Here is a 113,328-nt window from a genome sequence, read left to right as displayed (position 1 = left end):
GTTGTTGCAGCGCCTGCAGTTGGGCTGCGGGCAGTGCAGAGGCTGCGGCAAAGATCATGGCCACGAACTGGTCGCCCAGATGCGGCAGCAGCCAGCCCCGGCCCGCCTCGCCTTGCACTGGTGCATCGGTGCAAGGCGCACCTGCTTGCATGGCACCCTTGAAGGGCCCGCTGTAGGTGGTGTTCAGGGGTGAGCCGTGCAGCGTGGCCGGCAGCGACAGGCGGCCGCTGTTGACCAGCCCGCGTGCGAAGCTGTGCTCGCGCGCCAGGCCCAGCACGGCATTGCGGAAGCATTTGCTGACGGCGCTCTTGGGTGTGATGAAGTCGGTGGAGCGGGTGGAGTTGAGCAGGTTCTCGTCGGCGGCGTACTCGCGCTCGCTCGCATAGGTATCCAGCAGGCGCTCCGGAGCCTTGCCTTGCAGGACGAAGGCCAGCTTCCAGGCCAGGTTCTCGGCATCCTGCACGCCGCTGTTGGCGCCGCGCGCACCGAAGGGTGAGACACAATGCGCAGCATCGCCCACGAAGAGCACCCGGCCATGGCGGAAGCGATCCATGCGTACGCACGAGAAGGTGTAGACGCTGACCCATTCCAGCGTGAACTGCACGTCCTTGCCCAGCAGCGCTTGCACGCGCGGGATCACGCGTTCGGGAGTCTTTTCCAGGACCGGATCGGCGTCCCAGCCGAGCTGGAAATCGATGCGCCACACATCATCGGGCTGGCGATGCAGCAGCACCGACTGGTTGGGGTGGAAGGGGGGATCGAACCAGAACCAGCGCTCGGCCGGGAAGGGGGCCTCCATCTTGACGTCGGCAATGAGGAAGCGGTCGCGGAAGGTATGGCCCACGCTTTCCAGTCCCATCATCTTGCGCAGCGGGCTGCGCGAGCCGTCGGCAGCCACCACGTAGCGCGCCTTGAGGATGTAGCTACCCTCGGGGGTGTCTACGGTCAGCGCCTCATGGTCACCTTGATGGGCGATGGCGCTGACCTTGCTCTTCCAGCGTACTTCGATCTGTTCGTGCTGCTGCGCCTGCTCCAGCAGGTAGCCTTCCAGGTAGTACTGCTGCAGGTTGATGAAGGCGGGCCGGGCGTGGCCGCTCTCGGGCAGCAGGTCGAATTCGTAGATGGCCTCGTCGCGCAGGAACACCTTGCCGCGGTTCCAGCCCACGCCCTTGTCCACCATGCGCTGGCCGCAGCCGATGCGGTCGAAGATGTCCAGCGTGCGCTTGGCGAAGCAGATTGCGCGCGAGCCCACGGAAAGGGCATCGTCGTCGTCCACCACCACGACGCGGATGCCCTGGCGGGCCAGGTCGATGGCCGTCACCAGTCCCACCGGACCGGCGCCGATGACCACCACCGGATGCACGGGCGCTTCATCGGGATGGGTTTGTTCCAGGCAGGGCTGGTAGGCGAAGCGGTGCTGCTGGTAATCGATGGCTGGGTTGTTGTTCATTTTCGTCTCCTCGCTCTCTTCGTTGTTGTCGTGGCCGCTCAGGCTTGCAGCGCCGCCCACATTTCCTTGTCGCGCTCGGCCGTCCAGATGCGCGGATGGGCGATGCCCGAGGCTTCGTCATAGGCCCGGGTGACGTCGAAGGGCAGGCAGTGTTCGTAGATGAAGACCTGGCCGAACTTGGGATCCATCAGCTGGCGCGTATGGGCCATGGCTTCCTTCAGGCCCATCCTGGCGGCCACCGCTTCGCGGCCGGCACGCAGCAGGGTCGAGACGAAATCCTTGGTATAGGCGATGCCCTGCTCGACTTGTGCGCGCCCTTGCAGCGCAGGCCCACGCCCGGGCACCAGCGCTTCCGGTTGCAGCGCGGCCAGGGCATCGAGCGTGGCCGGCCAAGGTTCCAGCTGGGCATCGCCGCAGTAGCAGGCGGCGTCGTATTCCACCAGGTCGCCGGAGAACAGCACCTTCTGGCCGGGGATCCACACCACCGTATCGCCCTTGGTGTGTCCGGCGCCGAGATGGGCGATCTTCACTTCGAGCTTGCCCATGAAGATCGTCATTTCCTTCTCGAACACCATGGTCGGCCAGGTCAGGCCGGGCACGGTTTCCACCCCGGCAAAGAGGCGCGGGAAGCGCTCGATCTCGGACTTCATGTCGGCTTCGCCACGCTCGACGATCATCTCGTAGGTGCCCCGGCTGGCGATGACCTGCTCGCCGCCTTCCTTGAAATACGCCGAGGCGCCCAGCACGCGTACGGCGTGATAGTGCGTCAGCACCACGTATTTGATGGGCAGGTCGGTGACGCTGCGGATGCGCGCGATCAGGTCTTGCGCCATCGCCGGGGTGGCGGTGGTGTCGATGACCATCACGCTGTCGTCGCCGATGATGACGCCGGAATTGGGATCGCCCTCGGCGGTGTACGCGTAGGCGTTTTCCGAGATGCGTTCAAAGGTGATCTTCTTGGCGTCGAGATCCGCCTGGGATGCAAAAGCCTTGGCCATGTCTGCCTCGTTCAATGTCAGATGGATGGGGACGAGGCTGGACATGGCGTATGCCATCGGGAAAAGGTCTCCGTCCAACCCGTCGTGGATCAATGCGGGTCAAATCCTGTTGTTCTTACCTGCCCTGAGCAGGTTGATCGCATCTTAGTCAGCGTCTTTTAATTAGTCAATATCAAATATGCTTGTTAAAAATTAATTGACGTTTCCTGCACCGAGGGGCTATCCATGCTGCACTGCACGCGAGTTGGTTTAGAATCCAGGCTCCGTGTCGGTTGGCGCGGCAGCAAACTCGCAACCTTGGAATCATCGGATGAGCGCATCCCCTGTCAAGACACAACGTGGCATCCAGAGTGTGGAAGTGGCCGGGCGCCTGTTGCAGGCGCTGGCCCAGGCACGCCAGCCCTTGCCGCTGGTGGCGCTGGCGGCGGCGGCCGAGCTGTCCTCGGCACAAGCCCACACCTATCTGGTGAGCCTGCTGCGGCTGGGCCTGATCAAGCGCACGCCCGGCGATGGCCACTACGAGGCCGGGCCGCTGGCCTTGCGCCTGGGCATGGCGCGCCTGGCGCAGGAGCCCGCCTATCGCCTGGCCCTGCCGCAAGTGCAGCAACTGAGCCAGGACACGGGCCTGAGCGTGGCCGTTACCTTGCCCACGCCGGCCGGCCCGACCATCGTGCATTACGCCCACGCCGGCAAGCCGCTGCACGTCAACCTGCACGTGGGCACCGTGATGGCGCTGTCGGAGACGGCCACGGGGCGCACCTATTGCGCCTACACCCCCTTCCCCGCCTGGCAGGCTTTGTGGGAAGCGCAGCATCCGCGCCAGCCAAGGACTCATCTGAAACATTTCCAGGAAGCACTCGATGCCATCCGCAAACGCGGCATGGAGCGCGCGGTCGACCTGCCCAGTCCGGGTGTGACCAGCCTGTGCATGCCGCTCCTGGATGCGCAGCAACAGTTGCTGTTGCTGGTGACGGTGATCGGCAGCAGCGGCGTGATCGATGCGGGATGGCGCGGTACGGTGGCGCGCCAGTTGCGCGGCTGCATTGATGCCATCGCAGCGACGCTCGCCGCTGCAGAGGAGGATGCCGCATGAGAAACACGAACCTTCTGCCGACGCCGGACGAGGGCGATCAAGATGGCGTGCGCAGCCAGCGCGGCATCCAGTCGCTCGACAGTACCGGTGCCCTGCTGGATGCCTTGCTGGAGGCCGGACGGCCGCTGCCGCTGGGCGACCTGGCCAGGCTGGCCGGGATGCCGGCGGCCAAGGCCTTCCCGCATCTGGTGAGCTTGCAGAAGATCGGTTTGCTGGCGCGCGATGCCCAGGGCAATTTCTTCCCGGGTGCACTCGGTCTCGATCTGGGGCTGGCGGCCTTGCAGCGGCTGTCGCCGCTGCGCGAAGCCGAGGCTGAAGTGGCCACCCTGGCGCAGGCGACCGGATTGTCGGTGGCGCTGGCCGTGGTCGGTCCGCTGGGACCGACGGTGGTGCGGCTGGAGGAATCCTCGCGGCCGCAGCACGTGAGCCTGCGCATCGGCACGGTACTGTCGATGGTGCATACCGCCATCGGCCGTGTCTGTGCGGCCTGTTTGCCCTCCGACATGCTGGCCGGTGCGCTGGCCATGGACGCGATCCGCATGGAAGGCGCCCAGGCTGACAGCGTAAGCCATCCCGATGGCAGCCTGCGCCACGACTATGCCGAACGGCTGCGCCAGATTCGCCGGCAAGCCATGGACCAGGCGCTGGGGCGCCCGGTGCCCGGCATCCACACCCTGGCCGCCCCGGTCTTCAACCACGCTGGCCAGCTGGCGCTGGTGATGGCGGTCATGGGCAGCAGCGGCAGTTTCGACACTGCCATCGAGGGCGAGGTAGCCCAGCTGTTGCGGGCGGCAGCGCAAGCCGTATCGTGGCGCCTGGGTGCGGTCGAGCAGGTCGCGCCGGCCGTTTCGGCGTAATTATTTATATCGTTTTCAGCTGGTGGTGCTGCGGTGGCTTTCCAGGATGGACTGCACGCGCTGCGTCAGGGCTTCCATCTTGAATGGCTTGGTCAGCAATTGCATGCCGGCAGGCAGATGGCCGTGGCCGAAGGCGGCATTCTCCGCATAGCCGGTGATGAACAGCACCTGCAGTTCCGGCCGTGCGGCCCGCGCAGCGTCGGCCACCTGGCGGCCATTGAGTCCGCCCGGCAAGCCGACGTCGGTGATCAGGAGGTCGATGCGCGCCGCCGAGTGCAGGATGCGCAGGGCGGCCGGTCCATCCTCGGCCTGCAGGATCGCATAGCCGGCATCGTTGAGTACTTCGGCCACCAGCAGGCGGATCGGGGCTTCGTCATCCACCACCAGTACCACTTCGCCACTGCCGGCCACTGCCGGCGCACTGGCCGGTTCGGCTTCCTCGGCGTGCGCGTCTTGCAGATGGCGCGGCAGGTAAAGCGTGACCGTGCTGCCCTGGCCGACTTCCGAATACAGCCGCACTTGTCCACCGGACTGGCGTGCGAAGCCATACACCATGGAGAGCCCCAGTCCGGTCCCTTCGCCGATGGGTTTGGTCGTGAAGAAGGGATCGAAGGCCCGTGCCAGCACATCCGGCGGCATGCCGGTGCCGTTGTCGGTAACGGCGATGCAGACGTATTGCCCGGCCGGCAGTTCACGTTCCTGCGCCCATTTGTCATCGAGCCACTTGTTGACGGTTTCGATGGTGAGACGCCCGCCATCGGGCATGGCGTCGCGGGCATTGATGCACAGGTTCAGCAGGGCGCTTTCCAGTTGCGGTCCATCCACGAAGGTCGGCCACAAGGCCACGGCAGTGACCACCTCCAGCGTGATGGCCGGACCGATGGTGCGGCGGATCAGTTCTTCCATGCCGCCGATGAGGGCGTTGACGTTGGTGGGCCGGGGTGCCAGGGTCTGCCGGCGCGCAAAGGCCAGCAGGCGTTGCGTGAGCGAGGCGGCCCGTTGCGCACTGCGCGCGGCCAGGTCGATGTAGCGGAACAGTTCTTCGCCGCGCCCCTGCACCAGGCGCACCCGCATCAGGTCGAGGCTGCCGGTGATACCGCCCAGCAGGTTGTTGAAGTCGTGCGCCAGGCCGCCGGTCAGCTGGCCGATGGCTTCGATCTTCTGCGAATGGCGCAGCGCTTCTTCGGTGGCCATCAGCTCTTTGGTGCGGGCGCTGACCTCGGCTTCCAGTGACTCGTTGATCTCGCGCAGGCGCGCTTCGCTGGCCGCCAGCGCATGCTGGTCGCGGATGCGTTCAAAGGCGGCCTGGGTTTGCTGGCTCACGTCGCGCACGATGGCCAGTTCGTTGTCGGTCCAGGTACGGGGCACATTGCTGCTGACGTGCACGATACCGATGACTTCGCCTTGCTCGATCAGCGGCACGTCCATGAAGGACGCCACGCCGCGTGCCAGGTGTTCCTGTTTCAGGCCGGCCGTCCGGGCATCGCGGCCGACGTCGCCGACCAGCACCACGCTGCGGCTGCGCAGCGCTTGCCCCAGGCGCCGTTCGTCATGCAAGGCCAGTGCCGCAGCGCCGCTCTCATCGGGGTGGAACGACCACTGGCCCAGTTGCTCGACCTGCTGTTGCGGCCCCAGCGTCTTGTAGCTGACCCAGCGCGTCGTGAGGGCCTCACCAATGATGTGGGCTGCAGCACTGGCAACGTCCTGCAAGGAGCCGGCCGCGCGGATCGCTTCGGCCAGGCGGAACAGGGCATGCTGGCGGGCCTCGCTGTTCTTGCGTTCGGTGACGTCGCGGGTGGTGCCGGCCACGGCCTCGACTTCGCCATCCGGGCCCAGCACGGGGAACAGGATGTAGTCGTAGATGCGGCGGCCGAAGGTGCCGTTGAAGGGGACATCACCCCGCACCGGGCGCCCGGTGGCGCGTACCTGCTCGATTTCGCGGCTGTGCATCTCGGCGTGCCAGGGCTCGTAGCCCAGTTCCAGGCAGTTCTTGCCGATGGCCTCGTCCCAGGGCTTGCCCCACATCTGCAGCAGCACGCGGTTGGCATAGGTAAATCGATGGTTCAGATCCCAGGCGTAGGCCAGATCGGGCGTGGTGGAGAGGAAGGTTTCGTAGAAGCGCCGTCGTCGTTCGGATTCGTGTGTCAGGCGCGCCAGTTCGGCGATGGCTTCCTTCTGCACGTGGATGTCGGTGGAGGTGCCATACCAGTGCAGGATGGTGCGGCCCTCGGGGTCGAGCTGCGGCTTGCCGCGCGTGAGGAACCAGCGGTATTGCCCGGCGGCATCGCCGATGCGGTGTTCGATGGAAAGCTCCACACAGGCGCTGCGCGCCTGCTGCCAGGCCTGCAGGGTTGATTGCTGATCCTCGGGGTGGAGGTGGCGCACGATCATGGCTTCCAGGCTACCCAGGCCTGCGTGCCCGGTCTCGCCGGTATGCTGGCGCCACTGGTCATTGATGAATTCCAGCTTGCCATCGGCATCGGTGATCCAGACGATCTGCGGTATTGCGCTGGTCATGAGCTGGAAGCGTGTTTCGCTTTCGTGCAGTTCACGTTCGCAGCGGTATTGCCCGCCTTGCGAAGGCGCGGCCGCCCGCAGGTTGACCGCTACTCCTTGCGCCTGCCGGTAGCAGATCACCTCATAGGAGAGCGCCTGGCCGGGCGGTGTGTAGAGACATTGCCGGCTCTGGCCATCAGCCAGGGTGGCGCGCAGCTGGGTTTCCAGCACGCCGCCGGCCAGGGCCGGACAAGCTTGCCACAGCACCTCCCCCGCCAGCGAGTGCGCTGCATCCTGGCGCTGGCCCAGCAAGGCCATGGCGGCCTCGTCCAGGTAGACCACGCAGCAACGCGCATCGACCGCGAAATACGCGGCCGGGGGAAGGGCGGGAACGGCTGATCCGGCAGAAAGTTGCAAGGGATCAGCACGAGAGGAAAGCTCGGACATGGCGTGCCTTGATTTCTGGTTACGCCCGATTGTAGATGAGCCTTTGTGAGTATGCTGTAGGACAAGCGCCAGACTTGAGGTTGATGAACCAAACGCGGCGCAAAAGCTGCTCCATGGAAACTCGTTCTTTGCAGCCGGCTGAACGCAGCGTTCCGGCACGCGTGCGCGTGCCTGTGCATCGTCCGGAAAACGGGTATACATCAGGCTTTTCCTGAGTTTGCCCCGCCCTTGGTCCTCCTATAATGAGTGCCCGGATGACAAACGCTTGCATGGCTGATCCCGCTCTCTTCCATGGCTTTCTGACGCGGTATAAAGGTGAAAAGGCACTGAGCACAGGATGTCTGCTTACTCATTGATGCGCATGGTGCGCCGTTACTGGCGCGTCGACTACGATCAGCCCGAGCTGCTCATCGCGCAGTACCGTGCCTTCTCCGGCAAGATGCCGATGATGTACCTGATCCTGCTGATCAACAGCTGGGCGCTGGCACAGACCTATTTCCCCCTGGCCCCTCAGTGGCTAAGCTTGTATTTTCCGGCGCTGCTGACGGTGCTGTGCGTGACGCGGCTGACGTTCTGGTGGCGTGGCCGGCACGTCGATCCGACACCAGGGATGGCGGCCAGGGCGCTCAAGCGGACCAATTTCCTGGCGGCACCGATTGCACTCAGTTTCTCGCTGTGGTCGGTGATGCTGTTTCCCTACGGCGACAGTTATGCCCAGGCGCACGTGGCCTTCTACATGGGCATCACCGTCGTCTGCTGCATCTTCTGCCTGATGTACCTGCGCTCGGCGGCGCTGTCGGTGGCACTGATCGTCAATGGCATCTTCACGGTATTTTTTCTTTCCACCAATATCCCTACCTTCGTGGCCGCCGCCCTGAACGTGGTGCTGGTGACCATTGGCATGCTGGCCATCGTCAACAGCCACTACAACGATTTCACCCGGCTGGTCGATGCCCAGGTCAAGACTGCGCTGCTGGGCAACGAGAACCTGCGCCTGGCCAACATCGACTCGCTGACGCGCATCCCCAACCGGCGCAAGTTCTTCACCCAGCTCGACGAAATATGCACCCGTGCCACCGGCGGTGGCCAGCGCTTCGCCGTGGCCATTCTCGACCTCGATGGCTTCAAGGCCGTCAATGACCTGTATGGCCACACCCATGGTGATCAACTGTTGGTGGAAGTGGGCCAGCGCCTGTCGGCGGTTTGCCATGACGAACGCTTCCATCTGGCGCGCCTGGGCGGCGACGAGTTCGCCATCATCATCGATGCCGACCTGAGCGACGAGGCCCTGCAACAGTTCGGCGGCCGCATCTGTGATGCGCTGCGCCGGCCCTTCGTGCTGTACAAGGCCACGGTGCAGATTGCCGCGTCGGTCGGCGTGGCGACCTTCCCCGACATGGCCGTGGATGCCAGCTCGCTCTACGAGCACGCCGACTATGCGCTGTACCAGGGCAAGCGCGAACGGCGCGGTACCGTGACCTTGTTCTCGGAACAGGACAAGGCGCAGATCCAGCGCAATGCCAATATCGAGCAAGCCTTGCGGCTGGCCGATTTCGAGCGTGAACTGTCGGTGTACTTCCAGCCCATCGTGCGCCTAGATGATTGCCAGCCGATCGCCTTCGAAGCCCTGGCACGCTGGCATAGCGCGGTCAAGGGCACGGTGGCGCCGATGGAGTTCATCCCGGCGGCCGAACGCATGGGCATCATCAACCAGTTGAGCGTGATCCTGCTCAGGAAAGCCCTGCAGGCGGCTGCTACCTGGCCGCCGGAGATTCGCCTGTCCTTCAATCTGTCAGCCAATGACATCAATACCCGCGAAGGCATGGAGCAGATTGTGGAGGTCATCACCCGCTCAGGCCTGTGCGCTTCGCGCCTGGATCTGGAAATCACCGAAACGGCGGTGCTGCAGGACCTGCGGAAGTCGCGCCAGTTGGTGAACAGCTTGCGGCAGCTGGGCTGCGGGATCACGCTAGACGATTTCGGTACCGGCTATGCGAGCCTGAGCCACTTGCACGCCCTGCCGCTGACGCGCATCAAGATCGACAAGAGCTTCGTGGCCGACATCGACCACAATGCGGTCAGCCGCAAGATCGTCAAGTCGCTGCTGGCCCTCACGCATGACATGCAACTGGCTTGTGTGGTGGAAGGGGTGGAGACGCCCGCGCATCTGGACAGTCTGCGCGAACTGGGTGCGCTGTATGGGCAGGGCTATCTGTTTTCCGTCCCGCTGGCAGCGGACCAGGTACAAGCCTGGCTGCAAGCGCAGCAAGCCCTCCTGCTTCAGCGCGAGATGGACCCGCGCGGCTGACGTGCCGCGTCGAAATCCATGCCGCTGGCGCGATAGACCTCCTGCAAGGCGTTGAGGATGTGCGGATCGCGGGTGCTCACGAGCAGCAGCGCTTCGCAGGACCAGAACACTTCCTGCCGGCCCGCTCCCACGTTGGGATCGTCGCGGCTACCCAGCATGTCCATCCAGCTGCTGTCGAAGTGGACGTCGGTTTCCTTGTAGTCGAGGATGAAGTTGCCGCTGGAAGGACCGGCTTCGTCATCCATGACGCGCAATTCCAGTTGCTCCGCAGTGAGCCCGCGTTCGCGCAAGGCGTCGTAGGCACGCTCGGCGCTGGCCAGCGTGGGGAAGGGAAAGACCGCCACCGTCGGTTCCTGCGTGATCATCGAAATCTCCTCGTTCAGATGCTGGCTTGTCTGCGCGGCCGCTGCATGAGCCGGCTGCCCTAGACCTTGGCCTTTTCGCCCGGCGTGGCCGAGCGCACCAGGAAGTCTCGCGTCACCGTGGGCAGGTGGTTGAGCATCCAGGTGCTCATGGCTTTTTCCTGCTCCAGGATCTGTTCGCAGATACGCTGGGTTTCGCTGTCGCCGGCCTCGCGTGCGGCGGCGATCAGCGAGGTGTAGCAGGCAATCTCCAGGTTCTCGAAGACATAGCCGGCAATGGCACCCTTGACCACCTCATCATGCTGGGTCATGCCGCCGGCCGCTTGCGCGAATGCGCTCATGCGGCCGGCCATGTCCTTGAACATGGATGCGCTGCCATTGAGCCGCTTGATGCAGCCCTCCACCAGTTCCTGTTGGCCCAGGGTTTCCTGCAGGTGCGATTCCAGCCGCGCTTTCAGTTCGGGATAGTGATCGATGCGGCTGGCCTGGGCCTTGAGCATCTGCTCGGCTTGCTGTTCCATGGCATGGGCATCCTTGAGCCAGGCCAGCAGGTTTTCGTTGACGTCGGTGGTCATGGCATTCTCCTTGTCGGTGTCAGCCCGCCGCGCGCGAGCACGGCGGTAGCGCCTTGCCGGGGCAAGGCGCGCTCAGCAGTGAGAGCTGAGGAGTTCAGGGCTTCTTGGCCTTGAGGTTCATTTCCGGATCGGCCGAGCCGATCTCGGCGCCCGTGAGGGGTTCGCCGTCCTGGGCGGAAGCGGTGCGCGCGGCCATCTGGTCCAGCATGGCCTGTTCTTCCGCGCCCAGTTCCACCGTGGCCTGGCCATCGCCACCATCGGCCGGGGTCAGGGCGTCGGCACCATCCAGGCGTTCCCACTGCTTGCCGTCATTCCACGGACCGGTCTGCTCGCCTACGCCTTGCGAGAGATTGACGTAGACCTTGGAGAAGCGCGGATCGCCAGGCAGCTTTCCCGGCGGGAAATTGGGACGGATGGAATAGAGCGCTTTTTCGAACGACTTCTGGTGGGCGATCTCGCGTGTCATCAGGAAGCCCAGGGCTTCCTTCACACCCGGATCATCGGTCAGATTGATGAGTCGTTCATAGACGATCTTGGCGCGCGCTTCGGCCGCGATGTTGGAACGCAGGTCGGCGGTCGGTTCGCCAATGGTGTCGACGTAAGCGGCACTCCATGGCACCCCTGCAGAGTTGACCAGCGGTGCGCCGGCCCCGTATAGCACCTGGGTGATGTGACTGTCGTTGCCCGCACCGGTGATTTCCTTGTAAAGCAGCCCTTCTTCTTCCACCCCCTCGGCCAGCTTGCCCTTGGCGCCCTTGTTGAGCATGACGACGATGTTGCCGATCACTTCGAGGTGGCTCAGTTCTTCGGTGGCGATATCGAAGAGCATGTCCTTGCGGCCGGGATCGTCCTCGGCAATGGCCTGCGTGAAGTAGCGGCAAGCGGCGGCGAGTTCGCCTTGCGGGCCGCCGAATTGTTCCAGCATCAGATTGGCCAGCCCTGGATTGGGGCCGGCGACGCGTACCGTGTATTGCAGGCGCTTGTTGTGAGCGAACATATCGGACTCCTTGTCGAGGTCGTGGGATTGAGGGGGCAGAAGTTGAACGCGACAGACTCGCCGCAGGTCCGGCGCAGCGGTGCGTTCAACAGAGCCTTCATGCTAGGAGGCGAGCGCTCAGCCATACCATCGGCGCGAGCGGAAAACAGGTGGTGATCGTTGACGATGAAGCGTGTCGGAGATCCTTAGCGCGGCAGCAGCTGGCCGTCGGACGACCACAGGTCCGACATTCAGTGTTAGTCCGATGGAGCGCGCAGCGGCGCGCCGCTAGACTCGGAGACTTCCATCATCTTGTATGCCTGCACTGGCTCCACGCTGACTGCAGGCACCCCATTCCGTACAGGCAAGGACAACATGCTCAAGAAAGTCGAGCCCCCCGTGACTACCTTCAAGCTATTGGAGGCGGACCCTGCGCGGGTCTGCGCCGGGATCGCTGCGGCACCTGTCACTACCCCTGCTCCCGATGCCATTCGACTGAGCTGGCCACTGGTCGCCGTGGGCGTGGCGGTACTGGCCGCCGTCATTGGCTGGTGGAGTGCGCAGGATGAACGCATCTGGCGTGCCTATTGCGGCGGGATGGCTGCTGCCGCAGCGACGGCGGCGGGCACCCTGCCTCTGTTCTTCTCGCGTCGTTTTTCTCCGCGCATGGCCGATTGCTGTACCGGCTTTGGCGCCGGCGTGATGCTGGCGGCGTCGGTGTTCTCGCTGATCCTGCCCGCCCTGCACAGCCTGGAGGCAAGCGGGGCCGGCAAGCAGATGGCCAGTCTCGTCACCGGCGCCAGCGTGCTCTGCGGAGCGCTGCTGGTGCTGGCGCTGCAACGCGCCGGGCAGGGACATGACGAGCTGGCGCGCCAGGCGGCATTGCGCCGGGTGTGGCTGTTCGTGCTCACCGTCGGGCTGCACAATCTCCCGGAAGGCCTGGCCGTGGGCGTGGCCTATGGCGGCGTGGCACCGGAACAGGCCTCGGTACTGACCTTCGGCATTGCCTTGCAGGACATCCCGGAGGGCATGATCGTCGCCACCGCCTTGCGCGGCATCGGTTACTCGCGCGCCGATGCCATCGGCTGCGGCATTCTCTCGGGACTGGTGGAGCCGCTGGCCGCAGTGGCAGGTGCGGCCCTGGTTTCGCTGTCGGCCGCGATGCTGCCCTGGGCGCTCGGCGGCGCGGCGGGAGCGATGCTGTTCGTGTTGGCCCATGAGGTGATTCCTGATCCGCATCGCCGCCGCGATGCTTTGGCGGCGACCTGCTGTCTCATCGCCGGTTTCGTGCTGATGATGGTGATGGATACGGCGCTCTCATGAAGGAGAACAACATCATGGCCAGCTCCGCCTCTGCAGGCGATCCCGCCATCGTGGCACCGACGCTGACGTACGTGGAACTCTGGCGCGGCGCCGAGCTGCTCATCCGGAAGGCGGGGCAAGAGCAGTCCGGTTCGCGCTGGGTATTCCTGTCGGCCTTGATGCTGCTGTCGTTCTGCCTGGAAGCCTATCTCAACCATGCCGGTCCCTTGTTGTTCGGCGCAGCCTGGAACGAAGGCCGCCAGGCGCACGGCGGCAAGGATGTGAAGGCCAGGCTGCGGCTGGTCTGTGCCGCCTGCGGTGTGGAACTGGAGGCGCCGCACAAGTACCGCACCGTGGCCCTGACGCTGCTGGAACTGCGCGGCAGCCTGGGACAGGCGACCCAGGTGCGGTTGCAGATGCCCGGCACGTCTTCGGTGCGGCGCACGGTGCCGTCCGAGAGCGCGCTGGATCCGGCCGAGCTTGCCTTCGACCCTGCCTGGGCGCCTTATTGTGAACGAGGCGTGGTGCTCGAGTACCGCGTCCAGTTGCGCAGCTTGCTGGCCAAGCTGCATGCGCGCCTGCCACGGCAAGAGCGTGGCCCGCTGTCGATCTGAGCGCCGCCAACGGCGCAGCCGGGGCTTCTCTTGCGCGATGGCCGCGCCGTGTGCCGATTTTTCCTCTTTCATCTCCACAGGAGTCCTCATGTGCAAATCTCTTTCCCGACGCAAGCTGCTGGCCGCCACCTTTGCAGGCACGCTTCTGCTGACCATGCACGCCCTGCCTGCCAGGGCGGACGAGCCCACCTTGAGTATCCTCGAACCCAAGAGCGGCCAGACCGTCACCAGTCCCTTCCGCGTGCGTCTGGCCGCCCATGCCATGAGCACCCGGCCGGCAGGCAAGCTGGTCGAGGGCACGGGGCATCACCATCTCCTCATCAATCACGCGCCTGTGGGCAAGGGTGAGATCATCCCGCATGACGACACCCATCTGCATCTGGACGATGGCCAGGCCGAGACCATGGTTTCGCTACCGCCCGGCAAGTACAAGCTCACGGCGCAGTTCGCCGATGGCGAGCACCGTTCGTACGGACACATGATGGCGCACGGGATCAATATCACCGTCAAGTAGCCCAGACGGAAACAGGCCGGTGCCCGTGGATGGGCCCGGCCTGATGCGGAGCGTGCTGTGCGGAGGGGACGGCTGGTTCAGGCAGCCTGTTGCTGGTTGACCTTTTGCAGTGCCAGCTGGCTGAGCTTTTCGTCCGTGGCCTTTTCTTCCTGCAGGGTTTCGTCGAGCAGCCTGGCGGCATCGTCCAGTCCCAGTTGCTTGGCCAGCGCGCACAGGGTGCCGTAGGTGGCGATCTCGTAGTGTTCCACCTTTTGCGCGGCTCCGATGAGCGCGGCATCGAGCACGGGGCCCTTCTCGATTTCATCGATCTGCTCGCGACCTTCTTCGACCAGGCCTTCCATGGCCACGCACTTGATGCGCTTGAGCCGCAGCTCGGCATTGTCCACCAGGCGATCGATGCGCTCGATCTGTCCCTGGGTTTCTTCCAGATGCTTTTCAAACGCCTGGCGCAACTCGGGCGTGGTGGCGGCACGCGCCAGGCGGGGCAGGGCGCGGGTGAGTTGTTTCTCGGCGCTGTAGACGTCGGACAGGCTGTGGATGAACAGGTCCTTGAGGGTCTTGACGGTCATGCTGATCTCCTTGATCGGTCGGGCGTGATCGGATAATGGGCGTAAAACGATGCGCAGCAAAAAGGGCCCCGCAGGGCCCTCTGCCTTCAGCAATCCACCGCGCTTAGCGGTTGTTGCCCTGGTTGCCACCGCCGTGGCTGTTCTGGCCGCCCTTGCGGCCGGCTTCACGCGCTTCTTCGGAGCTGAACTCGTGCGCGGTCCCCTTTTCGTGAGCGGCCTTGCCGCCCTGGGAGGCGATTTCGCGCTGCTTGTTTTCATCCATCGAAGCGAAGCCGCGGTTGCTGGTCGAGCCTTGGTTTTGGTTTGCCATGATGTATCTCCTTGTGTATCAAGAGGGGTGGAAAATTCCGCAGGGCTTTGTCTTCCCTACGAGTCCTCATCTTAGGCAGACCGCCTTGGCTGCGATATCAGCGTGTTGCCCGATGAGAGGGTGGCGTGAGCTGTCAGTCATGCCAGCGTCCGTGAAGAAGAGCCTATGCTCTGGCGTGACGGTCTGATCAGGAACAAATGCCCTGCAAAGAACTCCATGGCATGTTCAAGCAGTGCATGCCAACTGCCGGGCTGGGAAGCACCCTGCACGCAGGCAGCCGACAAGGGCGGATACCGGGATATCACAATGAAGAAGAAACAAGCGCTGATCGAGGGAGTGAATCGGCTCAAGGCCTCGCACGAACAGGCCGCCGGCATCCTGCAGGCCATCGTGCATGATGTGGTGCGGCTCAGCAAGGGAGACGGCGACCTGCCCGAGCGCCGGGACTTTCGCCGCTACCGCCGAGCCATCAAGGAATTGAAATTGCAGTGTCTGCAGGTGGAGATGGTGCTGGCCGAATTCGACCGCGAGGACTGAGCGCTACCGTCCCTCTCCGAAATGAAATTGATCTGCCGGGCAGCGGATCCCCGGCAGGGGGCTTGCGGTGCTGATCACAGTTGCGGGCTGTTTTCCCGCATGTCCTGCTCCGAATAATTGCCGCCTTCGGGCTTGTTGCTGGAAGCGGGCTTGTCGCTGTCGCCCGGTGCGTGGCGCTTGCCACGGTCGAGCATGTCGCGTTCATTGGTCCCGCTGGGCGGATTGCCTTGCGTTTGCAGATCTTGCGGGCCGGACGTGTCGGCGGCGTGGGTATGCTTGTTCAGGGCGTCGGTCATGATGCTCTCCTCATCTTCAGGTGAATGAAATACACGGCCACAGGGCCGCTGTGCAGATGATTTCCGCAATGCTACCGGGCGCGGCGCGCAGTGTATGTCGGCGGGTGCCGCGTGCGGGGGCCCCAAACGTCGACGTCGCTGCTTCCTGCATTGCCCTGGCTCCTGCGCTCATCAAGCAGCGCTGACCAGTCCGACAGCCTCTGCCCACAAGGCTAGGCGTGGCTCGCTGATGGTTGCGCGGCAGGGCGCTGTTTAATCTGGAGACTCCGTTTTTCCTCGTTGCCTCACCTGTCCAGTCAAGGAGCCCGGCATGTCCATCGAATCCAAATTGCCCACCCGTGCCAATCCCAGTCCCGCACAGTCCAGCGGCCAAGCCACCAGCCAGCCGGCCCGCAGCGATCACGTGGAAGCCCGGGAAACCAGCACCGACAACGCCAACAAGGAAATCGCCAAGCCCGAGGTCGACATCGTGCAGGACGACGCCCGCGCGCCGCGCTGAGCGCTTGTTGATCTTCGGGAGGAGGGCGCCGTGAGCGCTGTCCTCTTGCCTGCGGCCAGCTCATCCAAGGAGAAACCATGCGCGCATTGCTCTACCATTCCACCCACGATGTGCGGGTCGAGACCGTACCCGATCCCATCATCCAGGAGGCCGATGACATCATCCTCAAGGTCACGGCCACCGCCATCTGTGGCTCCGACCTGCACCTGTATCGCGGCAAGATTCCTGCCACCAAGGCTGGCGACATCCTCGGCCACGAATTCATGGGCGTGGTGGTCGAGACCGGGCCGGGCGTGAAGCGCCTCAAGAAAGGGGATCGTGTGGTGGTGCCCTTCGTCATCGCCTGCGGCCAGTGCTTCTTCTGTGACCAGCATCTGTACGCGGCCTGCGAAACCACCAACCCTGACCGTGGCGCCATCATGAATGGCAAGGGCATACGCTCGGGCGCGGCCATGTTCGGCTACAGCCACTTGTATGGCGGCATGCCGGGCGGGCAGGCGGAGTACGTGCGGGTGCCCAAGGCCGACGTCGGTCCCATCCGCATCGACTCACCGCTGGCCGATGAGCAGGTGCTGTTCCTGAGCGATATCCTTCCTACGGGCTATCAGGCCGTCAAGAATGCCGGGGTGCGCGAGGGCTCCAGCGTGGCCATCTATGGCGCCGGCCCGGTCGGGCAAATGGCAGCGGCGTGCGCGCGCATGCTGGGTGCGGAAAAGATCTTCATCGTCGATCATCACGATTACCGCTTGCGTTTCGCCGCTGAGCAGTACGCGGCCATCCCCATCAATTTCGATCAGGTGGATCCGGGCGAGACCATCATCGCCAATACCGCGGGACGCGGTGTGGATGCGGTGATCGATGCAGTGGGCTTCGAGGCCAAGGGGAGCGTGTTGGAAACCGCGATGACCAACCTCAAGCTCGAAGGCAGCAGCGGCCAGGCACTGCGCCATTGCATCGCCTCGGTGCGGCGCGGCGGCACGATCAGCGTGCCGGGCGTCTATGCCGGCTTCATCCATGGCTTCCTGTTCGGTGACATCTTCGAGAAGGGCCTGACCATCAAAACCGGCCAGACCCACGTGCAGCACTACATGCCCGAGCTGCTGGCCAATATCGAGGATGGCTGGCTGCGTCCGGAGGCCATCATTACCCACCGCCTGCCTCTGGAGCAGGCCGCCGAAGGCTATCGCATCTTCAATGAAAAACGCGAAGAGTGCCGCAAGGTAGTGCTGACGGCATGAAGCCTCCGAGGCCGTTGGTGGCGTGTGAAGCGACCGGTCATGCCGGTCGCTTTTTTATTTGCCGCTGCATTTTGCTCATTTTGATGAAGCCCCCCTTTTTCCCTCTTCAAGCCGTGTGACCCGTATCGTTCATGCGTCGGCTCGCGTTGGCCTCTACAACAGTCACAAAGTGATATAAACGCGACAATGCTGCAAGTTTCATTTGCTGGTAAGACCTTTGTGTGCGTAAATACTGCAGAAATTATGAAATATGTGACTTATATGTCGAGATGTTTTGTGATTATTTGCATATTTTTTATATCTACGTCACAGACGTCATACGGGGAAAAGTGAATGAAGGTGTTGTCAAACATGAAGCTCGGCGTGAAGCTGAGCTTGGGCTTCGCCAGTCTGCTGGTGATGATGCTGGTGCTGGTAGGGGTGGCCATGGTGGAGATCCATTCGCTGCGTGCGACGATCCAGCGCGCCAATGAAGTACAGAACGAGAGCCTGTCTCCTCTCTACGCGGCGCGCGAAGCGCTGGACCAGACCGGCATCGCTGCCCGCAATGCCTACGTCTTCCTCAGCGACGCCGACGCGCAAACCGAATTGAAGATCGTCGATGAACAAAAGGCGCTCTATCTCGCCGAACTGCAGAAGCTGGAGGCGCGGCTGGCAGGCAATCCCCATTTCCCTGCGGTGCGCACCGGCTTGCTGCAGATGGCCGACGAACTCAAGCGGCCGCGCCAATATCGGGAGAGCGGGGCGATGGAGGCCTATCGCAGTTTCCTGGTCAATGATTGCAGTCCCTTGCGGCGCAAGATCGTGGCCGACATCAACAAGCTCATCGCTGACATTGCCGGCCAGAGCACCGATGCCGGTGCGGTCGCGGAGCGCTCGGCCAGCGACGCCTCGCGTGCCATTGCGCTCTTGGCCGTGGTGGTGATCGTGATCGCGGTGGCAGTGGCGTTCATCATCACGCGCAGCCTGTTGCGCCAGCTCGGTGGCGAACCGGCCTATGCGATGGCCATCGCCCAGCGTATCGCACACGGCGACCTGGCCGTGGAGGTGGCCACGCGCGCAGATGACCAGAGCAGCCTGCTGCACGCGCTGCGCTTGATGCGCGACAGCCTGGCCGCCATCGTCGGCAAGGTGCGCCAGGGGACCGATGCGATCGAACGCGCGTCTTCCGAAATCGCCTCCGGCAACGTAGACCTGTCGGGACGCACCGAACGCCAGGCCAGCTCGCTGGAAGAAACCGCCAGCGCCATGGAAGAGATCACTTCGGCCGTGCGCCAGAGTGCGGCCAATGCCGCGCAAGCCAACGAGCTGGCGGTCTCGGCATCAGATATCGCCGTCAAAGGTGGCCACATGATGGACGAGGTGGTGGCGACGATGGAAGACATCCAGCAGTCCTCGCTGAAGATCGTGGACATCATCGGCGTGATCGATGGCATCGCTTTCCAGACCAACATCCTGGCGCTGAACGCGGCCGTCGAAGCGGCACGCGCCGGCGAGGGCGGGCGCGGCTTCGCCGTGGTGGCGTCCGAGGTGCGCACGCTGGCTCAGCGCAGTGCGGCGGCGGCCAAGGAGATCAAGGAATTGATCGGGGCGTCGGTGGCCAAGGTGTCCAGCGGCAGCGGCCAGGTCAGGGACGCGGGCCAGACCATGGAAGAGATCGTTGCCAGCGTGCGCAAGGTAACCGACGTGATTGCCGAGATCAGCCTGTCCAGCCGCGAGCAGAGCGATGGCATCGAGCAGGTCAACGATGCCATCGGCCACATGGATGAAGCCACCCAGCAGAATTCGGCACTGGTGGAACAAGCCGCTGCGGCTGCCGAGTCGCTGACTTCCCAGGCGGGCTCGCTGGCTCAGCTGGTGTCGACCTTCAAGCTGGCCTCCGCGCCGCAGATGGTGGGCTGACCCGTGCTGCTTGAAAAAACTGACTACGCAGGATCGGCAGTATTGTCTGACGACGAGAGCACGCGCCTGGCGACGCTGCAGAGCTATTGCGTGCTCGATACGCTGCCCGACAAATCCTGCGACCAGATCACCGAACTGGCGCGCTCATTCTTTGGCGTGGAGATCGCGCTGGTGTCACTGGTCGATGAAGAACGGCAATGGTTCAAATCGCGGGCCGGATTGCCGGTTCACGAAACACCGCGCGCCATGTCCTTCTGTGCCCACACCATTCTGAGCCGCAGCAGCATGGTGGTGCTCGATGCGCAGCGAGATCCGCGCTTTCACGACAACGCGCTGGTGACCGGTGCGCCGCATATCCGTTTCTATGCGGGAGCGCCGCTGATCTCGCCGCAAGGCCATGTGCTGGGGTCCTTGTGCCTCATTGATCCGCAGCCGCGTCTGCGTTTTGGCCCGACTGAGGTGGGCCGGCTGGAGCAGCTCGCCGCCATGGTCATGGAGCGTCTGGAGCAGCTGCGCAACCGGGGCTATACCGACCACGTGACGGGTTTGCCCAATCGCGCCAGGCTCATGGAAGTGCTGCGTGCGCGCGCGCATGTACAGGGCGCCGCCGGCCTGCCTTGTGCTGCGCTGGGGGTGGACATCTGTTCGCGTGAATATCTGTTCGATATGGTCAAGGCACTGGGCTGGGATTATGCCGAGGCTTTCCTGGTGCAGGTCAGCCGCGCCCTGTGCGAAGCGCTGGGCAGCGTGCCAGTATATCGGGTGACCACCACGACCTTCGTCTACCTCGACGAGGGCACGACATCGCAGCGCCAGGAGCACATTGCCAACGTCCGGCAGCAATTCGTGCAGGCGCTGGAAATCCACGGCATTCCGCATCAGCTCGACATCGCCATTGGCGTGCTGCCGGCCGTGGATGACATTGCCGGCAGCGACGTGGTGCGTTCACTCCTGACGGTCATTGACGTGAGCCGCGAGGAAGGCGTCTGCCCGCGCCAGTTTGAGGCGGTGCACGCGGAAAACCAGCGCCATGCTTTCTGGCTGCTGTCTGCCTTGCCGATGGCCTTCAATGCCTCCGATGAACTGAGCCTGCATTACCAGCCCAAGGTCAGGTTGCGCGACGGCGGCTGCGTCGGGGCGGAAGCCCTGATTCGCTGGCATCACCCGGTGCTGGGCCATATTTCGCCGGCGATCTTCATTGCGCTGGCGGAGAAGACGGCGCAGATCCGCCAGATCACGGGCTGGGTCGTGCGTCAGGCGGTAGCGCAGGTGGCGGCCTGGCGTGCCCGAGGGCGCGTGGTGCCGATTGCGATCAATACCTCGGCACGCGATTTCGAATCCGACGATATCCTGCGCCTGCTCTCGGCCCAGCTGAAACAGCATGCAGTGCCCCCTGGACTGATCGAAATCGAATTCACCGAAAGCGCCATGGCCAGTAACCCGGAGGTGGTGCATCAACGTGTGCAGGCCATCCGTGAGCTAGGGGTGAAGGTGGCCATCGATGACTTCGGTAGCGGCTTCAGCAATCTCTCCTACCTCAAAAACATTCCTGCGGACATCATGAAGATCGACCGCTCCTTCATTCTCAGCCTGGAAGAGGACCAGGCCGATCAGGTGATCGTGCCTTCCATCATCCATCTGGCTCACCAGCTGGGTTTCAGCGTGGTAGCCGAAGGTGTGGAAAGTGATCGTACCGCCAAGATCCTGCATCACCTGGGTTGCGATTACGCGCAAGGTTACGCGATTGCGCGGCCGATGCCGGCCGAGGAGCTGGAAGAGTGGCTGGGGATGGTGCAATGAACTGCGTTGTGCGCCCCGTGCTGAGCTCCGCAGCAAGCGCGGCGCTCAGGGTGTCATTGCCGTTTCGATTCCAGTATTTGCAGCGAAAGGATGTCGGTGGCCAGCGCGGCCAGCTCTTCCAGCGCCTGCCGTTCGTGGCCACGCAGGATGCGCGGCTCGGTATCGATGACGCACAGCGAGCCGAAGGCCCGGCCCTGGTACATCAGGCGGATGCCCGCGTAAAAGCGGATGAAGGGCGCCGCCGTGACCATCGGATTGTTGACGAAGCGCGCGTCCTTGGTGGCATCGGAGACGGTGAAAATCTCTTCCTGCATCACGGCGTAATTGCAGAAGGCCCACGAGCGCGGCGTGGAGGGAATGTTCAGGCCATGTGCCGCACGGAAGATCTGCAGCTCGGAGGTCAGGAAAGTGACCAGGGCAATGGGCACGTCCAGCAGCTCGCTGGCGAGCCATGTCAGGCGGTGAAAGCGGGCCTCCGAATGTGTGTCTTCCATTGTTTGTTCAACAAAGCGCGCACGTTCTGCCTCGGTCTGGCTGATCGGATAAGGAATGTCGACCAGTGGTCCAGCACGAGCGGCAGCGGATTCGGGTTGTTTCATTTCGCGGTGGCCGAGCAAGGTCATGACCGAACTCAGCCGGGTACGCCGGTGGCCGCCAGGGGTTTTCCAGGAGGCCAGCATGCCGCTCTCCATCCACATCTGGGCGGTAGTGATCGACACGCCCAGCAACCGGGCTGCCTCCCGCGAGGTCATCGCAGGGTCGCTGGGTGGTGTTTCGTTGTCATCAGATGGTGCTGCGCGACCCATTTGATTGATCCTTGTAAAAGTATAACTGAGGACAGACAAATTTTTATATTTTGCATATTTAATATTTTAAAGATGCGAAAATGCAGATAAATATAATATTTGTCATATATTGACCAGCTGGCGGGTGAGGCCATGGGCCAATATGGATAAACAGCTATCCGAACTGTAGTAAAGGGAGCTTACGTGTACCTTGTGCGGAACGTTTTCTCGTCGTGCGGGAGTCTGTTCCTGCGTATCGATGGAGATGACGTTCGTACCAACCGAACATTGTAGTGCCCATTGCAAAATGATGTCAGAGACGGGCCGTGGTTCTGGCCGGAAACTGACTTGCGTCAAGGCTTTCGGGATCACGCGGAAAACTCATGCCGATGAAAGTTGCCGGCGCAGCAAGACCCTGGGATGTCGTGGGCGAGCAAGACGAATACACATGAATTCTCACTACATGAAAATATGTGCCGGTGCGACAAGCTACATCGTCGAAAGCTGCCCGCTGGGCGCGGCTGACGAACATCGCTTGTACGCTTACCGGGTCTGGTGTGATGGTGTGCTGGTGAAGGATTGGACCGAAGGCAACATGGCCGACTTTTTTGCGGCACAGCCCCAGGCCGGCATGGAATAGAACGCAACTGCTCCGGCGCAGCCTCCGCGCCGGATTGCTGTCCCGCCTTCTCATCCCCCCGAGAAGGCGTTAGCCCTGCTCCGCGAGGAGCGGGGCTTTTTTTCGTGTGTTCGTAGCTTGCATTTCTCTTTGTATGAGCTGATCTCATCGATCAATGAGATCAAATCATTTTTATTCATGGATGAGCCGACATAGAATTCGCCCTGAACATTGACCGCATCAAGTCCGGGCAAGGGCTGCTTTCACCGTATGGAGGCAGGCGCGCAGGCTTGATTACCGCAAAGGGGCGCAGGAGCACCATGAACCAAGACTTGTCATTCGCCATCAAGCGCATCTGTTTCGACGAGGACTATCGTCCAGCCGACAACACGCGCATCACCACCAATTTCGCCAACCTGGCCAGGGGGGCGCAGCGCCGGGAAAACCTGCGCAATACCTTCCGCATGATCAATAACCGCTTCAATGCGCTGGCGCATTGGGACAATCCCAAGGCCGACCGTTATGCGGTGGAGCTGGAGATCATTTCGGTGGAGCTGGGCATCGAGGGTGAAGAGTGCGCTCCTGCCCTGCCGCTGATCGAAGTGTTGAAGACCAACATCGTCGATCACCTCAGCGGCGAGCACATCGAAGGCATCGTCGGCAACAACTTCTCTTCTTACGTGCGGGACTATGACTTCAGCGTCGTGCTGCTGGAGCACACCAAGGATCAGCCGGTCTTCAGCGTGCCCGAGAACTTCGGTGAGCTGCATGGCAAGCTGTTCAAGCGTTTCGTGGATTCGGATGCGTATCGTGCGCACTTCAGCAAGCCGCCGGTCATCTGCCTGAGCGTGGCCAGCAGCAAGACTTATCACCGCACGGAGAATTTTCACCCGGTGCTGGGTGTGGAGTATCTGCAGAACGAGTCGTCGCTGACGGACGCCTATTTCGAGAAGATGGGCCTGCAGGTGCGTTACTTCATGCCGCCCGACAGCGCCGCCCCGCTGGCCTTCTACTTCAGCGGCGATCTGCTGCGCGACTACACGAACCTGGAACTGATCAGCACCATCAGCACGATGGAGACTTTCCAGAAGATCTACCGACCCGAAATCTACAACGCCAATTCGACGGCGGGCAAGACCTATCAGCCCAGCCTGCAGCATCAGGACTATTCGGTGACGCGCATCGTCTATGACCGCGAGGAACGCAGTCGCCTGGCGGTCCAGCAGGGGCGCTATGCCGAGGAACATTTCATCAAGCCCTACCGCGCCGTTCTCGAACAATGGTCCGCCCGTTACGCGCATTGAACGCTCCACCAACAAGGTCTTCATCATGAAAAAACTATTGCCCACCTCCACCGCCGGCAGCCTGCCGAAACCCGCCTGGCTGGCCGAGCCCGAAAAACTGTGGTCGCCCTGGAAGCTGCAGGGAGATGAATTGCTGGAAGCCAAGCGCGATGCCTTGCGCCTGTCGCTGCAAGAGCAGCAGCACGCCGGGATTGATATCGTCAGTGACGGCGAGCAGACGCGCCAGCATTTCGTGACCACCTTCATCGAGCATCTCGACGGCGTGGATTTTGCCAGGCGCGAGACGGTGCGCATTCGCAATCGCTATGACGCCAGCGTGCCCACGGTGGTGGGTGCGGTGTCGCGCCAGAAGCCGGTGTTCGTGGAGGATGCGAAATTCCTGCGCAGCCAGACTGCGCAGCCGATCAAGTGGGCGCTGCCGGGACCCATGACGATGATCGACACGCTCTACGACAGCCACTACAAGAGCCGCGAGAAACTGGCCTGGGAGTTCGCCGTGATCCTCAACCAGGAAGCCCGTGAGCTGGAGGCGGCGGGTGTGGACATCATCCAGTTCGATGAACCGGCCTTCAATGTCTTCTTCGATGAAGTCAATGACTGGGGCGTGGCCACGCTGGAGCGCGCCATCGAGGGACTGAAGTGCGAGACCGCCGTGCACATCTGCTATGGCTACGGCATCAAGGCCAACACCGACTGGAAGAAGACGCTGGGCTCGGAGTGGCGGCAGTATGAGGAGACCTTCCCCAGGTTGCGGGCATCGAATATCGATATCGTCTCACTCGAATGCCACAACGCGCGCGTGCCCATGGAGTTGATCGAACTCATTCGCGGCAAGAAGGTGATGGTGGGGGCTATCGATGTGGCCAATCACACTGTGGAAACGCCCGAGGAAGTGGCGGCGACCTTGCGAAAGGCATTGCAGTTTGTGGATGCTGACAAGCTCTATCCTTCTACCAACTGCGGGATGGTGCCGTTGCCGCGGGAGGTTGCCCGGGGCAAGCTTGGTGCGTTGAGGGCGGGGGCGGAGATGGTGCGGGGGGAGCTGGGGGCTTGATTCTTTGCTCAAAAGGGCAGGCCCTTTGCGTACATACGGTATTGCTGCCCCGCGAAAAACAATCTCTGGGTGCAGAGATTGTTTTTCCGTAGTCGTTTCAACGCGCTTACCAGCTCGTCTCCCTCTCCGCCGTAGAAGAAATCTTGTGAATCGCCAGATCCGCCCCCTCGAACTCCTGTTCCGGATCCAGGCGAATCCCCACCACCTTCTTCAGCAAGCCATACACCACCCAGCCGCCCATCGCCGCGATGGCAATGCCCATCAGGCTGCCGATCAGCTGCGCCATGAAGGACACGCCACCCCGTCCCCCCAGCGCCTGCAGCCCGAAGATGCCCGCCGCCAGCCCGCCCCACAAACCGCACAGCCCGTGCAGCGGCCACACGCCCAGCACGTCGTCGATCTTCCACTTGTTCTGGGTGCGGGTGAACATCCACACGAAAATCGCACCGGCAATGCCGCCGGTGACCAGCGCGCCCAGCGGGTGCATCAGGTCCGAGCCGGCGCACACCGCCACCAGCCCCGCCAGCGGGCCGTTGTAGGCGAAGCCGGGGTCGTTGCGGCCCATCAGCAGTGCCACCAGCGTGCCACCGGCCATGGCCATGAGTGAATTCATCGCCACCAGGCCATTCATCTTGTCCAGCGTCTGCGCACTCATGACGTTGAAGCCGAACCAGCCCACCGTCAGGATCCATGCGCCCAGCGCCAGGAAGGGAATATTGGAAGGCGGATGCGCCGCCACCGCGCCTTCCTTGCTGTAGCGGCCACGGCGCGCACCCAGCAGCAGCACGGCCGGCAACGCGATCCAGCCGCCCACGGCGTGGACCACGATGGAACCGGCGAAGTCATGGAACTCGGCGCCAAAGCTCGCCGCCAGCCAGGCTTGCACACCCAGGTGCTGGTTCCACGCAATGCCCTCGAAGAAGGGATAGACCAGGCCCACCAGCACGGCAGTGGCCACCAGCTGCGGATTGAACTTGGAGCGCTCGGCAATGCCGCCCGAAATGATGGCCGGGATGGCCGCCGCGAAGGTCAGCAGGAAGAAGAACTTCACCAGCTCGAAACCGCTGCGCTCAGCCAGCGTCCCGGCACCCGCGAAGAAGCTCACCCCATAGGCCACGTAATAGCCGACGAAGAAATAGACGATGGTCGACACCGCAAAGTCCGCCAGGATCTTCACCAGGGCATTGACCTGGTTCTTCTTGCGCACCGTTCCCAATTCCAGGAAGGCGAAGCCGGCATGCATGGCCAGGATCATGATCGCCCCTAGCAGAATGAAGAGGGCGTCTGCGCCGTTTTTGTGATCGTCCACCAGAAAATCTCCCAAAAATTGTGCAATAAAAGAATCGAAAGCCCGGACTTAAGCAATTTTCGTTCCATTTTGGTGATTATTTCGTAGTGAGTTGATTTGAAAGGACTTTATCGGTGCGTCAGCTGAATGTTGGGATAGGTTCTGCACGAATGATGTGCGTTCGTGATGTGCGTCTGGCGGGATGGCTGCATTTTGGTGCAACGAGGGCAGGCTCGAATTTTTCCGGTAAATCCCCTCAATTTTTGCCTTCCGACTGCCCGGTCAGGCTTGGTCATCCTCCTTTCATGGAACGGTCATACTCGATTGCTAAATTGCAACTCCCCCTTCACTTCGCTTTACCTCACCCTCACAGGAGTTGCCATGCCCGATCAGAATCCGCCCGCCGATCACAGCCGTCGCCGCTTCCTGCGCGACACCGCCGTTACTGCCGTGGGCAGCGCCGCCGTGATCGCCAGCCCCGCTGTATTGTCCGCGACTGAGCCCGCCGCGCCGTCCATCATCACTTCCGAACGCCTGCGCCCGCAATTCCCGGGCGGCATCATGAGCGGCGACGTCACCCGCGACAGCGCCATGGTCTGGGCCCGTGCCGACCGCAATGCACGCATGCTGGTCGAATATTCCACCAGCGAGAATTTCTCCAACCCCATCCGCATCGCCGGCCCCACCGCGCTGGCGCGCGAGGACTACACCGCCCGCGTGGATCTGCGCGGCCTGCCGGCGGGGCAGCGCGTCTACTATCGCGTGCGCTTCCAGGATCTGGTGCATGAGTCGGCCCTGAGCGAGCCGCTGACCGGCAGCCTCATGGTGCCGGCCTCGGCGCATGGCCAGGTGCGTGACGTCACCTTTGCCTTCTCGGGTGATGAGGCGGGTCAGGGCTGGGGGATCAACGAGCAGTGGGGTGGTTATCGGGTGTATGAAAGCATGCGCCGCTTCCGTCCGGATTTCTTCATCCACTCGGGCGACCAGATCTATGCCGATGGGCCGATCCAGGCGGAAGTGAAGCTGGACGACGGAACCCTGTGGCGCAACGTGGTGACCGAAGCCAAGTCCAAGGTAGCCCAGACGCTGGAGGACTATCGCGGCAACTTCGCCTACAACATGCTGGACGCCAGCAAGCGCCGCTTCGCCGCCGAGGTGCCGTTCCTGGTGCAGTGGGATGACCACGAGGTGCGCAACAACTGGTATCCGGGCCAGCAGATCGGCGCGGCCGAGAAGCGCTATGACGAGCGCAACATCGACGTGCTGGCCGCACGTGCGCGCCAGGCCATGTTCGAGCACAACCCTTTCCGCATTGATAGCGCCGATCCTTTCCGCATCTATCGCGCCTTCCAGCACGGACCGCTGCTGGAAGTGTTCATGCTGGACGAACGCAGCTATCGCGGCCGCAATTCGCCCAATCGCCAGAAGGGCGGGCACGATGCCGATTTCCTCGGCCCGGAGCAGATGCGCTGGATCAAGCAGGCGCTGCTGCGTTCGCGCTCGACCTGGAAGCTGATCGCCAGCGATATGCCGCTGTCCATCGTGGTGCCGGACCTGAACCCGGATGTACCCAAGGGGACCTTTGAAGCCTGGGCCAACGCCGACAACGGTAAACCGTCCGGGCGCGAGCTGGAGGTGGCTGAACTGCTGCGCTTCATCAAGCAGCACGACATCAAGAACGTGGTCTGGGTCACTGCCGACGTGCATTACGCTTCGGCCACGCATTACTCGCCCGAACGGGCTCAGTTCACCGACTTCAAACCGTTCTGGGAATTCGTCGGCGGGCCGATCAATGCCGGCACCTTCGGGCCCGGCGAGATCGATCGCACCTTCGGTCCGGACGTGCGTTTCGTCAGCATCCCTGCCGACATGAAGCAGAACCGCTCACCGGCCGACTTGCTGCAGTTCTTTGGCATCGGCAAGATCGATGCGAAGACCCGAACCCTGACCGTCACCCTGCACAACACCGACGGCAAGGAAATCTACAAGGTCGAGCTGCCGCCCGAGCAGGCGTGACCGGGACAAGGGCGGCGCGGCATCAGAAGCCGTTATCGGTGCTGAAGCTGCCGCCGCCCATGCCGCCTGCGCCGCCACCCATTCCACCGCTACCCATACTGCCGCCCCCCATCCCGCCACGGCCGCCCATTGCGCCACCGGAACGGCCTCGTCCGCCATCACTGCGGGCCGGGCCATCGGCCACGCGCTGCATGCGGTCCAGGATGTAATCCTGGACCTGCTTGCGCTGGCCATCATCGAGTGCATCGGCCATCCCAAACCAGATCTCGCGCAACTGGCGTCCTTCCTCTTCGGCGGCACGGCCATCGTTGTCATAGTCGGCGGCCAGGTCGCGGAAATCGCCACCGGGCGCATGCAGGACCTGATCCGTATGTTCTTGCAGGCGCGCCCGCCGTTGCTGGCGCTGTGCCAGGATGGCGCGGGTCTTTTGCTCGGTCTGGCGCCACAGGATCTGCTGGTTGGGGTTGAGCTTGAGGTCGCTCTTGAGCTGCTCGGTCATGGGCAGGATGTCGCTGGCGATCAGATCGACCAGCGGTGTAGCCATGGCCGGTATGGCCGTGGCCAGCATCAGGGCCGAGGCGGCAGCGCACAGCAGCGACTTGGGAAAAGCGGGCAGAGCAAAGCCGGGCATGAAACAACTCCGCAAATTGAAAGCCCAGATTTAAGCAGGCGTACCCGCGCCTGTGGCAAAGCGAAGCATCCGGTAACACTTCATTGATCTCTGGCGGCAAGGTCCGATACCGCCCCCAGGTGAGCGGGATCAGTCGCTCCAGTGCACCTGGGCGAACGCCTCGGAGAGGAAATCCAGCATGGCCCTGACCTTGGCCGGCAGATGCGCGCGGCTGGGATAGACCACGTAGATGCCCAGGTCGGGCACGGTGAAGTCCGTAAGCAGGGGAACCAGCTGTCCGCTGCGCAGGTACTGGTCGATCATGAAGGTCGGCTGGCGCGTGATGCCCGCACCGCCCAGCGCGGCCTGCACGCAGCTGTCGCCATTGTTGACGTGCATGCGCGCATTGACCCGCACGCTCACCGGCCCCTCCGGCCCGCTGAACTGCCATTCGTCCCGGCCTTGGTTGTAGCTGTAGCTGATGATCTGGTGCTGTGCAAGATCGTGCGGATGCCGGGGCGTGCCATGTTGGTCAAGATAGGCGGGGGACGCGCAGATCGGCAAACTGGTGCTGGTGAGCTTGCGATGCACCAGCGTCGAATCCGACAATCTGGCGATGCGGATGGCCAGGTCGTAACCCTCATCGATGATGTCGACGATGCGGTCCGACAAGGTGATGTCCAGTTCCACCTCCGGATGGCGCTCCAGGAACATCGGCCATAGCGGCGCCAGGTGCAGGATGCCGAAGGTGACCGGGGCATTGATGCGCAACAGGCCCGCGGGTTTGGCACTGCCTGCCAGGAGCAGGTCGTCGGCTTCTTCCAGGGCGGCCACGATCTGCTTGCAGCGTTCGAGGTAGAGGGTGCCGGCTTCGGTGAGGGACAGCCGCCGCGTGGTCCGCTGCATCAGGCGCGAACCCAGCCGGGCTTCCAGTTCCAGTACGGTGCGCGAGACGGCGGCCTTGGAGATGCCCAGCGCATCGGCCGCCTTGACGAAGCTGCCGAGGTCGGCCACGGCGATGAAGCACTCGATTTCGCGCAGTTTGTTCAAATCGTCTGTCCCCGAGATGGCGCTGCCCTGGCGCCGCCGGGAAAGACGGCGGCTCAGGCAGCTGCCGGAAGTTGTGCCAGCAGGCGGGAGCCGGTGCCGAAGGCGAAGGCGTCCATGCGCAGGCTATGATACGTCGAACCGCTGTCCAGGTGTACCAGCTGGGTCCAGTCATCGGCCGCGCCCATGGCGAAGAATAGGCTCAGCAGGTGTTCATCGCTGGGATGGGTGCGCACGGCATGCGGGGCGGTGGTCCGGTAGCCGAACAGGCCCTGCAGGTCGCCCGCCTGCATGCGATCGAGGAACCAGCGCAGGAATTCCAGCGTATGCGGGGCATCGCCGCCGTCAGTCTCGCTGCGGCGCAGTTCGCGCAGGTTGTGCGTGAAGCTGCCGGAGCCGATCAGCAGGATGCCTTCCTTGGCCAGCGGCGCCAGCAGGCGGCCCACCTGATAGTGATAGGCAGGAGGCTGCTGCGATTGCAGCGACAGTTGGATCACCGGCACATCGGCCTGCGGATACAGGTAGCGCAGCGGCACCCAGGCGCCGTGATCCAGGCCCCAGCCGCCGTCGGTATTGGCCGGCAGGCCGCCATCGCGCAGGCGCTGCGCCACGTGCTCGGCCAGGGCGGGAGCGCCCGGGGCAGGATAGTCCAGTTCATAGAGTGCCGGCGGGAAACCACCGAAGTCATGGATCACGCGCGGCCGGCTCTGGTTGCCCACGCGCGGGGTGAAGGTTTCCCAGTGCGGCGACACCATCACGATGCCGCGCGGACGCGGCAATGCCGCACCGATGCCCGCCAGCAGCGGACCCGTGCGGCCGGGTTCGAGGGCCAGCATGGGTGAACCATGCGAGACGAACAGCGAGGGCAGGGGGAGGCTATCTGTGAGGGTGGACGCAGTGGACATGATGATTTCCTTGTGAATCCCTATAAAGGATATAAAACATTTATAACATTGGTGCTAATCGGGGTCTCAATGCGGGGGCCTCAATGCGTGACGCCGGGCATGAGCCCGGCGATGCATGAGGCCGATGTTGCCACCGATGCCGGATCAGCGCTGCGCTTCGCGCTTGAGGGCAAAGGCACCGTCGCCCAGCAGGAACACCGCGATCAGGCCGACGATCCAGAGTGCCAGGTATTCCCAGCCACCCTTGGGGTTGGTGAAGAAGAAACCGGCCTTGCCATGCACCAGCACGATTGCACCCAGCAGGTCCGCTGCCAGCGGCAGGGCCAGCCAGCGGCCATAGTAGCCCAGTACCAGGGCAATGCCGCCCACCACTTCCAGCGCCATGACCGGATAGGCGAACCAGCCGGGCACGCCCAGCGAGGCAAAGAAGCCGGCCGTGCCCGCCGGGGTGAAGACGAAGATTTTCAGGCCGGCGTGGACCAGAAAGAAAATGCCCATGGTGACGCGCAGCAGGAAGGCGGCGTAGTCGGCGCGGGTGTTGACGGTAACGGTGGTCATGATGATCCCGGAAAAGTGTGGAGTGGATGAAGGAGGGCCAGCGTTGCGCGATTTTTTTGCATGCGCAATCGGCACTGGCCACGTCCACACTGTAGGGAAGAATGCGAGCCGGATAAACCGGCTGCGGCGGGATGGATTGTCTTGCGGAAGTTGACAATCCATCCGCACATGGCAGGCTCAGTCTTCGCTGTCGCGCGGGACCGGCTTGGCTTCTTCGCGGCGGTTGTAGCCGGCCACCATGTCGAAGCGGAACAGGCGGCATTCCAGGGCGCCATTGAAGAACGGTGTCTTGCGCGCTTCCTTCAGGCGCATCAGCTTGGGCAGGCCGAGGTCAGCCGAGAACAGGAACACGCTCCAGCCGGCAAAGCGCTGCTTCAAGGTGCTGGAGAAGGCGCTGAAGAACTGTGCGAACAGTTCCTCGGTGGGCAGGGCACGGTCGCCGCGCACGCCGATACGCTCGCCGTAGGGCGGGTTGGAGAGGATGATGCCGACTAGCGGCTTGCCCTCGGCGTCCAGCGGCGGCTTGATTTCCTGTGCCTCGATCTGCTTCAACGGCACCTCGAAATGCACACCGGCACGCACCAGGTTCTTGCGGGTCAGTTCCACCATGTCGCCGGAGATGTCGCTGCCGAAGAGCGTGGGCGCGGTCGGAATCGGATTGGGTTTGAAATCGCCCTTGATACCGAACCAGGCGTCGGCATCGAAGTTGCTGAATTTCTCGAAGGCAAAGCGACGACGCGCGCCCGGCGGCACGCCGGCGATGATCTGCGCCGCCTCGGCCAGGATGGTGCCGGAACCGCACATGGGATCGAACAACGGCACGCCCGGCTTCCAGCCGGCGGTGCGCAACAGGCCTGCTGCCAGGTTCTCGCGCAGCGGCGCGTCCCCGGTTTCTTCGCGCCAGCCGCGCTTGAAGAGCGCCTCACCCGAGGTATCCAGGTAGACCGTGAAATTGTGGGCATCGACGAAACCGGCGATGCGCATGTCAGGCGTACGCGTGTTGACCGAGGGACGCAGCTTGAACTGGTCGAGGAAGCGGTCGCAGATGGCGTCCTTGATCTTGAGCGTGGTGAATTCCAGGCTGCGCAGGGGCGACTTCACGGCCGTCAGGTCCACGCGGATGGTGTGCGAGACCTTGAACCAGTCTTCCCAGGCTTGGGCCAGGGTGAGGTCGTAGATGTCGTTCTCGTTCTTGTAGGAACCATGGCCCATGCGCAGCAGCACGCGGCTGGCGATGCGCGAGTGCAGGTTCATCTGGTAGGCCGCCAGCAGCGTACCGGAGCAGTGCACGCCACCGGGCACCTGGTTGTGTACCTTGAGGTTGGCGGCGGGGCCGGCGTGCTGGGCGATCTCGTTGAGTTCCTCGGCCAGGGCCGCTTCCAGGCCGCGCGGGCAGGGGCAGAAATAAGAATGCTGGGTGTCGGGAGATTGCATGGGAGTACCTTTTGTCCGTTGGAAAACAGGGGTTCAGAAATGAAAACGCCGGACTGCACGGGAGCAGTCCGGCGTCATTGTACGCTGGCCGCTCAGCCTTTCGCGAAGGCGCGCTCGATGAAGTCCAGGCGATCCTGGCCCCAATAACCTTCGCCCTCGTAGAGGTACCACGGCGCGCCGAAGACGCTGGCGGCATTGGCTTCATCGGTGAAGCGGTCGAATTCGGCCTGCACGCTGGCGGTTTCGGCCGATTTCAGCAGGGCAGCGCCGTCGTGTTCCTGGGCATTGGCGATGGCCACCAGGGTGTCGGGGTCGGCGATGTTCCTTTGTTCTTCCCACACCGCGCGCATGATGGCGCCGGTCAGGCGCAACGCGGCGGCGGTGCCGTGGGCCAACTGGGTGGCGATGATCAGGCGCGAGGCATTGTCGCTGTTGACGGGGAAATAGGTCGGTTGCAGGATCATGGGCTTGCCCCGGAATTCGCTCCAGCGCGCCAGTTCCTTCAAGCGATAGGCCTGGCGCTGCGGTGCGCGCTTGGCCAGCGGCAGGCCGCCGGAGACCCCGAAGATCTTGGACAGATCGAAGGGCTTGGGCAGGATCTGCACCTGGTATTGTTCGGCGAGGGCGACGAAATGCTCGTGGCCCAGGTAGGCGAAGGGGGAATGCGGCGCGAAGAAGTACTCACAGACTTTGCTCATGACCAGCTCCGGAAGGATGAGGGTGTGGATGACGCGTACGAAGACTGCCGGGAAATTGCAGAACGATCAGAACGGCTTGACCACGACCAGGATCACGATGGCCAGCATCAGCAGCACCGGTACTTCGTTGAACCAGCGGTACCAGAGGTGGCTGCGCACGTTCTTGCCGTGTTCGAATTTCTTGAGCAGCGAGCCGCAGGCGTGCTGGTAGCCGATCACCAGCACTACCAGGAACAGCTTGGCATGCAGCCAGCCATTGCCCGGGCCTTTCCAGAAGGACCAGGTGATGGCCAGCAGCCAGATGCCCAGCGCCAGCGCGACCAGCGAGATCATGCCGGTGAAGCGGTACAGGCGGCGCGCCATGCCCAGCAGGCGTTCGCGCGCCACCAGGTCGGTCTCTTGCGCCAGGTTCACGAAGATGCGCGGCAGATAGAACAGGCCGGCGAACCAGGAGGCGATGAAGACGATGTGCAGGGCTTTGATCCAGAGCATGACGGTCCTTGTCGTTGGCGTAAGAAATTACCGGATTACTGGCGTACCTGGCCCTGGCCCAGCACCACGTATTTCAGCGAGGTCAGGCCCTCCAGCCCGACCGGGCCGCGCGCATGCAGCTTGTCGTTGGAGATGCCGATCTCGGCACCCAGACCATATTCGAAACCATCGGCAAAGCGCGTCGAGGCATTGACCATGACGGACGCCGAATCGACTTCGCGCAGGAAGCGCATGGCGCGGGTGTAGTCCTCGGTGATGATGCTGTCAGTATGCTGGGACGAGTGGCGGTTGATGTGCTCGATGGCCTCGTCCATGTCGGCCACCACTTTCACGGCCAGGATGGGAGCCAGGTATTCGGTGTCCCAGTCTTCTTCGGTGGCTGCCTTGAGCAGCGGATAGCCGGCCAGGATCTCGGCAGCTTCGGCATCGCAGCGCAGCTCCACTTCCTTGACGCGATACAGTTCGGAGAGCGGCGGCAGGATGGCAGCGGCAATGTTGCGCGAGACCAGCAGGGTTTCCATGGTGTTGCAGGTGCCGTAGCGATGGCACTTGGCGTTGAAGGCCACGTCCAACGCCTTGCGGGTGTCGGCACGGTCGTCGATGTAGACGTGGCAGATGCCATCCAGGTGCTTGATCATCGGTACCTTGGCTTCCTTCATCAGGCGCTCGATCAGGCCCTTGCCGCCGCGCGGGACGATCACGTCCACGTACTCCTGCATGGTGATGAGCGCACCCACGGCGGCGCGGTCGGTGGTCTCGACCACCTGCACCGCTTCTTCCGGCAGGCCGGCACCGGCCAGGCCTTCCTTGACCAGCCTGGCCAGAGCCTGGTTGCAATGGATGGCTTCGGAACCGCCACGCAGGATGGTAGCGTTACCACTCTTGATGCACAGGCCTGCAGCGTCCACCGTCACATTGGGACGGGCTTCGTAGATGATGCCGATCACGCCCAGCGGCACACGCATCTGGCCGACCTGGATGCCGGTCGGGCGGTACTTCATGTTGCTGATCTCGCCGATGGGATCGGGCAGGGAGGCAATCTGCTCCAGGCCTTCGGCCATGGTGGCGATGGCCTTGTCCGAGAGCGTCAGGCGGTCCAGCATGGCCTCGGCCAGGCCGTTGGCGCGGGCCGCTTCCAGGTCCAGCGCATTGGCCGCGCGCAGCAGGTCGGCGTCGCGGCGGATGGCGGAAGCGATCAGCAGCAGTGCCTGGTTCTTGGCGGCGGTATCGGCGCGCGCCATGGCACGCGAGGCGGCACGGGCCTGCTGGCCGATGCGGTTCATGTAGAGTTCGATGTTTTCCATTCGGGTTCCTCCGGGGCGCACGGGGCGCGTCGGGTTCGGTCTGTCTATGTAAGGCGGTTCAGCGTCCGCGCGCCAGCTTCAGGCCCAGTTGCAGCAGGGCGTCCCACGGGTCGCCGGCAAAGCTGCGGGCGCGCAGGCCCTTGACCATGCGGTCCACCAGGGCCGCTTCCTGCAGGGCCTGTTCCAGCGTGGCCAGACCGATGCGGCGCAGGGCCGGTTCCATCAGCCGTTCGCGCGGGCCCCAGATGCGGTATTCCTTCAACAGCGCGCCCACGGGTTTGCCCTGGGCCATGCCGGACTTCAGTTTGAGCAGGGTACGGATTTCTTCGGTGACGGCCCACAGCACCAGCGGCAGCGCTTCGCCCTCGCCCTTCAAGCCTTCCATCATGCGCGTGAGGCGCGCGATGTCGCCGGAGAGCATGGCTTCGTTGAGCTTGAAGACATCGTAACGCGCCACGTTCAGCACCGCGTCCTGCACCTGTTCAAAACTGAGCTGGCCGGCCGGGTAGAGCAGGGCCAGTTTCTGGATCTCCTGGTGCGCGGCCAGCAGGTTGCCTTCCACGCGATCGGCGATGAAGTCCAGGCAGGGCCGGTCGGCACTCTGCTGCTGGGCGGCCAGCCGGTTGCCGATCCAGCCCGGCAACTGGGCGCGCTCCACCAGCGGGATGTCGATGTAGACGGCCGCCTGCTGCAGGGCACCGACCCAGGCCGCCTTCTGCGTGGCCCAGTCCAGCTTGGGCAGGCTGATGATGGTGAGATTGTCGGGCGACAGATTGGCCGCGTAATCCTGCAGCGCCTGGCCACCATCCTTGCCGGGCTTGCCGGTGGGGATGCGCAGTTCGATCAGCTTCTTGTCGCCGAACAGCGATTGCGACTGGTTTGCCGCCAGCAGTTCGCCCCACTTGAAGCTGCGTTCGACCACCAGCACCTCGCGCTCGGTATAGCCGTTGGCACGGGCGCTGCGGCGGATCTTGTCGGCCGCCTCCAGCGCCAGCAGGTGCTCGTCACTGGCGATCACATAGAGCGGCGCCAGCGATTTGCCGAGATGGGCGTCCAGGGAGTCGTGGCGCAGTTGCATGGCGATCCTGGAGGCCGATCAGGAATCCGAACCGGCCGCAGCCTTCTCGTTCTGGATGGCCGTCCTGGAGGCCGACAGGCGGCGCAGGATCTGCTGCACCAGGTCGGACTGCATGTCGCGGTAGAGCAGCGCTTCTTCAGCCTGCTTGGCCAGTTCCTGGTTCTCGTCATAGGTAATGACGCGGCGCAGGGTGATGGCCGTGGGCGGGATCAGGATGACGCCCTTGGCATCGGTGACCGAGAAGGTGAAGCGCTGGAACAGCGCATATTCACGCACGCGGCCATTGGTGTTCAGGGTCAGTACCTGGCGGTCGCGCGCATCGGCCAGCACCTTCAGGTTGGCTTCGGCGTCCTTGACATCGGAGACCACCTTGGCGCCGCTGGCCTCGATGTTGCGCTTGAGCTCCACGCCCACCGCCGAGTTGGGGCCGAAGCCCAGGTAGATGGTCTTGAAGGGCAGGTCGGCCGCACCGCGCAGATGGAAGCCGCAGGCCGTGAGCAATACGGCTGCGGCCACCATCAGCAGCCATTGCGGGAAACGCTTGATTTGGACTTGAGCGTGCATGGATTTCCGTCGGTTGAGTTGGGCCGGATCAGGCAACGATGTTGACCAGCTTGCCCGGCACCACGATCACCTTCTTCGGTGCGCCGGTCAGGAATTTCTTGACGTCTTCATTGGCCAGGGCAGCAGCTTCGATGGCGGCCTTGTCGGCGTCCTTGGACACGGTGACTTCACCGCGCAGCTTGCCGTTGACCTGCACCACCAGCTTGATCTCGCTTTGCTCCAGCGCGGCGGCATCGACCTGCGGCCAGGCGGCATCGAGGATGTCGCCGTGCGTGCCGGCATAACCCAGTTCCTGCCACAGCACGTGGGTGATGTGCGGGGCCACCGGGTTCAACACGCGCAGGAAGATCGAGAAGCACTCGGCGATCACTGCATCACCGGCCGCACCGGCAGCCGGCTTGGCGGCTTCCAGCGTGTTGAGCATCTTCATGCAGGCCGAGACCACGGTGTTGTACTGGATACGCTTGAAGTCGTTGTCGGCCTGCTGCAGCACCTTGTGCACTTCGCGGCGCAGGGTCTTCAGGCCATCGTCGAGCTGGGCTGCATCGACCGCACCTGCAGCGGTAATGCGCGCGGCGTTGTTGTAGCCGAAAGCCCAGACACGGCGCAGGAACCGGTTGGCGCCTTCGACGCCGGCACCGGACCATTCCAGTGTCTGTTCCGGCGGCGAAGCGAACATGGTGAACAGGCGGGCGGTGTCGGCACCGTACTGGTCGATCTGGGCCTGCGGGTCGATGCCGTTGTTCTTGGACTTGGACATCTTCTCGGTGCCACCGATCATGACCGGCTGGCCGTCTTCCTTCAGCATGGCCGAGACCGGGCGGCCCTTGTCGTCGAAGGACAGGTCCACGTCGGCCGGGTTGTACCAGGTCTTCTTGCCGGCAGCGTCTTCGCGATAGTAGGTCTCGTTCAAGACCATGCCCTGCGTCAACAGGTTGGTGAAGGGCTCGTCGAACTTGACCAGGCCGAAGTCGCGCATGACCTTGGTCCAGAAGCGTGCGTACAGCAGGTGCAGCACGGCGTGTTCGATGCCGCCGATGTACTGGTCCATGGGCATCCAGTAATCGTTGCGGGAGTCCACCATCGCCTCGTTGCTGCCCGGCGAGGTATAGCGCATGTAGTACCAGGACGAGTCCACGAAGGTGTCCATGGTGTCGGTTTCACGGCGGGCCGGCTTGCCGCAGCAAGGGCAGTCGACCTTGAGGAATTGCTCATGCTTGTTCAGCGGATTGCCGCTGCCGTCGGGTACGCAGTCTTCCGGCAGCACCACCGGCAGGTCCTTCTCGGGCACGGGGACGTCGCCGCAATCCGGGCAGTGGATGATGGGGATAGGCGTGCCCCAGTAACGCTGGCGCGAGATGCCCCAGTCGCGCAGGCGGAAGGTCACCTTCTTCTCGCCCAGGCCTTGTGCGGCCAGATCGGCGGCCACTGCATCGACGGCGGCCTGATAGCCCAGGCCATCGTACTTGCCGGAGTGGATGGTCTTGCCGGCTTCCTTGTCGCCGTACCATTCTTCCCAGGCCTCGGTGGAGTAGGTCTTGCCGTCCACGCCGATGACCTGCTTGATCGGCAGGTCGTACTTGCGGGCGAAGGCGAAATCGCGCTCGTCATGCGCCGGCACGCCCATCACGGCGCCGTCGCCGTAGGTGATCAGGACGTAGTTGCCGATCCACACCTCGACCTGGTCGCCGGTCAGCGGATGGGTCACGTAGAGGCCGGTGGGCATGCCCTTCTTTTCCATCGTCGCCATGTCGGCTTCGATGACGCTGCCTTGCTTGCATTCGGCGACAAAGGCTTGCAGGGCCGGGTTGTTTTCTGCGGCGAGCGTGGCCAGCGGGTGTTCCGGGGCCACGGCGCAGAAGGTCACGCCCATGATGGTGTCGGCGCGGGTGGTAAAGACGAACAGCTTGCCGTCGTTGATCAGCTGGCCGTCCGCACCCTTGATCTGGTGCGGGAAGGCGAAGCGCACGCCGGTGGACTTGCCGATCCAGTTGGCCTGCATCAGGCGCACGCGTTCGGGCCAGCCGGGCAGCTTGGTCTCGACGTGTTCCAGCAGCTCGTCGGCGTAGTCGGTGATCTTGGCGTAGTACATCGGAATTTCGCGCTTTTCGATCACGGCGCCCGAGCGCCAGCCGCGGCCATCGATGACCTGCTCGTTGGCCAGCACGGTCTGGTCGATCGGATCCCAGTTCACGGTGCCGGTCTTCTTGTAGATGATGCCCTTCTCCAGCATCTTCAGGAACATCCACTGGTTCCACTTGTAGTACTCGGGACGGCAGGCGGTCATCTCGCGCGACCAGTCGATGGCCAGGCCCATGGACTGCATCTGCGACTTCATGTATTCGATGTTGGAATAGGTCCACTGCGCCGGCGGCACGCCATTGGCCATGGCGGCGTTTTCAGCGGGCATGCCGAAGGCGTCCCAGCCCATGGGCATCAGGACGTTGTAGCCGTTCATGCGCAGATAGCGGTACATCACGTCGTTGATGGTGTAGTTGCGCACGTGGCCCATGTGCAGCTTGCCGGAGGGATAGGGCAGCATCGAGCAGGCGTAGAACTTCTTCTTGTCGCGGCCTTCCTTGTCGCGGGCGTTTTCGACGGTCTTGTAGGCGTCGATGGCGTTCCAATGCTGCTGCGCGGACTGTTCGACTTCGGCTGGGCTGTATTTATCTTGCATGACGGGCTGATACGGATGGAATTCGGTTGGGAAGGGATTGCAATTCGAAACCCTGCATTATACCGGCTCGCCACCCCGGCGCGGCATTCCGGCCGACCTCGCCGGCCGCACCGCTCCCGCAGGACGAAAAAAAGCCCGCCTCCGTAAAGAGGCGGGCCAAGACCCCTGTGCCAGAGCAGGCGGCGACAGGGATAGCAGCTACACTGTTCCTGCCAACGAGGGGGGCGACGGGCTGGAATGGTGAGGCTGGCCAGCTTGGACGGCTGACATGGCGTATGAAACCATCGTCTGCGCGTTGGCGGAGGTTTCTCGAAAGTATTCTTGTTAAATATCGAAAAATTGTGAAAAAGCAATTTTTTATTGCGTTACAGGTGAATTTGGCGGAACCCTGGCGTGAAAGAGTGAGACGCCCCGGGCAGGCGGTTTTTGGCGTTTTGCTTCATATCCACAAAAGTGCATCGTCATGAGGGCGTAACAATCGGCCGGCATCATGAAATCGTTTTCATTTGCCCCGAAACCCCCGTGCGTCCGTCCATCAAACAAGTTGCCCATCTGGCTGGTGTCTCCATTGCCACTGTTTCCCGTCTGCTCAACAAGCCGGGTTCGGTGAGCGCGGAAACGGCCGAGAAAATCCACCGCAGCATCGCCGAACTAGGTTTTCGTCCCAATTTCACCGGGCGCAACTTGCGCGCCGGCAATTCGCGCACGGTCGGGGTAGTGGTGCCGACGCTCTCCAACACGGTCTTTGCACAATGCCTGCAGGGCATTGAGCTGGCTGCCCGGGAGCTGGACTACTCGGTCATGTTCACCACCACCGAATACCTGCCGGAAGACGAATCGGCGGCCGTCGAACTGTTGCTGGGCCATCGCGTCGACGGGATGATCCTGACGGTGGCCGATGCCGGTGCCAATGCCACGCTGGACCTGCTGGAACGCGAGCACATCCCCTTCGTGCTGGCCTACAACCAGCTGGCTGCGGCCGACGCGGCGGCGCACCGGGCCTCGGTCTCGGTGGACAACCGCGTCGCCGCCCGCGATGCCGTCAGCCACCTGATCGCGCTGGGGCACCGCCGCATCCAGATGCTCTCGGGCCGTTTCAATGCCTCCGACCGCGCCATGCAGCGCTACTGCGGCTATCTCGACGCCATGCACGCTGCCGGTCTGGCGCCGCTGCCGGCCATCGAGGTCGAGCGCCACACGCTGACGGCCGCCACCGACTATCAGCAGATGATGGCCGACCCGCTGCACCGTCCCACCGCACTGTTCTGTTCCAACGACCTGCTGGCCCTGAGCGCCATGCGCGACCTGCGCGCGCTGGGCTTGCAGGTGCCGGGCGATATCTCGGTGATGGGCTTTGACGGCATCCCCGTGGGCGCGCTCATCGAGCCGGTGCTGGCCAGCGTGGTGCAGCCCTCGGAGCAGATCGGCGACGTCGCCGTGCGCACCCTGGTCGAGGCCATCGAGCGCGCCTTGCCGGCTGCTGCCGCGGCGGCTGGCGATGATGCACCCGTTCCCGCTACCGCTGGTGTGCGCCACATCCTCCCGCACGTGCTGCGCGAAGGGGGATCGGTGGCGCCACCTGCGCTGCTTTCGCAACACGCATCCTGATGCATCCTGATTTTTTTGAAGTTCGCTGTACCTTCGTTGTTCAACCTATAGGAAAGGATCTGACATGTTCCTGAAACGTGTTATTCAAACCGCTGCCGGCGCGCTGTTGCTGTCGGCTTCCCTGGCCGCTTCGGCCCAGACCGCGATCTGCTACAACTGCCCGCCCGAGTGGGCGGACTGGGCCGCGCAGATCAAGGCCATCAAGGACAAGACCGGCATCACCGTGCCGCCCGACAACAAGAACAGTGGCCAGGCCCTGGCCCAGCTGACGGCCGAGAAGGCCAGCCCGGTGGCTGATTTCACCTACCTGGGGGTGTCCTTCGGCATCGAAGCGAAGAACAAGGACCTGGTGGCCGCCTACAAGCCGGCGCACTGGAACGAGATTCCCAACGGACTGAAGGATCCTGACGGTTACTGGGTCACCATTCACTCCGGCACCATGGGCATCATGGTCAACGTCGATGCCTTGAAGGGCAAGCCCGTTCCCAAGTCCTGGGCCGACCTGCAAAAGCCGGAATACAAGGGCCTGATCGGCTACCTGGACCCGGCTTCGGCCTTCGTCGGCTACGTCGGTGCAGTGGCCATCAACCAGGCCATGGGCGGCACGCTGGACGATTTCTCGCCGGCCATCACCTACTTCAAGAACCTGCAGAAGAACCAGCCCATCGTCCCCAAGCAGACCTCCTACGCGCGTCTGATCTCGGGTGAGATTCCCATCCTGCTGGGCTATGACTTCGACGCCTATCGTGCCAAGTACAAGGACCACGCCAACGTCGCCTTCGTGATCCCCACCGAAGGGACCGTCACCGTGCCTTACGTGGTCTCGCTGGTAAAGAACGGCCCGCACCAGGCCGACGCCAAGAAGGTGCTGGACTTCCTGCTGTCCGACCAGGGCCAGGCCATCTGGGCCAATGCCTACCTGCGTCCGGTGCGTGCCTCGGCCATGTCCAAGGAAGCTGAAGCGCGCTTCCTGCCGGCTGCTGAATACGCCCGTGCCAAGTCGGTGGACTACGGCAAGATGGCCGAAGCGCAGCGCAAGTTCGGCGAGCGTTACCTGGCCGAAGTGCGTTAAATGCAGAGCGCAGGAGCAAGCATGAAAAGCATGACCCCCTCCGTCTCCGGTGCGCCCGCGCCGGTGGCTGGCAAGTCGCCGGGTGCGCGTCCCCGTGCAGCGGGCAACGGCGTGTGGCTGTGGTTCGCCGTGCCCGGCCTGACGATCTTCTGCGCCTTCTGGCTGCTGCCCATGGTGCGGCTGGTCGGCGTGGGCGCCTCGGGACCGGAGGGGGCGATGGCCTACCTGTCGGTGCTGACCAACCGCCATTACTTCACCAGCCTGGTTTCCACGCTGCTGCTGTCGGCGGTGGTCACGGCCGCCACCCTGGCCATCTCGGTGTTCGTGGGCTTGTTCCTGCAACGCAATCGCTTCCCCGGCCAGTCGCTGTTGCTGGCCATGCTGACCTTCCCGCTGGCCTTTCCCGGCGTGGTGGTCGGCTTCATGGTCATCATGCTGGCCGGGCGCCAGGGTCTGATCGGTTCGCTGACCAACTGGCTCTTCGGTGAGTCGCTGGTGTTTGCGTATTCGCTGGCGGGGCTGTTTCTGGGGTATCTGTATTTCTCGATTCCGCGCGTGATCCTGACCGTGGTGGCCGCCGCCGAAAAGCTCGACCCGTCGCTGGAAGAAGCCGCGCGTTCGCTGGGTGCCAAGCCCTGGCAGGTGCTGTTGCACGTGGTGTTGCCGGCACTGCTGCCGGCGCTGATCTCGTCGGGGGCGATCTGCTTTGCCACCAGTGTCGGCGCCTTCGGGACGGCCTTCACGCTGGCCGCCAACATCGACGTGCTGCCCATGACCATCTATAACGAATTTACCGGCTACGCCAACTTTGCCACGGCCGCTTCGCTGTCCATCGTGCTGGGGCTGTTCACCTGGGCCGTGCTGGCGCTGGCGCGTTCGCTCACCGGCAGCGGCGTTGCTGCGGCGGCATAAGGGAGAGGCCATGCAGAATCGTTTCCGTTTTTATCTTCAACTGGCCTTCACGCTGCTGGTATGTGCCTTCCTGGTGGTGCCGGTGGTGTTGTCGATGCTGGCCGGTGTGACCGAGAATTTCTTCGTCGGTTTGTCCAGCGGGCTCACGCTGCGCTGGGTGGCCCAGGTGTGGGACATGTACCAGCCCACCATCTGGCGCTCGCTCATCATCGCCCTGGCTTGCCTGGCGGTGACGCTGGTGTCCGGGGTGCCGCTGGCCTACATGCTGGCGCGCTACCGTGGCGGCCATAGTCGCCTGGCGCGCGTGATCGAGGAATTGCTGATGATGCCGGTAGCCGTGCCCGGCCTGGCCACCGCACTGGCGCTGATCATGGCCTATGGCCAGCTGCGCGAGTTCCGTGCCAGCATCTTCTTCATCCTGGTCGGCCACGTGATCTTCACGCTGCCCTTCATGGTGCGTCCGGTACTGGCGGTGATGCAGTCCTCGCAACTGGCGCAGCTGGAGGAAGCCGCTGCCAGCCTGGGTGCCGGACGCCTGCGCCGCTTCTTCGGCATCGTCATTCCCAATGCGGCCTCTGGCATCCTGGCCGGCGCGCTGATGGTGGTCACGCTCTCCATCGGCGAATTCAACATCACCTGGATGCTGCACACGCCGCTGACCCAGACCCTGCCGGTGGGCCTGGCCGATGCCTATGCATCGATGCGGCTGGAGGTGGGATCGGCCTATACGCTGATCTTCTTTTTCATGATCATTCCGCTCCTGATCGGCATGCAGTGGGCGAGCCAGGCAACACGCAAGAAAGTCAGTCTATGAAGCCCAAGCAAGAAGCTGTTTCCATCCGCCTGCAGCAATGCGCCAAGTCCTTCGCCAATGGCACGCGCGCACTGCAGCCGCTGGACCTCGAGATCCATCCCGGTGAAACCCTGGTCCTGCTGGGCCCCTCGGGTTGCGGCAAGACCACCACGCTGCGCATGATCGCGGGGCTGGAGTTTCCCGATGAAGGCGGGCGCGTGCTCTTCGGCGACGAAGACGTGACCGCGCTGCCCATCGAAAAGCGCGGTGTGGGCATGGTGTTCCAGAACTATGCGCTGTTCCCCAACATGAGCGTGGGCGAGAACATCGCCTATGGCATGAAGATCCGCAAGATTCCGGCCGGCGAGCGGGCCGAGCGCGTCGAGCAGCTGCTGGACATGGTGCATCTGCAAGGCCTGTCGCATCGCCGCGTGGACCAGCTCTCGGGCGGCCAGAAGCAGCGTGTGGCACTGGCGCGCGCACTGGCCATGGAGCCGCGCGTGCTGCTGCTGGACGAACCGCTGACCGCGCTGGACGCCAAGCTGCGCGAAGCCGTGCGCAGTGATCTCAACAAGCTGCTGCGCAGCCTCGGCATCACCGCCATCTACGTCACCCACGACCAGGGCGAAGCCATGGCGCTGGGAGACCGCATCGTCGTCATGGAGCGCGGCAAGATCTCGCAGATCGGCACACCCCGCGAAATCTACTATCATCCCGCCAATGACTTCGTGGCCGATTTCATCGGCGCGATGAACCGCGTGGAAGGGACCGTGTCCGGAGACAGGTTGTTGCTGCCCAGCGGCAGCCTGCAATTGCTCGACAAGCTCGATGCCGCCCAGCAGGGACAGCCGGCCTGCGCCATGTTCCGGCCGGAGGATGTACAGGTGGTCGACGTCAGCGAAGCCGACGGGCACTGCGTGCAGGGCAAGGTGCTCAATTCGTTCTTCCTGGGGGACCGCACCCGTTTTGAAATCGAGATTGGTGTGGAGCGTCCCATCATCGCCGAGACCAGTCGCCGTGGCTACTGGGAGACCGGACAGCAGATCGCCATCCGCGTGCCGGCCGAGGCGCTGGTGAAGGTGGCGCCGCGCGCCGCAAAGGAGACCACATGATTCTGGGACAGATTTCCGATCTGCACATCAAGACCGATGGCAAGAAATCCTATCGCGTCGTCGATACCGCCGAGGCCCTGCGGCGCTGCGTGCAGCAGGTCAACGGGTTGAAGCAGCGTCCCGATGTGCTGGTCATCACCGGTGACCTGGTGGACTTCGGCAAGCCTTCCGAATATGCCTGCCTGCGCGAACTGCTGGCGCCGCTGGCGATGCCCTACTATCTGCTGCCGGGCAACCATGATGAGCGCAACGCCTTGCGGGCGGCGTTTCCGGAGCATGCCTACCTGCAGCAGGGCGGCGAGCGCATCGAGTACGTGATCGAGGAGCATGCCGTGCGTATCATCGCGCTCGATACCGTCATCCCGCGTGCCAGCGGCGGCGAGCTGGCGCCTGCCAGCCTGCAGTGGCTGGATGAGGTGCTGGCGCAGCAGCCTGAGCGTCCGACCGTGATCGCCATGCATCACCCGCCCTTTACCACCGGCATCGGCCACATGGATGACATGGGCCTGGCCAATCCGCAGGCGCTGGAAGCGGTGGTGCGCAAGCATCCGCAGGTCGAGCGCATCCTGTGCGGACACCTGCATCGTTCGATCCAGCGCCGCTTCGGTGGGACGCTGGCCACGACTTGTCCGGGGGTGTCGCATCAGGTGCAACTGGACCTGGATCCGCAGGCGCCGTCCTGCTTCGTGATGGAGCCGCCGGGATTCCAGCTGCACTGGTGGGATGCGGCGGCCAGGAGCCTGGTCAGCCATACGGCCTTCATCGGTCAGTTCGATGGACCGTATCCGTTTTACGATGGGGATGAGTTGATCGATTGATCTTCTGTAGAGATGGATGAGCTCTCACAAATCTCTCGGAGAGATCAATGAATTGGATGCACTATCTACCGTTCGTCCTGAGCAGGCCCTTTTAGGGCCATATCGAAGCCTGTCCTGAGCCTGTCGAAGGGGCGCTCGTGACGACGTGTCTTCGATACGCGGCTGTGCCGCTACTCAGTCCGAACGGGAGTCACGTGCTGAAGAAAAACGCTTACTTCCACACCAGCTCGATCACGGGCGGCTCGCCATAATCCTCGCAGCGGTCATTGATGGCCGTGCAGCAGAATTCCACATCTTCCACCAGGTCCGGCAGGCGCTTGTGCAGGTCGGCGCTGTGACTGATCTCGATGGTCAGCACTTCCTTGGGCTTGAGCCTGAACTTGCACATGCCATCGTCATCGCGCAGGTAGGACAGGCAATCGACCCAGGCATCCATGCTGCGGCCATAGAAATCCGGGAAGCCGAAAGCCTGTGCGCTCTCGGTGTGAAAACTGTCCCAGTCGGTAATGCGGTCGCCCGCCAGTGTTACGGTGGCCATGCCTGCTCTCTTTCAGTTTGCTTTTTTGCCGCTCTTGCCGTCGGCCTTGGGATCGGTGACGAAGCCCAGCTTGGTCAGGCCGGCGCCCTGCGCCGCCGACATCACCTCGGCGATGGTTTCATAGCGGGTGGACTTGTCGGCCCGCAATTGCAGGTCGGGCTGCGGCTTCTTGGCTGCCGCAGCGGCCAGGCGCGTATCCATTTCCTGTTCGCTGACCTGCTGGTCGTTCCAGTACAGCTTGCCGGCCGCATCGATGCCCAGGGTGACGGTCTCCGGTTTTTCCGGGGCCGGGTTGGACTGTGCGGTAGGCAGGTCCAGCTTCAGGGCGTGGGTGAACATGGGCGCGGTGATGATGAAGATCACCAGCAAGACCAGCATCACGTCCACCATGGGGGTGACGTTGATGTCGGCCATCGGGGCCGAGTTCTGGTTGTCGTTGAATCCGCCGAAACTCATGATGGACTCCTCTCAGTCAGGGGCAATTATTTGCGCATGCCGCCGACGCGTTCGCCGGTGGTCAGATACGCATGCAGGTCGTGGGCGAAGCCATCCAGTTCGGCCAGCACCACGCGGTTGATGCGGGTGAAGGCGTTGTAGGCCAGCACGGCGGGAATGGCCACCAACAGGCCCAGCGCGGTCATGATCAGCGCCTCGCCGACGGGACCGGCCACCTTGTCGATCTGCACCGTGCCACTGGCCGAGACCGCCACCAGCGCATGATAGATGCCCCAGACGGTACCGAACAGGCCCACGAAGGGCGCGGTCGAGCCGACCGAGGCCAGCAGTGTCAGGCCGCGTTCCAGGCGCGCCGAAACCCGGTTGATTTCGCGGCGCAGGGTGCGCGTGATCAGTTCGCCCGGATCGGTGGCGGCGTTCAGCGAGGGCGTACCCTGCTGGCGGGTGCCGATGTCGGCCGCTTCGGCGGCGCGTTCGGCCATGGGGGTGTAGATCAGTTCGCTGTCGACGCGCTGCATGGCGGCGGTGGCATCGGCCAGCGTCGGCGCCTGCCAGAATTGTTCCAGCGCATTGCTGCCGCGCCGGATGCGCCAGGCGGCCCAGGCCTTGGAGAGGATGTAGAACCAGCTGGCAATCGACATCATCAGCAGCAGATAGGCCACTGAATGGGAAACGGCATCGCCTTGCGCCCAGTAGTGGGCAAATCCAACGTTCTGTTCCATGGTACGTGCTTTCGGGAAAGACGCCGCGCGGGGCGGCAGGGAGTCAATGACGGTCAGTTGCGGGGCAGTCGCTTGGAGCGGCCGGCCCCAAAAAAATTCGCTGCCGGACCTGGTGGGGTGCGGCAGCGTCGGGCATTTCCTGTGGTTCCGGGCTCGGCTTACTTGAAGCCCAGCACATCCTGCATGTCGTACAGGCCGCTGTCCTTGTCGGCCAGGAAGCGTGCGGCGCGCAGGCTGCCCATGGCGTACGAGACGCGGCTGGAAGACTTGTGCGAAATCTCGATGCGCTCGCCGGTGCCGGCGAACAGCACCGTATGGTCGCCGATGATGTCGCCGCCGCGCACGGTGGCAAAACCGATGGAGGAGGGATCACGTTCACCGGTGACGCCTTCGCGGGCGTAGACGGCCACGTCGTCGAGCTTCTTGCCCAGCGCATCGGCGATGACTTCACCCATCTTCAGGGCGGTGCCGGAGGGCGCGTCGACCTTGTGGCGGTGATGGGCTTCGATGATCTCGATGTCGTAGCCGTGCGAGAAATTCTTGGCCGCCATCTCCAGCAGCTTGAGCGTGACGTTGACACCCACGCTCATGTTGGGCGCGGCCATGATGGCGGTTCGCTTGGCGAATTCGGCGATGGCCGCTTTGCCTTCAGCTTCGAAACCGGTGGTGCCGATGACCACCTTCACGCCGTGGGCAGCGCAGTATTCCAGGTGCTTCAACGTGCCTTCAGGACGGGTGAAGTCGATCAGTACGTCAGCGCCGGCCAGGCCGCGCGCCAGGTCCGATTCGATGACCACGCCGGTGGTCTTGCCCAGGAACAGGCCGGCATCGGTGCCGAGGGTAGGCGAGGTGGGCGTATCCAGGGCGCCGGAGAGCTTCAGGCCCTCGGCATTGAGGATGGCTTCGATCAGCATGCGGCCCATGCGCCCGGAGGCGCCGGCCACGGCGATATTGAGTGCAGTCATGTGAAACTCGGAATGAAGAGGTGCTGGAGGCAGGTCTCGCAGGTCTTACTTGTCGGTGGCCGAGGAGGGCGCGACCGGGGATGCCGGTTTGGTCTCGCTCGCTTCCTTGGGCTTGTCGCCGAAGCTGGCCTTGGCGCCGAAGCTGGCCTTGGCGCCGACCTTGGCGTCAGTGATCAGGGTCAGGTATTCGCTTTCGGTGGGCAGGTTCTGGCCGCCTTCGACGTGATCCAGCAGGTCATCCTTGAAGAACACCGAAACGCGGCTGGTCATGATTTCGCCATTGCCCTTGGCCAGGCGGAAGTCGTAATCCCAGCGGTTGGCGTGGAACATGTCCGACAGCAGCGGCGTGCCCAGCACGAAGCGCACCTGGTCGCGGGTCAGGCCCGGACGCAGCTGCGCCACCATTTCCTTGGAGACGAAGTTGCCTTGCTGGATGTCGATGCGATAGGGCTTCAGGAAGCCGAACAGGCTATCGCTCTTGCCGGTCACCTTCACGCCCGAGGTATCGGTGGGCGCTGCCTGTTCCGGGGCCTTGGTCGAGGAACAGCCGGCCAGCGACACGGCCAGTGCTGCAAGGACGCCAAGGGCGGCGGTGTGATGACGGGACTTCATTCGGGAAAGCATGCGCATAAAGATTTCAACCGGGTTGAGCCATGAGCCTAAAGCGCTATATGATAAGCTAGAACTTACTTCTTAAATAGGCATGAGTGCGTTCCGGGTGTAAAAGGGCGTTCCCCACCGCCCCGCCGGAACGGTCCGCCAGGTCTTCCCAGTGGACCGCCGCGCCTGTTCGAGACCAGTAAAACCCGGGAACCCACTCTACCATGCCGAACAATCCATCCGAACTGAAGGCCAGCGGCCTGAAGGCGACCTTGCCGCGCCTGAAGATCCTTGAAATCTTCCAGAACACCTCCGTGCGTCACCTCAGCGCCGAAGACGTCTACAAACAATTGCTCTCCGACAACCTCGACGTGGGCCTGGCCACCGTCTACCGCGTGCTGACCCAGTTCGAGCAGGCCGGGCTCTTGCAGCGCAATCACTTCGAGACCGGCAAGGCCGTCTTCGAGCTCAACGAAGGCTCGCACCACGACCACCTGGTCTGCCTGGATTGCGGCAAGGTCGAGGAATTCTTCGACGCCGAAATCGAAAAGCGCCAGCTCAAGATTGCCCAGGAGCACGGTTTCGAGATCGCCGACCATGCCCTTGCCCTCTATGGTCATTGCAAAAACTGCAAGAAAGTGAAGAAGTAAGTTTGCGATCGATTGCCTGGTTTTACTTTGGCAAGGCAGTGTGAAGGAAAAAGCAAAAAAGCCACGGATTCATCCCGTGGCTTTTTTTTCGTCCTGCCTGATCAGTGCTGGCTCAGCGCGCTGGAGAGCAGCTTGGCGGTGATGTCGACGATGGGGATGACGCGCTCGTAGGCCATGCGGGTCGGCCCGATCACGCCCAGGGTGCCGACGATGCGGCCGTTGACCTCGTAGGGTGCGGTGACGATGCTCATGTCATCCATGGGCACCAGCTGGGATTCGCCGCCGATGAAGATCTGCACCCCGGTGGCCTTGCTGGAGACGTCCAGCAACTGCAAGAGGCCAGTCTTCTGCTCGAACATGTCGAACAGGCGCCGCAGCGAATTCATGTTGGAGGACAGGTCGGTCACCGACAGCAGGTTGCGCTCGCCGGAGATGACCACGTTGTTGTCGGCCTCTTCGTTCATGGCGTCGCTGCCGGCTTCGACGGCGGCTTGCATGAGCGCGGTCATGTCGTCGCGCAGCTGGCGCAGTTCACCCTGCAGATGCACGCGCACCTGGTCGAAGGACTGGCCGGCGTAATGCTGGTTGATGTAATTGGCTGCCTGGGTCAGTTGGCTGGGGGTGTAATCGACCTCGGTCAGCAGCATGCGGTTCTGCACGTCGCCGCCCTGGTCGACGATGACCAGCAGGATGCGCTTTTCCGACAGCCGCAGGAACTCGATCTGCTGGAACATCGATTCGCGCTTGGGCGTCATCACCACGCCCGCGAACTGTGACAGCGAGGACAGCACCTGGGCCGCATTGGTGATGATCTTCTGGGGCGAGCCGCTGTGCTGCAAACGCGCCTGCAGACGGCCTTCGAGGGCGCTCTCGTCGATGGCCTCGACGGTCAGGAGGGTATCGACGAACATGCGATAGCCGCGCGGCGTAGGCACACGGCCGGCCGAGGTGTGCGGGCTGGCGACGAAGCCCATCTCTTCGAGATCGGCCATGATGTTGCGGATGGTCGCCGGCGACAGTTCCAGGCCCGACAGTTTCGACAGGGCGCGCGAACCCACCGGCTGGCCGTCGGCGATGTACCGTTCGACCAGGGCTTTCAGGAGTGTGCGGGCGCGGTTATCGAGTTGCATGGGGCATATTCTAGCGGCATATCAGGCAAATGTGACGCGCACGTCAGCCCGGTCGCGATTTGGGCGAAGGATCAGGCTTGCGCCTGCAGCCAGTCGTGCAGCTCATGCAGGTCGCGACAGATGGCATCGGGGCGGATGCCATCGGGCAGGCTACGGCCGAAACGGTTCATCCACACCGCCCGCAGACCGGCCTGCTGCGCGCCTTGCACGTCCAGCAGCGGATCGTCGCCCACGTAGACAGTGGCCGCCGGGGCGACCTGCAGCGCTTCGCAGGCGGCGTGGAAGATGGCCGGGTCCGGCTTGGCGCGGCCGAAGCGGTGCGCGGCAATCGAGACGCCGAAGTGACCGGCCAGCCCGATGCGTTCCAGATCGGCAAAACCGTTGGAGACCGAGCCCAGGGTCAGCCGCTCCTTCATGCGCAGCAGCGCCGGTTCCACGTCATCGAACAGCGCCACCGTGCTGCGCGCTTCGGAGAACAGGGCCATGGCCGGATCGACCAGCGCCAGGTCCACGTCATGCTCCCGGAAGACCTCGGAGAGCGCCGTATGGCGCAGCTTCCAGAGATCGATGCGGTACATCGGGTCGGTCTGCATGAGCGCCATGCGGCGTTCGCGCAGGCTGGCGATGGTATGGGTGGCTACCACGGCGGGAGCATGCTCGCGCAGCCAGTCGTAGAGCAGGCCCTCGGCGCGCACCAGCACCGGTTCGATGGCCCAGAGGGTATCGTCAAGGTCGAACAGCACGGCCTGGATGGGTGCTTGGACAACTGAGTGCGGCAGGGGGGAGGTGCTTGGTTTCATTACAATGTCATCTCAAATTATGGTCTAATCCGCAGCATGTGGCCCATCAAATTACCCGTTCAGGCAGCCGTACCCAAAACCGTCGCCATCGTCGGCAAGTTCCAGGCCGTCGGCATCGCGCAGATCTTGTCGGACATCGCGGTGTTCCTGGAATCGCACGGCCACACCGTGGTCTTCGAGACCGAGACCGCCGAGAACATCGCCCTGCAAGGCTATGACAGCATGACCCCCGAGCAGATCGGCCAGCATGCGGACGTGGCCATCGTGGTCGGCGGCGACGGTACCATGCTGGGCATCGCACGCCAGCTGGCGCCTTATAACGTCCCGCTGATCGGCATCAACCAGGGGCGCCTGGGCTTCATCACCGATATCGCGCAAGACCGCATGATACCGGCTCTCGGTGAAATGCTGGAAGGCAAGGTCGAAGCCGAGTCGCGCTCGCTGCTGGAAGCGCGGGTCTATCGCGAGGGCGGCGAGATCTTCCGCGCGCTGGCCCTGAACGACGTGGTGGTGGCACGCGGCTCCACCTCCGGCATGGTCGAGCTGCGGGTGGAAGTCGATGGACGCTTCATGTACAACCAGCGCTCCGATGGCCTCATCGTGGCCACGCCGACCGGCTCTACCGCCTATGCGTTGTCGGCTGGCGGACCGATCCTGCACCCCAGCCTGCATGGCATCGTGATGGTGCCGATCTCACCGCATTCGTTGTCCAACCGTCCCATCACGCTGTCGGATTCCTGCGAGATCGTCATCCAGGTGGTGGCCGGGCGCGAGGTCAGCGCCAACTTCGACATGCAGTCCCTCACCAGCGTGCTGCATGGCGACCGCATCGTGATCCGCCGTTCGGCGCACAAGATCACCTTCCTGCATCCCGAGGGCTGGAGCTATTTCGATACCCTGCGCGAGAAGCTGCACTGGAATGAATACCCGTCGATAGAAGGCCGATTACAATAAGCCCGCAGCAAGCCGGCCCATCTGCAAGCCGGCTTGCTTCTGAACACTGGCCTGCCCGTCCAACCCGCTGCGAGACCACCATGCTGCGTACCTTAACGATCCGCGACTTCGTGATTGTCGATGCCATCGAGCTCGAATTTGCGCGTGGATTTTCCGTCTTCACCGGCGAAACTGGCGCCGGCAAATCCATCCTCATCGATGCCCTGGCCCTGGCCATGGGCGGCCGTGGCGATCCCAGCGTAGTGCGCGAGGGAGCCGCCAAGGCTGACGTCAGCGCCGATTTCACCGCCACTCCCGAGGTGCTGGCCTGGCTGGAGGAACACGAATTCAGCGGCGAGCACGACGGCGTGCTGCTGCGTCGGGTGATCGACAATGCCGGTCGCAGCAAGGCCTACATCAATGGCAGCGCCGCCACCGCCGCGCAATTGCGCGAAGTGGGCGAGATGCTGGTGGATATCCACGGCCAGCATGCGCATCAATCGCTGATGAAGGCCGATGCCCAGCGTCAACTGCTGGACAGCCAGGCCGGCCTGCTGGAACCTGCGCGCGAAGTGGCCGCCGCCTACAAGACCTGGCGCGCCCTGGCCCGCCAGCGCGAACAGTTCGAGCAGGATGCGCGCAATGTCCTGCTGGAGCGCGAACGCCTGGAATGGCAAGTGGCCGAGCTGCACAAGCTGGCCGTGAAGCCCGGCGAATGGGCCGACATCAGTACCGAGCACAGCCGCCTCTCGCATGCCGCTGCGCTCATCGGTGGCGCGCAGGAAGCGCTGGGCGTGATCTCGGAATCGGAGTCGCCGATCCTCTCGCAGCTGTCTTCGATCACGCAAAAACTGACCAAGCTGGTCGATGTCGATACAGCCTTGAAGCCCGTGCTCGATGCGCTGGAGCCGGCGCAGATCCAGCTGCAGGAAGCGGTCTATGCCCTCAACGATTACCTGGGTCGGGTGGAGCTCGATCCGGCGCGGCTGCAGGAAGTGGAAGAGCGCCTTGAAGCCATCCACTCCACGGCACGCAAATTCCACGTGCAGCCCGATGAGCTGCCCGATGAGTATCGCAAGCTCTCCGAACAACTGAAGCAACTGGCCGACGCCAGCGACCTCGACGCCCTGCGTGCGCAGGAAGAAAAGCTCAAGGACGCTTACCTCGCCCTGGCGCAGAAGCTCTCCAAGGCGCGCGCCAAGGCCGCTGCGGCACTGGGCGAGGCGGTCACGGCGGCGATGCAGGATCTGTCGATGGCGGGCGGCCGCTTTGACATCGCCCTCAACGAAGTGGAGCCGGCAGCCTACGGTCTGGAGCAGGTCGAATTCCTGGTGGCCGGCCATGCCGGCGTGGCCCCGCGCGCGCTGGCCAAGGTGGCTTCGGGCGGCGAACTGGCGCGTATTTCGCTGGCCATCTCGGTGATCGCTTCGGCGGCGACCACGGTGCCCACGCTGATCTTCGATGAAGTCGACAGCGGCATCGGTGGCGCCGTGGCCGAAGTGGTCGGGCGGCTCTTGAAGCGCCTGGGCCAGGAACGCCAGGTACTCTGCGTGACCCACTTGCCGCAGGTGGCCAGCCAGGCCAACCAGCACTATCAGGTCAAGAAGCGCAGCGAAGGCGGCAAGACCCTTTCCGACATCGACGGGCTGGACGCCAAGGCGCGCGTGGAAGAAATCGCCCGCATGCTGGGCGGACTGGAAATCACCGCGACCACGCGCAAGCATGCACGCGAACTGCTGGCCTCCTGACAAGAACACCAAGAACACCGATCCCATCCAACATGGCCTTCCGCAAAGAACCTCCCTACACCCACGGCAGCCCGGCCTCCACTGCAGTCGTGCTGGTCAACCTGGGTACGCCCGACGCACCCAATGCCGGCGCCCTGCGACGCTACCTGAAGCAGTTCCTGTCCGACCCGCGCGTGGTGGAAATACCGCGCGCGGTGTGGTGGTTCATTCTCAACGGCATCATCCTGCCCTTCCGTTCTTCCAAGTCGGCCGAGAAATACGCCAGCATCTGGACCGAGGAGGGCTCGCCGCTGCGCGTGCATACGCAGCGCCAGGCGGCCGCACTGGGCACGCAATTGGCCGCACGCGGCCATCACCAGGTGCAGGTGGTGTATGCGATGCGCTATGGCACGCCCTCGCTGCCCCAGGTGCTGGACCAGCTCAAGGAACAGGGCTGCACGCGCATCCTGGTGCTGCCGGCTTATCCGCAATATTCGGGCACGACCACGGCCTCGATTTTCGATGCGGTCTTCGACCATTATCGCCAGGTCCGCAACATCCCCGAGCTGCGCCTGATCCGCAATTATCACGACCAGGAAGCGTATATACAGGCGCTGCGCCAGTCGGTGCTGGACCACTGGGCGCTGCACGGCCGGCCGGACAAGCTGCTGATGAGCTTCCACGGCGTGCCCAAGCGCACGCTGATGCTGGGCGATCCCTATCATTGCGAGTGCTACAAGACCGCGCGCCTGTTGGCGCAATCGCTGGGCCTGGCCGAGGACCAATACCAGGTCACCTTCCAGTCGCGCTTCGGCAAGGCCGAATGGCTGCAGCCCTACACCGCGCCGACCGCCCAGGAGCTGGGCCGCCAGGGCGTGCGCCGCATTGATGTGATGTGTCCCGGTTTCACCAGCGATTGCCTGGAAACCCTGGAAGAAATCGCCATGGAGGTCAAGGAAGACTTCCTTCACGCCGGCGGCAAGGAGTTTCATTTCATCCCCTGCCTGAATGAATCGCCAGCCTGGATCCACGGCATGGTCGAGCTGGTGGAACAGCATCTGGCCGGCTGGCCGACCATGAGCAATGCCGCTGCCCGCGAGGAGATGTCGCGCCAGCAGGCCATTGCGGCCGAGCGCGCCAGAGCGCTCGGGGCGGATCGGTAATTTTTGCCCAAACCTTCATATCGCCGCGACGCCACGGCGGTGGGCCGTATTCAGCCTGCTAGAATAGCGGGCTGAACGCCTTTTGCTGTCTGCCCGGCAGCGAGATGGTCCTGACAAGGCCAGTCACAAACTTTCATACAAGCCAAAACCGGGCCTGTCTGGCGTTCAGAGCGTGTATTCGCTCACCAGATGCGTATAGCTGATCCAGGCCGTGGCCAGCAGGCTATATAAAGCAACGAGGATGGTGGCCGCAATCAGTGGCAGTTTCATGATGACACCTTGTTGGCGCGACAAGAGACGAGGGGAAGCCGGAGGCAAGTCAGCCCCGGCGGGCGGGAACTCAACTTCAGTTTAGGGCGGGCTCGAATTAACTTGAAGCCAGCCCCAGTAATTTCTGTAAGCGCGCGTAACATTTTTTTCTTCTTGAATCGCAGAAATAGGCAAAAAGTCGCCGGAAAGTGCCAAAAAGCCCTTGAAAAAGCAGGGACATGCCCTACTTGAGCCGCATCCCGTTTGGACGGCGCGCTGCATCAACCCGCCGCACGCACGTAACTCATTGATTTGTTGGAGGTAATTCAGGAATGCAAGACATGGAAAAACAGGAATCCCCATCCGTCCAGCAAGACAACCAGGCTGCTGACGCTGCTGCTGCCACCACGGCTGCCGAGCAGGCTGCTCCGGCTGCCGCTGCCGAGCCCACGCTGGAAGACAAGCTGGCCGCCGCCGAAGCCAAGGCTGCCGAACTGCAGGATGCCTTCCTGCGTGCCCGTGCCGAAGGCGAGAACATCCGCCGCCGTGCCCAGGAAGACATCGCCAAGGCCCACAAGTTCGCCATCGAGGGCTTCGCCGAGTCGCTGCTGGCGGTCAAGGACAGCCTGGAAATGGCCCTGAAGATCGAAAACGCCTCGCTGGAATCGCTCAAGGAAGGCGTGGACATGACCCTGAAGCAACTCTCCTCGGCCTTCGAGAAGAACAAGCTGCAGGAAGTCAGCCCGCAGGCCGGCGACAAGCTCGATCCGATGAAGCACCAGGCGGTGTCGGCCGTGCCGGCCGAACAGGAAGCCAACACCGTGGTTGCCGTACTGCAAAAAGGCTATATGATTTCTGACCGTCTGCTGCGTCCGGCGCTGGTGACGGTGGCCCAGGGAAAGTAAGCGGACCGGCGCCGGAAGGGGAAACGCGCAAAAGGCATCATTTTTGCTTGTTTCGGTGGTTTCGGCGCTTGAAAGTCCATCTTTCCTCCACATATTCAAACCATTCAAAACACCTGTAGCCCGACATCCAGGGCTGAAAGAACGAAGGAAAAATCATGGGAAAAATCATTGGTATTGACTTGGGCACCACCAACTCTTGCGTTGCCGTCATGGAAGGCAATCAGCCCAAGGTGATCGAGAACTCCGAAGGCGCGCGTACCACGCCTTCCATCATCGCGTATCAGGAAGACGGCGAAATCCTGGTCGGCGCTCCCGCCAAGCGCCAGGCCGTCACCAACCCCAAGAACACCATCTACGCCGCCAAGCGCCTGATCGGCCGCAAGTTCACCGAGAAGGAAGTGCAGAAGGACATCAACCTGATGCCCTACCAGATCGTGGCCGCCGACAACGGCGACGCCTGGATCGGCGTGCGTGACAAGAAGCTGGCACCCCCGCAGATCTCTGCTGAAGTGCTGCGCAAGATGAAGAAGACCGCCGAAGACTACCTGGGCGAAGAAGTCACCGAAGCCGTCATCACGGTCCCGGCTTACTTCAATGACGCCCAGCGCCAGGCCACCAAGGACGCCGGCCGCATCGCCGGTCTGGACGTCAAGCGCATCATCAACGAGCCGACCGCAGCTGCGCTGGCTTTCGGCCTGGACAAGGCTGAAAAGGGTGACCGCAAGATCGCCGTGTATGACCTGGGCGGCGGTACCTTCGACGTGTCCATCATCGAAATCGCCGACGTCGATGGCGAAAAGCAGTTCGAAGTGCTCTCCACCAACGGTGACACCTTCCTGGGTGGCGAAGACTTCGACCAGCGCCTGATCGACTACATCATTGACGAATTCAAGAAGATCAACGGCCTGGACCTGTCCAAGGACGCCATTGCCCTGCAGCGCATCAAGGCCTCGGCCGAACGCGCCAAGATCGAGCTGTCGTCTTCGCAACAGACCGAGATCAACGAGCCCTACATCGCCATGGCCAATGGCGCGCCGGTCCACCTGAACCTGAAGATCACCCGCGCCAAGCTGGAATCGCTGGTCGAGGAACTGATCGCCAAGACCATCGAACCCTGCCGCACCGCCATCAAGGATGCCGGCGTGAAGGTCTCCGACATCGACGACGTGATCCTGGTCGGCGGCATGACCCGCATGCCCAAGGTCATCGAGAAGGTCAAGGAATTCTTCGGCAAGGATCCGCGCCGTGACGTCAACCCCGACGAAGCCGTCGCCGTGGGCGCTGCCATCCAGGGTTCGGTCCTCTCGGGCGACCGCAAGGACGTGCTGCTGCTGGACGTGACCCCGCTGTCGCTGGGTATCGAAACCATGGGCGGCGTGATGACCAAGATGATCAAGAAGAACACCACCATCCCGACCAAGTTCAGCCAGGTGTTCTCCACTGCCGACGACAACCAGCCGGCCGTGACCATCAAGGTCTACCAGGGCGAGCGCGAAATGGCCGCAGGCAACAAGGCCCTGGGCGAATTCAATCTGGAAGGCATCCCGCCGGCACCGCGCGGCACCCCGCAGATCGAAGTGACCTTCGACATCGACGCCAACGGCATCCTGCACGTGGGCGCCAAGGACAAGGCCACCGGCAAGGAAAACAAGATCACCATCAAGGCCAACTCCGGCCTGAATGAAGAAGAGATCGAAAAGATGGTGCGCGACGCCGAAGCCAACGCCGAGGAAGACAAGCGCCTGAAGGAACTGGCCGAAACCCGCAACCAGGGCGATGCACTGGTGCACTCGACCAAGAAGGCCCTGAGCGAATACGGCGACAAGCTGGAAGGTGGCGAGAAGGAAGTCATCGAGTCCGCCATCAAGGCACTGGAAGAAGCCCTGAAGGGTGACGACAAGGCCACCATCGATGCCAAGACCGCTGCCCTGTCGACCGCCGCGCAAAAGCTGGGCGAGAAGATGTATGCCGACCAGCAGGCGCAAGCCGCTGCCGCCGGTGGTGCAGCCGGTGCTGCTGGCGCCCAGGCGGGCGCTGCCGGTGGTGCTGCACCGAAGGACGACAACGTGGTCGACGCCGACTTCAAGGAAGTGAAGTAATCCGGGACTGACGCGTCGTTTCACCTGACGTCAGCGCTCGCGCCCGGGTGCGGTTTACCGCAGCCCGGGCGGATTTTTGAGAAGCATCCACCCGGCCGGGTTGTTTTTTTCGGCCAGGCCGGTACGCCGAGTCCGCAGTCAAAAGCTGAACTCGGCTTTTTCACATTGTTGGTTTCCGGTCGCGCGTGCGCGGCCGCGGATGCAGGCCATCGCAGCAGCGACGGAACACAATAACAAGGTGGGTTATACAACATGGCAAAACGCGATTTTTACGAAGTGCTCGGACTGGCCAAGAACGCCAGCGACGACGAGATCAAGAAGGCTTATCGCAAGCTGGCGATGAAGTACCATCCTGACCGCAACCCGGACAGCAAGGGCGCGGAAGACAAGTTCAAGGAGGTCAAGGAAGCCTACGAGATGCTGTCGGACCCGCAGAAACGCGAGGCCTACGACCGCTACGGCCATGCCGGCGTCGATCCCAACATGGGAGCAGGCGGCGGTGCCGGCGCAGGTGGCTTTGCCGATGCCTTCGGCGACATCTTCGGTGACATCTTTGGCGGCGGCGGCGGTGGCCGCGGCCGCAGTTCCGGCCCGCAGGTCTATCGCGGCGCGGACCTGCGCTACAACCTGGAGATTACGCTGGAGCAAGCCGCCCACGGCTTCGACACCACCATCCGCGTGCCGTCCTGGGACCAGTGCGATACCTGCCACGGCAGCGGTGCCAAGCCCGGCACCTCGCCGGTCACTTGCACCACCTGCGGCGGTCACGGCCAGGTGCGCATGCAGCAAGGCTTCTTCAGCATCCAGCAGACCTGCCCGAAGTGCCACGGCAGCGGCAAGATCATTCCGGAACCCTGCACCACCTGCGCTGGCGCCGGCCGCATCAAGCGCAACAAGACGCTGGAGGTGAAGATCCCCGAAGGCATCGACGATGGCATGCGTATCCGTTCATCCGGTAACGGTGAACCGGGTGTCAACGGCGGTCCTCCGGGCGACCTGTATGTGGAAATCCACATCAAGCCGCATGACGTATTCCAGCGCGATGGCGACGACCTGCATTGCGAGATGCCGATTTCCTTCGCCAAGGCGGCCCTGGGTGGCGAGATCGAAGCCCCGACCTTGAACGGCAAGGCTTCCTTCTCCATCCCCGAAGGCACCCAGAGCGGCAAGACCTTCCGCCTGCGCGGCAAGGGTATCAAGGGTGTGCGTTCCGGTTATCCGGGCGACCTGTTCTGCCACGTCGTGGTGGAAACCCCGGTCAAGCTGACCGAACGCCAGAAGGAACTGCTGCGCGAGTTCGAGCAGCTCACCACCGAAGGCGGCGCCAAGCACAGCCCGCAGACCAAGACCTGGAAGGACAAGGTCAAGGAATTCTTCGAATAAGAAGTCGCATCAGTATCCGCTTCGGCATCAGGATCAGCAGCAAAGCAAAAGGCCAGCAACATCGCTGGCCTTTTTCTTGTCCACAGCGCCGCAAGTGGCCTGCAATCAGAAGCAATGTTCCTGCGCCGGGAAGCTGCCGTCCTTGACCGCCGCCACGTAGTGGCGCACGGCCTCTTCGATGCTGCTCGCCCCTTCCATGAAATTGCGCACGAAGCGGCTCTTGTGGCCGGGGAAGACGCCCAGCATGTCATGCATCACCAGCACCTGGCCCGAGCAATCGGGCCCGGCACCGATGCCGATGGTAGGAATGGTCAGGCGGTCGGTCACTTCCTTGCCCAGTGCGGCCGGCACTGCCTCGATCACCACCAGGGACGCCCCCGCCTGCTGTACGGCCAGCGCATCGGCATGCAACTGGGTAGCGCCATCGCTGGTCTTGCCCTGCACCTTGAAGCCGCCCAGCTGGTGCACCGATTGCGGCGTCAGGCCGATGTGGGCACACACCGGAATGCCGCGTTCGGTCAGGAACCTGATGGTATCGGCCAGCCACACGCCGCCTTCGATCTTGATCATCTGCGCGCCGGCCTGCATCAGCAGGGCGGCATTGCGGAAGGCTTCCTCGCGGGTCGGATAAGTGCCGAAGGGCAGGTCGGCGATGATCAGCATCGTGTTGGTGCCGCGTGCCACCGCCGCCGTGTGATAGGCCATGTCCTGGATCGTCACTGGCAGGGTCGAATCGTGGCCCTGGCAGACCATGCCCAGGGAGTCGCCGATCAGCACCGTTTCCAGCCCGGCACGCTCCATCAGCGTAGCGAAGCTGGCGTCATAACAGGTCAGCATGCTGATCTTGTCGCCCTTGGCGCGCATCGCCTGCAGGGTATGGGTGGTCACCGGCTTGGCGCGTGCGGCGCCCGATTCCTGAAGATAGCCTGCCATGAAGAATTCAACCTCCGTGATTGAGAAAGGCGCGCGGTCCGTGCATTTCCTGGATGTGCTGCAGCAGGATGGCCAGATCGGCGTCGCTGTGGGCCGGATCCAGATGCTCGGTGTTGACGGTCAGTACCGGCGCGTCTTGGTAGTGATAGAAAAAATGACTGTAGCATTCCGACAGCCGTTGCAGGTAATCCAGGGAGATGGCTTCCTCCATGGCGATCCCGCGCGTGGCGATGCGGGCCTGCAGGATCTCGGGCGGCGCTTGCAGATGGATCACCAGGTCCGGAACGCGGACCTGCGGACGCAACTGGCGGTGCAGCGCCTCGTAGAGCGCCAGCTCCTCGTCGGCCAGGGTCAGCTGGGCGAACAGGATGTTCTTTTCCAGCATGAAGTCGGCGATGAAGCGTCCTTCCACCTGCTCCGGATCCAGCGGCGCCTGCAACTGCCCCATCCGCTGCAGCAGGAAGAACACCTGGGTCTGGAAGGCATGCCGTGCGGCATCCCGGTAGAACCCGGCCAGGAAGGGATTGCCCTCCGGCTGTTCCAGCAAGGCCTGCGCGCCCCAGAGTGTGGCCAGGCGCGTGGCCAGCGAGGTCTTGCCCGCCCCGATGGGGCCGTCGATTGCGATGTAGCGGTAGCTTTCCAGTTCCATGGCGTCTTTCCCCCGGCGCGCCGGGTGCGGCATTGTAGTTGATTTCACTCCGGCCGGCGCTGGCCGGGCAGGGAGGTTTTGCGTGATTTCCGGAAATATCCGGGCCATCGCCAGGCGGTGCAGACAACTCAGCCGGAATTCGGCCCTTATTCCACGCAAGGCGAGACCCGGGCAGCCAGCACAATAGACTGTGGCTTGGTGTGCGCAGGGTAGACCGGCCTGGCATCCCAATAGTGCCGGGTCCACGCCGTCATGCCGCCGTCTGCGCCAGCATGAAAGCCGTCAAATCTGGTAAAACCGGCCCGATTGACCCAAGAAGCGCCAGTTTCTGCCGTAAACACCGTCACGGGCTGGCTGTGTGTAACGTAGCCGTGCCGTGATGATCCGAGCTGACAACAACCAACAGGAAACGTGGCTGTGAAATCGCTTCGCAATATCTTGCCTGTGCTGTGCCTGGTGAACCTGCTGCTGTTCATGATGCTGGCCCAGCACTGGTGGCTGGGCGCGCTGGTGGGCCTGCTGATCGGCGGCGCCTTCTATCTGACTTGCCTGCCTGCTCCGGCGCTGCCGTCGGCGGCAGCAGCGCCGTCCCCATTGCCGCAGCCGGTTGCGGCCCCAGCCGAGCTGCCGATCCCGCTCGCGCCGACCAGTTCCATGGACGGCCATGCGCCCCTGGCCGAGCTGCTACGCGAAGTGCTGCCGGTGTGGCAAGGCAACGTGCAACTGGCCCGCGCGCAGACGCAATCGGCCATCGACAGCCTGACGGCACGCTTCGTCGGCATCCACGAGCGCCTGGGCGGGACGCTGGACCCGGCCAGCCACGGCACAAATGGCGAGATTCTTCATATAGTACAGAATGCAGCTGAACAATTAGGCGCGATTGCCACGGCGCTGGAAGGCATGCTGGCCTCGCGCCAGGTGCTGGTGACCAAGTTCGACAGCCTCATGGCCGCCAATGACGAGATTCGCCGCCTGGCCCAGCAGAACGAACAACTGGCCGGGCAGACCGGCGTGACCGATCTGCTCAGCGATGAACAGAGCTGGCAGGAACTGGCAGAGCGTTCGGCCGAGAACAGCCGCCAGATCGCCGCCCGTGCCAAGGGCGTACGCCAGCAGATCATGTCGGCCATCGGTGCCACGGGTGAGGCCACCGCCAGTGCCGACGGCATCGCCGAAAACTCGCGCGCCGTGATCGACCAGATCATTGCCGACTTCCGCCATTCGGCCATGAAGCTGACCACTACCGTCAAAGAGCTGGAAGACGACGGCCGCGAAGTGGATCGCGAGGTCTGCGACATTCTGGTCCATCTGCAATTCCAGGACCGCATCAGCCAGATCCTGGATCACGTGCAACAAGACATCCTGCGCCTGCGCGAGGCGGCCGGGCAGGCGCAGGCGCTGCCTTCGCCGCAACAGTGGCTGGCCGATCTCGAGAAGACCTATACCACCCAGGAGCAGCGCCAGATGCATGCCGGCCAGCAAGGCCATCCCGCGCCGCCCTCGCAGGTGGATTTTTTCTGAGTTTCTGAGGCAGCGAGGACCCGAGATGGAAAAGTGCATATTGATCGTCGACGATTCCTTCAGCCTGCGGCAGACCATCACGGCCGCCCTGAAGAGCGCCGGCTACCAGGTGGAAGAAGCCGCCGACGGTCTGGAAGCCCTGAAGAAACTGGATGGCCGCAAGTTCAACCTGGTCATTTCCGACCTCAACATGCCCAACCTCGACGGTCTGTCCCTGGTGCGCGAGATGAAACAGATGCCTGCCTACAAATTCACCCCCGTCATCATGCTGACCACCGAAAGCAGCGAAGCGCGCAAGCAGGAAGGCAAGGCCGCCGGCATCCGCGCCTGGGTGCACAAGCCCTTTCTGCCACCGGTGCTGCTCGATGCGGTGGCCAAGCTGGTGCAGCCGTGAGGCAGGACGCCATGGACCATTGAAAAGAAAGCCGAGACCCCCACGATGCCGCTGACGTATTCCGTGCAAGAGGACCGGTTGCTGCTCACCCTGAGCGGTGCGCTGACCATTTTCCAGGCGGCCGAGCGCAAGCCGGAACTGCTGCACGCACTGACGCTGCCGCACACGCACGTGGTGCTGGACCTAGCCGGCGTGGATGAGCTCGATACCGCCGGCCTGCAGTTGCTGCTGCTGTTGCGGCGCGAGCTGGCCAGTTGCGGCCGCCATCTGGAGATCGGCCTCTACAGTCCGGCCGTCCTGGCCGTCCTGGACCTGCTGCAATTGCATGAGCGTTTCCACCCCGCCGTGGAGGCCGCATGAAGAAGGACTCCGCCCGCGATGCCGTGGTCCAGGAGGCCCGCGAACTGCTGGTGGCCATGGAAGCGGCCTTGCTGCAGATCGAGATGGAAGGCCCGACGCGCGAGAGCATCCATGCCATCTTCCGCGCCGCCCACACCATCAAGGGCTCGGCGGGACTGTTTGCCTTTGACAGCATCGTGCAGTTCACCCACCAGGTGGAGCACGTGCTGGATCTGGTCCGCGAAGAACGCCTGCCCCTGAATGCTTCCCTGATGTCGCTGCTGTTGCAATGTGGCGATTACATCGGCGAACTGGTCGACGCCATCGAGCGCAACCAGGAAACCGAGGAACCCAATGCCCAGCGCCGTGCCACGCTGCTGGCCGAACTGGAAGAGGTAGCGCAGTCGGCCACCGCACCGGGTGAGGGCGCCGCCAGCGAGCCGGCGCGCCTGTGGAAGCGGCTCTCCGGTGGCGTACCTGCTGACCGGGCCGCCGCAGCGGAGGCGCACGGTGACGCGGCCCTGCAGGTAGCGGCTGATTATCCCTACTGGCACCTGTCGCTGCAGTTCAACGAGAACGTATTACGCGATGGGCTCGATCCGCTGTCCTTCCTGTATTACTTGCGCTCGCTGGGCCGCATCGTCGCCATCCTGCCGGTGGAGGCCAACATTCCCGAGGCCGCCGCCATGGATGCCGAGAGCTGCTACCTCGGCGTGGAAATCTGCCTGGCCTCCGACTCAACCCGGCAGACGCTGGAAGACGTCTTCGAATTCGTGCGCGATGACAGCCGTATCGACATCCTGCCCCCGCACAGTCCGTTGGCCGACTATGCCACGGTGCTGCAGCGCCTGGCCAGCGAGGATGCCGCACGCCTGGTCAGCCAATGGCGCAGCCTGGAATTGTTCAATGAAGCGCAGTGGCGCAGCCTGGGCGCGGCCACCCTTGAAGACTCCGCAGCGGCCGTGGTGCCGGTGGCGGCTGCCAGTGCGGGAGCGCGTCCGCGTCCGCTGGACGAGCGCCGTGCGCAGGAGCAGAAGTTCATCAAGATCGAAGTTTCCAAGCTGGACCAGCTGATCGACCTGGTGGGCGAGCTGGTGATTGCCGGTGCCAGTGCGCGCCTGATCGCGCGCCGCCGCAAGGATAGCCAGTTCGAGGAAGCTACCCAGGCCATCGACAGCCTGATGGAACAGATCCGCGATGCCGCGCTGACCCTGCGCATGGTGCAGATCAATGAAGTGTTCCAGCGGTTCCCGCGCATCGTGCGCGACATCGCACGCGACCTGGACAAGGACATCGAACTGACGATGACCGGCTCCGACACCGAACTGGACAAATCCATGGTGGAACGCCTGGCCGATCCGCTGATGCACATCGTGCGCAATGCCATCGACCACGGCATCGAACCGGCCGCCGAGCGCATCGCCGCCGGCAAGCCGCCCAAGGCCTCGCTGCGGCTCAATGCCATGCATGAATCCGGTAGCGTGCTGGTGGAGGTGATGGACGATGGTCGTGGCATGGATCGCACCCGCATCCTGGAAAAGGCCATCGCACAAGGACTGGCGGCCCCTGATGCCGAATTGAGCGATGCCGAGATCTATCGTTTCGTTTTCGAACCCGGCTTTTCCACCGCCGAGCAGATCACCGAACTCTCCGGGCGCGGCGTGGGCATGGATGTGGTCAAGCGCAACATCGACGCCTTGCATGGCGAGGTGGCCATCGATACCGAGGCGGGCCGTGGCACCGTGGTGCGCATCCGCCTGCCGCTGACACTGGCCATCATTTCGGGTTTCCAGGTGGTGGTGGGCAATGCGGTATTCGTCATTCCGCTGGACATGGTGGTGGAGTGCATCGACATGCCGCCCCGGCAAAGCACCAGCCACATCGTCGCGGTGCGTGGCGAGCCCTTGCCCTTCGTGCCCTTGCGCGAATTGTTCGACTTGCCGGCGCGCGAGCAGGGCAGGGCGCGCAAGAGCCTGGTGATCGTGCAGTACGGACAATTGCGCGCCGGCCTGCTGGTCGATGGTTTGCTGGGCGAATGCCAGGCGGTCATCAAGCCGCTGGGGCGGCTGTTCGGCAAGGTCAAGGGCCTGTCTGGATCGACCATCCTGGGCGATGGCCGGGTTGCGCTGATCCTGGATATTCCGCACCTGGTCCAGCATACCCAGCAGCAGGAACAAGGCAATACGGCGGCCTACGCCGAACGCAGCGCCGCGTCGGCGCCATGAGGGGCGCAGTCGAAGAGCGCGCATCACGAGGGGAAGCGAGCATGCAAGAATCGATGACCAACAGGGTGAGCATCAAGCAGATCTTCATCTGGCTCGGGGTTGTCCTGTCCATCCTGGTGGCGGTGGTGATCAGCCTCACCGACACGCTGCGGCAGGCCAATGCCGCGCTGGAGCATGCGCACCAGTCACGCTATGACTCGGCGGCGCTGGCCAACGAGCTGCGCCGTACCACCGAGGACATGACCAAGTTCGCCCGTGCCTACGTGACTACCGGAGACCCCAATGATGAGGATCGCTATTACATGATCCTCGACATCCGCAACGGCAAGCGCGCGCGACCCTCCAACTATGACCGTTTCAACTGGGATCTGGTGACCGCCCGCAAACTGCCGGTGGAGGCGAACGCCCAGGCAATACCGCTGAGCGAGCTGATGAAGCGCGCCGGCTTCACCGAACAGGAACTGGCCAAGATGCAGGAAGCCCTGAAGCTGGGCGACCAACTCTCGCGCATCGAGATCACTGCCTTCCATGCCGTCAAGGGCGAGTTCGATGACGGCGAGGGCAAGTTCACCGTGGTCGGTGCGCCCAATCAGGCGATGGCGCAGGAGCTGGTTTTCGATCAGACCTACCGAGCCCTGTTCGGCCGCGTGATGACGCCGATCAACGACTTCCTGCGCCAGGTCGACGAGCGCACCCAGGCGCGCGTCGTCAAGGCCGGCAGCGACTATGCCGAACTGGAACAGAAGATCTTGTGGCTGCTTTCCGCCTCGGTGGTGGTGCTGTTCGCCTGCCTCGGGTTTGCCTATCGCACCATCCGCTCGCAGATCGGTGGCGAACCGCGCGATGCCATGAGCGTCTTGCGCCGCGTGGCCGAAGGCGATCTCACCGTCACCGTGCCGCTGCGCAAGAACGACAAGGTGAGCGTGCTCTACAGCACCCAGCAGATGGTCAACAAATGGACCGACGTCATCGGCGACGTCAGCGGCACGGCCGGCGCCCTGGCCTCGGCATCGGAACAGATTTCGTCGTCCTCGCAGGCGCTCTCGCACAATGCCTCGCAGCAGGCGGCCAATGTCGAGGAGACCAGCGCCTCGGTGGAAGAGATCACCTCCACCATCGCCCAGAACGCCGACAACGCGCGCACCACCGACGGCATCGCCAGCCTGTCGGCCAGTGCGGCCACCGAAGGCGGCGAGGCGGTGCGCGAGACCGTGGCGGCGATGAAGCAGATCGCCAGCAAGATCGGCATCATCGACGACATCGCCTACCAGACCAACCTGCTGGCGCTGAACGCAGCCATCGAAGCGGCGCGCGCCGGGGAACACGGCAAGGGCTTTGCCGTGGTCGCCGCCGAAGTGCGCAAGCTGGCCGAACGCTCGCAAACCGCTGCCCAGGAAATCATTGCGGTTGCCGAGAACAGCGTGGGCCTGGCAGAAAAGGCCGGCGGCCTGCTCAACCAGATGGTGCCCTCGATTCGCAAGACCGCCGACCTGGTGCAGGAAATCGCGGCTGCCTCGGCGGAACAATCGACCGGTTTGGAACAGATCAACAATGCCGTGCACCAGATGGCGCAGACTACCCAGATGACTGCGGCGGCCTCGGAAGAACTGTCGGCGACCTCCGAAGAGATGAGTGCCCAGGCCATTCATCTGCAGGATCTGATGCGCTTCTTCCGCGTGGACGAGTTGCAGAAGGCGGCCTCCGGCACCAGCGCCGGCGAACTGCCGGGTACGGGTGGACGGCAGGACAGGCGTGCCCGGCACGATTTGCAGAGCAAGCGCGAGCACGCGCGCCGGCTGTCGATGCTGGATGTGGACGAGGACGCACCGGGCGTGGATGAATCCTCGTTCAAGCGATTCTGAGGTGCATGCCATGTCCTTCACGCCCTTCGCGCCTTTTCCGTCCCAGTCGCCGCCTGCAGGCCGCGCACGCATCAATCCGCCACCCGAGGTGGGTGGCAGCAAGGAGAGCAAGCCATGCCCAGCGTATCGTTGAATGGCGAATCCATCCGCAAGCGGCAGCAGGAAGAAGTCATCGAAAGCCGCCAGTTTCTGACCTTCCTGGTAGGCAGCGAAAGCTTCGCCATGCCCATTGCCAGCATCCGCGAGATCATCGAATTCGGAGGGCTGACCGAAGTGCCGCTGATGCCCGATTTTCTGCGCGGCGTGATCAACCTGCGTGGCTCGGTGGTGCCGGTGATCGACCTGTCGGTGCGTTTTGGGCGTGCGCCCACGGTAGAAGCCAAGCGCACCTGCATCATCATCATGGAACTGATCCAGGAGGAGCAGTTGTTGCTGCTGGGCGTGATGGTCGATGCGGTCAGTGCGGTGCTGAGCATCGAGGTTGATCACATCGAGCCGCGTCCCTCCTTTGGTGCCGGCATCCGTGCCGATTTCATCGAAGGAATGATCAACGTCAGCGAGCGTTTCATCGTGGTGCTGGACGTGCAGCGCGTGCTGTCGGTGGACGAGCTGGCGAGCCTCTTGGGCATGAGTGCCGAGGATGCCCTGAGCGGCGTGCCGGTGCTGTCGGCGGAAGCGGAAAAGGAGTAGCCCCATGGGCGGCATCGGCAAGCTCACAGGCAGGGACGGCGCAGCGCATGGTACCGGTGCGGGTGCCAGTGTGAGCCATTCTGCCGCCGTTGCGCCCGGGGTTGCCACTGCCCCCGCCCAGCCGTCCAGCGTATCGTTGGATGCTGACGTCAGCGATCAGGACATGCTGCTGTTCCAGCAATTGTTCAAGCAGCAGATCGGACTGCATCTGCCGCTGTCGAAAAAAGCCTTGCTGCACAGCCGCCTCAACCATCGCCTGCACGAACTCGGCCTGCGTGGACTGGCGCAGTATCATCGGCTCATCAGCAGCGCAGACGGCGCCGAGGAATGCCAGCACGCCATCGATCTGATCACCACCAACGAGACCTATTTCTTCCGCGAACAGAGCCATTTCGATTTCCTGGCCCAGGAGCTGCTGCCGCTGTGGCGAGATCACAAGAGCCTGCGCGTCTGGAGCGCCGCCTCTGCCACCGGCGAAGAGGCGTACTCCCTGGCCATGGTGCTGGATCATCACCGGCCCGCCGGCAGCTGGTCCGTATTCGCTTCCGACATCAGCAAGCGCGTGCTGCGCTTTGCGCGCCGGGCGCTCTATCCGATGGCGCGCGGGCAGAATATTCCTCGTCCGTATCTGCGCCGGTATTGCCTGCTCGGCACCGGGGAATACGAGGGCCATTTCCTGGTGCAGGCAGACCTGCGCGCCAAGGTCGAATTCGCCCAGCGCAACCTGACCGCGCTGCACGAACATGAGGACGGGCTGTATGACCTGATCTTCCTGCGCAACGTCATCATCTATTTTGATTGCGACACCAAGCTGCAGGTGTTGAAGGATGTGATTGCCCGCCTGCGTCCCGGTGGCTACCTGGTGGTGGGTCATTCGGAATCGCTGCACGGCATGGCGCTGGATCTGCTGATGCACTCACCCTCCATCTACCGGAGGCCGCAATGAGCGCCAGCGCGGCCATCCGGGTGATGGTCATCGACGACTCCTCGGTGGTGCGCCAGCTGGTGCAGCAGTTGCTGGCGCAGACGGCCGACATCCGCGTCATCGGTGCCGCGCCCGATCCGGTGTTTGCCATGCGCAAGATGCAGCAGGCATGGCCCGACGTGATCCTGCTCGACATTGAAATGCCGCGCATGGATGGCATTACCTTCCTGCGGCAGATCATGGCCACGCGGCCCACACCGGTGATCATCTGCACGGTGCACGCCGGCGGCGATAGGGATGTCACGGCCGAAGCACTGGCGGCCGGGGCGGTGTCGGTCATTGCCCGGCCGCAAATGGGAGTGCGTGATTTCTTGCAGGACGCCGTGGCTGAACTGGCCCACGCCATCCGCGCAGCGGCGCTGGCCGGGCCGGGGGCGAGGGGGGAGGGCGCCATGGCGGCACGTCCCGTCTCATCGACTCTCAAGCTGCGCGCGGTCAAAGCAGCATCGCGAGAAATGCTGCATGATGACGGCTGGGCTGCGGTGCTGCAGCGTCACACTGCCGATGCGGTACTGGCAGCGCCGGGGCTGGAGGATGGTTATCGCCCGCGCACTGCGCACATTGTCGCCATCGGCGCCTCCACCGGCGGGCCGCAGGCGCTGGAGCGGGTACTGCGGCCATTGGACCGCCGCTGTCCTGGCATCGTGGTGGTACAGCACATGCCGCAGCGCTTTACCCGCAGTTTCGCCGAACGGCTGCATCGCGTTTCCGGCGCCGATGTCAAGGAAGCCGAACATCACGATGTGGTGCTGCCGGGACGGGTGCTGATTGCTCCTGGCGGGAAGCATCTGGTCGTCAGGCGCGATGGCCTTCAGTACTATGTGGAAACATTGGATGGTCCGCTGGTGAGCCGGCACAAGCCTTCGGTGGACGTGCTGTTCCGCTCGCTGGCCAAAGCCGCCGGCAGCAATGCAGTGGGTATCATCATGACCGGCATGGGGGACGATGGCGCAAGGGGGATGCGGGAGATGGCCGATTGCGGCGCCGCGACCTACGCCCAGGACGAAGCCACCAGCGTGGTCTTCGGCATGCCGAAAGAAGCGATACACATGGGCGGCGTCGGTGACGTCCTCCCGCTCGATCATATCTCCGCCGTGATAGAACAATATGCCGCTAGCCAATCTCAATGAGCTGATCGAATCCGCGCTGGTCGTCGACGACAGTGCCCTGCAGCGCCAGCACAGCGTGACGCTGCTGCAGGAGCTGGGCGTCGATCTGATCTATGAGGCCGGCAACGGCAACGAGGCGCTGGATCTGCTGGCGTTGCTCAAGCTCCCGCCGAGCCTGGCGGTGATCGATCTGGAGATGCCGGGCATGGATGGCATCGAACTGATCCAGCACCTGCAGCAGAAGGGCATCGACATTCCCCTCATCGTCGCCTCCAGCCGCGAGACTTCGCTGCTGCTGTCGGTGGAGACCATGATCCACGCCCTTGGCATGAACCTGATCGGCGTGCTGCAGAAACCGCTCAACCAGAGCCAGCTGCGCGCGGCGCTGCAAGCCTTCCGGCCGCACGGCGGCGATGCGCACGCCCACGATGATCCGCTGCCGTCGATGTGCGAGAGCGATCTCGGAGCGGCCATAGGCGGTGGCCAGGTGTTGCCGTATTTCCAGCCCAAGGTGGACGTGCAGACCGGCATCCTCAAGGGCGTGGAAGCGCTGGCGCGGTGGACCCATCCCGAGCGCGGCATGGTGCCGCCGGACCGCTTCATTCCGCTGGCCGAGCAGTCCGGCCTGATCCACGACCTGACCATCAGCATGATGGACCAGGCCATGGCCCAGGCCGCCATCTGGCACAGCCGGGGGCTGGCGATCAAGGTGGCGGTGAACCTCTCGCCGCTGTCGCTGGAGCAGCCGGACTTCCTGCACCGCATCCTGGAGCTGGTGGACAAGCATGCGTTGCCGGCTGAAAACGTGGTGCTGGAAATCACCGAAAGCTCGGTGGTCGCGCACAAGGGCAATTCGCTGGGCATGCTCGCGCGTCTGCGCCTGAAGGGCTTTGGCCTGTCCATTGACGATTACGGCACCGGTTTTTCCTCGATGCAGCAGCTGGCGCGCATCCCCTTCACCGAGCTGAAGATCGACCGTTCCTTCGTCCATGGCGCGCACGACCGCAAGAACCTGCGCGTGATCCTGCAATCGGCGCTGGACATGGCGCAGCGGCTGGAGCTGGTGACGGTGGCAGAAGGTGTGGAGACGATGGAAGACTGGCGCCTGCTGCAAGACTTCGGTTGCAGCCTGGGGCAGGGCTATCTGATCGGCAAGCCCATGCCGGCCAATGAATTGCCGCTATGGCTGAAGGGACATCATCGCCGGCTCAGCGAATTGCGGCCGCTGGGGAAGGGGGCTGCGACCGGGGGCTCGGCCTGAATGGCATCGCTGACCTTGGCGCTCATAGCCGACTGACAGGCTGATCCCTGATCGCATCCAGAAAATCGCGCGCCGGCCCCAGTCCCGGTATCACCACCTTCTCATCGATCTCCAGCATGGGCGCCAGTACGAAGGCGCGCTGCGCCATGCGGGGATGCGGAACGATCAGTTCTTCGCTCTCCAGGCGCGCATCCCCATACATCAACACATCCAGGTCCAGCGTACGCGGGGCATTGCGGTAGGGACGCTCGCGTCCGTGCTGCAGCTCGATGGCCTGCAAGGCGTGCAGCAGGTCGATGGCCGCCAGCGAGGTGGATATCAGCGCCACGGCGTTGACGTAATCATCGCCACTGGAATCAATCGGCGCGGTGCGGTACAGCGAGGAGCTGCGCAGCAGTTGCGACTGCGGCAGCCGGGCCAGGTGCGCAATGGCTTCCTGGACCGTGGCCCGGGCGTCGCCGAGGTTGCCGCCGATGCCGATCCAGGCCAGCGTGAAGGACGGCTCCACGTGGCTCAGTCGTCGCCCGCAGGCGCGCTGTCAGTACCTGCACCGCCACTGCTGCGACGACGGCGACGGCGCTTGGGCGCCTCTCCGGTGCCGCTCTCTGCCGACTCGCCAGCCTCCTGAGTGACAGGTGCGCGCGTCTTGACCGGGGCAGGGGCTGCCTCCTGCTCGACGCTGCCGTCGCTGCTGCCGGTATCCACCGGCGACTTGCTGCGGCTGCGTCCGCCACGGCGCTTGCGTTTTTTCGGACCAGCATTGCTGCTGGCCGGATCGGCCGGTTTGCGGGCGATCAGTTCTTCACGCTCGGCACCGTTGCCGGCGATGAAGGCTTCCCACCATTCGCCCAGTTCGGCATCGAGTTCGCCGGACTGGCAGCGCAGCAGCAGGAAGTCGAAGCCGGCGCGCAGGCGCAGGTGTTCCAGCAGCTTGTACGGGGCCTTGCCGACGCGGCGCTCGAAGCGCGGCTGCATGGCCCAGATGTCACGCATGTCGGAGGCGATCTTGCGCTGCAGGGCCAGCTTCTCGGTCTGGGCGTCGAGCACGTCATCAGCCGCAAGGTGCAGCGCGGGGATCGGGTACTCGCCAGCCGCTTGGTAGGCGCGCCACTTTTCCAGCACCTGGTGCCACAGCAGCGAGGCGAACAGGAAGCCCGGCGAGACCCCCTTGCCTTCCTTCACGCGCGCGTCCGTGTTGGCCAATGCTAGGCTGACGAACTTCTCGCCCAGCGGCTGCTCCAGCACCACGTCCAGCAGCGGCAGCAGGCCATGATGCAGGCCTTCCTTGCGCAACTGCTGCAGGCAGGCCAGCGCATGGCCACTCATGAGGAGCTTGAGCATTTCATCGAACACGCGGGCAGCCGGTACGTTGTCGATGAGCGGCGCCATCACGCGGATCGGCGCACTGCTGGCCGGGTCGATGGTGAACTTGAGCTTGGCCGCGAAGCGCACCACGCGCAGCATGCGCACCGGGTCTTCGCGGTAGCGCGCTTCCGGTTCACCGATGATGCGCAGCTTCTTGTCGCGGATGTCGGCGATCCCGCCGTGGTAATCCAGCACCGTCTGGCTGGCCGGATCGTAGTACATCGCGTTGATGGTGAAATCGCGCCGGGTGGCGTCTTCGTGCTGCTCGCCGAAGGTGTTGTCGCGCAACACGCGGCCGTGTTCATCCTTGGGCGCGGCTTCGGCCGAGGCGCCACGGAAGGTGGTGACCTCGATCAGTTCCTGGCCGAACATCACGTGCACGATCTGGAAGCGGCGGCCGATGATGAAGGCGCGGCGGAACAATTGCTTGACCTGTTCCGGCGTGGCATTGGTGGCCACGTCGAAGTCCTTGGGCTTGATGCCCAGCAGCAGGTCGCGCACCGCACCGCCGACGATGAAGGCCTTGTAGCCGGCTTCCTGCAGGGTCTGCGTCACGCGTACCGCATTGGGCGAGACCAGGGCCGGATCGATGCCATGCTGCTTGGGACCGAGCACGTCGGGATCGATCTTGCCGCCGGCTGCGACGGCCTTGGCGCGCGATTTCCTGGCCGGCTCGGCACTCTCTGCGGCGGCCGCAGCCTTGCCCCGGCCGAGGATGGAGCGAATCAGTTTCTTGATCATTGCGCGTGGCCGTCGGCGAAGAGGTTCAGCACCGGCCAGCCGCGCGCCTGGGCATGCGCCAGCAGCTTGTCGTTGGGGTTGGTGGCGATCGGATCGGTCACGCGCTCGAGCAGCGGAATGTCGTTCTGCGAATCGCTGTAGAAGTAGCTGCGCTCGAACTTGTCCAGGGTGTGGCCCAGGCGGTCCAGCCAGGCTTCGGTGTGGACGATCTTGCCCGGGCCGAAGGTGGGCGTGCCGTCGAGCTTGCCGGTGAGGTTGCCTTGCGCATCCAGTGCGGGCAGGGCAGCGATCAGGTGCTCGACGCCGAAGTGCGAGGCGATGGGCTTGGTGACGAAGTGGTTGGTGGCGGTGACGATGGCTACCAGGTCACCGGCGTCCAGGTGCTTCTTCACCAGGGCCACGGCTTGCGGGAGGATGGCGGGCTTGACCACTTCGTCCATGAACTGCAGGTGCATTTCGTCGAGCTGCTGGCGGGTGAAGCGCGACAGGTTGCCCAGTGCGAATTCGAGATAGGCCACCGGATCGAGCGTACCGTTCTGGTAATGGGCGAACCATTCGTCGTTGGCTTTCCGGAAGCTGGCGGCATCCACGGCGCCGATGCGCGCCATGAATTCCCCCCACTCGTGGTCGGAGTCGAGCGGCAGCAGGGTATGGTCGAGATCGAAAAGGGCGAGGTTCATTGTTCTCCGGATTCCTGTTGTAACAGTTCGCGTAGCAAGGGCAGGGTGATGGCGCGCTTGGTGGCCAGCGAGTAGCGGTCCAGCGCGTCGAGCATGCGCGACAGCGAAGGCATGTCGCGGCGGTAGTGGGTGAGCATGTACATCATCACGGCCGGGGGAATCTCCAGGCCGCGATCCAGGGTGATCTGCAGCAGGGCGGCGATCTTCTCGTCATCCGAGAGATCGTGTACCTGGTAGATCAGGCCCCAGCCGAGCCGGGTGCGCAGGTCTTCGCGCAGCTCCAGGCGGGTCGGTGGCAGGGTGCCGGTGCAGACCATGCAGCCGCCCTGTTCGCGGATCTGGTTGAACAGGTTGAAGGCGGCGATCTGCTGTTCCTCGAACAGTTGATCGACGTCATCGAGCAAGTAATGGCTGGTCTGCGGGCTGTAATCGAAGGCGGACTCGGGGGAATCGGCGCCGATCAGGCGCGCACGGTTGCCTTCCTGGGCGGCCTTGGTGGCCAGGGCGTGCAGCAGGTGGCTCTTGCCGGCACCGGCTTCGGCCCAGAGGTAGATGAAGCGGTCCGTGCTGGCGCTGCCGGTCTGGATGGATTTGTCCACGCCGGCCGCGGCCAGCAGCTTCAGGCGCTCCAGCAGTTCTGCGTTGCGGCCGGTCACGAAGCTGTCGAAGCTTTGCGGCTGGTCCGCGCTCAAATCGAGCGGAATCTGTTTCATCGGCGTGTATCAGCTACGTTGGCTGCAGCAGTGTTGCAGCCAGTTAATGCAGGACGGCGCCAAGCGCCCGAGCCTGCGCAGCATCCTGCAAGGGCAGGGAGGCTGTGATCGATCATAAACTCTTCAACGGTTGTAAAAATTGCTGGCCAGATACTCGCGCCGCACATGCATGGCGATCACCGAGACAATGGCCGAGGCCGGCAGCGCCAGCAGCACGCCGACGAATCCAAACAACTGGCCAAAGGCCAGCAAGGCGAAAATCACCACCAGCGGATGCAGGCCGATACGCTCGCCCACCAGCTTGGGCGTGAGGATGAAGCTTTCCAGCACCTGCCCCACGCCATAAATCAGGGCCACCCACAACAGGCCCATGGCGCCATCGAATTGCAAAATGGCCGCCAGGATCGCCAGCACCAGCCCCAGGCCAAAGCCCACGTAGGGGATGAACACCAGCAGCCCCGTGAGCACACCCACGGGAAGGGCGCTGTCAAATCCGGCCACGGTGAGCGCAACCGAATAATAGACCGCCAGCACCAGCATCACCAGCAATTGTCCACGCAGATACTGTCCCAGCAGGCCATCGACCTCGGCCGCCATGGTGTTGACGCGGGCGGCCCAGCGGCGCGGGATGAGAATCTGCACGCGCTTGAGGAAAGGATGCCAGTCCTGCAGCAGGTAGAACAGCACCATCGGCACGAACAGCAGATTGGCCAGCCAGGCCAGCAGTGCCGTGCCGCCCACCTTGGCCGAGGCCAGCACGGAACTCCACAGCTCGTCGCCGCTGGTGCTGATCTGTTGCGTCAGCAAGGCCTTGATGCCGGCCAGGTCCAGCCGCACGTCGATGCCCAACTGATGCAGGCGCGGCGAGAGGAAGGCATTCAACTTGTCCAGCAGCGGTGGCACCTGGGCCTGCAACAGCGGGATCTGGCGCAGCACCAGCGGCACCACGATCAGCACCAGCGCAAGACCCGCCAGGATCAGCAGCAGCACCATCACGGTCACGCCCACGAAGCGCGGGATGCGGACGGGACCGAGACGGCGGCTGGCGATCCAGTCCACGCCGGGATTGAGCGCATAACCAATGATGCCGGCGGCAACGAAGGGCGAGAGCATCGGCCCCAGCGCCACCAGTAGCGACAACAGCAAAATGCCGACAATCAGCCACGCCAGGTTCTGTTTTTGCTCTTCGGACAAAGAAAAAGGCATGGATTCGGAGTTCGCGGGTGGCGGTTTTGTTAAAATCACGGCTTGGCAGGGCGGCTTCGCCCCTGAATCCCCTATTTTACCGTCTTCACTGGCAATATTTCATCATGACTTCACCTTCCAATGTCTCCCTCTCCTACCGTGACGCTGGCGTCGATATCGATGCCGGTGACGCCCTGGTCGAAGCGATCAAGCCGTTCGCCAAGCGCACCACCCGCGAAGGCGTGCTGGGCGGCATTGGCGGTTTCGGCGCACTGTTCGAGATCAGCAAGAAGTACAAGGAACCGGTGCTGGTCTCCGGTACCGACGGTGTGGGCACGAAGCTCAAGCTGGCCTTCCACCTGAACCGTCACGATACGGTCGGTATCGACCTGGTGGCCATGAGCGTCAACGACATCCTGGTGCAGGGCGCCGAGCCGCTGTTCTTCCTCGATTACTTTGCCTGCGGCAAGCTGGACGTGCCCTCGGCCACCGATGTCATCAAGGGCATCGCCGCCGGTTGCGAACAGGCCGGCTGCGCCCTGATCGGCGGTGAAACCGCTGAAATGCCCAGCATGTACCCCGACGGTGAATACGACCTGGCCGGCTTTGCGGTGGGCGCGGTGGAAAAGTCCAAGATCATCGACGGCACCAGGATCGCCCCGGGCGACGTGGTGCTGGGCCTGGCCTCCTCGGGCGCGCACTCCAACGGTTATTCGCTGGTGCGCAAGATTCTGGACGTGGCCAAGCCGGACCTGGAAGCCGACTTCCACGGCCGCAAGCTGGCCGACGTGCTGATGGCCCCGACCCGCATCTACGTCAAGCCGCTGCTGTCGCTGATGGAAAAGCTGGAAGTCAAGGGCATGGTCCACATCACCGGTGGCGGCCTGGTCGAGAACATCCCGCGCGTGCTGCAGGATCACCTGACTGCCGAGCTGGATGCCAAGTCCTGGACCATGCCGCCGCTGTTCACCTGGCTGCAGCAGCATGGCGGCGTGGCCGACGCAGAAATGCACCGCGTCTTCAACTGCGGCATCGGCATGACCGTGATCGTCTCCAAGGAAAACGCTGACGCTGCCGAAGCGCATCTGAAGGCGGCCGGCGAGACCGTCTACCGCATCGGCGCCATCCGCGCCCGCGCTGAAGGCGAAGCCCAGACCATCGTGCGCTGATCGATGTAAATCGTTTTAAAGATTTATAAAATAAAAAGGCTGCATTCTGGATGCAGCCTTTTTTATTTCCCCAAGAATTTTCCCGTCGAATGAAAATTTAGTTTTGATAAAACGAAAACTAAGTTTCTCAAGAGAAAAATCTAAGATTCCGGGATAAGCGTTCAGCTTGCCTGTCCGACATCCCCATCCTGCTCAGCCAGGATCTGCCGCGGTACCGCCTGCAGTCCCCGCGCCACGCCATTGGGCGGCGGCACGCGCACCGGCTCGCTGATGTCGGCGGCGGTGGAGAGCACATTCAGGGTATCTTCCGGCGGTGCATCCCAGACCGGATCGTCGATGGCCTCGAAGACGCGCTTCAGTTGCGAACCCCAACTGCGGCGGATCATCTGGAAATATTGGTTCTGCTCATCGATGGTGACGAAGCGGGTCACGGCCAGGTCTTCGCTTTCATAGACCAGCAGGTCCAGCGGCAGGCCCACCGAGATGTTGGACTTCAAGGTCGAATCCATGGAGATCAGCGCACACTTGGCCGCTTCGTCCAGCGAGGTGTGGGGCGTAACCACGCGGTCGATGATGGGCTTGCCGTACTTGGATTCGCCGATCTGGAAGTAGGTATTCTCATCGTGCGATTCGATGAAGTTGCCGGCCGAATACATCTGGAAGAGCCTGCAACGCTCGCCACGAATCTGGCCACCGAAGATGATGCTGACGTTGAAATCGATACCAAACTTGCTCAGCTCGGCGGCTTCGCGGTCATGCACGGCGCGGATGGCGTCACCCAGGATCTGCGCAGCTTCGTACATGGTGGTCGCGGTCCAGATGCTGCGGCCCTCGGCATTGGTGCGGTCGGTCAGCATCTGGCGGATGGATTGAGAAATCGACAGGTTGCCGGCGGTCATCAGGACCATCACGCGGTCGCCCGGATTCTCGTAAACACTCATCTTGCGGAAGGTGCCGATGTGGTCCACTCCCGCGTTGGTGCGCGAATCGGACAGGAACACCAGGCCGCTGTTGAGGCGCATGGCTACGCAGTAGGTCATGATGAAATCGTGATACTTGGAAACGGAAAGCCGGATTTTACCGTAAGGCCCGGCGCCAGAGCGCGTGCGCCGGGGACATCTGTCGCGACGTACCTACAGTAACGGCCTGTTTCCGGAAAAGATGACAGTGGCTGTGCTTCTTTATTTCATCCGAAGCACAGCCAGGGACTGCTTACGCTGCCAAAGGAACAAGAAAATCGCGGCTGATGCGATTGCCCAGCTCGAAGATGCGCTCCAGGAATTCAGTGAGCGTATCGTGCAGACCGGCGTCCAGGATTTCCTCGATGCGGGCGAACTTGAGATCGGCATGCAGCTTGCCGGCAAAGCGCTCGGTATCGGCCGAGACATCGTTGCGCACGTGGTGCAGGTTGGAGATCACGTTGCCCATGCAGGCCAGGAGCGAACGCGGCATGTCCGCCCGCAGGATCAGCAGCTCGGCCACCCGCTCGGGCGTGATGACGTCGCGGTAGACCTTGCGGTAGATCTCGAAGCCGGACACCGAACGCAGGATCGCGGCCCAGTAGTAGAAGTCCAGCTGTCCCGCTTCATCGTGGGTGGCCTGGCTTTGCGACTGCGATTGCGACTGCGACTGGCCATTGAGCTTCTGCGACTGCGTTTCCTTGGCGCCGTGGAACTTGACGTCGATGATGCGCGCCGTGTTGTCCGCACGTTCCAGGAAAGTGCCCAGGCGGATGAAGTGGAAGGCCTCATCTTCCAGCATGGTACCGATGGTGACGCCCCGCGAGAGATGCGAGCGGTGCTTGACCCACTCGAAGAAATCGCTCGGGTTCTGCTCCAGCGCATTGGTCTGCAGGTAGGACTGCATCTTGATCCAGGTGGCGTTCTGGATTTCCCAGGCTTCGGTGGTCAGGGCGCCGCGCACGGCACGCGCGTTCTCGCGCGCCTGGCGCAGGCAGGAGGCGATCGAGGACGGGTTGTTGGGATCGCGCACCATGAAGTCGATGACGTCCTTCTGCGTGAGCTTGTCGTATTTCTGGTTGTAGCCATAGAGCAGCTCCGAGATGCCAAGCACGGCGCGCCAGCCCTGCTCGGCGTCGTCAGTGGATTGCGGCAGCAGGGCGGTCTGTACGTGCACGTCCAGCATACGTGCGGTGTTCTCGGCGCGCTCGGTGTAGCGGGCCATCCAGAAGAGGTGATCGGCGGTACGGCTCAGCATCTTATTTCTCCAGAATCCAGGTGTCCTTGGTGCCGCCGCCCTGCGACGAGTTCACCACCAGCGAGCCTTCCTTCAAGGCCACGCGCGTCAAGCCGCCCTTGACCATGGTGATCTGCTTGCCCGACAGGACGAAGGGACGCAGATCGAGGTGGCGCGGCGCGATGCCGGACTCCACATAGGTCGGGCACACGGAGAGGGCCAGCGTGGGCTGGGCGATGTAGCCGTCGGGCTTGGCGATGATGCGCGCGCGGAAGTCTTCGATCTCCTGCTTGGTCGAAGCCGGGCCGACCAGCATGCCGTAGCCGCCGGCGCCGTGCACTTCCTTGACCACCAGCTTTTCCAGGTTGGCCAGGGTGTAGGAGAGATCTTCCTTCTTGCGGCACTGGTAGGTCGGCACGTTGTTGAGGATCGGGTCTTCGGACAGATAGAAGCGCACCATGTCCGGCACATACGGATAGATCGACTTGTCATCGGCCACACCGGTGCCGATGGCATTGGTCAACGTCACCTTGCCGGCGCGGTAGGCCTGCAGCAGGCCCGGCACACCGAGGGCCGAGTCAGGACGGAAGGCCAGCGGATCAAGGAAGTCGTCGTCGATGCGGCGATAGATCACGTCGACCCGCTTGGGGCCGCGCGTGGTGCGCATGTAGACCACGTTGTCCTTGACGAACAGGTCCTGGCCCTCGACCAGTTCCACCCCCATCTGCTGGGCCAGGAAGGCATGCTCGAAGTAGGCCGAGTTGTACATGCCCGGGGTCATCACCACCACGGTCGGATCGGTCACGCCGGCCGGCGCCACCGAACGCAGGTTGTCCAGCAGCAGGTCGGGATAGTGATCGACCGGTGCGATCTTGTGGCGCTTGAAGAGATCGGGGAAGAGCCGCATCATCATCTTGCGGTTCTCCAGCATGTAGGACACCCCGGACGGTACGCGCAGGTTGTCTTCCAGTACGTAGAATTCACCTTCGCCCGCGCGCACGATATCGACACCCGCGATGTGGGCGTAGATGTCGTTGACCACGTTCACATCCTGCATCTCGCGCCGGTACTGCGCGTTCTGGAAGATCTGCTCGGGCGGGATGATGCCGGCCTTGACGATCTTCTGCTCGTGATAGATGTCGTGGATGAACATGTTGAGCGCCTTGACGCGCTGGACCAGTCCCGCTTCCAGCTTGGCCCATTCGGCCTTGTGGATGATGCGCGGGATGATGTCGAAGGGGATCAGGCGCTCGGTGCCGGCATCGTTTCCATAGACGGCGAAGGTAATGCCGACGCGGCGGAAGATCAGGTCGGATTCGGCACGTTTGCGGGCGATGATTTCCGGCGATTGCGCGGAAAGCCAGCTGGCGAATTCTGCATAGTGCTGACGCACTTGACCTGCTTCGCTGCTTGCGCCTCCTGAATACATCTCATCAAAAAAATGTGCCATAGATTTGCTTCGCGTTCCCGTGGGAAGCGGGAATCTTTCTAAGTAGGTTGTAACGAAAACAGAGGCGGTGGGTACGGCAAACTACCTGCAAGGTTGCAGCAGAAACCAGGGGCTCTAAGGGACTGCACTTGCACGCCAGAGCCTGCGTGCATGAAGAAAGACTAACAGAGGCTTGAAATTTTTGACAGAGGAAAGTTGCATGCTTTTGCTCCTCGCCTGCGCGGGCCTGCCGCCATCAAACGCAGACCCGCACTGGCTTCAGTTAGTCCAGGGTGTGGGTGGCGGCACCTCGCAGGGGGCGGGCATGTCTATCGTCTTGAAGTCGGCCGGACTAACGATTTCCAGATACTCCATGTCGGGCGAATAGTCGAACAGGAAGTGCACGATGCCCGGCCGCTGGTGTACGCAGTCGCCCGCCTTGACCAGCGTGACCTCGGTTTCATACATGAAGCGCGCCCAGCCTTTCAACATGATGACGATGTGGAAGTTGGCCTCGTGCCGGTGCCAGCCGGTGCCGGTCTGCGGCGCCATGTTGGCCTTGACCAGCTGCGCCACCACCTGGCCGCCGGTGGCAGCAGCAATGCCCAGGTCGCGGTACAGGAAGAAGTCGCGCAGACCGCCGGTTTCATAGGGCGTGTCGCCCTCGCTCACGTGCGAGAAGGTGTTTTGCGCCAGTACGCTTGGATCAGCTACGGTATTCATCACATCCATCCTTTCTGCGGTCTCCCGCCACGGGCCTGCGACAAAATGGGCGCGACTCCCTCTGCCTTCTGCGCCCTAGAATTCCACATCGAGCTCGTCGATATCCTCCGGTTCCTTTTTGGCTGCCATGATCCATTCCTGCATCTCCGGCATGGCCATGATGCGCTTGGCATAGGCGGTGCAGATGGGATCGAGCTTGACGTCATAGGTCATGAAACGCGTGACGACCGGGGCGTACATGGCATCGGCCATGGTGCGCTGTTCGCCGAACAGGAAGGGCCCGCCGTACTTGGCCAGGCATTCCTTCCAGATGGTGGTGATGCGCACGATGTCGGCTTCGGCACGTGACCACACCTTGAAGTTGGGGAAGTGGCCCTTGAGGTTCATCGGCAGCGCCGCGCGCAGGGCCGAGAAGCCGGAATGCATTTCGCCGCACACCGAGCGGCAATGCGCACGGGCGGCCAGGTCGGCCGGCAGCAGCTTGGCGCCGGGGCGGATTTCGTTGAGATATTCGGCAATGGCCAGCGTATCCCATACCAGTACGTCGCCATGGTGGAGGCTGGGTACCAGGATGGAGGAAGACAGCAGCAGGATCTCTGCCCGTGCCGAAGGGTCGTCCGGCGGCACGATGTCTTCCTCGAAAGAGAGCCCGGCGAACCTGGCCATGAGCCAGCCGCGCAGGGACCACGAGGAGTAGTTCTTGCTGGTGATGCGCAAAGTCGTCTTAGGCATGTCAGTCCTTTATCTGTTTTGTGCAGGTTGACTTTGGGCACGCTGCCGCGTGAGCGGCGGTGTCTTGTTCATCATCTTCATCTTGCCCGCCCTGTCTGCGCTTCAGGGAAGGCGCGGGCCACTGAACCGGTCCGCACGTCTTTTGCTTGCAAAGCTTGTGCCAGCTCGCGGGAAAGTGCAGGGCGGGTGCCGGCAGCGTTTCCGCCCGGTCACGAAAGCCGGGTCAGGGCTGCCCAAAGCCTCCTTCGCCGGGCCTGGCGACCCGTCAATGGCATGACAATTGCATCTTTGCCTCTGCGAGCGGACACCAATAAGAGACAACCCGAGGGCGGCGCTTCATGATCAATACCTATCAGCTCTACCAGAACTACGCCGACGCCACCGATCCGCTGCGGGCCTGTGCCCGCATGATGGCGCCCATGCTGGGTGCGACCTGGCCCGGCGTGCCGGTGCATCCGGCCCTGCGCAAGATGGCCTCGGCCTGTGAGGTCTTTGCGCGTACCCAGCTCACCCATGCCCGCCCGCCCTTCGCGATCGGCGAGGTGGTCGACGGCGGATGCACAATTGCGGTGCATGAGGAGGAAATCAGCGCCACGCCCTTCTGTGGCCTGCTGCATTTCCGCAAGGAAACTACTGTGGTGCAGCCCAAGGTCCTGGTGGTGGCACCCATGTCGGGGCACTTCGCCACGCTCCTGCGCGGCACCGTCAAGACGCTCCTGCGCGACCACGACGTCTACATCACCGACTGGCGCAATGCGCGCGACGTGGCCATGGAGCACGGTCGTTTTGGCCTGGATGAATACGTTTCCCACGTCATCGGCTTCCTCGGCGTGCTGGGTCCGGGGACGCATCTGCTGGCAGTCTGCCAGCCCACGGTGGCCGCGCTGACGGCCGCCTCGGTGATGGCCGCGGACGATCATCCGGCGCAGCCGCGCACCATGACCCTGATGGCCGGCCCGCTCGATACCCGCGTCAATCCGACGGCTGTCAATGCCCTGGCCAAGAGCAAGCCGATCAGCTGGTTCGAGAAGAACATGATCAGTACCGTCCCGGCCCGCCATGCCGGTGCCGGGCGGCGCGTCTATCCGGGTTTCGTGCAACTGGGCGCGTTCATGAACATGAACCTGAACCGCCACATCGATGCCTTCCGCAAGCTCTATCACCACCTGGTCGAGGGCGAGGAAGCCCAGGCCGCGCAGATCAAGGATTTCTACGAAGAGTATTTCGCCATGGCCGACCTGCCCGCCGAGTTCTACCTGGAAACGGTGCGCACGGTCTTCCAGGAGCATGCGCTGCCGCTGGGCAAGTTGACCTATCGCGAGCGCGTGGTCGATCCGAGTGCCATCCGCCGCACCGCGCTCTTCACCATCGAGGGCGAGAAGGACGACATCTGCGCCGTCGGCCAGACCGTGGCCGCACAGGAAATGTGCAGCAGCATCCGGCCCTACATGCGCCTGCACCATGTTCAGACGGCGGTGGGCCATTACGGCGTCTTCAATGGACGGCGCTGGGAAAACGAAATCTATCCGCGCCTGCGCGACTTCATTGCCATGCATCACCGATGAGCGTGTGGCATGCTGTCAAGGGTGGTGTAAAAACTTAGTTTTCCGGATCGCAAGATTAAGTTTTTCCACACCCGGCACTAACACTCTGGCTTACACTCACAACGAGGTGCCCTCCATCAAGAATGTCATCAGGAAAGTCAGTCCGGAAGTAATCAGGCGGTAAGAAAAACAAGGTATGCAGTAGCCAGCAACTTTTCTCTGCATGTCGCCAACAACAACCAAGCCCCGCGCTTGACCATTTGCTTGTCGTAAAGGAATTCCATGTCGATCCACGTGGCCCTGAACCATGTCACCTCTTACAAGTACGACCGTGCCATCAACCTGGGTCCGCAAGTCATCCGCTTGCGTCCCGCCCCGCATAGCCGTACCCGCATCCTGAGCTATTCGCTGCGCGTGCTCCCCGAGCCGCACTTCATCAACTGGCAGCAAGACCCGGAATCGAACTACCTGGCGCGCCTGGTGTTTCCGGAGAAGACCACCGAATTCAAGATCGAGGTGGACCTGGTGGCCGAGATGTCGGTCATCAATCCCTTCGATTTCTTCCTCGAACCGTATGCCGAGCAATTCCCCTTCGAGTATGCCGAGGACCTGCAGAACGAACTGCTGCCCTACCGGCAGAAACTGCCGCTGTCGCCGCTGTTCGAGGAGTTCCTCAAGAGCATCCCGCGTGAAAAGGTCGGCAGCGCCAATTTCCTGGTGGCGCTGAACCAGCAGCTGGCCTCGCACATCGGCTACACCATCCGCATGGAACCGGGCGTGCAGACGCCGGAAGAAACGCTGGAACTGAAGTCCGGCTCCTGTCGCGATTCGTCCTGGCTGCTGGTGCAGTTGCTGCGCCACCTGGGCCTGGCGGCGCGCTTCGTCTCCGGCTACCTGATCCAGCTGACGGCCGACCAGAAATCACTGGATGGCCCCTCCGGCCCCGAGGCCGACTTCACCGACCTGCATGCGTGGTGCGAGGTCTATCTGCCGGGCGCCGGCTGGGTCGGGCTGGACCCGACCTCGGGCCTGTTCGCCGGCGAAGGCCACATTCCCTTGTCCTGCACGCCGGAGCCGGCCTCGGCTGCCCCGGTCAGCGGTTTGGTCGATCCTTGCGAAGTGGAATTCGAGCACCTGATGTCGGTCAAGCGCATCTGGGAAGCGCCGCGCGTGACCAAGCCCTATACCGAAGAACAATGGGCCGACATCGAGAAACTGGGCCATGCCATCGATGCCGACCTGCAGGCCAATGACGTGCGCCTGACCATGGGCGGCGAACCGACCTTCGTCTCGCTGGACCACCCGGACGAACCGGAGTGGAACACCGCCGCCATGGGCCCGACCAAGAAGCCGCTGGCGGCCGAGCTGTATCACCGCATGCGCAACAAGTACGCCGCGCAGGGGCTGCCGCATTTCGGCCAGGGCAAGTGGTATCCGGGCGAGCAGCTGCCGCGCTGGGCACTCAATTGCTACTGGCGCCGCGATGGCGAACCGATCTGGCTCAATCCCGCCCTGATCGGCGACGAGACCAGGCCGAACGTGAGCGACAAGATCGTCACCAGTCATTTCCTGCACCGTGTGGCGCAGCGCCTGCAGGTAGATGGCAAGAACGTCTTCCCGGCCTATGAAGACGTGTTCTACTACATGTGGCGCGAGCGCCGCCTGCCAGGAAACGTCGATCCCTTCGATTCGCGCGTGGATGACAAGCAGGAGCGCGAACGCCTGATGAAGGTCTTCACCCAGGGCCTGCAAAGTGCGGTGGGCCACGTGTTGCCGCTGGCGCGCCGCGACGATGGTCGCGGCTGGCAGAGCGGGGCATGGTTCCTGCGCAGCGAGCGCTGCTACCTCTATCCGGGCGATTCGCCGCTGGGTTATCGCCTGCCGCTGGATTCGCTGCCGTGGGTCAAGGAGGGCGAGTATCCCGCCGTCTACCCGGCCGATCCGACCCAGGCTTTCCGTGCGCTGCCCAGCAGCGCCGAGATCCGCCGCCAGCTGGGCAGCCCGCAGGAACCGGCTGCGCGCCAGAACAAGGCCGCCAGCGCGGCCGCTGCCGTCACCGGCGAAGGGCGCAGCAGTGCAGCCACTGCGGCGGCCAGCACCGCTACCCAGACAGTGCCCGCGCCTTTCGAATCGGCCAACTGGCTGACCCGCACGGCGCTGTGCGCCGAAGTGCGCAATGGCGTGTTCTACCTGTTCATGCCGCCGCTGGCGCAGCTGGAGCATTATCTGGAACTGGTGGCCGCCATCGAAGCGGTGGCCGAGGAACTGAAGCAGCCGGTCCTGCTGGAGGGCTATGAGCCGCCGCACGATCCGCGCCTGCGCAAGTTCAGCGTCACGCCTGACCCTGGCGTGATCGAGGTCAACATCCAGCCGGCCAACAACTGGAGCGAGCTGGTCGAGCAGACCACGCACCTGTACGACGCCGCACGCGCCTCGCGCCTGACCACAGAAAAGTTCATGCTCGATGGCCATCACTCCGGCACCGGGGGCGGCAATCACATGGTGCTGGGCGGCATCACGACCAGTGATTCCCCGTTCCTGCGCCGGCCCGATCTGCTGCGCAGCCTCATCTCGTACTGGCACAACCATCCGTCGCTGTCCTACCTGTTCTCGGGCATGTTCATCGGCCCGACCTCGCAGGCGCCGCGCATCGATGAGGCGCGCAATGATTCGACGGTGGAAATCGAACTGGCCTTCAGCGAAATGGACAAGCAGGTCGCCAAGGGCGACTGTCCGCCCTGGCTGGTGGACCGGCTGCTGCGCAACCTGTTGATCGACGTGACGGGCAACACCCACCGCGCCGAATTCTGCATCGACAAGCTGTATTCGCCCGACAGTGCCACCGGCCGCCTGGGCCTCTTGGAACTGCGCGCCTTCGAAATGCCGCCGCATGCACGCATGAGCCTGACCCAGCAACTGCTGCTGCGTGGTCTGGTGGCGCGTTTCTGGAAAGAGCCCTACAAGCCGGCGCGCCTGGTGCGCTGGGGCACGGAGCTGCATGACCGCTTCCTGCTGCCGCATTTCATCGAGCAGGATTTTGCCGACGTGATGGCCGACATGAACGAGGCCGGCTATCCCATGCGGGCCGAATGGTTCGCGCCGCACATGGAATTCCGCTGCCCCAAGATCGGCGACTATGCCGTCAAGGGCATGCAGGTCGAATTGCGCACTGCGCTCGAACCCTGGCACGTGCTGGGCGAGGAAAACAGCGGTGGTGGCACGGCGCGCTATGTGGATTCCTCGCTGGAACGCCTGCAGGTCAAGATCACCGGCATGGCCTCCGACCGTTACGTGCTGACCTGCAATGGCGTTCCGGTGCCGCTGCAGCCGACCGGTACCGTCGGGCAGTTTGTCTCCGGTGTACGTTATCGGGCCTGGCAGCCGCCGTCGGCGCTGCATCCGACCATCCCGGTGGATTCGCCGCTGACCTTCGACCTGATCGACACGTGGAATGGCCGCAGCCTCGGCGGTTGCCAATATCACGTGGTGCATCCGGGCGGCCGCAATTACGAAACCTTCCCGGTCAATGCCTTCGAGGCGGAAAGCCGCCGCCTGGCGCGCTATTTCCGCATGAACCATACCCCGGGAAAATGGCAGGTCACCCCGGCGCGGGCGTCTATCGAGTTTCCTTTTACGTTAGACTTACGCTACTTCTAAAACTGAGCCGGGCGCCGTTGCAGGCGCGGCGCGCAGCCCGGCCACTCACTGACTTATGCCCCAGCGTCTACTGGAAAGCTATCCGGTAGCCAGCGATCGTTATGACGAGATGCTGGCCGCCGACGGCCGCCTGCGCCCGCACTGGCGAACGCTGATCGACCAGCTTGAAAACCTCTCGCCGGAGATGCTGCGCCGGCGCGCCAACGAGGTGCGCGACGCCATCGCCTCCGATGGCGTGACCTACAACGTCTATGCCGACCCCAAGGGCGCCAACCGCCCCTGGGAGCTGGACCTGCTGCCGCACCTGGTGTCGTCCGAGGAATGGGATTTCCTGGAGCGCGCCGTGGCCCAGCGGGCGCGCCTGATGAATGGCCTGCTCGCCGACATCTACGGCCCCCAGACCCTGATCGCCGAAGGCCTGTTGCCGCCCGCGCTGGTGTTCGGCCAGCACGGCTACCTGATGCCCTGCCACGGCTGGCAGCCACCGGGCGGCGTGCATCTGCATGCCTATGCGATCGACCTGGCACGGTCGGCCGATGGTACCTGGTGGGTGGTGTCGGACCGCACGCAAGGTCCGTCCGGTACCGGCTATGCGCTGCAGAACCGCCAGATCATGGCGCGCGCCATGCCCGAGGCGCTGCGCGACATGCACGTGGAGTCGCCGCACCGCTACTTCCATACCCTGCGCGCCATGCTCACGCGCCTGGCGCCGGCCCAGGGCGAGGTGCCGCTGATCGTGCTGCTCACGCCGGGCCCCTACAACGAAACCTATTCCGAACACGCCTTCCTGGCGCATACGCTGGGCTTTCCGCTGGTGGAAGGGGTGGATCTGACGGTGCGCAGCGACCAGGTGTTCCTGAAGACCCTGAATGGTTTGCGCCGCGTGCACGCCATCCTGCGCCGCATGGACGACGACTATTGCGATCCGCTGGAGCTGCGCGCCGATTCCGCCCTCGGTGTGCCGGGCCTGACGCAGGCCGCACGGCTGGGCAATGTGGTCATCGCCAATTCGCTGGGCAGCGGTGTGCTGGAATCGACGGCGCTGCATGGCTTCCTGCCGGCCATCAATGAGCGCCTGTATGGCCAGTCGCTGCTGCTGCCGTCGGTAGCCTCGTGGTGGTGCGGCGAGAAACCGGCACTCGATTACACGCTGGCGCATTTCGATGAGCTGGTGATCGTGCCGGCGTTTTCTTCCATGCGCATGCAGCCGGTGTTCGGCCATACCGTGACGGGCGCGGCACGCCGCCGCCTGATCGAAAGCCTGCAATTGCAGCCGCACGCCTATGCCGCCCAGGAGTGGGTACGCCTGTCGCAGGCGCCGGTGATGGCACGCAGCGGCGACTATCGCCTGATGAACCGGACCATCAGCCTGCGCGTGTTTGCCGTGGCCGATGGCGAGGGCGGCTATCAGGTCATGCCGGGCGGCTTGACGCGCGTGGCGCCGCGCCAGCGGCGCGATGTGGTCTCCATGCAGCAGGGCGGCACCAGCAAGGATGTGTGGGTGCTGCGCGAGGAAGAGCGCCCCGACGCCGTTGCTGCCGATGAGCGCCATGGTGCAGAAAACGTCACCGTCATCAAGGGTACGGTGGACGTGTCCTCGCACTCGGGCGAGAACCTGTTCTGGATGGGACGCTATTCGGAGCGCGTGAAGAATCTCTCGCGCCTCTTGCGCACCACCTTGCAATACACCATGGATGGCCAGACCGAGAGCCGTGGCATGCTGGGCAGCGTGTCCTGGATCTGCAGCCAGCTGGGTGTGCAGATGCCCAAGTCGGAACCGCGTCCGACCATCACGGGCCTGCAGCAGAGCCTGCAGGCGGCGGTGGTCGATCCTTCCGCACCGGTGAGCGTGGCCACGCAATTGCGCCAGCTGGCCAATGCCGCCTACCAGGTGCGCGAGCATCTGTCGCTGGACAACTGGCATGCCCTGACCAAGATGCCGGCCATGGTGCAGGAGCGCATCAATACACCGGCTGCTGCCCAGCACGTGCTGGGCAACGTCATCGATGCCTGTTCGGGCCTGGCCGGCCATGCGCTGGACGACATGACGCGCGATGCCGGCTGGCAGTTCCTGATGGTGGGCCGCCACATCGAACGCATGGCCAACATGGCCGCACTGTTCGACAACTTCCTGCGCCTGCCGCCACAACGCCAGACCGCCGCGCTGTCCTGGCTGCTGGAGGCGGCCAGCAGCATCGTCACCTATCGCGTGCGCTATCGCCGCACGCCTGAATGGCTGCCGGTGCTGCACCTGCTGGTGTTCGACGTGAGCAATCCCCATGGCATGGCCTACCAGTTCCGCATGCTGCAGCAATACATGAGCGAGATCGCGCAGCAGCTGGGCTTGCTGAGCATGACCATTCCCACGCATCTGTCCGGCCAGCTGGAAGCGATGACCCTGAGCGAGTTTGCCCACGACCATCCCAACGTCGAAGAGGCCAACGCGCGCCTGACGCAACTGATGCGCGATGCGGTCAGCGGTGGCTACATGCTCTCGGACGATCTCTCGCGCCATTACTTCACGCCGCTGACCGCACCGGTCAGCCAGGGGGTATGACATGAGCGAGCGCCACGTCTATCGCATCCATCACCAGACCACCTACCAGTATTCGCTGCCGGTGCGCCTGTCGCATCAGGTGCTGCACCTGACTCCACGCGAACTGCCCTGGCAGCAATGCCTCTCGCATACGGTGAACGTGTCGCCGGGGCCGCATCTGGTGCGCAGCTACGAAGACAATTTCGGCAACGTCATCAAGGCGTTTTCGCTGGACACCGACCACACCAGCCTGGACGTGCAGGCCGACTCCTGGGTCGCGCTCACGCCGCGCCCGGAGCCGCAGCCGGGCATGCAGTGGGAGGAAGCGGCGACGCTGATGGCTTATCACGGGGGGCGCCTGATGGCGCCGGGCATGCTGGAGGCGTCCAACTTCCTGTTCGAATCCTCGCACGTACGCATCAAGCGCGAGTTCATCCGTTATGCAGCCGAGTGCTTCAGCCCCGGCCTGTCGGTGGTGGAGGGGGTGCGCGCATTGATGATGCGCATCCATGAGGAATTCGCTTTCGATCCGGCAGCGACCACCGTCTCCACACCGGTGACCGAAGTCTTCGTCAATCGCCGTGGCGTGTGCCAGGACTTTGCGCACCTGATGCTGTCCTGCCTGCGTTCCATCGGACTGGCCGCGCGCTACGTCAGCGGCTATCTGCTGACCGAACCGCCGCCCGGGCAGCCGCGCCTGATCGGTGCCGATGCCTCGCATGCGTGGGTGTCGGTGTATTGCCCGGGAGCCGATGGGGGCGAAGGGACATGGATCGATGCTGATCCGACCAATGGCATCTTCCCCGATACCGGCCACATCACGCTGGGCTGGGGGCGTGACTTCCTGGATATCTCGCCCTTGCGCGGCGTACTCATCGGCGGCGGCCAGCAGAGCATGCAGGTGGCCGTGACGGTGTTGCCGGGGGAAGAGGCGCAGGGCTTGCAGTTGTCGATCTGAGCGGCGTCGTTCTTTTCGGCCCAAGAAAAATGGCCACTGATCGCAAGATCAGTGGCCATGTCGTTTCAGGCTGGCAGCTCAGTGCGCTCCGGCATCGGCGACCATCAGCGGTTTGCCGCCGTCAGGACGGTTGCGGTCCGACGCCTGCTTGACCAGCAGTGCCACGGTCGAGACCAATGCAGCCGTGGCCACCACCGCGAACACTTCGCCAAAGCCCAACTGGCGCCGCGTCAGTTCGGCCACCAGGAAGGAACCGGCGATGCCGCCGAAGCGGCCCACGCCCAGCATCCAGGCCACGCCGGTGGCACGGCCACGGGTCGGATAGTAAGCGGCGGCCAGCGCTGGCAGCGATGATTGCGCGGTATTCATCAAGGTGCCCGCCACGAACACCACCACCGTCAGTACGCCCACGTTGCCCACCGCCTGGCCGATGCCGAAGACAGCCACGGCCGTGGCGGCAAAGCCGATGGCGATGACGCGGTTGGCGTTGTAACGGTCCATCAGCCAGCCGAACAGGATGGCGCCCACGCCGCCCAACGGGAAGAGCGCCGAAATGAGCGTGGCCGTCTTGGGGGCCAGGCCGGCATCCTTGAACAGCACCGGCATCCAGTTCACCAGCGCATAGAAGATCACCAGTCCCATGAAGTAAGCCAGCCACAGCATGCAGGTGCCGATCAGATAGCGCGGCTCGAACAGCAGGGCGATGCCGCTCTTGCCGGTGGCCGTTTCGCCTTGCGGGCCGGTCTCGGCCAGGGTGAAGCGCTTGAAGCTGGCAGCCGAGGCCGAGATGCGGCGCAGGACCGCACCGATGCGCTCGGCGGTATAACCCTTGGCCACCATGTGGCGCACCGACTCGGGCAGGTTCGGCAGCATCACCAGCAACAGCAGCAGCGGGGCGGCACCGCCCAGCATGAGCACGCTGCGCCAGCCCCACAGCGGAATCATCCAGGCCGCCAGGAAGCCGCCCAGCGCCGCGCCCAGCGGGAAGCCGCAGAACATGGCATTGGTCAGCATGGCACGGCGGCCGGCCGGGCTGTATTCACTGGTGAGCGTGACCGCATTGGGCATGGCCGCGCCCAGGCCGAGGCCGGTCAGGAAGCGCAGGACGGTCAGCTCCTGCAGGTTGCCGGCAAAGGCCGAGCCCATGCAGGCCGCACCCATCACCAGCACCGACAGCAGCAGGATCTTGCGGCGGCCGTAGCGGTCGGCCAGCGGGCCGGAGGTCAGCGCGCCAGCGGCCAGGCCGAACAGGGCTGCACTGAGGACCGGCGCCAGGTCAGGCTTGGCAATGCCCCAGTCCTTGAGCAGCGAAGGTGCGATGAAGCCGATGGCGGCGGTATCGAAGCCGTCCAGCAGGACGACGAAGAAGCACAGGGCAAAGATCAGCCACTGATAGCGCGAGAAGGGCTCGCGGTTGATGAAGGCCTGGACGTCCAGGGCCGGGGTTTCTGGTCTCATGTCTCTCTCTCTTCAGGAATTGTTGCGACGACAGTTTTTCTTTTTGTGCGAAAAGTATAAAACAATGTGCCACTGATTTGTTCGGTAAGTGCTCATGTGTGCGGTAAACGAACAAAATCGCGTTTTATGAAGAAATGCGCGCAGCCCTCCGCCACGCGGACGCGGGCAGCAGGCTCGGGGAAGCAGCGTGAAGGAAAATGTAAAAAACCGGGAAAACGCGCAGCGTCCCCGGCCGGGTGCACCGCTCAGGGTGTGCGGATGTGATCGATCAGCGCGATGGTGGCTTCGTCCGGGGGCGGCGTGAGCAGGCTGACGATGACCATGGCGGCCATGCCCACCGGTACGCCGAAGATGCCGGCCGAGATCGGTGCGATGTGGAACCACTGGCCGGCCGCGCTGCCGCCGAAGGAGGGATTGGTGTGCAGCATGTAATACACGCACATCAGGAAACCGCAGACGATGCCGGCAATCGCTCCGGCCTGGTTGGCGCGCTTCCAGAACACGCCCAGCACCAGTGCCGGGAAGAGCGTGGAGGCCGCCAGCGAAAAGGCCGCGCCGACCATGGAGAGGATGTCGCCGGGTTTGAGCGAGGCCGCATAGGCTGCCAGCAAGGCCACCACCAGCAACAGCAGCTTGGAAATGGTGACGCGCTTTTGCGTGGAGGCGGTGGGATCGACCACCTTGTAATACACGTCGTGCGAGAGCGCATTGGAGATCGTCAGCAACAGCCCGTCGGCGGTGGAAAGCGCCGCGGCCAGCCCGCCAGCGGCCACCAGCCCGGACACGAAATACGGCAGCCCGGCAATCTCCGGCATGGCCAGCACGATGATGTCGCCATCCATGGAAATCTCGCCCAGCTGCACCAGGCCGTCGCGGTTGAGGTCGTTGATGGAGACCAGCGGATTGAGCTTGTCCATGTTGGCCCAGTAATACACCCAGTCCGGCAGGTGGCTGTAGCTGCTGCCCACCAGCGAGGTGTAGATGTCGTATTTCACCAGTACGGTCAGCGCCGGCACGGTGAGGTAGATCAGCATGATGAAGAACAGCGTCCAGAATACCGAGCTGCGCGCCCCGGCCACGGTGGGCGTGGTGTAGTAGCGCATCAGGATGTGCGGCAAGGCAGCCGTGCCCAGCATCAGGCAGAACACCAGCGCCAGGAAGTTGTTGCGCTTGATGTCGGAGCTTTGCGCGTCGCGGCCGGGGAAGGGCTCAGTTTGCGATGCTGGTGGCTGCGCCCGCGCCAGGTTGGCCGCGCGCGCTTCGGTCCATTTGCGTTCGGCTTCCTGGGGCGACTTGGGGTAGGACGACAGCGCCCGGCTGGCTGCCTTGATCTCGGCCAGCGAGGCGTGCGTGTCACGGCGGATCTGGTCGGCCTGGTTCTGCGCCTCCACGCGGCCCTCGAGCCAGGATTGCGGCAGGTTCTTCAGGCGCCGGTCATAGTCATCGGCGCGCGCCTGGAAGATCTGGCGCACTTCTTTTTCCTTGGGGTCGTCTTCCAGCTTGTGTTCCATGGCCGAGAGCTTGGGCAGCACCGCACCATAGGCCACCGGTGGCACCGGGATGGTCGCATGCTTGGCCGAGAGCCAGACCACCGGGATCAGGTAGGCGAACAGGATGATGATGTATTGCGCCACCTGGGTCCAGGTGATGGCGCGCATGCCGCCCAGGAAGGAGCACACCAGGATGCTGGCCAGTCCGAGGAAGATGCCGATGGAAAAATCGATGCCGGTAAAGCGCGAGGTGATCAGGCCCACGCCATAGATCTGCGCCACCACGTAGGTGAAGGAGATCAGGATGGTGGCCGCCACCGCCAGGATGCGGATGACGTTGGCGCCCTGCGTGCCGGGCTTGCCCGGATAGCGTGCGGCGAGGAAATCGGCGATGGTGTATTGCCCGAACTTGCGCAGGTAGGGTGCGATCAGCAGGGCCACCAGGCAGTAGCCCCCGGTCCAGCCGAGGATGTAGGCCAGGCCGTCGAAGCCCTGCAGATAGAGGCCGCCGGCCAGGCTGATGAAGGTCGCCGCCGAGATCCAGTCGGCCGCCGTGGCCATGCCGTTGAAGAGCGGCGGCACGCGCCGTCCGGCGACGTAGTATTCGGGCACGTCGGAGGTGCGGCAGACCACGCCGATGCCGGCATACAGGCCGATGGTGACGAACAGGAACAGGTAGCCGATCCAGGAGCGCGGCATGCCTTCGCGTTCCAGGACGGCCAGCACGCACAGGAAGACGATGAAGCCCAGCGTATAGAGCCCGTAATAGCGGCACAGGCGCCGGAAGAAGTCCTTGTTACTCTCCATGCCCGCTCTCGCCTTGTTCACGTCGGACCAGTTGTTCGATACGGCGCATGCGGCGCACGTAGATCACCACGATGGCCAGGTAGATCAGCATCATGCCTTGCGCTGCCATGTAGAAGGAGACCGGCCAGCCGAACAGGTGCACCCGGTCCAGCTCGCGCGCGAAGTAGATGAAGCAGAACGTGGCCAGGAACCACAGCGCCAGCAGCCAGGCCGTCATGCGGCGGGTGCGGTGCCATTGGTTGCCGGGGTCGGTGGGAAGGGCGCCTTGGTCCATGTCAGGTGATGTCGTCGAAGAAGGGCGTGCGCGGCATCATGCGAAAGCTCACGCGAAACAGGCTGCCCGGATATTTGGGATCGCTACAGCGCGGATTGTGGGTGATCTCGACCACCGCCTCATGTTGCTGCGCGATCTCGCGCACGATGGCCAGACCCAGGCCGCTGCCGGTGCTGGGCGTGCCGAGGATGCGATAGAAGCGCTCGAAGACGTTGGCACGCTCGGCCACCGGAATGCCGGGGCCGTTGTCTTCCACTTCGAGGATGGCGAGCCCTCCGCCTTCATCGGTGCGCGCGCGTACGGTGACGCGGCCATTGCCATCGTGCGGTGTGTAATGCAGGGCATTGTCCAGCAGGTTGGACAATAATTCGCGCAGCATCACCGGGTTGCCGGTGATGAGGATGGGATGGTCGGGTTGCTCGAAACCGAGGTCGATGCGCTGCGTGAAGGACATCGGTACCCAGTCCTGCACCACGCCGCGTGCGAGTTCATTGAGTTCCAGCGGGACCATGCCACCCGATTGGGATTGCTGGTTCTCTGCACGGGCCAGCGAGAGCAATTGATTGACCAGGCGGGTGGCGGTTTCCGAACTCTTGGCCAGTTGCTCCAGCGAACGGCGCACGTCGTCCTGATCATCCTGGCGCAGCGCCAGTTCGGATTGCATGCGCATGCCGGCCAGCGGCGTTTTCATCTGGTGCGCGGCATCGGCGATGAAGCGCTTCTGGATGGCGATGGTCTGCGACAGCCGCGCCAGCATGTCGTTGAGGGAACGCACCAGGGGCGAGATTTCTTCGGGGACCTGGCCGGAGTCGATGGGGGAGAGATCATCGGGACGGCGCGCGCGGATGCGCTGCTGCAATTCCGACAGCGGCGAGAGCCCGCGCGAGAGCGCGAACCACACCAGTGCCAGCGCCACCGGCAGGATCACGAACTGCGGCAGGATCACGCCCTTGATGATTTCGTTGGCGAGCTGGGCGCGCTTTTCCAGCGTCTCGCCGACCTGCACCGTGGCGATGCGCGGCTCACGCTGGGCGGCGCGCTGGGCCGGGCTGCGGCGGAGGTCCACCTGCAGGGTGGCGATGCGCACGTCGCTGCCGTGCAGGATGTCATTGCGGAACTGCACCGTGCCCAGCGTGGCGCGGTCATCCTCGCCGGGCGGCTGGGGCATGTCGACGTCGCCTTCCACGTATTCACCATTGGGGCCGGTGACCTTGTAGTAGATGTTGTCGATGTCGTCGGCGCGCAGCAGGTCGCGCGCCGAGACCGGCAGGCGCGCGACCACCTTGCCGTTGACTTCGGAGACCTGCTGGGCCAGCACGGTCACGCTGTCTTCCAGGGCGCGGTCGAAGGGCTGGTTGGCGATCGACTGCGCGATCAGGTAGGTGATGGCGATGCTCATCGGCCACAGCAGCAGCAGCGGGGCCAGCATCCAGTCGAGGATCTCGCCGAAGAGCGAACGCTGGATGCGTTCCACCGGCTGGGTGGCCAGCGCGGCGCGGCGTTTCTTGCGGGGAGCAGATGCGGCAGGCGCGTCCTGTGCCGGCTCGGCAGGCGAGGGCGATGGAGCTGCGGGGGAGGGATCGCGCGCGGTCATGATCTGTCAGCGCGCGGCTGCCCCGATGAGTGAAGCGGAGTGCGCGCCTTCAAGCCGCGCCGTTGGAGGCTGCCAGCGGTGCGGCGCCGGTCTCGGGCAGCTTTTCCAGGCAATAGCCGAGTCCGCGCACGGTGGCGATGCGCACGCCGCCGACCTCGATTTTCTTGCGCAGACGATGGACATAGACCTCGATGGCATTGTTGCTGACTTCCTCTCCCCATTCGCACAGGTGGTCCACCAGCTGTTCCTTGGAGACCAGGCGGCCGGTGCGTTGCAATAATACTTCGAGCAGGCCCAGTTCCCGCGCGGACAGTTCCAGCATCTGTTCACCGATGTAGGCGATGCGGCCTACCTGGTCGAAAGAGAGCGGTCCATGCTTGATGACGGTCGGGCCACCGCCGGCACCGCGCCGGGTCAGCGCCCGCACCCGCGCTTCCAGTTCGGAGAGCGCGAAAGGCTTGGCCATGTAGTCGTCGGCACCGAGATCAAGTCCCTGCACGCGCTGTTCCACCGAATCCGCCGCCGTCAGGATCAGCACCGGCAGGCGCGAATTGCGCGCCCGCAGGCGCCTCAGCACTTCCAGGCCGGACATCTTGGGCAGGCCCAGGTCCAGGATCAGCAGGTCGAAGTCCTGGGTGGACAGGGCCGAATCGGCTTCCACCCCGTTCTTGACGCAATCGGCGGCATAGCCGGAATGGCGCAGGGAACGGGTCAAGCCGTCGGCCAGTACGCTGTCGTCTTCAGCAAGGAGGATGCGCATAGGAATCGGTCAGCGAGGCGAGCCCGGCTGCTTGTCTCGGATGGTTGAATTATTGTGCTACCTTTTTGTTCATATTCCACTAATTGCATGCTCAATGCAAATCAGGGATATCCTGACGTGAGCTGTCCTTGAGGGAAGTCACGTCGCGGCGCTTAAGTGTAACAATTCAGTCTGGCTCATTGAAGTCTGAAGCTTAGGCCTTATAGTAGGAAGCGTCGGCGAGATTTACTTGCTGGCAGCGCAATTTTTGTTGATATAATTTCTCGCATCCATTGCTGGAAAAATCTGATGAAACGTTTGTGGGTCCTCCTGCTGATCTGTCTGTTACCGGTGCAAGTATTTGCAGCGGTGCTGACGTACGCCAGCTCGATGGCCGCGACCGACTTCTCGGTTCCGGCTGCGGCCCACGCCGTGGCGACCCGGCATCTGGCTGCCAAGACCGTTTCCCTGTCCGACGCTGCCCATACTGACCATACTGCCAGCGACGACAAGTCGCAGGCTCTGTCCGCTGATGCTGGCACCAGCGATGACGACGGTACTGGCTATGCCGACAGCGGTGAAGACTTTTCCACGCACGCCGGCATCGGTGACGAGCCGCTGCTGATGCAATCCCTGGCCATGGTGCCGCAAACTTCCCGCCTGGCGCCCGCTCTGCGTAGCGATGCCGCCCTGCAACCCCCGTTCCTGCCCCGCGCAGGACGTCCTCCCCGGGCCTGATCCCGTCGCCACGCGCGACAGGTATTGCTGCGCCCGCTGAACTGCCCTGATTCCCTGAGGCTTCGCGCCGTGCGACAGCAGGACCTTGCGCGTGCGCGGCCAGCGTCCGCCAGCCCGTGCGGCGCTTTTGCTCCAGGGCACACCCGATCCAGCATTCATGAATTACGGCCGATGTGACCGCATCACATCATCAGAATCCTCTAGGAGAAAGCATGAAAAAAGCATTTGTCGCGCTGATAGTGGCGGTGATGACGCTCTCTGTTGGCATGTCGGCCGTCGAAGCCAAGCGTCTTGGCGGTGGCGGTTCGATCGGCAAACAGTCTTCCAGCGCCAGCCGTCAGGCGCAAAGCCCAGCCCCGATGCAACAGAACCAGGCCGCCGCTGCCAAGCCGGCCGCGCCTGCTGCCGCACCGGCCCCGGCTGCTGCCAAGCCGAGCATGTGGAAGGGCCTGCTGGGTGGCGCACTGCTGGGTCTGGGCCTGGGTGCGCTGCTGTCGCACTTCGGTCTGGGTGGCGCGCTGGCCAGCATGATCAGCACCATCCTGACCGTGGCCTTGATCGCCCTGGCGATCATGTTCGTGATCCGCTTGTTCCGCCGCAAGTCGGAAGCCTCGCAGTCCGCGCAACCGGCGCCGGCCTGGGCCAGCGCCGCACCGCAAGCTTCTGACAACGCCTCGGCCACGCCGCAGATCGGCTCCCTGCTCAAGACCGAGCAGTCCGCTGCTGCGGCGACCCAAGGCGGTTTCGGTGGCGGTTTCGGCAATGCCGAGGCAGCGCCTGCCTATGGCATCCCGGCCGGTTTCGACACCGTGGGCTTCGTGCGCAATGCCAAGACCTATTTCATCCGCCTGCAAGCGGCATGGGACAAGGCTGACATCAACGACATCCGCGAATTCACCACCCCCGAGATGTTTGCCGAGCTGCGCCTGCAGATCCAGGAGCGCGGCACTGCCGTCAACCAGACCGACGTGGTCTCGCTGGATGCCGAAGTGCTGGGCGTGGAAACCGTGGGCAATGATTACCTGGCCAGTGTGAAGTTCTTCGGCTTCATCAAGGAAGATCCGACCGCCTCGCCGGCCCAGTTCGCCGAGATCTGGAACCTGTCCAAGCCGGCCGCCGGCCAGGGTGGCTGGGTGCTGGCCGGTATTCAGCAGCTCGATCCGGTGCAGGCGTAAGCCGTCCGGAATTTGGCAAGAACGTTCATGTAGCAAGTATCAGTTTGGCGCGGAAGGCGGCGGTTAGTGGATGAGCGTCGCCAGTCCGTTTTACCGCCGGCTTTTGCCGGCGGTTTTTTTATGTCCGTTCCCTGTCCATTCCACGCTTGCATTTCTCTTCATATCGGCCCGGAACCGCCCGTGCGGCGGGTATCTTCGCCGTACCGCCGTTGGGCCTCTCGCAGCTCCCTTGTACGATAAAAAAAGCACCGCATCAGCGGCGCTTGTGATCCTGCGTGTCTGCCTCTTGACCGGTACCATCCCGGTCGCGCGGCCTGATGCGGCCATCCGTCAGTGGAAACAGCAGCGCCACCACCACCAGGATAACCAGCAACAGCAGCGTGATCTGATCCAGCCCGTCCATGTTCAGGCGACCTTTTCCGGCGCCCAGATCGCCACGTCGGCGGTATCGACCTTCCGGGGCAGCAGGCCAGCGGCGAAAAAGGCATCGGCGATGCGTTGCTGTTCGCCCAGCGCTTCCCGCCTGACGGCGCGCACTTCGTAGCTGCGGCGGCTGTTGGCCAGTTCGATGGTCTCCGTGTCCAGCCCCCAGAGGGGTGCCAGGAAGGTGGCCGCTTCGCGGGGATGCTGTTTTACCCACAGGCCGGTCTTCTTCAGTTCGTCGAACACCACGCGCAAGACCTCGGGGTTGGCTTGGGCGAAGCTGGCCGAGGCCAGGTAGTAGCGCTGGTAATCGGCCACGCCCCGTCCATCCGACAGGATGCGCACCTGGGATTGGCGCTGCACGCCCGCCAGGAAGGGATCCCAGGTCACCCAGGCATCGACGCTGCCGCGCTCGAAGGCGGCGCGGCCATCGGCCGGCGACAGGTAGGCGGCATCGACGTCGCTGAACTTCAGGCCGGCCTTTTCCAGCGTGGCAATGAGCAGGTAGTGCACGCCGGCAGCCTTGGTCACGGCGATCTTCCGGCCCTTGAGGTCAGCAGGTTTGCGCAGCGGCGAATCGGCCCGCACCACGATGGCTTGCGCGGCCGGCGAGGGCGATTCCTGTGCCACGTAGGCCAGCCTGGCGCCGGCCGCCTGGGCGAACACAGGCACGGTATCGGCGACGTCGGCACTGAGGTCGACGCCACCGACGTTGAGTGCTTCCAGCAGCGGCAATCCGCTGGCGAATTCATGCCAGCTGATCTTTGCGCCACTGGGGCCGAGCAGCTTTTCCAGCGTGCCGTTGGCCTTGAGGATGGTCAGCAGGGTGGACGATTTCTGATAGCCGATGCGGATGGCCTTGCTGCTTTGTGCCAGTGCGCAGGCCGGCGCCAGGGCGCCCAGGCCGAGTGCTGCGCTGGCCTGCAGCAGGCGGCGGCGGGGTAGGTCGGTGGAGTGCTTGGACATGGATAGGCTCAGGAAAATGGAGGGTCAGGATTTCTGCTGGTTGGACTGCCGCCGCGCGTCGCGCCAGCCCAGGCTCTTCTGCTCGACGGCGCGCAACAGGCTGTCGCTGAGCTTGCCCAGCAAGGCCAGGATGAGGATGGCGGCCAACACCAGGTCGGGCCGGCTGCTTTCGCGTCCGTCCGAGAGCAGGTAGCCCACGCCCTTGGTCGCGGCGATCAGTTCGGCGGCCACCAGGAACATCCATGCCAGGCTCAGCCCGCCGCGCAGGCCGGCAAAAAGATAGGGCAGGGATGCCGGCAGCAGGATGTGGCGGATCAGCTCCGGAGTGCTCAGGCCCGAACTGGTGCCGACTTCGATGAGCTTGTGGTCGATGTCGCGGATGCCCGCCACCAGGTTCAGGTAGACGGGGAAGAAGGCGCCGATGGCTATCAAGACCACCTTGGGCGTCTCATCGATGCCCAGCCACAGCAGCAAGAGGGGAATCCAGGCCAGGCTGGGGATGGCGCGCAGGGCTTGGAAACTGGGTTCCAGCAGGGCTTCGGCGCGGCGGCTGATGCCTACCAGCAGGCCCAATGCCACCGCCAGCAGGCTGCCGATGGCAAAGCCGGCAGCCACCCGCGCCAGGCTCGCACCGATATGCGGCAGCAGTTCACCGCGCTGCGCCAGCGACCACAAGGTATGGGCCAGCTCGCTCGGCGGCGGCAGCAGGCGTGCGGGAATCAGGTCCAGCCGGGCGCCGGCTTCCACCAGCAGCAGGAAGGCCAGCGGCACGATCCAGCCGGTGAAGCGGCCAGGACGGTAGCCGTCATCATGCGGCCAGCCACGGCGGCGCGCGGGTTGCCTCGCGTGCTTGGTGGGCGCAGCGGCCCGCTCGCCGGCGCCAAGCGTGGGCGTGGCCTGCAGCGTGGCCGGGAGAGGAATGGGATCGGACATGGCCTCAGGCCTTCACCACGCCTTGCGCATAGCTGGGGTCGATCAGCGCATTGATGGTGCGCGGCAGGTCGGTGCCGCTCTTGACCAGATCCTCTTCCAGCAGGATGGGCGCGGCCGCGCGCAGGGCCTCGATGTGTTCGCGGCCGATCTGCGGATGCGAGAAATCGTTGCGCTTCAGTTGCAGCCGCGCCACCGGCGCCGACAGCTTGGACTCTTCCGACAGCAGCGCCACGGTCTCCTCCGGATGGGTGATGATCCAGGTGCGCGCACGCTCATAGGCGGCAATCACGCGCCTGACCTGATCCGGATGGCGCGCCGCAAAGCTGTCGCTGACGTTGAGGAAACCGTAGGTATTGAAGTTGACGTTGCGGTAGATCAGGCGCGACCCGGCTTCCAGCTCGCTGGCCGCCAGATGCGGATCCAGTCCGGCCCAGGCGGCCACGCGCCCCTGTTCCAGTGCGGCGCGGCCATCGGCGTGCTGCAGGTGGACGATCTCGACGTCGCTCTTCTTGAGGCCGCTCTCATGCAGCGCACGCAGCAGGAAGAGATAGGGATCGGTGCCCTTGGTGGCGGCGATCTTCTTGCCCTTGAGTTCGGTGATCGATTTGACCGGCGAGTCCTTGCCCACCGCCAGCGCCGTCCATTCCGGACGCGAATAGATGTAGACCGCCTTGACCGGATTGCCATTGGCCCGCGCCAGCAGCGCAGCCAGTCCGGCGGTGCTGCCGAAGTCCACGCTGTCGCTGTTCAGATATTCGAGCGCACGGTTGCTGCCCTGGCTCAGTACCCATTTGACCTCGGTGCCCTGCGCCTTGAGGTCGTCCTCCAGCCAGCCAAATTTGCGCAGCACCAGGCTGGGCGGCGAGTAATAGGCATAGTCCAGGCGGATGGTCTTGGGCGGCTGTTCCGCGCGTGCCAGCAAGGGCGTGCTGCCCAGCACGGTGGCGCCCAGCGCGGCCGGTGCCAGGCGAAGGAAGTCTCTGCGTTGCATGAATGGGTTCTCCCGGTATTGGATCGTCCCGCGTCACCTGGCGTGGTGCAGCCTTCCCCGGCTGCACGGGCGGAAAAGGTGGGACAAACCGACACTCTAAGGAGCAAGCGCAAGCGGCAGAACGACTATTTTCGCGCTTGCATATGCGGCCGGCGCATGTGGCTGGCCGCGCGGGAAGTCATGCAGTCTTGCAGAGGAGTGGTGGTGCACTGCTGTAGTTCTTCATTCCTCCAGTCCTCCAGTCCTTCAGTCATGCAGAGGACTCGTGGACGGGTGATGCAAACCAGCAGAGATGAAAGGCACCGCGACGGCCGGCAAGCCATCGTGCCATCCCCGAACGCTCAGGGCAGGCACAGCTCGAAGAGCGCGCCCCCGTCGGGGTGATTGGACAGCCGCGCTTCCCCCGAGCGGGTCTCCTTGTTGTGGGCGGTGGCAATCGCATTGCACAGGTCCATGCCCAGCCCGGTGGAGGGCTTCTTTTCCTGGGTGCCGATACCGGGGCCGTCGTCGCGCACGGTGAAGATCAGGCCCCCCGCCGGATCCTTGTGACAGCCCAGCGCGATCTGCGTGCGGGCAAAGCGGCTGGCGTTCTGCAAGGCCGCTTCCAGTGCCAGCGCCACCAGGTGTTCATCGAAGAAACCGATGACCGGCATGTCGGTTTCATCCACCGACAGCGCAATCTCGGTGCTGCGCGACACGGCGTGTTCGCGCACCAGGGCATCGAGGAAATCCAGTGGCGAGACCGCCTCGACCTGCGCGCGCAGGCCTTGGGAATCGGCCTTGTAGAGGGTCAGGAAGGCGATCAGTTTTTCCTGCAGGGCCAGACAGGTGACATGGGCCTGCTGGACGCGCGGCACATCGTCGGACAGGCGGCGCAATTCCCCCTCCAGCACGCCCAGGGAGTTTTTGATGTCGTGAATGATGATCGCGGCAAGCTTGGGATCCATGGTCAGCTCTTCGGGGCTACTTTGCTCAGGGTGTCGCGCAGGAACTTGTGCATCTTGGCGACTCTATCGTTGCCGGGAATGAGCCGGTCCAGCGTGGCCAGGTAGCCGCGCACGCGTTTGACGTAATCCTCATTCCAGCCGCGCTGGCTCATCCAGAGCAGATGCAGCTGCGCCGACGCCAGCAGCACGCCGGTGTTCTCTGGCATGCGCGCCAGCGCTTCTTCCAGCTTGGCCAGCGACTCGTCAGGCTTGGCGCTGCGCATCAAGGCATTGGCTTCGGCGATGATGCTCATGCATTGCTTGACGGCGCCATCGATCAGTTCCTCGGCCAGATTGGTCCGGCCGGTATCGGCCAGCACCTTGCGCGCGAGCATCTGCAGGGTCTTGTTCTCGTGGTCGGACTTGACCGCATCGGCGATCAGCCTGGCGCCTTCCTCGTCCTTGCCCATCGAGAAGGCTGCCTTGGCCAGGGCCAGGGTGGCGGTATCCGAGCTTTCCTTGCCGGCGGCCTGCTGTGCGGTCTCGAAGGCCTGCTGGGCGGAAATGGTGTCCCCCAGCTGCACGTAGGCCTGGGCCTGCACGGCGGCTTGTGCGGAGACGAAGATGTTGGATTCCTCATAGCGGCGCGGCGCGCTTTCCAGCAGGCGCAGCGCGGCGTCCGGGTCGCCGCTGTCGATGTGGACCTGGGCCAGCGAGAGCAGGTCGGTGGGCTGCGCAGTGAGCGAGCCCTTGGTGTGCTTGAGCACCTTGTCGTAGGCTTCGCGTGCCTGGTCGAGGTGGCCGCTGCGGTAGGCCACGTCGCCCACCAGGCGGCTGCGGCGCGCCGAGGGGATGATCTCGGAGGACTTGGTGAGCGCCTCCAGCGCACCTTCCTGGTTGCCCTGGGCTTCGTCGATCTGGGCCAGCAGGTCGTAGGCGGCGATGAACTGCTTGTTCTGCGCCAGCACGTCCTCCACGATCACGCGCGCATCATCCATCTGGCCGGCCACGATGTTGCAGCGCGCCAGGCCGATCTTGGCCCACACCAGGTCGTCGCGCATGGACAGGGCCTGCTTGTAGACCTCGCGCGCCTCGTCGATGCGGCGCTGTTCGATCAGCAGCGTGCCCTTGGTCTTCATGATTTCCACGATCCACTTGGGTGCGGCCTTCAACACGTTGTCGCATTCGAGGATGGCGCCGGCGAAGTCCTTGCGCTTCATCTTCTCGGTCACCGGCAGCATGGCGTGCTGTTTTTCCAGCAGGCGGTCGACGCGCTCGGCGATGCGGCTGGCCGTCAGCGGCTTCAACATGTAGGCATCCGGCTGGAACTCGGCCGCGCTGGCCACCAGGTTGTAGCCGCTCTCGGCAGTCACCATGATGAACATGCAGGTCGGGGAGAGCATGTTCTGGGTGCGGAAGAACTCCAGCAACTGCTGGCCGTTGCTTTCCTTGTTGAGGTTGTAGTCGCAGATGATCAGGTCATAGGTGCCGGATTGCACGAAGCGGATGGCTTCATCGGGCGTGGCGGCCTGGTCGACCTTGGTCACGCCAAGCTGCCCGAGGTGCATGCGAATGTTCTGGCGCATCGTCGGCATGTCGTCGATGACCAGGCAGCGCAGGGCGCTGATATGGCTAAAGGGCACTAAACTCATGAGAACGGTCTGTAATGCGATCTGTAAAGTGATCTGTAAAGCAAGCTGTCGGCTGGGCCCCCGGATCGCCTGGGATGATAATAATTTCCGCGGTGCAATATCGTGCGAGATGACGACTATTGCACGCCAGATGACCCAAAGCTGACGAATTATTCCTACCAAGTCGCGAGTGTGCCGTTTTTTTTCCTTCCATGCATCATTCCTCTGCGTTTTATGAAGTTTTTGGAAGGACTGGCTCTCGTATAATTGGGTTTTTCGCCCCCGATGAGGCGAGGGCCGACAAAAAGACTTGCACGAAGCACTGTTTTTTTATACAGTATCGCTCTATCGGGGCGGTCATCCACTGCCGCCGGGCAACACAGCAGCACGCAAGCCATATTGTGCAACATCAGCAAGACCTCCCCTGACACCCTTCTTCACGACATTTTGCCGAGAGAGATTTATGGACGACAAAAAAGCTGCGAACAACTCTGAAAAGAGCAAGGCGCTGGCCGCCGCGTTGGCACAGATTGAAAAGCAGTTTGGCAAGGGCTCGGTGATGCGCATGGAAGACGGCGTCATCGCCGAGGAAATCCAGGCCGTTTCCACCGGTTCCCTGGGCCTGGACATCGCGCTGGGCATCGGCGGCCTGCCGCGTGGCCGCGTCATCGAGATCTACGGTCCGGAATCCTCCGGCAAGACCACCCTGACCCTGCAATCAATCGCCGAGATGCAGAAACTGGGCGGCACCTGCGCCTTCATCGACGCCGAGCACGCACTGGACGTCACCTATGCCCAGAAGCTGGGCGTGAACCTGAACGACCTGCTGATCTCGCAGCCCGACACCGGCGAACAGGCCCTGGAAATCTGCGACGCCCTGGTGCGTTCGGGTGCCGTGGATCTGATCGTGGTCGACTCCGTGGCCGCGCTGACCCCCAAGGCCGAAATCGAAGGCGACATGGGCGACTCCCTGCCCGGCCTGCAAGCCCGCCTGATGTCGCAGGCACTGCGCAAGCTGACCGGCAGCATCAACCGCACCAACACCACCGTCATCTTCATCAACCAGATCCGCATGAAGATCGGCGTCATGTTCGGCAACCCGGAAACCACGACCGGTGGTAACGCGCTGAAGTTCTACGCGTCCGTGCGCTTGGATATCCGCCGCACTGGTTCGATCAAGTCGGGTGATGAAGTCATCGGCAGCGAAACCAAGGTCAAGGTTGTCAAAAACAAGGTCGCGCCGCCGTTCCGCGAAGCGCACTTCGACATCCTGTATGGCGAAGGCACTTCCCGCGAAGGCGAAATCCTGGACCTGGGTTCCGAGCACAAGGTGGTCGAGAAGTCCGGCGCCTGGTACAGCTACAACGGCGAGCGTATCGGCCAGGGCAAGGACAATGCCCGCAACTACCTGAAGGAACATCCGGAACTGGCCCGCGAGATCGAGAACAAGGTCCGCGTCGCCCTGGGTGTGCCGGAACTGGCCGGTGGCGAAGCTGAAGCCAAGGCTTCCTGAGCCTGGGCAACTGAGTCCGATTTGGATTCAAGCAGCATCACGGCGGCAGGGTTTGCCTGAGCCTTTGACGTCGCGATGTTGCCTGTTATTCCTGCTTGTGTACGCTGATCGGGTGCGTGAGCGGGGCGTTGTACTTGAGTTGTATTTGTATTGCATTACCGCATTACTGCTTTACCGTTTTAATGCATCGAAGCTTCACTGAATCAAAGCACCACCGACTCAGTGAATCAAAGCGTCACTGAATCACAGCTTCATTGCATCAAACTTCACTGCATCAACGCATCACGGTGGCCTGGCTTCTCGCGCTTGGTGCCGCAAGGTCACAAGGCGTCAGCCATCATGGTGTCTATTGTTTTTTTCGTTTCATCGTCCGTGTAGTCGAACGTCATGCCAAGACCGCCGATCAGCCTGAAAGCACGGGCGCTCAAGTATCTCTCTTCACGTGAGCATAGTCGCCAGGAACTTGCGCGTAAGCTTGCCCCTTACGCGCAAGAGGGCGATGACATCGATGCGCTCCTGCAATGGCTGGAGCAGTCCCGTTTTCTTTCCCAGGAACGTTTTTCCGAATCGCTGGTGCATCGCCGCTCGGCGCGCTATGGCAACCAGCGCATCTTCTCCGAACTGCAGGGCCATGGCATCGAAGGTGAAGCGATTGCCGAACTGAAGGCCGATCTGGCCGCAGGAGAAGGCGAACGCGCTGCCCAGGTGCTGCGCCGCAAGTACAGCGCACCGCCAGAGGACGCCGAGACCCGCGCCAGGCAGATGCGTTTCTTGCAGCAGCGCGGCTTTTCCCATCGCAGCATCCGCGAAGCTTTCCAGACCGCTTGGACCCACGAGGATGAGGACGAAGCTTCCTGAGCCCGGCTGCGGGCTGCTCCTGGCTGTTTGCAGCTGCTTTGCGCGTGCTCCTGTCTTCCACGACTCCTGCGACTCCCGCGACTCCTGTGGCTGCTGCGGCTTCTGTGGCTGCTGCAGCTCCTGTGATTCTTGTTGCTCTTGTGGTGCCTATGATTCCTGCTGCCATGCGCCGGCAGGATCACGCGGCGGGGGCGCTCAATCCGGCCTTTCTTGGACCGCCTCATCTCGAAATGACACCAAAACCGCAACCCGGCGTCCCGCCCCATGGTAATCCCGCCGCTTTGCGCTGCCCGATAGCGCTACCAGCCAACAGCCCGCGTGGCCTGTGCTAAAATTCGGAAGTTTTTGCTGCGGCGCGCAAGCCTGAGGAGATACCGCGTGTTGCCGGTTTGTTAAAACGGCGCAACGGGGATAGGCCAGCGTCTGGAGCAGAAATGGATAATGCGGACGCTTCGGCGCAAGCTGGTGCGTTTCGACTATCAGACCAACTAAAGCAGACGGCATGCATATGCCCAATTCGACGAATTCACTCGCAACCCGCGCAGCTCACGCCTGCGCCCGACTCCATCCGGCAACGGATGCGACACCCGCCTGCGGGTTGCAGTCTGCTTTCTGGTCGGCCGGCATGATGCCGGCTACCGAATTTCAATCCGGCAAGTCTTATTCATTCAGTGTCTAAAGGGAAGCTCCCATGAAAATCCATGAGTATCAGGGTAAAGAAATCCTGCGCCAGTTCGGCGTAACCGTGCCGCGCGGCATTCCTTGCATGTCGGTCGACGAAGTCGAAGCGGCTGCCCAGAAGCTCGGCGGCCCGGTGTGGGTCGTCAAGGCCCAGATCCATGCAGGCGGCCGCGGCAAGGGCGGTGGCGTGAAGGTGGCCAAGTCCATCGAGCAGGTCAAGGAATACGCCAACCAGATCATGGGCATGCAACTGGTCACGCACCAGACCGGTCCCGAAGGCCAGAAGGTCCGTCGCCTGCTGATCGAAGAAGGCGCTGACATCAAGAAGGAACTGTACGTTTCCCTGGTGACCGACCGTGTTTCGCAGAAGGTCGTGCTGATGGCCTCCAGCGAAGGCGGCATGGACATTGAAGAAGTCGCCCACAGCAACCCCGAAAAGATCCACAACGTCATCATCGATCCGGTCGCCGGTCTCACCGACGCGCAAGCCGATGACGTGGCCGCCAAGATCGGCGTGCCCGCAGAGTCCATCCCGGCTGCCCGCCAGAACCTGCAAGGCCTGTACAAGGCTTACTGGGAAACCGACGCTTCCCTGGCTGAAATCAACCCCCTGATCCTGACCGGCGACGGCAAGGTCATCGCCCTGGACGCCAAGTTCAACTTCGACTCCAACGCCCTGTTCCGTCACCCGGAAATCGTCGCCTACCGCGACCTGGACGAAGAAGATCCGGCTGAAGTCGAAGCTTCCAAGTTCGACCTGGCCTACATCTCCCTGGACGGCAACATCGGCTGCCTGGTCAACGGCGCCGGCCTGGCCATGGCCACCATGGACACCATCAAGCTGTTCGGCGGCGAGCCGGCCAACTTCCTGGACGTGGGCGGTGGTGCCACCACCGAGAAGGTCACCGAAGCCTTCAAGATCATGCTGAAGAACCCCGAACTGAAGGCCATCCTGGTCAACATCTTCGGCGGCATCATGCGCTGTGACGTGATCGCCGAAGGCGTGATCGCTGCTTCCAAGGCGGTTTCCCTGAAGGTGCCCCTGGTGGTGCGCATGAAGGGCACCAATGAAGACCTGGGCAAGAAGCTGTTGGCCGATTCCGGTCTGCCGATCATCTCGGCCGATTCCATGGAAGAAGCCGCCCAGAAGGTCGTGGCAGCCGCCAAGTAAGTCAACCCAATACGCCAGCCTGCGCGGCATGAGCCGCCGGCTGCAAGCCATTGCAGCCCAGGCGCCGCCCGCGGCGCAGGCATCACAGTCAAGGAAGAGAAATGTCGATCCTCATCAACAAAGACACCAAGGTCATCACCCAAGGTATCACCGGCAAGACCGGCCAGTTCCACACCCGCATGTGCCGCGACTACGCGAACGGCAAGAATGCCTTCGTCGCGGGCGTGAACCCGAAGAAGGCCGGTGAAGACTTCGAAGGCATCCCCATCTATGCCAACGTCACCGAAGCCAAGAACGCCACCGGCGCCACCGTCTCCGTGATCTACGTGCCGCCCGCCGGCGCTGCCGCTGCCATCTGGGAAGCCGTCGAAGCCGAGCTGGACCTGGCCATCTGCATCACCGAAGGCATCCCCGTGCGTGACATGCTGGCCCTGAAGGACCGCATGGCCAAGGCCGGTTCCAAGACCCTGCTGCTGGGCCCGAACTGCCCCGGCCTGATCACCCCGGACGAAATCAAGATCGGCATCATGCCCGGCCACATCCACAAGAAGGGTCGCATCGGCGTGGTGTCCCGCTCGGGCACCCTGACCTATGAAGCCGTGGGCCAGCTGACCGCTCTGGGCCTGGGCCAGTCCTCCGCCGTCGGTATCGGTGGCGACCCGATCAACGGTCTGAAGCACATCGACGTCATGAAGGCCTTCAACGACGATCCGGACACCGATGCCGTCATCATGATCGGTGAAATCGGTGGTCCTGACGAAGCCAACGCTGCGCGCTGGATCAAGGACAACATGAAGAAGCCGGTGGTCGGCTTCATCGCCGGCGTGACCGCGCCCCCGGGCAAGCGCATGGGCCACGCAGGTGCCCTGATCTCCGGTGGTGCAGATACCGCCGAAGCCAAGCTGGCCATCATGGAAGAGTGCGGCATCAAGGTCACCCGCAACCCGTCCGAAATGGGCCGCCTGCTGAAGTCGGTGCTGTAATTTCTGCCGCGTTTTCCGGGCGCCTCGGCCGAGGTGTCCGGAAGCCAGGCCGTAGCAGTCACATCAGTATCCGCACGACCAGCAAGACCAGCATGGGGAGCTCCGGCTCCCCATGTCATTTTTGGCGCGCCATCCCAAGAGGGGAGCGGCACCAATCGCGCACAACGCGGTCATCCCGCCATGCGCCCGACCAGAGGCGCTGTTTTCCCAAGAGGACATGCATGCAATTCCTGGCCAACCTGAACTGGGTGGCGGTCGCGCAGATCATCCTGATCGACATCCTGCTCGGTGGCGACAACGCCATCGTCATTGCGCTGGCCTGCCGCAACCTGCCCGACAAGCTGCGCATGAAGGGCATCGTCTGGGGCACCCTGGGGGCCATCGCCATCCGCATCGGCCTGATCGCCTTTGCCGTGACGATGCTGCAGCTGCCTTTCCTGAAGCTGGCCGGCGGCATCCTGTTGCTGTGGATCGGCATCAAGCTGCTCAACGAAGATGAGCAGCACACCGACATCGACGGCAGCGAGCGCCTGTGGGACGCCGTCAAGACCGTGATCGTGGCCGACCTGGTGATGAGCCTGGACAATGTGATTGCCATCGCCAGTGCGGCCGAGCAGGCGGAGGGAGAGCACCAGTTGCTGCTGGTGGTGTTTGGCATCGTGGTCAGCATTCCCATCATCGTCTGGGGCAGTACGCTGGTATTGAAACTGATGGAGAAATTTCCGGTCATCGTCACTCTGGGTGCGGCCTTGCTGGGCTACATTGCCGGTGGCATGATCTTCAGCGATGCCGCCGTGCAGGGCTGGCTGGAGGGTTTCATTGCCGAGACCGAATTCATGCTGCCGGGCGCCGCCGTGCACCTGAGCCTGCCGGGCCTGGTCGGCGCGCTGGGTGTGGTGTTGACCGGCCTGACGCTCAAACGCAAGAAGCAGGAGCGCAATACACCGACAGCCTAGCCGGCCATGGGGATGGCCGAGCCAATGTCCCGAACGCAAGCGTGCTGCCACACCGCGCCGCCAGGCCATGCTTGAGCCATGTCAGCGCCACTGCCGCACAAACCTGATAGCTTTGCAATTTTTTCGCTGGTATGCAGGACCGGCGCTGCCGATACTGGCAACGCCCTTTTCATTTTTACGAGGATCCCATGAAACCCGTCGTCTCCCGTCGCCCCCAACAAGGCTTTACCCTGCTCGAACTCATGGTCACGCTTGCCATCATCGGCATCCTCGCCATGCTGGGCGCGTCGCAATACCAGGACTACATCGCCCGCGCGCGCGTCTCGGAGGGCTTCAACCTGGCCGAGCCCTACAAACTGGCCGTGACCGAGCAGATCAGCTCCAACAATGGCGTCTTCACGGTGGCGCAACTGGGCCTGCCGGCTTTCACCCCGACCGATAATGTCAGCAAGATCGAGGTCTCGCCGATGGAAAAGCGCGGCGTGGGCGGCGTCATCACCATCACCTACAGCGCGCGCGTGGGCGACGGCGGCACGCTGACGCTGACTCCCACCATCGCCTCCGGCACCATCCAGTGGCAATGTGCGGCCAAGGATGTGAAGCAGGCGGCCACGCCCGAAGGCGCTACCCCCAATACCGGCTTCGTCGCCGGCACCCTGCCGGCCAAGTTTGCGCCGGCCAACTGCCGCGGCTGATCCACGGATTCAGCGTCGTCATGGCAGCATGAAAAAACGCGCCCAAGGGCGCGTTTGTCTTATCCACAGGGGAATTTGCAGTACTCGCCGGTTCAGGGCCGCGCCATTGTGATGTCGCTCTTGCCGCCGCGCTTTTCAGTCACGCAGATATCGGTCATGACCATGGTCTTGTCGACCGCCTTGCTCATGTCATAGACCGTCAGCAAGCCGACCTGCACCGCCGTCAGCGCTTCCATCTCCACCCCGGTCTTGCCGAAGGTTTCCACGCGCGCGGTACAGCGCACGCAAGCGCTGGCGGCATCGGTCTCGAACTCCACCGATACGTGCGTCAGGGCCAGTGGATGGCACAACGGGATCAGCTCACCCGTACGCTTGGCCGCCATGATGGCGGCGATGCGGGCGATGCCGAGGACGTCGCCCTTCTTGGCGGTGCCTGATTCGATGATGGCCAGCGTGGCCGGCTGCATGCGGATCACGCCCGTGGCCAGGGCCACGCGATGGGTCTCGTTCTTGGCGCCG

At 63.4% G+C, this 113,328-nt stretch carries 103 protein-coding genes (2 of these 103 running past the window's edge); 50 read left to right on the top strand and 53 right to left on the bottom strand.

Features of this window, described 5'->3' with window-relative positions; all coding sequences use genetic code 11:
* Both ACVC5H_RS22760 and ACVC5H_RS22755 read right to left on the bottom strand, forming a co-directional pair.
* Positions 1-1,450 carry the 5' portion of an FAD-dependent oxidoreductase gene (locus tag ACVC5H_RS22760; RefSeq protein WP_489619987.1) on the bottom strand. The gene continues 296 nt to the left of window position 1, outside the view, so 1,450 of the gene's 1,746 nt are visible here — the first part of the coding sequence; its start codon is at positions 1,448-1,450; its stop codon lies beyond the left edge, outside the window.
* Positions 1,451-1,488: 38 nt separating this feature from the next.
* Complete coding sequence (locus tag ACVC5H_RS22755; RefSeq protein WP_489622746.1) at positions 1,489-2,448, bottom strand: MBL fold metallo-hydrolase; 960 nt, start codon at positions 2,446-2,448, stop codon at positions 1,489-1,491.
* Positions 2,449-2,758: 310 nt separating this feature from the next.
* Between ACVC5H_RS22755 and ACVC5H_RS22750 the strand changes: the two genes are divergently transcribed.
* Together ACVC5H_RS22750 and ACVC5H_RS22745 are read left to right on the top strand one after the other, a co-directional pair.
* A complete protein-coding gene (locus tag ACVC5H_RS22750) occupies positions 2,759-3,541 on the top strand; it encodes an IclR family transcriptional regulator (RefSeq protein ID WP_489619986.1) in 783 nt (260 codons plus the stop codon).
* Positions 3,538-4,398: an IclR family transcriptional regulator gene (locus ACVC5H_RS22745; protein WP_489619985.1), complete on the top strand. Its 861-nt coding sequence runs from the start codon at positions 3,538-3,540 to the stop codon at positions 4,396-4,398. Before ACVC5H_RS22750 ends, ACVC5H_RS22745 begins: the two co-directional genes overlap by 4 nt.
* Before the next feature lie 15 nt (positions 4,399-4,413).
* Here ACVC5H_RS22745 and ACVC5H_RS22740 read toward each other — a convergent pair whose 3' ends face one another.
* On the bottom strand, positions 4,414-7,341 hold the full coding sequence (locus ACVC5H_RS22740) for a PAS domain-containing hybrid sensor histidine kinase/response regulator (protein ID WP_489619984.1): 2,928 nt from the start codon (positions 7,339-7,341) through the stop codon (positions 4,414-4,416).
* A 337-nt stretch (positions 7,342-7,678) separates the two neighbouring features.
* Here ACVC5H_RS22740 and ACVC5H_RS22735 point away from each other — a divergent pair, with 337 nt between their 5' ends.
* The gene (locus tag ACVC5H_RS22735) at positions 7,679-9,649 is read left to right on the top strand and encodes a putative bifunctional diguanylate cyclase/phosphodiesterase (RefSeq protein ID WP_489619983.1); all 1,971 of its coding nucleotides are present in this window, start codon (positions 7,679-7,681) and stop codon (positions 9,647-9,649) included.
* On the opposite strand, the gene ACVC5H_RS22730 is transcribed toward ACVC5H_RS22735, so the two are convergent.
* The 3 genes from ACVC5H_RS22730 to ACVC5H_RS22720 all read right to left on the bottom strand — a co-directional run bounded on the left by ACVC5H_RS22730 (position 9,622) and on the right by ACVC5H_RS22720 (position 11,583).
* A complete protein-coding gene (locus ACVC5H_RS22730) occupies positions 9,622-10,014 on the bottom strand; it encodes a hypothetical protein (protein WP_489619982.1) in 393 nt (130 codons plus the stop codon). The genes ACVC5H_RS22735 and ACVC5H_RS22730 overlap by 28 nt on opposite strands.
* A 59-nt stretch (positions 10,015-10,073) precedes the next feature.
* The gene (locus ACVC5H_RS22725) at positions 10,074-10,586 is read right to left on the bottom strand and encodes a ferritin-like domain-containing protein (RefSeq protein ID WP_489619981.1); all 513 of its coding nucleotides are present in this window, start codon (positions 10,584-10,586) and stop codon (positions 10,074-10,076) included.
* A gap of 94 nt (positions 10,587-10,680) precedes the next feature.
* Positions 10,681-11,583 carry a manganese catalase family protein gene (locus ACVC5H_RS22720; RefSeq protein WP_489619980.1) on the bottom strand — a complete coding sequence of 301 codons (903 nt, stop codon included), beginning with the start codon at positions 11,581-11,583 and terminating at the stop codon, positions 10,681-10,683.
* A gap of 354 nt (positions 11,584-11,937) precedes the next feature.
* Here ACVC5H_RS22720 and ACVC5H_RS22715 point away from each other — a divergent pair, with 354 nt between their 5' ends.
* The 3 genes from ACVC5H_RS22715 (at position 11,938) to ACVC5H_RS22705 (ending at position 13,992) form a co-directional block, all read left to right on the top strand.
* On the top strand, positions 11,938-12,885 hold the full coding sequence (locus ACVC5H_RS22715; RefSeq protein ID WP_489619979.1) for a ZIP family metal transporter: 948 nt from the start codon (positions 11,938-11,940) through the stop codon (positions 12,883-12,885).
* Between the two features lie 14 nt (positions 12,886-12,899).
* A complete protein-coding gene (locus tag ACVC5H_RS22710) occupies positions 12,900-13,478 on the top strand; it encodes a hypothetical protein (RefSeq protein WP_489619978.1) in 579 nt (192 codons plus the stop codon).
* 88 nt (positions 13,479-13,566) lie between these two features.
* Positions 13,567-13,992, top strand: a complete 426-nt coding sequence (locus tag ACVC5H_RS22705) for a DUF4399 domain-containing protein (RefSeq protein ID WP_489619977.1) — start codon at positions 13,567-13,569, stop codon at positions 13,990-13,992.
* A 77-nt stretch (positions 13,993-14,069) separates the two neighbouring features.
* Here ACVC5H_RS22705 and ACVC5H_RS22700 read toward each other — a convergent pair whose 3' ends face one another.
* Together ACVC5H_RS22700 and ACVC5H_RS22695 are read right to left on the bottom strand one after the other, a co-directional pair.
* Complete coding sequence (locus ACVC5H_RS22700; RefSeq protein ID WP_489619976.1) at positions 14,070-14,561, bottom strand: YciE/YciF ferroxidase family protein; 492 nt, start codon at positions 14,559-14,561, stop codon at positions 14,070-14,072.
* Between the two features lie 103 nt (positions 14,562-14,664).
* The gene (locus tag ACVC5H_RS22695; RefSeq protein ID WP_145606995.1) at positions 14,665-14,871 is read right to left on the bottom strand and encodes a KGG domain-containing protein; all 207 of its coding nucleotides are present in this window, start codon (positions 14,869-14,871) and stop codon (positions 14,665-14,667) included.
* Positions 14,872-15,177: 306 nt separating this feature from the next.
* Between ACVC5H_RS22695 and ACVC5H_RS22690 the strand changes: the two genes are divergently transcribed.
* A complete protein-coding gene (locus ACVC5H_RS22690; protein WP_489619975.1) occupies positions 15,178-15,408 on the top strand; it encodes a hypothetical protein in 231 nt (76 codons plus the stop codon).
* 74 nt (positions 15,409-15,482) lie between these two features.
* On the opposite strand, the gene ACVC5H_RS22685 is transcribed toward ACVC5H_RS22690, so the two are convergent.
* The gene (locus ACVC5H_RS22685; RefSeq protein WP_489619974.1) at positions 15,483-15,704 is read right to left on the bottom strand and encodes a hypothetical protein; all 222 of its coding nucleotides are present in this window, start codon (positions 15,702-15,704) and stop codon (positions 15,483-15,485) included.
* A gap of 310 nt (positions 15,705-16,014) precedes the next feature.
* Between ACVC5H_RS22685 and ACVC5H_RS22680 the strand changes: the two genes are divergently transcribed.
* The 4 genes from ACVC5H_RS22680 to ACVC5H_RS22665 all read left to right on the top strand — a co-directional run bounded on the left by ACVC5H_RS22680 (position 16,015) and on the right by ACVC5H_RS22665 (position 21,143).
* Positions 16,015-16,203, top strand: a complete 189-nt coding sequence (locus ACVC5H_RS22680; protein WP_489619973.1) for a hypothetical protein — start codon at positions 16,015-16,017, stop codon at positions 16,201-16,203.
* Between the two features lie 77 nt (positions 16,204-16,280).
* Positions 16,281-17,441 carry a zinc-dependent alcohol dehydrogenase gene (locus ACVC5H_RS22675; protein ID WP_489619972.1) on the top strand — a complete coding sequence of 387 codons (1,161 nt, stop codon included), beginning with the start codon at positions 16,281-16,283 and terminating at the stop codon, positions 17,439-17,441.
* Positions 17,442-17,774: 333 nt separating this feature from the next.
* Complete coding sequence (locus ACVC5H_RS22670; RefSeq protein ID WP_489619971.1) at positions 17,775-19,343, top strand: methyl-accepting chemotaxis protein; 1,569 nt, start codon at positions 17,775-17,777, stop codon at positions 19,341-19,343.
* Between the two features lie 42 nt (positions 19,344-19,385).
* Positions 19,386-21,143 (top strand): sensor domain-containing phosphodiesterase, encoded by a 1,758-nt coding sequence (locus tag ACVC5H_RS22665; RefSeq protein ID WP_489619970.1) that lies wholly within the window; start codon positions 19,386-19,388, stop codon positions 21,141-21,143.
* A 53-nt stretch (positions 21,144-21,196) separates the two neighbouring features.
* Here ACVC5H_RS22665 and ACVC5H_RS22660 read toward each other — a convergent pair whose 3' ends face one another.
* Positions 21,197-21,949, bottom strand: a complete 753-nt coding sequence (locus ACVC5H_RS22660; protein WP_489619969.1) for a GAF domain-containing protein — start codon at positions 21,947-21,949, stop codon at positions 21,197-21,199.
* Between the two features lie 427 nt (positions 21,950-22,376).
* Between ACVC5H_RS22660 and ACVC5H_RS22655 the strand changes: the two genes are divergently transcribed.
* From ACVC5H_RS22655 to ACVC5H_RS22645, 3 genes are all read left to right on the top strand, one after another.
* Positions 22,377-22,568: a hypothetical protein gene (locus ACVC5H_RS22655; protein ID WP_489619968.1), complete on the top strand. Its 192-nt coding sequence runs from the start codon at positions 22,377-22,379 to the stop codon at positions 22,566-22,568.
* 299 nt (positions 22,569-22,867) lie between these two features.
* On the top strand, positions 22,868-23,851 hold the full coding sequence (locus tag ACVC5H_RS22650) for a DUF1852 domain-containing protein (RefSeq protein ID WP_489619967.1): 984 nt from the start codon (positions 22,868-22,870) through the stop codon (positions 23,849-23,851).
* A gap of 25 nt (positions 23,852-23,876) precedes the next feature.
* On the top strand, positions 23,877-24,905 hold the full coding sequence (locus tag ACVC5H_RS22645; RefSeq protein ID WP_489619966.1) for a methionine synthase: 1,029 nt from the start codon (positions 23,877-23,879) through the stop codon (positions 24,903-24,905).
* A 106-nt stretch (positions 24,906-25,011) separates the two neighbouring features.
* On the opposite strand, the gene ACVC5H_RS22640 is transcribed toward ACVC5H_RS22645, so the two are convergent.
* The gene (locus tag ACVC5H_RS22640) at positions 25,012-26,214 is read right to left on the bottom strand and encodes an ammonium transporter (protein ID WP_489619965.1); all 1,203 of its coding nucleotides are present in this window, start codon (positions 26,212-26,214) and stop codon (positions 25,012-25,014) included.
* A 360-nt stretch (positions 26,215-26,574) separates the two neighbouring features.
* On the opposite strand from ACVC5H_RS22640, the gene ACVC5H_RS22635 reads away from it, so the two are divergent.
* A complete protein-coding gene (locus tag ACVC5H_RS22635) occupies positions 26,575-28,209 on the top strand; it encodes an alkaline phosphatase D family protein (protein ID WP_489619964.1) in 1,635 nt (544 codons plus the stop codon).
* Between the two features lie 22 nt (positions 28,210-28,231).
* Here the strand turns inward: ACVC5H_RS22635 and ACVC5H_RS22630 are convergent, their stop codons facing one another.
* The 11 genes from ACVC5H_RS22630 to leuS all read right to left on the bottom strand — a co-directional run bounded on the left by ACVC5H_RS22630 (position 28,232) and on the right by leuS (position 39,576).
* The gene (locus ACVC5H_RS22630; RefSeq protein WP_489619963.1) at positions 28,232-28,840 is read right to left on the bottom strand and encodes a hypothetical protein; all 609 of its coding nucleotides are present in this window, start codon (positions 28,838-28,840) and stop codon (positions 28,232-28,234) included.
* Between the two features lie 129 nt (positions 28,841-28,969).
* On the bottom strand, positions 28,970-29,869 hold the full coding sequence (locus tag ACVC5H_RS22625; protein ID WP_489619962.1) for a LysR family transcriptional regulator: 900 nt from the start codon (positions 29,867-29,869) through the stop codon (positions 28,970-28,972).
* Between the two features lie 53 nt (positions 29,870-29,922).
* A complete protein-coding gene (locus tag ACVC5H_RS22620) occupies positions 29,923-30,771 on the bottom strand; it encodes a dioxygenase family protein (protein WP_489619961.1) in 849 nt (282 codons plus the stop codon).
* A 144-nt stretch (positions 30,772-30,915) separates the two neighbouring features.
* Positions 30,916-31,329: a DoxX family protein gene (locus tag ACVC5H_RS22615; protein ID WP_489619960.1), complete on the bottom strand. Its 414-nt coding sequence runs from the start codon at positions 31,327-31,329 to the stop codon at positions 30,916-30,918.
* 177 nt (positions 31,330-31,506) lie between these two features.
* Positions 31,507-32,763 carry a THUMP domain-containing class I SAM-dependent RNA methyltransferase gene (locus ACVC5H_RS22610; RefSeq protein WP_489619959.1) on the bottom strand — a complete coding sequence of 419 codons (1,257 nt, stop codon included), beginning with the start codon at positions 32,761-32,763 and terminating at the stop codon, positions 31,507-31,509.
* Positions 32,764-32,855: 92 nt separating this feature from the next.
* A complete protein-coding gene (locus tag ACVC5H_RS22605) occupies positions 32,856-33,461 on the bottom strand; it encodes a 2-hydroxychromene-2-carboxylate isomerase (RefSeq protein ID WP_489619958.1) in 606 nt (201 codons plus the stop codon).
* Positions 33,462-33,527: 66 nt separating this feature from the next.
* Positions 33,528-33,953 (bottom strand): CopD family protein, encoded by a 426-nt coding sequence (locus ACVC5H_RS22600; RefSeq protein WP_489619957.1) that lies wholly within the window; start codon positions 33,951-33,953, stop codon positions 33,528-33,530.
* 35 nt (positions 33,954-33,988) lie between these two features.
* Positions 33,989-35,257 (bottom strand): glutamate-5-semialdehyde dehydrogenase, encoded by a 1,269-nt coding sequence (locus ACVC5H_RS22595; RefSeq protein WP_489619956.1) that lies wholly within the window; start codon positions 35,255-35,257, stop codon positions 33,989-33,991.
* Positions 35,258-35,315: 58 nt separating this feature from the next.
* The gene (holA, locus tag ACVC5H_RS22590) at positions 35,316-36,335 is read right to left on the bottom strand and encodes a DNA polymerase III subunit delta (protein WP_489619955.1); all 1,020 of its coding nucleotides are present in this window, start codon (positions 36,333-36,335) and stop codon (positions 35,316-35,318) included.
* Positions 36,336-36,353: 18 nt separating this feature from the next.
* The gene (locus ACVC5H_RS22585; protein ID WP_489619954.1) at positions 36,354-36,899 is read right to left on the bottom strand and encodes an LPS-assembly lipoprotein LptE; all 546 of its coding nucleotides are present in this window, start codon (positions 36,897-36,899) and stop codon (positions 36,354-36,356) included.
* A 28-nt stretch (positions 36,900-36,927) separates the two neighbouring features.
* Positions 36,928-39,576, bottom strand: a complete 2,649-nt coding sequence (gene leuS, locus ACVC5H_RS22580) for a leucine--tRNA ligase (RefSeq protein ID WP_489619953.1) — start codon at positions 39,574-39,576, stop codon at positions 36,928-36,930.
* Between the two features lie 522 nt (positions 39,577-40,098).
* Here leuS and ACVC5H_RS22575 point away from each other — a divergent pair.
* The 6 genes from ACVC5H_RS22575 (at position 40,099) to ACVC5H_RS22550 (ending at position 45,891) form a co-directional block, all read left to right on the top strand.
* Positions 40,099-41,184, top strand: coding sequence for a LacI family DNA-binding transcriptional regulator (locus ACVC5H_RS22575; protein WP_489619952.1), 1,086 nt, complete (start codon positions 40,099-40,101; stop codon positions 41,182-41,184).
* A 64-nt stretch (positions 41,185-41,248) separates the two neighbouring features.
* Complete coding sequence (locus ACVC5H_RS22570; RefSeq protein WP_489619951.1) at positions 41,249-42,256, top strand: ABC transporter substrate-binding protein; 1,008 nt, start codon at positions 41,249-41,251, stop codon at positions 42,254-42,256.
* 30 nt (positions 42,257-42,286) lie between these two features.
* Positions 42,287-43,168 (top strand): ABC transporter permease, encoded by an 882-nt coding sequence (locus ACVC5H_RS22565; protein ID WP_489622745.1) that lies wholly within the window; start codon positions 42,287-42,289, stop codon positions 43,166-43,168.
* A gap of 10 nt (positions 43,169-43,178) precedes the next feature.
* Positions 43,179-43,982 (top strand): ABC transporter permease, encoded by an 804-nt coding sequence (locus tag ACVC5H_RS22560; RefSeq protein ID WP_489619950.1) that lies wholly within the window; start codon positions 43,179-43,181, stop codon positions 43,980-43,982.
* Positions 43,979-45,073, top strand: coding sequence for an ABC transporter ATP-binding protein (locus ACVC5H_RS22555; protein ID WP_489619949.1), 1,095 nt, complete (start codon positions 43,979-43,981; stop codon positions 45,071-45,073). Before ACVC5H_RS22560 ends, ACVC5H_RS22555 begins: the two co-directional genes overlap by 4 nt.
* Complete coding sequence (locus tag ACVC5H_RS22550; RefSeq protein WP_489619948.1) at positions 45,070-45,891, top strand: phosphodiesterase; 822 nt, start codon at positions 45,070-45,072, stop codon at positions 45,889-45,891. The genes ACVC5H_RS22555 and ACVC5H_RS22550 overlap by 4 nt, the downstream gene beginning before the upstream one ends.
* 211 nt (positions 45,892-46,102) lie before the next feature.
* Here the strand turns inward: ACVC5H_RS22550 and ACVC5H_RS22545 are convergent, their stop codons facing one another.
* The 5 genes from ACVC5H_RS22545 to ACVC5H_RS22525 form a co-directional block, all read right to left on the bottom strand.
* Positions 46,103-46,429 (bottom strand): barstar family protein, encoded by a 327-nt coding sequence (locus tag ACVC5H_RS22545; RefSeq protein WP_489619947.1) that lies wholly within the window; start codon positions 46,427-46,429, stop codon positions 46,103-46,105.
* Positions 46,430-46,441: 12 nt separating this feature from the next.
* The gene (locus ACVC5H_RS22540; RefSeq protein ID WP_489619946.1) at positions 46,442-46,885 is read right to left on the bottom strand and encodes an ExbD/TolR family protein; all 444 of its coding nucleotides are present in this window, start codon (positions 46,883-46,885) and stop codon (positions 46,442-46,444) included.
* A 26-nt stretch (positions 46,886-46,911) separates the two neighbouring features.
* The gene (locus tag ACVC5H_RS22535; protein ID WP_489619945.1) at positions 46,912-47,607 is read right to left on the bottom strand and encodes a MotA/TolQ/ExbB proton channel family protein; all 696 of its coding nucleotides are present in this window, start codon (positions 47,605-47,607) and stop codon (positions 46,912-46,914) included.
* Between the two features lie 158 nt (positions 47,608-47,765).
* A complete protein-coding gene (gene dapB / locus ACVC5H_RS22530; RefSeq protein ID WP_489619944.1) occupies positions 47,766-48,572 on the bottom strand; it encodes a 4-hydroxy-tetrahydrodipicolinate reductase in 807 nt (268 codons plus the stop codon).
* Positions 48,573-48,617: 45 nt separating this feature from the next.
* On the bottom strand, positions 48,618-49,184 hold the full coding sequence (locus tag ACVC5H_RS22525) for an outer membrane protein assembly factor BamE (RefSeq protein WP_489619943.1): 567 nt from the start codon (positions 49,182-49,184) through the stop codon (positions 48,618-48,620).
* Between the two features lie 212 nt (positions 49,185-49,396).
* Between ACVC5H_RS22525 and fur the strand changes: the two genes are divergently transcribed.
* Positions 49,397-49,822 (top strand): ferric iron uptake transcriptional regulator, encoded by a 426-nt coding sequence (gene fur, locus ACVC5H_RS22520; protein ID WP_034341048.1) that lies wholly within the window; start codon positions 49,397-49,399, stop codon positions 49,820-49,822.
* Between the two features lie 101 nt (positions 49,823-49,923).
* Here fur and hrcA read toward each other — a convergent pair whose 3' ends face one another.
* Together hrcA and ACVC5H_RS22510 are read right to left on the bottom strand one after the other, a co-directional pair.
* Entirely contained in the window at positions 49,924-50,952 is a 1,029-nt protein-coding gene (gene hrcA / locus ACVC5H_RS22515; RefSeq protein WP_489619942.1) for a heat-inducible transcriptional repressor HrcA, read from the bottom strand.
* A gap of 71 nt (positions 50,953-51,023) precedes the next feature.
* Positions 51,024-51,752: an HAD family hydrolase gene (locus tag ACVC5H_RS22510; protein ID WP_489619941.1), complete on the bottom strand. Its 729-nt coding sequence runs from the start codon at positions 51,750-51,752 to the stop codon at positions 51,024-51,026.
* Positions 51,753-51,788: 36 nt separating this feature from the next.
* Here ACVC5H_RS22510 and ACVC5H_RS22505 point away from each other — a divergent pair, with 36 nt between their 5' ends.
* The 6 genes from ACVC5H_RS22505 (at position 51,789) to dnaJ (ending at position 60,211) form a co-directional block, all read left to right on the top strand.
* Entirely contained in the window at positions 51,789-52,706 is a 918-nt protein-coding gene (locus tag ACVC5H_RS22505; RefSeq protein WP_338717927.1) for an NAD kinase, read from the top strand.
* 80 nt (positions 52,707-52,786) lie between these two features.
* Entirely contained in the window at positions 52,787-54,433 is a 1,647-nt protein-coding gene (recN, locus tag ACVC5H_RS22500; protein ID WP_489619940.1) for a DNA repair protein RecN, read from the top strand.
* A 32-nt stretch (positions 54,434-54,465) separates the two neighbouring features.
* A complete protein-coding gene (hemH, locus tag ACVC5H_RS22495; protein ID WP_489619939.1) occupies positions 54,466-55,575 on the top strand; it encodes a ferrochelatase in 1,110 nt (369 codons plus the stop codon).
* Between the two features lie 581 nt (positions 55,576-56,156).
* Complete coding sequence (gene grpE, locus ACVC5H_RS22490; RefSeq protein WP_489619938.1) at positions 56,157-56,729, top strand: nucleotide exchange factor GrpE; 573 nt, start codon at positions 56,157-56,159, stop codon at positions 56,727-56,729.
* A 155-nt stretch (positions 56,730-56,884) separates the two neighbouring features.
* Positions 56,885-58,828 (top strand): molecular chaperone DnaK, encoded by a 1,944-nt coding sequence (gene dnaK, locus ACVC5H_RS22485; protein WP_489619937.1) that lies wholly within the window; start codon positions 56,885-56,887, stop codon positions 58,826-58,828.
* 252 nt (positions 58,829-59,080) lie between these two features.
* Positions 59,081-60,211 carry a molecular chaperone DnaJ gene (gene dnaJ, locus ACVC5H_RS22480; RefSeq protein ID WP_489619936.1) on the top strand — a complete coding sequence of 377 codons (1,131 nt, stop codon included), beginning with the start codon at positions 59,081-59,083 and terminating at the stop codon, positions 60,209-60,211.
* Positions 60,212-60,316: 105 nt separating this feature from the next.
* On the opposite strand, the gene panB is transcribed toward dnaJ, so the two are convergent.
* Together panB and ACVC5H_RS22470 are read right to left on the bottom strand one after the other, a co-directional pair.
* Positions 60,317-61,144 carry a 3-methyl-2-oxobutanoate hydroxymethyltransferase gene (gene panB / locus ACVC5H_RS22475; RefSeq protein WP_489619935.1) on the bottom strand — a complete coding sequence of 276 codons (828 nt, stop codon included), beginning with the start codon at positions 61,142-61,144 and terminating at the stop codon, positions 60,317-60,319.
* Positions 61,145-61,151: 7 nt separating this feature from the next.
* Positions 61,152-61,793: a deoxynucleoside kinase gene (locus ACVC5H_RS22470; RefSeq protein ID WP_489619934.1), complete on the bottom strand. Its 642-nt coding sequence runs from the start codon at positions 61,791-61,793 to the stop codon at positions 61,152-61,154.
* Between the two features lie 417 nt (positions 61,794-62,210).
* Between ACVC5H_RS22470 and ACVC5H_RS22465 the strand changes: the two genes are divergently transcribed.
* From ACVC5H_RS22465 to ACVC5H_RS22425, 9 genes are all read left to right on the top strand, one after another.
* The gene (locus ACVC5H_RS22465) at positions 62,211-63,314 is read left to right on the top strand and encodes a chemotaxis protein (protein WP_489619933.1); all 1,104 of its coding nucleotides are present in this window, start codon (positions 62,211-62,213) and stop codon (positions 63,312-63,314) included.
* A gap of 25 nt (positions 63,315-63,339) precedes the next feature.
* Positions 63,340-63,708, top strand: coding sequence for a response regulator (locus ACVC5H_RS22460; RefSeq protein WP_489619932.1), 369 nt, complete (start codon positions 63,340-63,342; stop codon positions 63,706-63,708).
* A gap of 45 nt (positions 63,709-63,753) precedes the next feature.
* Entirely contained in the window at positions 63,754-64,068 is a 315-nt protein-coding gene (locus tag ACVC5H_RS22455; protein ID WP_489619931.1) for an STAS domain-containing protein, read from the top strand.
* Positions 64,065-66,272, top strand: a complete 2,208-nt coding sequence (locus ACVC5H_RS22450; RefSeq protein WP_489619930.1) for a chemotaxis protein CheA — start codon at positions 64,065-64,067, stop codon at positions 66,270-66,272. Before ACVC5H_RS22455 ends, ACVC5H_RS22450 begins: the two co-directional genes overlap by 4 nt.
* Before the next feature lie 41 nt (positions 66,273-66,313).
* Entirely contained in the window at positions 66,314-68,134 is a 1,821-nt protein-coding gene (locus ACVC5H_RS22445) for a methyl-accepting chemotaxis protein (protein ID WP_489619929.1), read from the top strand.
* Positions 68,135-68,248: 114 nt separating this feature from the next.
* Positions 68,249-68,824, top strand: a complete 576-nt coding sequence (locus tag ACVC5H_RS22440) for a chemotaxis protein CheW (RefSeq protein WP_489619928.1) — start codon at positions 68,249-68,251, stop codon at positions 68,822-68,824.
* Between the two features lie 4 nt (positions 68,825-68,828).
* A complete protein-coding gene (locus tag ACVC5H_RS22435; RefSeq protein WP_489619927.1) occupies positions 68,829-69,770 on the top strand; it encodes a CheR family methyltransferase in 942 nt (313 codons plus the stop codon).
* Positions 69,767-70,939, top strand: a complete 1,173-nt coding sequence (locus ACVC5H_RS22430) for a protein-glutamate methylesterase/protein-glutamine glutaminase (RefSeq protein WP_489619926.1) — start codon at positions 69,767-69,769, stop codon at positions 70,937-70,939. Before ACVC5H_RS22435 ends, ACVC5H_RS22430 begins: the two co-directional genes overlap by 4 nt.
* Positions 70,917-72,179 (top strand): EAL domain-containing response regulator, encoded by a 1,263-nt coding sequence (locus ACVC5H_RS22425; RefSeq protein WP_489619925.1) that lies wholly within the window; start codon positions 70,917-70,919, stop codon positions 72,177-72,179. The genes ACVC5H_RS22430 and ACVC5H_RS22425 overlap by 23 nt, the downstream gene beginning before the upstream one ends.
* 22 nt (positions 72,180-72,201) lie before the next feature.
* On the opposite strand, the gene folK is transcribed toward ACVC5H_RS22425, so the two are convergent.
* The 5 genes from folK to ACVC5H_RS22400 all read right to left on the bottom strand — a co-directional run bounded on the left by folK (position 72,202) and on the right by ACVC5H_RS22400 (position 76,884).
* Positions 72,202-72,687, bottom strand: coding sequence for a 2-amino-4-hydroxy-6-hydroxymethyldihydropteridine diphosphokinase (gene folK, locus ACVC5H_RS22420; RefSeq protein WP_489619924.1), 486 nt, complete (start codon positions 72,685-72,687; stop codon positions 72,202-72,204).
* Positions 72,688-72,692: 5 nt separating this feature from the next.
* Positions 72,693-74,285, bottom strand: a complete 1,593-nt coding sequence (pcnB, locus tag ACVC5H_RS22415; protein WP_489619923.1) for a polynucleotide adenylyltransferase PcnB — start codon at positions 74,283-74,285, stop codon at positions 72,693-72,695.
* Positions 74,282-74,965 carry a histidinol-phosphatase gene (locus ACVC5H_RS22410; protein ID WP_489619922.1) on the bottom strand — a complete coding sequence of 228 codons (684 nt, stop codon included), beginning with the start codon at positions 74,963-74,965 and terminating at the stop codon, positions 74,282-74,284. Before ACVC5H_RS22410 ends, pcnB begins: the two co-directional genes overlap by 4 nt.
* The gene (gene hda / locus ACVC5H_RS22405) at positions 74,962-75,678 is read right to left on the bottom strand and encodes a DnaA regulatory inactivator Hda (protein ID WP_489619921.1); all 717 of its coding nucleotides are present in this window, start codon (positions 75,676-75,678) and stop codon (positions 74,962-74,964) included. Before hda ends, ACVC5H_RS22410 begins: the two co-directional genes overlap by 4 nt.
* Positions 75,679-75,801: 123 nt before the next feature.
* Positions 75,802-76,884, bottom strand: coding sequence for an AI-2E family transporter (locus tag ACVC5H_RS22400; protein WP_489619920.1), 1,083 nt, complete (start codon positions 76,882-76,884; stop codon positions 75,802-75,804).
* A gap of 104 nt (positions 76,885-76,988) precedes the next feature.
* Here ACVC5H_RS22400 and purM point away from each other — a divergent pair, with 104 nt between their 5' ends.
* Positions 76,989-78,032, top strand: a complete 1,044-nt coding sequence (gene purM, locus ACVC5H_RS22395; protein ID WP_489619919.1) for a phosphoribosylformylglycinamidine cyclo-ligase — start codon at positions 76,989-76,991, stop codon at positions 78,030-78,032.
* A 161-nt stretch (positions 78,033-78,193) separates the two neighbouring features.
* Here purM and ACVC5H_RS22390 read toward each other — a convergent pair whose 3' ends face one another.
* From ACVC5H_RS22390 to ACVC5H_RS22370, 5 genes are all read right to left on the bottom strand, one after another.
* Complete coding sequence (locus tag ACVC5H_RS22390) at positions 78,194-79,072, bottom strand: proteasome-type protease (protein WP_489619918.1); 879 nt, start codon at positions 79,070-79,072, stop codon at positions 78,194-78,196.
* A gap of 172 nt (positions 79,073-79,244) precedes the next feature.
* Positions 79,245-80,249: an alpha-E domain-containing protein gene (locus ACVC5H_RS22385; RefSeq protein WP_489619917.1), complete on the bottom strand. Its 1,005-nt coding sequence runs from the start codon at positions 80,247-80,249 to the stop codon at positions 79,245-79,247.
* A gap of 1 nt (position 80,250) precedes the next feature.
* A complete protein-coding gene (locus ACVC5H_RS22380; RefSeq protein ID WP_489619916.1) occupies positions 80,251-81,678 on the bottom strand; it encodes a circularly permuted type 2 ATP-grasp protein in 1,428 nt (475 codons plus the stop codon).
* 258 nt (positions 81,679-81,936) lie between these two features.
* Complete coding sequence (locus ACVC5H_RS22375) at positions 81,937-82,380, bottom strand: cupin domain-containing protein (protein ID WP_489619915.1); 444 nt, start codon at positions 82,378-82,380, stop codon at positions 81,937-81,939.
* 75 nt (positions 82,381-82,455) lie between these two features.
* The gene (locus tag ACVC5H_RS22370; protein ID WP_489619914.1) at positions 82,456-83,112 is read right to left on the bottom strand and encodes a glutathione S-transferase family protein; all 657 of its coding nucleotides are present in this window, start codon (positions 83,110-83,112) and stop codon (positions 82,456-82,458) included.
* A gap of 338 nt (positions 83,113-83,450) precedes the next feature.
* Here ACVC5H_RS22370 and ACVC5H_RS22365 point away from each other — a divergent pair, with 338 nt between their 5' ends.
* From ACVC5H_RS22365 to ACVC5H_RS22350, 4 genes are all read left to right on the top strand, one after another.
* A complete protein-coding gene (locus ACVC5H_RS22365; RefSeq protein ID WP_489619913.1) occupies positions 83,451-84,677 on the top strand; it encodes a polyhydroxyalkanoate depolymerase in 1,227 nt (408 codons plus the stop codon).
* Positions 84,678-84,938: 261 nt separating this feature from the next.
* Positions 84,939-88,313 carry a transglutaminase family protein gene (locus tag ACVC5H_RS22360; RefSeq protein WP_489619912.1) on the top strand — a complete coding sequence of 1,125 codons (3,375 nt, stop codon included), beginning with the start codon at positions 84,939-84,941 and terminating at the stop codon, positions 88,311-88,313.
* 55 nt (positions 88,314-88,368) lie between these two features.
* Positions 88,369-90,870 carry a circularly permuted type 2 ATP-grasp protein gene (locus ACVC5H_RS22355; protein WP_489619911.1) on the top strand — a complete coding sequence of 834 codons (2,502 nt, stop codon included), beginning with the start codon at positions 88,369-88,371 and terminating at the stop codon, positions 90,868-90,870.
* A 1-nt stretch (position 90,871) separates the two neighbouring features.
* Positions 90,872-91,807 (top strand): transglutaminase family protein, encoded by a 936-nt coding sequence (locus ACVC5H_RS22350; protein ID WP_489619910.1) that lies wholly within the window; start codon positions 90,872-90,874, stop codon positions 91,805-91,807.
* A gap of 78 nt (positions 91,808-91,885) precedes the next feature.
* Here the strand turns inward: ACVC5H_RS22350 and ACVC5H_RS22345 are convergent, their stop codons facing one another.
* The 5 genes from ACVC5H_RS22345 to ACVC5H_RS22325 all read right to left on the bottom strand — a co-directional run bounded on the left by ACVC5H_RS22345 (position 91,886) and on the right by ACVC5H_RS22325 (position 98,190).
* Complete coding sequence (locus ACVC5H_RS22345; RefSeq protein ID WP_489619909.1) at positions 91,886-93,265, bottom strand: MFS transporter; 1,380 nt, start codon at positions 93,263-93,265, stop codon at positions 91,886-91,888.
* Between the two features lie 245 nt (positions 93,266-93,510).
* On the bottom strand, positions 93,511-95,562 hold the full coding sequence (locus tag ACVC5H_RS22340) for a sodium:solute symporter family protein (protein ID WP_489619908.1): 2,052 nt from the start codon (positions 95,560-95,562) through the stop codon (positions 93,511-93,513).
* Positions 95,552-95,836, bottom strand: coding sequence for a DUF4212 domain-containing protein (locus ACVC5H_RS22335; protein WP_489619907.1), 285 nt, complete (start codon positions 95,834-95,836; stop codon positions 95,552-95,554). The genes ACVC5H_RS22340 and ACVC5H_RS22335 overlap by 11 nt, the downstream gene beginning before the upstream one ends.
* Before the next feature lies 1 nt (position 95,837).
* Entirely contained in the window at positions 95,838-97,430 is a 1,593-nt protein-coding gene (locus tag ACVC5H_RS22330) for a sensor histidine kinase (RefSeq protein ID WP_489619906.1), read from the bottom strand.
* A gap of 49 nt (positions 97,431-97,479) precedes the next feature.
* Positions 97,480-98,190, bottom strand: coding sequence for a response regulator (locus tag ACVC5H_RS22325; RefSeq protein WP_489619905.1), 711 nt, complete (start codon positions 98,188-98,190; stop codon positions 97,480-97,482).
* A gap of 288 nt (positions 98,191-98,478) precedes the next feature.
* On the opposite strand from ACVC5H_RS22325, the gene ACVC5H_RS22320 reads away from it, so the two are divergent.
* Both ACVC5H_RS22320 and ACVC5H_RS22315 read left to right on the top strand, forming a co-directional pair.
* On the top strand, positions 98,479-98,907 hold the full coding sequence (locus ACVC5H_RS22320; protein WP_489619904.1) for a hypothetical protein: 429 nt from the start codon (positions 98,479-98,481) through the stop codon (positions 98,905-98,907).
* A gap of 212 nt (positions 98,908-99,119) precedes the next feature.
* Positions 99,120-100,082 carry a Tim44 domain-containing protein gene (locus tag ACVC5H_RS22315; protein ID WP_489619903.1) on the top strand — a complete coding sequence of 321 codons (963 nt, stop codon included), beginning with the start codon at positions 99,120-99,122 and terminating at the stop codon, positions 100,080-100,082.
* A gap of 253 nt (positions 100,083-100,335) precedes the next feature.
* Here the strand turns inward: ACVC5H_RS22315 and ACVC5H_RS22310 are convergent, their stop codons facing one another.
* The 6 genes from ACVC5H_RS22310 to ACVC5H_RS22285 form a co-directional block, all read right to left on the bottom strand.
* Entirely contained in the window at positions 100,336-100,485 is a 150-nt protein-coding gene (locus ACVC5H_RS22310) for a hypothetical protein (protein ID WP_489619902.1), read from the bottom strand.
* A gap of 2 nt (positions 100,486-100,487) precedes the next feature.
* A complete protein-coding gene (locus tag ACVC5H_RS22305; protein ID WP_489619901.1) occupies positions 100,488-101,471 on the bottom strand; it encodes an aliphatic sulfonate ABC transporter substrate-binding protein in 984 nt (327 codons plus the stop codon).
* A 24-nt stretch (positions 101,472-101,495) separates the two neighbouring features.
* Entirely contained in the window at positions 101,496-102,404 is a 909-nt protein-coding gene (locus ACVC5H_RS22300) for an ABC transporter permease (RefSeq protein ID WP_489619900.1), read from the bottom strand.
* A gap of 4 nt (positions 102,405-102,408) precedes the next feature.
* Positions 102,409-103,395 carry an aliphatic sulfonate ABC transporter substrate-binding protein gene (locus tag ACVC5H_RS22295; RefSeq protein ID WP_489619899.1) on the bottom strand — a complete coding sequence of 329 codons (987 nt, stop codon included), beginning with the start codon at positions 103,393-103,395 and terminating at the stop codon, positions 102,409-102,411.
* A 341-nt stretch (positions 103,396-103,736) separates the two neighbouring features.
* Entirely contained in the window at positions 103,737-104,342 is a 606-nt protein-coding gene (locus ACVC5H_RS22290; RefSeq protein WP_489619898.1) for a sensor histidine kinase, read from the bottom strand.
* A gap of 2 nt (positions 104,343-104,344) precedes the next feature.
* Positions 104,345-105,973 (bottom strand): tetratricopeptide repeat protein, encoded by a 1,629-nt coding sequence (locus ACVC5H_RS22285; protein WP_489619897.1) that lies wholly within the window; start codon positions 105,971-105,973, stop codon positions 104,345-104,347.
* A 442-nt stretch (positions 105,974-106,415) separates the two neighbouring features.
* On the opposite strand from ACVC5H_RS22285, the gene recA reads away from it, so the two are divergent.
* The 6 genes from recA (at position 106,416) to ACVC5H_RS22255 (ending at position 112,809) form a co-directional block, all read left to right on the top strand.
* On the top strand, positions 106,416-107,465 hold the full coding sequence (recA, locus tag ACVC5H_RS22280) for a recombinase RecA (RefSeq protein WP_008325554.1): 1,050 nt from the start codon (positions 106,416-106,418) through the stop codon (positions 107,463-107,465).
* Between the two features lie 387 nt (positions 107,466-107,852).
* Positions 107,853-108,323, top strand: a complete 471-nt coding sequence (gene recX, locus ACVC5H_RS22275) for a recombination regulator RecX (RefSeq protein WP_489619896.1) — start codon at positions 107,853-107,855, stop codon at positions 108,321-108,323.
* Between the two features lie 691 nt (positions 108,324-109,014).
* Positions 109,015-110,175 carry an ADP-forming succinate--CoA ligase subunit beta gene (sucC, locus tag ACVC5H_RS22270; protein WP_489619895.1) on the top strand — a complete coding sequence of 387 codons (1,161 nt, stop codon included), beginning with the start codon at positions 109,015-109,017 and terminating at the stop codon, positions 110,173-110,175.
* 101 nt (positions 110,176-110,276) lie between these two features.
* Positions 110,277-111,158: a succinate--CoA ligase subunit alpha gene (gene sucD, locus ACVC5H_RS22265; protein ID WP_013232695.1), complete on the top strand. Its 882-nt coding sequence runs from the start codon at positions 110,277-110,279 to the stop codon at positions 111,156-111,158.
* 221 nt (positions 111,159-111,379) lie between these two features.
* Positions 111,380-112,114, top strand: coding sequence for a TerC family protein (locus ACVC5H_RS22260; protein ID WP_489619894.1), 735 nt, complete (start codon positions 111,380-111,382; stop codon positions 112,112-112,114).
* A 188-nt stretch (positions 112,115-112,302) separates the two neighbouring features.
* Positions 112,303-112,809 (top strand): pilin, encoded by a 507-nt coding sequence (locus ACVC5H_RS22255; RefSeq protein WP_489619893.1) that lies wholly within the window; start codon positions 112,303-112,305, stop codon positions 112,807-112,809.
* Between the two features lie 92 nt (positions 112,810-112,901).
* Here the strand turns inward: ACVC5H_RS22255 and moaC are convergent, their stop codons facing one another.
* Positions 112,902-113,328, bottom strand: partial view of a cyclic pyranopterin monophosphate synthase MoaC gene (moaC, locus tag ACVC5H_RS22250; RefSeq protein WP_489619892.1) — the 3' portion only. 80 nt of this gene lie beyond the right edge of the window; only the last 427 of its 507 coding nucleotides appear in the window; its start codon lies off the right edge, out of view — the gene reads right to left on this strand; its stop codon occupies positions 112,902-112,904.

The organism is Herbaspirillum sp. Her3 (assembly GCF_057961275.1).
This window is presented reverse-complemented; position numbering and strand designations above follow the sequence as displayed.

Coding starts and splice junctions, on each gene's coding strand:
- ACVC5H_RS22750 (WP_489619986.1), top strand. CDS start 2,759: ATGAGCGCATCCCCTGTCAAGACACAACGTGGCATCCAGAGTGTGGAA.
- ACVC5H_RS22350 (WP_489619910.1), top strand. CDS start 90,872: ATGAGCGAGCGCCACGTCTATCGCATCCATCACCAGACCACCTACCAG.
- ACVC5H_RS22305 (WP_489619901.1), bottom strand. CDS start 101,471: ATGTCCAAGCACTCCACCGACCTACCCCGCCGCCGCCTGCTGCAGGCC.
- ACVC5H_RS22660 (WP_489619969.1), bottom strand. CDS start 21,949: ATGGGTCGCGCAGCACCATCTGATGACAACGAAACACCACCCAGCGAC.
- ACVC5H_RS22695 (WP_145606995.1), bottom strand. CDS start 14,871: ATGGCAAACCAAAACCAAGGCTCGACCAGCAACCGCGGCTTCGCTTCG.
- fur (WP_034341048.1), top strand. CDS start 49,397: ATGCCGAACAATCCATCCGAACTGAAGGCCAGCGGCCTGAAGGCGACC.
- ACVC5H_RS22345 (WP_489619909.1), bottom strand. CDS start 93,265: ATGAGACCAGAAACCCCGGCCCTGGACGTCCAGGCCTTCATCAACCGC.
- ACVC5H_RS22320 (WP_489619904.1), top strand. CDS start 98,479: ATGAAACGTTTGTGGGTCCTCCTGCTGATCTGTCTGTTACCGGTGCAA.
- ACVC5H_RS22380 (WP_489619916.1), bottom strand. CDS start 81,678: ATGGCACATTTTTTTGATGAGATGTATTCAGGAGGCGCAAGCAGCGAA.
- ACVC5H_RS22690 (WP_489619975.1), top strand. CDS start 15,178: ATGAAGAAGAAACAAGCGCTGATCGAGGGAGTGAATCGGCTCAAGGCC.
- sucC (WP_489619895.1), top strand. CDS start 109,015: ATGAAAATCCATGAGTATCAGGGTAAAGAAATCCTGCGCCAGTTCGGC.
- ACVC5H_RS22645 (WP_489619966.1), top strand. CDS start 23,877: ATGAAAAAACTATTGCCCACCTCCACCGCCGGCAGCCTGCCGAAACCC.
- pcnB (WP_489619923.1), bottom strand. CDS start 74,285: ATGATCAAGAAACTGATTCGCTCCATCCTCGGCCGGGGCAAGGCTGCG.
- ACVC5H_RS22725 (WP_489619981.1), bottom strand. CDS start 10,586: ATGACCACCGACGTCAACGAAAACCTGCTGGCCTGGCTCAAGGATGCC.
- recN (WP_489619940.1), top strand. CDS start 52,787: ATGCTGCGTACCTTAACGATCCGCGACTTCGTGATTGTCGATGCCATC.
- recA (WP_008325554.1), top strand. CDS start 106,416: ATGGACGACAAAAAAGCTGCGAACAACTCTGAAAAGAGCAAGGCGCTG.
- ACVC5H_RS22295 (WP_489619899.1), bottom strand. CDS start 103,395: ATGCAACGCAGAGACTTCCTTCGCCTGGCACCGGCCGCGCTGGGCGCC.
- ACVC5H_RS22375 (WP_489619915.1), bottom strand. CDS start 82,380: ATGAATACCGTAGCTGATCCAAGCGTACTGGCGCAAAACACCTTCTCG.
- ACVC5H_RS22525 (WP_489619943.1), bottom strand. CDS start 49,184: ATGAAGTCCCGTCATCACACCGCCGCCCTTGGCGTCCTTGCAGCACTG.
- dnaK (WP_489619937.1), top strand. CDS start 56,885: ATGGGAAAAATCATTGGTATTGACTTGGGCACCACCAACTCTTGCGTT.
- ACVC5H_RS22325 (WP_489619905.1), bottom strand. CDS start 98,190: ATGCGCATCCTCCTTGCTGAAGACGACAGCGTACTGGCCGACGGCTTG.
- ACVC5H_RS22540 (WP_489619946.1), bottom strand. CDS start 46,885: ATGAGTTTCGGCGGATTCAACGACAACCAGAACTCGGCCCCGATGGCC.
- ACVC5H_RS22685 (WP_489619974.1), bottom strand. CDS start 15,704: ATGACCGACGCCCTGAACAAGCATACCCACGCCGCCGACACGTCCGGC.
- ACVC5H_RS22595 (WP_489619956.1), bottom strand. CDS start 35,257: ATGGAAAACATCGAACTCTACATGAACCGCATCGGCCAGCAGGCCCGT.
- ACVC5H_RS22455 (WP_489619931.1), top strand. CDS start 63,754: ATGCCGCTGACGTATTCCGTGCAAGAGGACCGGTTGCTGCTCACCCTG.
- hrcA (WP_489619942.1), bottom strand. CDS start 50,952: ATGCAACTCGATAACCGCGCCCGCACACTCCTGAAAGCCCTGGTCGAA.
- ACVC5H_RS22355 (WP_489619911.1), top strand. CDS start 88,369: ATGCCCCAGCGTCTACTGGAAAGCTATCCGGTAGCCAGCGATCGTTAT.
- ACVC5H_RS22600 (WP_489619957.1), bottom strand. CDS start 33,953: ATGCTCTGGATCAAAGCCCTGCACATCGTCTTCATCGCCTCCTGGTTC.
- ACVC5H_RS22330 (WP_489619906.1), bottom strand. CDS start 97,430: ATGACCGCGCGCGATCCCTCCCCCGCAGCTCCATCGCCCTCGCCTGCC.
- hemH (WP_489619939.1), top strand. CDS start 54,466: ATGGCCTTCCGCAAAGAACCTCCCTACACCCACGGCAGCCCGGCCTCC.
- dnaJ (WP_489619936.1), top strand. CDS start 59,081: ATGGCAAAACGCGATTTTTACGAAGTGCTCGGACTGGCCAAGAACGCC.
- ACVC5H_RS22400 (WP_489619920.1), bottom strand. CDS start 76,884: ATGCCTTTTTCTTTGTCCGAAGAGCAAAAACAGAACCTGGCGTGGCTG.
- ACVC5H_RS22460 (WP_489619932.1), top strand. CDS start 63,340: ATGGAAAAGTGCATATTGATCGTCGACGATTCCTTCAGCCTGCGGCAG.
- ACVC5H_RS22635 (WP_489619964.1), top strand. CDS start 26,575: ATGCCCGATCAGAATCCGCCCGCCGATCACAGCCGTCGCCGCTTCCTG.
- ACVC5H_RS22385 (WP_489619917.1), bottom strand. CDS start 80,249: ATGCTGAGCCGTACCGCCGATCACCTCTTCTGGATGGCCCGCTACACC.
- ACVC5H_RS22565 (WP_489622745.1), top strand. CDS start 42,287: ATGACCCCCTCCGTCTCCGGTGCGCCCGCGCCGGTGGCTGGCAAGTCG.
- ACVC5H_RS22745 (WP_489619985.1), top strand. CDS start 3,538: ATGAGAAACACGAACCTTCTGCCGACGCCGGACGAGGGCGATCAAGAT.
- ACVC5H_RS22655 (WP_489619968.1), top strand. CDS start 22,377: ATGAATTCTCACTACATGAAAATATGTGCCGGTGCGACAAGCTACATC.
- ACVC5H_RS22440 (WP_489619928.1), top strand. CDS start 68,249: ATGCCCAGCGTATCGTTGAATGGCGAATCCATCCGCAAGCGGCAGCAG.
- ACVC5H_RS22730 (WP_489619982.1), bottom strand. CDS start 10,014: ATGATCACGCAGGAACCGACGGTGGCGGTCTTTCCCTTCCCCACGCTG.
- ACVC5H_RS22365 (WP_489619913.1), top strand. CDS start 83,451: ATGATCAATACCTATCAGCTCTACCAGAACTACGCCGACGCCACCGAT.
- ACVC5H_RS22650 (WP_489619967.1), top strand. CDS start 22,868: ATGAACCAAGACTTGTCATTCGCCATCAAGCGCATCTGTTTCGACGAG.
- ACVC5H_RS22310 (WP_489619902.1), bottom strand. CDS start 100,485: ATGGACGGGCTGGATCAGATCACGCTGCTGTTGCTGGTTATCCTGGTG.
- dapB (WP_489619944.1), bottom strand. CDS start 48,572: ATGACTGCACTCAATATCGCCGTGGCCGGCGCCTCCGGGCGCATGGGC.
- ACVC5H_RS22630 (WP_489619963.1), bottom strand. CDS start 28,840: ATGCCCGGCTTTGCTCTGCCCGCTTTTCCCAAGTCGCTGCTGTGCGCT.
- purM (WP_489619919.1), top strand. CDS start 76,989: ATGACTTCACCTTCCAATGTCTCCCTCTCCTACCGTGACGCTGGCGTC.
- ACVC5H_RS22570 (WP_489619951.1), top strand. CDS start 41,249: ATGTTCCTGAAACGTGTTATTCAAACCGCTGCCGGCGCGCTGTTGCTG.
- ACVC5H_RS22705 (WP_489619977.1), top strand. CDS start 13,567: ATGTGCAAATCTCTTTCCCGACGCAAGCTGCTGGCCGCCACCTTTGCA.
- ACVC5H_RS22370 (WP_489619914.1), bottom strand. CDS start 83,112: ATGCCTAAGACGACTTTGCGCATCACCAGCAAGAACTACTCCTCGTGG.
- ACVC5H_RS22285 (WP_489619897.1), bottom strand. CDS start 105,973: ATGAGTTTAGTGCCCTTTAGCCATATCAGCGCCCTGCGCTGCCTGGTC.
- ACVC5H_RS22470 (WP_489619934.1), bottom strand. CDS start 61,793: ATGGAACTGGAAAGCTACCGCTACATCGCAATCGACGGCCCCATCGGG.
- ACVC5H_RS22620 (WP_489619961.1), bottom strand. CDS start 30,771: ATGTCCACTGCGTCCACCCTCACAGATAGCCTCCCCCTGCCCTCGCTG.
- ACVC5H_RS22610 (WP_489619959.1), bottom strand. CDS start 32,763: ATGCAATCTCCCGACACCCAGCATTCTTATTTCTGCCCCTGCCCGCGC.
- ACVC5H_RS22290 (WP_489619898.1), bottom strand. CDS start 104,342: ATGGATCCCAAGCTTGCCGCGATCATCATTCACGACATCAAAAACTCC.
- leuS (WP_489619953.1), bottom strand. CDS start 39,576: ATGCAAGATAAATACAGCCCAGCCGAAGTCGAACAGTCCGCGCAGCAG.
- ACVC5H_RS22340 (WP_489619908.1), bottom strand. CDS start 95,562: ATGGAGAGTAACAAGGACTTCTTCCGGCGCCTGTGCCGCTATTACGGG.
- ACVC5H_RS22300 (WP_489619900.1), bottom strand. CDS start 102,404: ATGTCCGATCCCATTCCTCTCCCGGCCACGCTGCAGGCCACGCCCACG.
- holA (WP_489619955.1), bottom strand. CDS start 36,335: ATGCAACTGCGCCACGACTCCCTGGACGCCCATCTCGGCAAATCGCTG.
- ACVC5H_RS22505 (WP_338717927.1), top strand. CDS start 51,789: ATGTGGCCCATCAAATTACCCGTTCAGGCAGCCGTACCCAAAACCGTC.
- ACVC5H_RS22335 (WP_489619907.1), bottom strand. CDS start 95,836: ATGGACCAAGGCGCCCTTCCCACCGACCCCGGCAACCAATGGCACCGC.
- hda (WP_489619921.1), bottom strand. CDS start 75,678: ATGAAACAGATTCCGCTCGATTTGAGCGCGGACCAGCCGCAAAGCTTC.
- ACVC5H_RS22670 (WP_489619971.1), top strand. CDS start 17,775: ATGAAGGTGTTGTCAAACATGAAGCTCGGCGTGAAGCTGAGCTTGGGC.
- ACVC5H_RS22555 (WP_489619949.1), top strand. CDS start 43,979: ATGAAGCCCAAGCAAGAAGCTGTTTCCATCCGCCTGCAGCAATGCGCC.
- ACVC5H_RS22560 (WP_489619950.1), top strand. CDS start 43,179: ATGCAGAATCGTTTCCGTTTTTATCTTCAACTGGCCTTCACGCTGCTG.
- sucD (WP_013232695.1), top strand. CDS start 110,277: ATGTCGATCCTCATCAACAAAGACACCAAGGTCATCACCCAAGGTATC.
- recX (WP_489619896.1), top strand. CDS start 107,853: ATGCCAAGACCGCCGATCAGCCTGAAAGCACGGGCGCTCAAGTATCTC.
- ACVC5H_RS22700 (WP_489619976.1), bottom strand. CDS start 14,561: ATGACCGTCAAGACCCTCAAGGACCTGTTCATCCACAGCCTGTCCGAC.
- ACVC5H_RS22740 (WP_489619984.1), bottom strand. CDS start 7,341: ATGTCCGAGCTTTCCTCTCGTGCTGATCCCTTGCAACTTTCTGCCGGA.
- ACVC5H_RS22720 (WP_489619980.1), bottom strand. CDS start 11,583: ATGTTCGCTCACAACAAGCGCCTGCAATACACGGTACGCGTCGCCGGC.
- ACVC5H_RS22390 (WP_489619918.1), bottom strand. CDS start 79,072: ATGACCTACTGCGTAGCCATGCGCCTCAACAGCGGCCTGGTGTTCCTG.
- ACVC5H_RS22550 (WP_489619948.1), top strand. CDS start 45,070: ATGATTCTGGGACAGATTTCCGATCTGCACATCAAGACCGATGGCAAG.
- grpE (WP_489619938.1), top strand. CDS start 56,157: ATGCAAGACATGGAAAAACAGGAATCCCCATCCGTCCAGCAAGACAAC.
- ACVC5H_RS22735 (WP_489619983.1), top strand. CDS start 7,679: ATGTCTGCTTACTCATTGATGCGCATGGTGCGCCGTTACTGGCGCGTC.
- ACVC5H_RS22680 (WP_489619973.1), top strand. CDS start 16,015: ATGTCCATCGAATCCAAATTGCCCACCCGTGCCAATCCCAGTCCCGCA.
- ACVC5H_RS22675 (WP_489619972.1), top strand. CDS start 16,281: ATGCGCGCATTGCTCTACCATTCCACCCACGATGTGCGGGTCGAGACC.
- ACVC5H_RS22435 (WP_489619927.1), top strand. CDS start 68,829: ATGGGCGGCATCGGCAAGCTCACAGGCAGGGACGGCGCAGCGCATGGT.
- panB (WP_489619935.1), bottom strand. CDS start 61,144: ATGGCAGGCTATCTTCAGGAATCGGGCGCCGCACGCGCCAAGCCGGTG.
- ACVC5H_RS22260 (WP_489619894.1), top strand. CDS start 111,380: ATGCAATTCCTGGCCAACCTGAACTGGGTGGCGGTCGCGCAGATCATC.
- ACVC5H_RS22615 (WP_489619960.1), bottom strand. CDS start 31,329: ATGACCACCGTTACCGTCAACACCCGCGCCGACTACGCCGCCTTCCTG.
- ACVC5H_RS22710 (WP_489619978.1), top strand. CDS start 12,900: ATGGCCAGCTCCGCCTCTGCAGGCGATCCCGCCATCGTGGCACCGACG.
- ACVC5H_RS22360 (WP_489619912.1), top strand. CDS start 84,939: ATGTCGATCCACGTGGCCCTGAACCATGTCACCTCTTACAAGTACGAC.
- ACVC5H_RS22545 (WP_489619947.1), bottom strand. CDS start 46,429: ATGGCCACCGTAACACTGGCGGGCGACCGCATTACCGACTGGGACAGT.
- ACVC5H_RS22425 (WP_489619925.1), top strand. CDS start 70,917: ATGCCGCTAGCCAATCTCAATGAGCTGATCGAATCCGCGCTGGTCGTC.
- ACVC5H_RS22585 (WP_489619954.1), bottom strand. CDS start 36,899: ATGCACGCTCAAGTCCAAATCAAGCGTTTCCCGCAATGGCTGCTGATG.
- ACVC5H_RS22450 (WP_489619930.1), top strand. CDS start 64,065: ATGAAGAAGGACTCCGCCCGCGATGCCGTGGTCCAGGAGGCCCGCGAA.
- ACVC5H_RS22430 (WP_489619926.1), top strand. CDS start 69,767: ATGAGCGCCAGCGCGGCCATCCGGGTGATGGTCATCGACGACTCCTCG.
- ACVC5H_RS22510 (WP_489619941.1), bottom strand. CDS start 51,752: ATGAAACCAAGCACCTCCCCCCTGCCGCACTCAGTTGTCCAAGCACCC.
- ACVC5H_RS22445 (WP_489619929.1), top strand. CDS start 66,314: ATGCAAGAATCGATGACCAACAGGGTGAGCATCAAGCAGATCTTCATC.
- ACVC5H_RS22255 (WP_489619893.1), top strand. CDS start 112,303: ATGAAACCCGTCGTCTCCCGTCGCCCCCAACAAGGCTTTACCCTGCTC.
- ACVC5H_RS22535 (WP_489619945.1), bottom strand. CDS start 47,607: ATGGAACAGAACGTTGGATTTGCCCACTACTGGGCGCAAGGCGATGCC.
- ACVC5H_RS22715 (WP_489619979.1), top strand. CDS start 11,938: ATGCTCAAGAAAGTCGAGCCCCCCGTGACTACCTTCAAGCTATTGGAG.
- ACVC5H_RS22605 (WP_489619958.1), bottom strand. CDS start 33,461: ATGAGCAAAGTCTGTGAGTACTTCTTCGCGCCGCATTCCCCCTTCGCC.
- ACVC5H_RS22410 (WP_489619922.1), bottom strand. CDS start 74,965: ATGAACCTCGCCCTTTTCGATCTCGACCATACCCTGCTGCCGCTCGAC.
- ACVC5H_RS22755 (WP_489622746.1), bottom strand. CDS start 2,448: ATGGCCAAGGCTTTTGCATCCCAGGCGGATCTCGACGCCAAGAAGATC.
- ACVC5H_RS22315 (WP_489619903.1), top strand. CDS start 99,120: ATGAAAAAAGCATTTGTCGCGCTGATAGTGGCGGTGATGACGCTCTCT.